The organism is Acidovorax sp. WCS2018Noco2-16, from assembly GCF_031843945.1.
Taxonomy (GTDB): domain Bacteria; phylum Pseudomonadota; class Gammaproteobacteria; order Burkholderiales; family Burkholderiaceae_C; genus Paracidovorax.
Window position 1 is genome coordinate 171,387 of sequence record NZ_JAVTJJ010000004.1, and the last position, 104,178, is coordinate 275,564.

The window sequence follows — 104,178 nt, forward strand, 5'->3', positions numbered from 1 at the left end:
GGCGTGAGCGCCAGCGTCACCACCCACTGCTCGCGCAACATCGAGCCAAATCGGCCTGCAGCGCTTGACCCATAAGCGCTTCTAGCTCCTGAATTGCTAGCAAACAGCACCGCCACCGCCACGAAGCTCAGCCAGAACCCCGCCTGCAGCAGCGCCCAGGGGTCCAGCAGCAACACCGCCGCGCAGGCCAGTAGCCACACTTGCGGCCACGGCCAGCGCCGGCCCGACAGCCGCAAGAGCGCCACCACCGCCAGCATGCACACCGTGCGCTGCGCCGGCACACCCCAGCCGCTGAAAAGCGCATAGCCCGCCGCCAGCAGCACGCCGCACACCAGCGCCGCGACAGGCGCCGGCACGGCCAGGCACAGCCGGCGCGAGCGCCGCCAGCCCGCGTCCACGAGGCGTGAGGCCAACCACGCAAATAAGGTGATGTGCAGGCCCGAAATGCTCATCAGATGCGCCACACCGGTCGCGCGAAAGATGTCCCAGTCGGCGCGGTCGATGGCGCGCTGGTCGCCGGTGACCAGCGCGGCCACCACGCCGGCAGCGCGCTGGCCGGCGGTGTCTGTTGAAGCGCCGGCACCGTGGGTGAGCTGCTGAAGGATGGCGTCGCGCACCTGCTGGCGCGCTTGCTCGACGGGGTGGCGCGCCGTGGCGGCCAGCAACCGGGGCGGTGCGTCGCGCGGGCCGGCGCGCACGTAGCCGGTGGCCTGCACTCCCTGCTCCCACAGGTACAGCTCGTAGTCGAAGCCGTGCGGGTTGCGCGCGCCGTGCGGTGCTTTCAGGCGCACCGTCATGTCCCAGCGCTCACCCGCGCGCACGCTGGGCGGAGGCGGCTTTTGCAGCTCCACGATCGCGCCCAGCGTGGAGCCCGCCCCCGCGTCGCGCATGAAGGGGCCGGAGTACCACGACACGTCGATCAACCCCGGCAGCCGCACCGGTGCGCCATCCAGTTGCGCCGATTCCACCTCCAGCCGCATGCGCAGTGCCCCATCCAGCGGCTGCGGCATGGCCGCCACCACCGCCGTGATGCGCACGTCGCGCCCTTCCAGAGTGGGATTGAGCGCGTGCGACAGGAACACGCCGGCACGCAGGCCGCACACGCTGAAAAGCAGCCCGGCGCTAGCACACAGCGCCACGGCGGATCGTAGCCATGGGCGACGCAGCCACAGCGGCAACACGCCCGCCACCAGTGATGCCGCAGCCCACAGCACGTAGACACCCGCCTGCCAAAGTGCCGGCTGCTGCAGTTGCAATGCCGTGCCGGTGATGGCGCCCAGCAGCACGGTGGGCACCAGCCAGATTCGCCCAGCAGTGAGCGCCACACGGGTCAGGCGGGGCGCGCAGGCAGGGACTTCAGACGGCATGCGGGCATGCTAAGGCACCGCCAGCTTGGCCCAGGTGCAAAGCATGCTGTGTAACACTCGCGGCTGGTCTGCCGGCGGGCGCATCGAACGGTTCGCCCGCCCGGCATCTCCGCTTTTTCTCTCCTCCATTTCCAACGACTTTCAAGGATTGCCATGAGCGTTTACGACAAGCTGAAAGAACTGCAGATCACCCTGCCCCCGGTGTCCGTGCCTGCCGCCGCCTACGTGCCCTACGTGCAAACGGGCAACCTGGTATTCCTCTCGGGCCACATCGCCCGCAAGGACGGCAAGCCGTGGGTTGCGCAGTTCGGCCGTGACATCACCACCGAAGAAGGCAAAGCCGCAGCGCGCGCCGTCGCCATCGACCTGCTGGGCACGCTGCATGCGGCCACCGGCGGCGACCTGAACCGCATCGTGCGCATCGTCAAGGTGATGAGCCTGGTCAATTCGACCGGCGACTTCACCGAGCAGCATCTGGTCACCAACGGCGCGAGCGAGCTGTTCGGCGAAGTGTTCGCCGACAAGGGCAAGCATGCGCGCAGCGCGTTCGGCGTGGCGCAGATCCCGATGGGCGCCTGCGTGGAGATCGAGCTGATCGCCGAGCTGGCCTGACGCGCTGACCTGACGCGCTGACCTGCGAGTCTGCCCGGCAGACCACGCCTGTGAGTCCAGAAAAGTCCGTTCGGGCTGAGCCTGTCGAAGCCAGGGCACATGGTTGCAAGGCGCCAGGCAGGCTCAGCACAAACGGGCTCGACAGACCGGCGCTGTGCCCGTCGGTGGCTTTCGGCCCGCTGACGCAGGCTCGCTTTTTTTCACCCCATTCCGGCACCCAAGCCCATGACCGCGCCCTCCCCCGAAGCTCCCCTGGTCTTGTCCATCCAGTCGCACGTCGCCTACGGGCATGTGGGCAACGACGCGGCCATGCTGCCGCTGCAATTGTTGGGCATTCAGCCGGTGGCGGTGCACACGGTGCAGTTCTCCAACCACACGGGCTACGGTGAATTCAAGGGCCAGGTGTTCACACCCGCGCACATTGCCGACGTGCTGGACGGCCTGCGAGCACGCGGCGTGCTGGCGCGCTGCACGGCGGTGCTGTCGGGCTACCTGGGCGATGCGGGCGTGGGCGAAGCCATCCTCGCGGCCGTGCAAGAGATTCGCGCGGCACGGCCTGCGCTGCACTACCTGTGCGACCCGGTGATGGGCGACGTGGGCCGGGGCGTGTTCGTGCGCCCGGGCATTCCTGAATTCTTGCGGCGCCGCGCGCTGGCGCAGGCCAGCATCATCACGCCCAACCATTACGAATTCGAGCTGCTGCACGGCGCGCCGCTGGCATCGGTCGACGAGACGATCGCCGCCGCGCGCGCGCTGCTAGGCAGCACGCCGGGCACGGGGCCGTCGCTGATCGTGGTGACCAGCCTGCGCACGCCCGACCTGCCCGCCGAACAGCTGGCCACTCTGGCCGTCACGGCCGATGCCGCCTGGCTGGTACAGACGCCGTTCATCGACCTGCAGCCCCTGCCCAATGGCATGGGCGACGTGTTTTCGGCCGTGCTGCTGGGCCACCTGCTGCGCGGCGCGACCACGCCGGAGGCCGTGTCCGGCGCCGTCAGCAGCCTCTACGCGCTGGTGGCGCGAACGGTGCCCGGCCAGCGCGATCTGCCGCTGGTGGCCTGCCGCGATCAGATCACCGCGCCGGCGGAGCGCTTTGCGCCAAAGCTGTGGAATGGCGCGCTCTGACGCCCGATCACGCAGTCAACACGCTTTTGCTCTGCTATTGATAGCTGCTAGCGCTTATCTTCAGGGCATTTGACATTGAAAAGTATTCAAGAGCCTTGAATATCAAGCGCAAGCAGCTATTGAATCAATAGCAAAAGCCTAGCCAGCCAGCTGACTGGCTGGGCACAACGTGTTCAAAAACTTTCCCAGTCGTTTTCTGCCGCGCCATTCGATGAAGAGGCCAGCGCGGGCTTGCGTGCCAACTCGGCGGCAGGCCTGGCTGCCGATGCGGTGGGCGCACGCGACGCGATGCGCGGCGCGCCGGCCGCAGGTGCCTTGCCAGCGGCGGATGGGGTGGCTACGCGCCGCGATGCAGTCGGTGAAGAGGCAGAGGCCGCAGCGGACCGCTTCGCTGCTGCGATCACGCCCGTGGTGGCCGGCGCGGCCGCAGCCGCCACGTTCGTCACGCTGGCCGGTACCTTGAACACCGACACCGTACGCGCCAGCTGCTCGGCTTGCTCGCGCAGGCTCTGCGCGGCGGCCGCGCTTTCTTCTACCAGCGCGGCGTTCTGCTGCGTCATCTGGTCCAGCTGGCCCACCGACTGGTTCACCTGGCCCACGCCCGAGCTTTGTTCCGACGCAGCCGCGGTGATCTCTCCGATCATGTCGTTCACCCGCTGCACCGATCGCACGATGTCGCCCATGGTCGTGCCGGCATCGGCCACCAGCAGGCTGCCGGCTTCCACCTTCTGCACCGACGTGCCGATCAACTGCTTGATCTCCTTGGCCGCCTCGGCGCTGCGCTGGGCCAGGCTGCGCACCTCGCTGGCCACCACCGCAAAGCCCCGGCCCTGCTCGCCGGCACGGGCGGCTTCCACGGCGGCGTTGAGCGCCAGGATGTTGGTCTGAAAGGCAATGCCGTCGATCACGCCGATGATGTCGGCGATCTTGCGGCTGCTTTGCTGGATGTCTTCCATGGTGGACACCACCTGCGTCACCACGTCGCCGCCGCGCTGGGCCACGCCGGCGGCGTTGGCCGCCAGACCGCTGGCCTGCTGCGCGCTGCTGGCGCTTTGCTGCAACGTGGCCGTGAACTGCTCCATGGCGGCTGCGGTCTCCTGCAGGTTGCTGGAGGCCTGCTCGGTGCGCACCGACAAATCGTGGTTGCCGGTAGCGATCTCCGCGCTGGCGATGGCGATGCTGTCCGTGCTCTGGCGCACCTGCTGCACCACGCGCGCCAGCGATCCGCTCATGGCGTACTGCGACCGCAGCAGGTCGCCGAACTCATCGCCGCGCGTGACGTTGTCCTGCAGGCTCAAATCGCCCCCGGCGATGCGCGATGCCAGGTCGTTGGCCTGCGCCAGCGGGCGGCGGATGCTGCCGATCAGAAAATGCGCGCCCAGCACGATGGCCAGCAGCAACACGCCCAGCGCCACGGCGGTCACCTGCAGCGTGGTGGCGCGGTTTGCCGCCATGGCCGCCTGGGCCTGCTGGGCGCTGCGCTCCTGCAGGGCCACGAAGTCGCGCAGCGTCTGCAGGTAGCCGGCCACCGCCGGGTTGTAGCGCTGCGTCACCAGCGTCACCGCCTCGTCCTGGCGGCCCGCGGCCTTGGTCTGGCGCGCCTGCGTGCGCAGGTCGGTCATGGTCTTGCGGGCTTCGGCGATGCGCGCCAGCTGCGCGCGATCGGCATCGGACAGCGCCATGCCTTCCAGCGATTTCTGCACCGCGCTGATCTGCGCGCTGGTGGCAGGAATCAGCTCCTTGAACTCGGCCTCGACGGCCGGGTCGCTGCTGACGATGAGCGCCTGCGTGCGCGCGGCGTTGGTTTCGGTCAGCCCCGACCAGCGCACTGCCGCCACCACGCGCGCCTGCATTTCATCGTCCACCGTGTCCGCCTGCGCCTGAACCTGCACCAGCCGGTAGCCGGCCACGCCGGTCACGCCGGCCAGCAGCACCACAATGAGAAAGACGGCCAGCCAGAGCTTTTGGGCCAGACGGATACGTTGCAGCATGTGGACACCCCGTTGTTTTCACCCATTCTCAGGCTTGTATCGGCATGCAGCCTGCCTTTTTGATGGGGACGAACCCGCGGTGCCATGACGCCTTCGCAGGCGTCGCTGGCGCTATTCCACGCGGCTGACCGACGCAGGCTTGAACCCCAAATCAGCCGCCTTGCCCTTGCGCCCGCGCGGGAAGCGAGCGTTGTTCAGGCTGCGGATCTCCAGCGTTTCCTCGCGCTCTTTGCCGCCACGGCCCACGCCGGCAATGCGCACGCTGCGCGTGTACGCGGCCGCGCCGGCCAGCGTGTCCTTGTCTTCCAGGTCGATCAGCATCAGGCCCCGGCCGCCGTTGGCCATCTGCTTGAGCTCGGTGATCTCGAAGGTCAGGACCCGTCCGCCCGTGGAGGCACAGCACACGTGCGTGGCCGGCGCCAGCGGCTGGCCGCCGTTGGTGATGGCCGCATGCGAAGGTTTGCACAGCTGCTCGCCTTCGGCCAGCGTGATGAAGGCCTTGCCGCCGCGGTTGCGCGCGGTCATGTGTTCGACGGCGGCGATGAAGCCATAGCCGCCCGAGCTGGCCAGCAGCAGCGCCGCGCCCGCCGGCCCGGCGAAGAAATGCAGTGGCTGCGTGCCGCTTTCCAGCTCGATCAACGTGGTGATGGGCTGGCCGTCGCTGCGCGCGCCCGGCAATTGCGCCACGGCCACCGAATACACGCGCCCGTTGCTGCCGAAGGTGATGAGGGTGTCGACCGTGCGGCATTCGAAGGTGCCATAGAGCCCGTCGCCCGCCTTGAACGCGAAGCTGGCCGCGTCGTGCCCGTGGCCCTGGCGCGCGCGCACCCAGCCTTTTTGCGACACCACCACGGTGACGGGCTCGTCCACCACCTTCACTTCGGCCACGGCCTTTTTCTCGGCCTGGATGAGGGTGCGGCGCGGGTCGGCGAACTGCTTGGCGTCCTGCTCAATCTCCTTGGCCATCAAGCGCCGCAGCGATGCGGGATTGCCCAAAATGTCTTCGAGCTTGCCCTGCTCTTCGCGCAGCTCTTTCAGTTCCTGCTCGATCTTGATAGCTTCGAGCCGCGCGAGCTGCCGCAGGCGAATTTCAAGGATGTCTTCGGCCTGCCTGTCCGATAGGCCAAAGCGTGCGATCAGCGCCGCCTTGGGCTCGTCCGCCGCGCGGATGATGGCGATCACCTCGTCGATGTTGAGCAGCACGACCTGCCGCCCTTCGAGGATGTGTACGCGGTCCAGCACCTTGGCCAGCCGGTGCTGGCTGCGCCGCGTGATGGTCTGCTGGCGGAAGTCGACCCACTCCTGCAGCATGCGGCGCAGCGACTTCTGCGTGGGTCTGCCGTCCAGGCCCACCATCGTCAGGTTGATGGGCGACGACGTTTCCAGGCTGGTGTGCGCCAGCAGCGAGGTGATGAGCTCCTGCTGCGGCACGCGGCCGGTCTTGGGCTCGAACACCAGGCGCACGGGCGCGTCCTTGCTCGACTCGTCGCGCACCACGTCCAGCACGCCCAGCACCGTGGCCTTGAGCTGCACCTGCTCAGCACTCAAGGCCTTCTTGCCAGCTTTGACCTTGGGGTTGGTCAGCTCCTCGATCTCTTCCAGCACCTTCTGCGTGGACACGCCCGGCGGCAGCTCGGTGACCACCAGCTGCCACTGGCCGCGCGCCAGGTCTTCGATCTTCCAGCGCGCGCGCACCTTCAGGCTGCCCCGCCCCGTTCGGTAGGCGTCCTGAATGTCGCCGGTGCTGCTGATGATCTGGCCGCCGCCCGGATAGTCCGGGCCGGGGATGAACGCGAACAGCTCGTCGTCGCTGAGCTTGGGGTTCTTGACCAACGCCACGCAGGCGTCCGCCACTTCGCGCAGGTTGTGGCTGGGGATTTCCGTCGCCAGGCCCACGGCGATGCCGCTGGCGCCGTTGAGCACAGCAAACGGCAGGCGCGCGGGCAACTGGCGCGGCTCTTCGGTCGAGCCGTCGTAGTTGGGCACGAAGTCCACGGTGCCCTGGTCGATCTCGTCGAGCAGCAGGCCGGCGATGCGCGTCAGCCGCGCCTCGGTGTAGCGCATGGCCGCCGCGCCGTCGCCGTCGCGGCTGCCGAAGTTGCCCTGGCCGTCGATCAGCGGGTACCGCTGGTTGAAGTCCTGCGCCAGGCGCACCAGCGCGTCGTAGGCCGACTGGTCGCCGTGCGGGTGAAAGCGGCCCAGCACGTCGCCCACCACGCGGGCGCTCTTGACAGGCTTGGCGGCTACGTTGCGCGTGGGGCCGCTGTAGGCCAGGCCCATGCGCTCCATCGCAAACAGAATGCGCCGCTGCACCGGCTTCATGCCGTCGCACACATCGGGCAGCGCACGGCCCTTGACCACCGAGAGCGCGTATTCCAGATACGCACGTTGGGCGTAACTGGCCAGGCTCGGGTTGTCGTCGGACTCGGGCTGAGAGAGATCGAGAGTGGGTTGGTCGTTGTCGCTCATGCGTCGGGGAAATGAGGGAAAGGAAAGAAAACGGCCTTCAGTGCGCCGCGATGTCGTTCACGAACAATCAGCGCGGATCGGGCAGGGCTGCGGGGCCGGCCAGTTCCATGCGCACGCGGCCGCCGGCGGCGCGCGCGGCCGGCTGGGCCAGCGGCGGCTTCAGCAGGGCATAGAGCCCCAGCACGCTCTTGACGTAATTCTGCGTTTCGCGATAGGCCGGAATGCGGTCGCCCGCGCGCCGCACGGCGCCTTCGCCGGCGTTGTAGGCGGCCAGGGCCAGGTCGAGCCGGCCTTCGAACAGATCGATCAAATGCCGCAGGTAGCGCGCGCCGGCGGCCACGTTGGTGGCCGGGTCGGCGAGCTGCTGCTCGATGGTGCGGCGCGGCGCGCGCGCAACGCCGAAGCGTTCGGCCGTGGCCGGCATCACCTGCATCAGGCCCACGGCACCGCGCGGCGACACGGCCAGCGCGTCGAAGCCTGATTCGGTCGCGATTACTGCCTGCAGCAACTCGTAATCGAGCCCCTGCTGCGTGGCCGAGGCGCGCAGATGGTGCTTGACGCGCTTGACCTCCGGGGCGATGTCGAAATACGCCAGCCGCCGCACGCCCGCCGCCGTGGCCGAGGGCGCCGAGTCAGGCAGCACGATGCCGGTGCCGGCCGAGCGTCCATCGATGGCGGAATCGAACACGTCGCCACGGAAGTACAGCGTGTAGCGCTCGTCGACGCGCTCGGCCGCGAAGTGCGTCACGCCGCGTTCATCGACGTGAGCCCACAGGTCGGCATGGGCCGATTGCTGCAAAAACCATAGCAACAACCCCAGGCACATCAAGCGCGAGAGGCCAAAAACACCCCAAACACGCTCCGCCCACGCCGCACCGCCGCGCAGCGCACACCGCACCAAGCTGGGCTGGCCGCGCTGCGCAGCCATGTCAGATGTCCACATCCACGGCGTCGCCGTGCAGTTCCATCAGCTCGCGCCGGGCGGCGGCCTCGCCCTTGCCCATCAGCTTGGTGATGAGGCCTGCCGTGGCGGCAAAGTCCATCGCGCCCAGTTGCACGGGCAGCAGGCGGCGGGTGTCGGGGTTGAGCGTGGTTTCCCACAGCTGCTCGGCATTCATCTCGCCCAGGCCCTTGAAGCGGCTGATCTGGCACTTCTCGCGCGCCACGCCGTCCTTGACGCTCTTGTCGAGAATGGCTTCCAGCTCACCCTCGTCCAGCGCATACACCTTCGACGCCGGCTTCTTGCCGCGCGCGGGCACGTCCACCCGAAAGAGCGGTGGGCGCGCCACGTAGATGTGGCCCGTCTCGATGAGCTTGGGAAAGTGGCGAAAGAACAAGGTGAGCAGCAGCACCTGGATGTGCGAGCCGTCCACGTCGGCATCGCTCAGGATGCAGACCTTGCCGTAGCGCAGGCCCGACAGGTCGGGCGTGTCTTCGGGCCCGTGCGGGTCCACCCCCAGCGCCACCGAGATGTCGTGGATTTCATTGTTGGCAAAGAGCCGGTCGCGGTCGACCTCCCAGGTGTTGAGCACCTTGCCGCGCAGCGGCAGCACGGCCTGGCATTCCTTGTCGCGGCCCATCTTGGCGCTGCCGCCGGCAGAGTCGCCCTCCACCAGAAACACTTCGTTGTGCGACAGGTCGCGGCTTTCGCAGTCGGTCAGCTTGCCGGGCAGCACGGCCACGCCGGAGCCCTTGCGCTTTTCGACCTTCTGGCCGGCCTTCTGGCGCGTCTGCGCGGCCTTGATGGCGAGTTCTGCCAGCTTCTTGCCGTACTCGACGTGCTGGTGCAGCCAGAGTTCGAGCGACGGACGCACGAAGCTCGACACCAGCCGCACGGCGTCGCGCGAATTGAGCTTTTCCTTCACCTGGCCCTGAAACTGCGGGTCCAGCACCTTGGCCGACAGCACGTACGAAGCGCGTGCAAACACGTCCTCGGGCAGCAGTTTCACGCCCTTGGGCAACAGCGAATGCAGTTCGATGAAGCTCTTGACCGCGTTGAAGAGGCCGTCGCGCAGGCCTGCGTCGTGCGTGCCGCCTGCGCTGGTTGGAATCAGGTTGACGTAGCTCTCGCGCACCGGCGCGCCTTCGTCGGTGAAGCCCACGCACCAGGAGGCGCCCTCGCCTTCGGCAAAGCTTTCGTGGTTCCGGTCGGCAAAGCCTTCGCCCTCGAAGAGCGGAATCACCGGGTCGGCATGCAGCGTTTGCGCCAGGTAGTCGCGAAGACCGCCCTTGTACTGCCAGGTCTGCACGTCCTTGGTTTTCTCGTTGACCAGCGTCACCGTCACGCCGGGCATCAGTACCGCCTTGCTGCGCAGCAGATGAGTCAACTCCGCCATCGGCAGAACCGGGGTCTCGAAGTACTTCGGATCGGGCCACACGCGCACGGTAGTGCCCTGCTTGCGCTCGCCCGCAGCCAGCGGGCGTGACGTCAGCGGCTCGGTGACGTCGCCGCCCTGGAAGACGAGTTGCGCCATCTGGCCTTCGCGGTGCGTGCTGGCTTCCAGCCGCAGCGACAGCGCATTGGTGACCGACACGCCCACGCCATGCAGGCCGCCCGAAAAGCTGTAGGCACCGCCCTTGCCCTTGTCGAACTTGCCGCCGGCATGCAGCCGCGTGAACACCAGTTCGATGACGGGCGCCTTTTCTTCCGGATGCAGGCCGAAGGGAATGCCCCGGCCGTCGTCTTCGATGCCCACCGAGCCGTCGGCATGCAGCGTGACCTTGATCTTTTTGCCGTGGCCGGCCAGCGCCTCGTCAGCGGCGTTGTCCAGCACTTCCTGAATGATGTGCAGCGGGTTGTCGGTGCGGGTGTACATGCCCGGACGCTGCTTGACGGGCTCCAGGCCCTTGAGAACGCGGATCGAGCCTTCTGAATATTCGCTGGTGGAAGCGGATGCGGATGCGGGTTTGACTGCCATGGCGGCGGATTGTAGTAGCTGGATATAACCACAGCCCCGCCACACCTTTCTTTCAATGCCAGCAGACGAGCGAGCGCAGCCACACCGTTTTGGCTAAAGTCGCCGGATGCATAAAGAAACACAAAAACTGCCCGTGGTGCAGGTGCTGCTGTGCGGTGCCGCCATCGTCACGCTGTCGATGGGCATCCGCCACGGCTTTGGCCTGTGGCTGCAGCCGATCACGCAGGAGATGGGCTGGACGCGCCAGACCTTCGCGCTGGCGATCGCGGTGCAGAACATCGCCTGGGGCGTGTTCGGCATCTTTGCGGGCATGGCGGCCGACCGGTTCGGCGCGTTTCGTGTGCTGATGGGCGGCGCGCTGCTCTACGCGCTGGGCCTGGCCGGCATGGCGCTGTCGCCCACACCAGTGACCTTTGCGTTGACAGCGGGCGTGCTCATCGGCGCGGCGCAGGCCGGCACGACCTACGCCGTCATTTACGGCGTGCTGGGCAGGCAGATCGCGCCGGAGCGGCGCTCTTGGGCCATGGGCGTGACGGCGGCGGCGGGCTCGTTTGGGCAGTTTCTGATGGTGCCGGTCGAAGGCCAGCTCATCGCGCAGTTCGGCTGGCAAGAAGCGCTGCTGGCGCTGTCCATGCTGGTGCTGCTGATCGTGCCGCTGGCCTTCGGCCTGCGCGAACCCGGCTTTGGCAACGCGCCCGGCGGCGCGGCCAGCCCGCGCAAACAGTCCATCGGCCAGGCGGTGGGCGAGGCGCTGCGCTATCCCAGCTTCCTGCTGCTGACGGCGGGTTACTTCGTCTGCGGCTTTCAGGTGGTGTTCATCGGCGTGCACATGCCCAGTTACTTGAAGGACCACGGCCTGTCGCCGCAGGTGGCCAGCTATGCGCTGGCGCTGATAGGGCTGTTCAACATCTTCGGCACCTACTTGGCCGGCACGCTGGGCCAGCGAATTCAGAAGCGCTACATCCTGTCGTTCATCTACTTTGGCCGTGTGGTGGCGATCAGCGTCTTCCTGATGGTGCCGCTGACGCCCATGTCGGTCTATGTGTTCTCGGCCGTGATGGGTGCGCTGTGGCTGTCCACCGTGCCGCCAACCAACGCCACCGTGGCGCAGATCTTCGGCGTGCAGCATCTGTCGATGCTGAGCGGCTTCGTGTTCTTCAGCCACCAGATCGGCAGCTTTCTGGGCGTGTGGCTGGGCGGCTATCTATATGACCGTACTGGCAGCTACGATGTGGTCTGGTATCTGTCGATTGCACTGGGCGTCTTCGCCGGGCTCGTGAACCTGCCGGTGCGTGAAGCGCCCATCGCGCGCCAGCCGCAACCCGCCTGAACTGAAAAAACATGTCATCCGCTCTGCACCACTCCACCGCCGCGCCCTCGCGCCGCCAGCGCTTCGGCCGCTGGGCGGGATGGACCCTGGGTGCCGCGGTGCTGGTGGTGGTGTTCATGCTGTACGCGGAGCCGGATTTCGTCGTCATGATGGCCGATCAGGTTTGGGCGTGCTTCTGACACGCCATCTGTATCAAAACGGCCTCCAGCGCTTGATCCATAAGCGCAAGCAGCTATAAAAACAATAGCATGAAGAGTCACGGCGACGGAGCCCCTTCCGAATGGATCACGCGCTGGGCGCACCTGATGCCCGAGCGCGGCAGCGTGCTCGACGTGGCCTGCGGCGCCGGCCGGCATGTGCGCTGGCTGCACGCGCTGGGGCATGCGGTCACCGGCGTCGACCGGTCGCAAGAAGCATTGGCACCACTCGCCACGCTGCAGCCGCCCGTCGAAACTGTGTGCGTCGACATCGAATCAGGCCCGTGGCCGCTGGCCGGGCGCCAGTTCGGCGCGGTCATCGTCACCAACTACCTATGGAGGCCGCTGCTGCCCACGCTGATCGCCAGCGTGGCGCCTGGCGGCGTGCTGCTGTACGAGACCTTCGCGGCAGGCAATGAAACCGTCGGCCGGCCGGCGCGGCCCGAATTTCTTCTAGCGCCCGGGGAACTGCTGGGCGCCTGCGAGGGTCTGCGTACCGTGGCATTTGAAGATGGCTGGCTTGCATCGCCCGAGCGATTCGTGCAACGCATCGCCGCCGTCCGCGAGCAGCACGGCGCCGCCGCAAGCCGTCACCCGCTGGTCCCGCAAGGGGCTGCTGCACGGCAGGCTCCCTAGTTAGAATGCTCTTTTACCGTTTCACCACGCGGACATGACCCTTCCCAGCGCTCCTCTCACCGGCAGCATCGTCGCCCTCGTCACTCCCATGCACGAGGACGGCAGCGTGGACTACCCCACACTGCGCCAACTGATCGACTGGCATGTCGCCGAAGGCACCGACTGCATCGGCGTCGTGGGCACGACGGGCGAATCGCCCACCGTCAATGTCGAAGAGCATTGCGAGATCATTCGCGTCTCTGTCGAACAGGCTGCGGGGCGCGTGCCCATCATGGCCGGCTGCGGTGCCAACTCCACGGCAGAGGCCATCGAGCTGGCTCGCTTCGCCAAAAAGGTGGGCGCCGACACGCAACTGCAGGTGGTGCCCTACTACAACAAGCCCACGCAAGAGGGCCAGTACCAGCACTTCAAGGCGATTGCCGAAGCCGTGGGCGACCTGCCCATCGTGCTCTACAACGTGCCCGGCCGCACCGTGGCCGATATGCTGCACGACACGGTGCTGCGCCTGGCCAAGGTACCCGGCATCATCGGAATCAAGGAAGCCACCGGCAACATCGAGCGTGCGCAGTGGCTGATCCGCGAAGTGCCCAAGGGCTTCGCGGTGTATTCCGGCGACGACCCGACCGCCGTGGCACTGATGCTGTGTGGCGGCCAGGGCAACATCAGCGTGACGGCCAACGTGGCGCCGCGCCTGATGCACCAGCTCTGCGTTGCGGCCTTGGCGGGCGACGTGCGCCGCGCTATGGAAATCCAGTTCAGCCTGCTGCCTGTGCACAAGCACCTGTTCGTCGAGGCCAACCCCATCCCCGTGAAGTGGGCGCTGCAACGCATGGGCCGCTGCGGCGGAACGCTGCGTTTGCCCATGACGCCGCTCGCTGAATCCAACGAGTCCATCGTCGAGGGCGCCCTGCGCGCCGCCGGTCTGCTTTAATCCGCCACCTTTGCAGCACGTACCTGCCCGCTTCGGCACTCTCAGATCACAAGAGGATTTTCGCGTGAACGCTACTACTCGCCTGGGCCTGCTTGGCCTTGCCATGGCCCTGTCTGCCTGCTCCGTTCTGGAAAACGACAAGATCGACTACAAGAGCGCCACCAAGGGCTCCACGCTGGAGGTGCCGCCCGACCTGCGTCAGATCTCCACCGATTCCCGCTACGTCGTGCCTGGCGGCCCCGTGTCTGCCGCGGCCTTCGAAGCCGGCCAGGCGCAACGCCCTGTCGGCAAGGCCAACGCAGCGCCGCAGACCATCGGCGACGTGCGCATCGAGCGCGACGGCAACCAGCGCTGGCTGGTCGTCAACCGCCCGGCCGATCAGCTGTGGGAGCCCGTGCGCGACTTCTGGCTGGAAAACGGCTTCGTCTACACCACCGAACAGGCCAATCTGGGCCTGCTGGAAACCGACTGGGCCGAGAACCGCGCCAAGCTGCCACAGGACATCATCCGATCCACCATCGGCAAGATCTTCGACTCCGTCTATTCCACGGGCGAGCGCGACAAGTTCCGCACCCGCCTGGAGCGCAGCGGCAACGGCGGCACCGAAATCTTCGTGAGCCACCGCGGCATGGTCGAGGTTTATTCCAACACCCAGAAGGACAGCACCGTGTGGCAACCCCGCCCGGCCGACCCCGAGCTGGAAACCGAGTTCCTGCGCCGCCTGATGGTCAAGCTCGGCGTGAGCGAAGAGCAGTCCCGTGCGATTGCTGCAGCACCCGCCCAGGCCGTGCCTACCGCCCGCATCGCAGCAGTGGCCGGCGCTCCGGTGGTGCAGATCGACGAACCGTTCGACCGCGCATGGCGCCGCGTCGGCCTGTCGCTCGACCGTACCGGCTTCACCGTGGAAGACCGTGACCGCAGCCAAGGCGTTTACTTCGTGCGATACGTGGCGCCTACCGACAAGAAGGAACAAGGCTTCTTCGGCAAGATCTTCAACCGTTCGCCGGACGCCGTGCCACCGCTGAAGTACCGCATCGTGGTGCGCAGCGAAGGCAACCAAAGCACGGTGTCTGTACTCAACGCTGCGGGCGCGCCCGAATCGTCCGACAACGCACAGCGCATCGTGCGCGTGCTGGCGGACGACCTGAAGTAACTCGACCACGGTGCTGCGGTTTCGGAACCTGGCGAGCGGCAGCACCGGCAATGCCACGCTGATCGAAGGCAGCACTGGCGGACAGTCCCGCCGTCTGTTGGTCGATTGCGGTCTGGGCATTCGCACACTGGAAGGGCGGTTGGGCGCGGCGGGCATCGCGCTCGCCCAGCTCAACGCCGTGTTCATCACCCATGAACACTCTGACCACATCGGCTGCGTTCAGAAACTCGCCCTGCGCCACCGCGTGCCGGTGTGGATGAGCCACGGCACCTATGAAGCCATCGGCGCGCCTGATTTCGATGGACTGCTGCGCATTGCCCGCGATGGCGAGCCCATCGACCTGGGTGCGTTTGAAGCGCGTCCTTTCACCGTGCCGCACGATGCGCGCGAACCCCTGCACTTGCGTTGCAGCGACGGTGCGACGCATGTGGGCTTGCTGACCGACCTGGGCCACGCGTCAGACCATGTGCTGGAGCAACTGCGTGGCTGCCATGCGCTGCTCCTGGAATCGAACCACGACACGGACATGCTGCAAGCGTCCGCATATCCGGCCTTTTTGAAGCGCCGCATCAGCGGCCGTTTTGGCCATCTGCCCAATCACGTATCGGCCGACATCCTGCGCGCGGTGCGCCATGCGGGCCTGCGCCGCGTGGTCGCAGCCCACTTGAGCGCGCAGAACAACCATCCCGATCTGGCACGCGCAGCACTGGCCGAAGCCCTGGGTTGGCCCGCGGAGGCGGTGGATGTGGCACACCCGCGCGAAGGTACGGGCTGGATCGAAGCCGGCTAGCTCCGCCTCCTTGCGTTAATCGCCCGAGAGAGATGAAAGACAGAAACCTATAGGCAAAAAAAAGCCCCGACGTAAAGTACGGGGCTTGGAGTCCAACCCCGGGCTTGCACCCGCGGCGGAGTCTGTCCAATTTACTTGGCGGCGGAAGCGCCGGTAGCGGCAGCAGCAGCAGCGTCTGCAGCGGCCTTGGCAGCGTCGGAAGAAGGAGCGGCAGGCGCCATGGCAGCCGATGCGGGAGCAACGGGCGCGGAAGCAGCGGGCGTCACAACGGGTGCGGGCACTTCCACAGCGGCAGGAGCCGGTGCAGGAGCGGGTTCTTCCTTCTTGCCACAGGCGGCCAGGGCAGCAGCAGCGATCAAAGCGGCCAGAACGACGGAATTCTTCATTTCAGGTTTCCTCTTGGACAAACGGGATTCTTTGATTGGCCACACGTCCACCTCTTGCAGCGGTCCGGTTGGCCGGGCACGCCCAGTGGCGTGTGTGGTTGTAAATGCCAACAGGAAATTATAGGGAGTTTCGTCAATACTGACTAACACTGACGGGGCATTGCTGCAACCTCCGCGTCAGAGACCGAGCGTAGTGGCGGGAAAACCCGGCCCGCTCTTGCGCAAAAGCCACTCATCGAGCGACTCGCGCAACAGCACGCGTCTGTCGGGCTCTGTGCCAGACACGCCCACGCAACGCTCTGCATCCAGCCGGTGCAGGCCCCATCCCGGAGCCCACAGCGCGCTGGGCACCTCTATCGGTCGGGTACATGACGCCTTGCGGCAGTGAATAAGGTGGCCCCACCTGGTGCGCCACTGCACGAAGCGGGCATGCTGGCGCAGCACCGCGCCAAAGTCTGCAGCCAGCAACGTGCACGTGCGTCCGGCGCGAGCCCAAGCCTGCAGCGATTCGGCGACTGCCCGTTCGCCCAGCGGCCAGTCGTGAAAGTCCGGATCGCTGAGCACGATCTCTGTCCAGCCTTCGCGTGCGGCGCAAGCCAGCGCATCGCGCACCAGCTGGCGAAAATCCTCCCGTCCCACGAATCGGCCTTCGGGGAGCACGGGGGCTGCCGGAGGTTCGGGAATCATGGAATCGCTCATGGCGGCTGTGTTTCGGTCAGGCCTGAGACGCCTGAGCATGTGCCCAGCCGCTGTCGCACCATGAAGACAGCAACTCGAGCGCATCGTCGCTCGCCTTGGCCAGATCGCGCGCGCTCAGGGTGCGCTCGTCGGCCAGACGGCGCATCAACGTGGCGTCGCGACCCGCAGCGCGGTAGCTTTCGCCGTTGATGAACACATGGCGCTGGTCGTACATCATGCGGGTGCGCCGGTCCAGGGTGACACCTTCCAGCAAACCGCTGGGCGGCGCCGGTTCGAACCAGACGTTGGACTTGGGCTCGGTCAGCGACTCGCCCAACGCACGCTCCACCGAATGCAGGTCGGCCAACGCACGACGCACCGCATCGCGAGCGAAGGTCTGCAAAGCTTCGGGAATGGCCCCGGGTTGGCCCACAGCCTCCTGGCGCGGGTCGCGATAGATGGGCGTACCTTCGTCGTCGGTGGCTTCGTCGGCCAGGCGCAGCAGAATGTTCTGCGCCACGTCAGCCCGATTGGGCGATCGAAACCCAATGGAATAGGTCATGCACTCGCCTTCGGCAACACCGTCGTGTGCCCAACGGGGCGGCAAGTACAGCATGTCACCGGGCTCCAGCACGAACTCCTGTTCCGGCTCGAAATGTTCGAGCACCTTGAGAGGAATGCCTTCGCGCAGGGTGAAGTCCTTCTGCCGTCCGATGCGCCAGCGGCGCCGCCCATGGGCCTGCAGCAGGAACACGTCGTAGCTGTCGAAATGCGGTCCGACACCTCCGCCGTCGCTGGCATAGCTGATCATCAGATCATCGAGCCGCGCCTCGGGCACGAACCGGAACTGCTGCATCAACGCGTGCGTAGCATCGTCGTGCAGGTCAACGCCCTGCACCAGCAGCGTCCAGTCGGGCGTCTGCAACGCGGGCAGAGATCGACGCGCAAAAGGCCCGTGGCGCAGCAGCCATTGGCCCTTGCGCAACTGCACCAGACGCGATTCAACGCCTTCCGTGCCGGCCAGCGCGAACAAGTCGGCACGGCGTACCGGCGGCTGGAAACCGGCAATCGCCTGCCTCACCAGCAGTGGCTTCTTGTGCCAGTAGGTGCGCATGAATTGCGCTGGCGTGAGGCCTCCAAGCAGAGGCAAAGGCGATTGGACATCCATGGGATCGGTGCGGCCGCATTCGCGGCGGTGGTCAAACTGCGACAATTCTCCTATGGAAATCAAACAACAATGTGTGGTCGCTTTGACCTGGGTCTTGAAAGACACGCTGGGCGAAGAACTGGATGTGCTCGACGATCCGGTCGAATTTTTTGTCGGAGGCGACGATCTGCTGGAGCGGGTGCAAGAGGCCTTGCAGGGCCATGTGGCCGGCGCCCAGCTCGATCTGCACCTGGAGCCTGAAGAAGCGTTCGGCGAGTACCAGGAACAGTTGCTGTTTCTGGAGCCACGCTCGCTGTTCCCCAAGGAAATCGAAGAAGGTATGACCTTTGAAGGCGCCGCGTTGCCAGAGGGCAGCAACCCGCAAGCTCCACGCGATGCGCTCTACACAGTGTCACAGCTGTACCCGGACCACGTGGTGCTGGACGGCAATCACCCGCTTGCGGGCATTGCGCTTCGGCTGCACCTGGTGGTGCAATCTGTGCGGGAAGCGACGGACGAAGAGATAGCACGCGGAACGGCCGGCACAGGCTTTTTTCGCATACAGCCTGCAGAGTCCGACGGTAGTCATCTGCACTGAAATGACAACGGGCCCCACAAGGCCCGTTGTTTATCCCCAGGCAACCCGGGGACGATGGAAGGATCCGGTCGTTTACTGGCGCGAGATCTGACCGCCATTCAGACGAACTCGGTCGCCGGTACGCAGGTCACCAGGCGACGCGACCTCGTAGACGCGTTGTCCGCCCTGGTCCAGGTTGATGACAAGGCGATAGCCCTCAACACCACCGCTGCCGCCACGTCCTTCAATGGCATTGCCAGCCACACCACCGCCGACGGCGCCAATCACAGTGGCTGCCGCACGACCGCTGCCGCCGCCGATTTGATTACCCAGCACGCCGCCTACCACGGCGCCAAGTACTGCACCAGCGCCGCTGGTGCGGGGCTTGCTCTGCAGCGTCTCGATGTTGGACACGGTGCCGAACTCGGTGCCATATTGATTGTTGGCCACGGGCGCGTTGTTATAGACCTGAGTCGGCTGTTGCGACTGATATTCAGGATAACGAGGCTGCTGAGCGCAAGCAGCCAACGAGCCTGCTACGACCACGGAAGCAGCCAGAGTGGCGAGGCGGGATGAGGTACGCATGTGTGAACTCCTTTATCAGTGCAATGGCCGACGAGGCCTAAGCGTTGACCGATTGAACCATTGCACACACTTGCGTAGGTGCCGGCCGGCACGCGTCCATCTCGTAGTCCATGGCCTTACAGCGAGTACTGCCAACCGCGTCAGCATCGCGACTGTGCGTCGCGCGCCTGGGCTATGACTTAATGCTTGCCCGTAGAGCCGTAGCCCCCCTGGCCCCGCTCCGATGGAGCAGCGAACTCCGCTACCACGTTGAACTGCGCCTGAACCACCGGAACGATGACCAGCTGGGCCAGCCGCTCCATCGGCTGCAACGTGAATGCGGTATCGCTGCGATTCCAGGCGCTCACCATCAACTGACCTTGGTAGTCGCTGTCGATCAAACCCACGAGGTTGCCCAGCACGATGCCGTGCTTGTGGCCCAGTCCGGAGCGCGGCAGGATCAGCGCTGCGTAGCCTGGGTCTTGCAGGTGGATGGCGATGCCGGTGGGCACCAGCTGCCAGGCATTGGCCTCCAGCGTGAGCGGCGCATCGAGGCAGGCGCGCAAGTCCAGCCCGGCACTACCGGGAGTGGCGTAGGCCGGCAATTGCTCTGCCATGCGGGGGTCGAGAATCTTGACGTCGATCTTCACAAAAACCACTTTACTTTCTGGACTGGGATGCTTGGGACGCCTGCTCCAACGCATGCCACACGCGTTGCCAGAGGGATCTTGGCGCGGCCGATGCCGCAACGCGTCGGGCAGATTGCTTCGCGCTGCCACGCTGCGGCGTGGCGCCTGGTGTGGGGCCGTGGGCCTGGCTGGTCAGACGTTCGACATAGCTCGCGAAGTCGCCATCTGCAGGCGTGTCCGCATCGGGACGCATGGGAGAAAGTGACATGCAAGCTTTCGAGTGGAAAACAACGAGTGGAGAGGCACACGATCAGTCAGCGTGCAGCCGTTAGGCGACGAGCGATGTCAGCCACCAGTTTGCCCGCCAGTTCGCGCTTGGAGGCGCGTGGCAGCGCGCGATGGCCGTGCTCGTCGATCAATATCAGTGCATTGTCGTCTTGACCGAACGTGGCCGGCCCGATGTTGCCAACCAGCAGCGGCACGCCTTTGCGGATGCGCTTGGCACTGGCGTGTTCCAGCAGGTTCTGGCTCTCCGCAGCAAAACCGACACAGAACAGCGCGCCGGAACGCGCGCGCTCAGACCTCGCCACCGTGGCCAGGATGTCGGTGTTCTCCACAAACGTCATCGGGGGCACAGCACCCGTGCCGTCTTTCTTGATCTTCTGGTCGGCAGCGTGGGCCGGACGCCAGTCCGCCACGGCGGCAGTGGCGATGAAAACAGTCGCATCTGATGTGTGCGCCACAACGGCATCGAGCATTTCCTGTGCGGATTGCACCGATATGCGGCGCACGCCGCGCGGCACAGGCAAATGCACCGGCCCGGCCACCAGTGTCACCTGCGCCCCAGCCTCCCGCGCGGCGCGTGCAATCGCAAAACCCATCTTGCCGCTTGACCGATTGGTGATGCCTCGAACCGGGTCCATGGCCTCGAAGGTCGGACCCGCCGTGACCAGCACGTGCTGACCTGCCAGCAGTTTGGGGGCGAAAGCAGCTGACAGCTCTTCCATGATCTCGGCCGGCTCCAGCATGCGCCCGTCGCCTGTTTCGCCACAAGCCTGCTCGCCCGAGCCCACCCCCAGTACCGTGGCGCCATCGGCTGCCACCTGCGCCAGGTTGCGCTGAGTGGCAGGGTGCGCCCACATCTCACGGTTCATGGCTGGCGCCAGCAGCAGTGGAACACGATCGGTAGGCCGCGCCAGGCACAGCAGGCTCAGCAATTCGTCGGCCCGGCCCTGCACCAGGCGCGCGATGAAATCGGCGCTGCACGGCGCGATGAGGATCGCGTCGGCCTCGCGGCTCAGGTTGATGTGCGGCATGTTGTTGGGCTCGCGCGCATCCCACTGCGAGCAGTAGACCGGCCGACCGGTCAGCGCCTGCATCGTCACGGGCGTGATGAACTGGCCGGCGGCTTCGGTCATCACTACCTGGACAGTCGCACCGGCCTTGATCAGCAGCCGGCTCAGTTCAGCCGCCTTGTAACAGGCCACGCCCCCACTCAGGCCGAGGACGATGTGTTTGCCAGCAAGCTCATTCATAAGAGAGGAATTTAGCAGACGGGTGCAGTGCACGCAGGCTGCGGGGCCGGCAGGCCCGGCCGGGGTGCCCTCTATAATCCCGATTTCCCACCACCAAAAAAGACATGACCAAATTTGTCTTCGTCACCGGCGGTGTGGTGTCTTCCCTGGGCAAGGGAATCGCCTCAGCCTCCCTTGCCGCGATCCTCGAATCGCGGGGCCTCAAAGTCACTCTCATCAAGCTCGACCCGTACATCAACGTGGATCCGGGCACCATGTCCCCGTTCCAGCACGGTGAGGTGTTCGTCACCGACGACGGCGCCGAAACCGACCTTGATCTTGGCCACTATGAGCGTTTCATCGAAACGCGCATGAAAAAGACCAACAACTTCACCACGGGCCGCATCTACCAATCCGTGCTGGAGAAGGAACGCCGTGGCGACTACCTCGGCAAGACCGTGCAGGTGATCCCGCACGTCACCAACGAGATCCAGGAATACGTCAAGCGCGGCGCCGGCATCGGTACCACCGACGCGGTGGACGTCGCCATCGTCGAAATCGGCGGCACCGTAGGCGACATCGAATCGCTGCCCTTTCTGGAAGCCGTGCGCCAGCTGAGCCTCAAATTGGGGCCCAACAACGCCGCCTTCGTGCATCTGACCTACCTGCCCTTCATTGCGGCAGCGGGCGAGCTCAAGACCAAGCCCACCCAGCACACCGTGCAGGAACTGCGCAAGATCGGCATTCAGCCCGACGCACTGCTGTGCCGCGCCGACCGCCGCATTCCCGACGAAGAGCGCGAGAAAATCTCGCTCTTCACCAACGTGCCCGAATGGGGCGTGATCAGCATGTGGGACGTGGACACTATCTACAAGGTGCCCCGCATGCTGCATGAACAGGGCCTGGACGGCCTGATCTGCGACAAGCTGCGCCTGAACACGCCGCCCACCAGCTTGAAGCGCTGGGACCAGTTGGTGTACGAGACCGAACACCCGCAGGGTGAGGTCACCATCGCCATGGTCGGCAAGTACGTCGATCTGTCCGACAGCTACAAGTCCGTGAACGAGGCGCTGCGCCATGCCGGCATGAAGAACCATGTGCGCGTGAAGATCGAGCACGTCGATTCCGAGACCATCGGCACGGCAGAAGCGGATGCCAAGCTGGCCAAGTACGACGCCATCCTGGTGCCCGGCGGCTTTGGCGCGCGCGGCGTGGAAGGCAAGATCTGCACCGCCAAGTTCGCCCGCGAACACAAGGTGCCTTACCTCGGCATCTGCCTGGGCATGCAGGTCGCCACCATCGAATACGCACGCCACGTGGCCGGTCTGAAAGACGCCAACAGCACCGAATTCGAAGCTGCCACGCCCCACCCCGTGATCGCCTTGATCACCGAGTGGAAGGACGAGGACGGCACGATCAAGAAGCGCGATGCCAACTCGGACCTGGGCGGCACCATGCGCCTGGGCGCACAAAGCTCCGACGTGGCCCCGGGCACGCTGGCCCACCAGATCTACGGCAACGTGGTGACGGAACGCCATCGCCACCGCTACGAAGCCAACGTGAACTACCTGGACCAGCTGCGCCAGGCCGGCTTGGTGATCTCCGCGCTGACGCAGCGCGAACAGCTCACCGAGATCGTCGAGCTGCCGCAAAGCGTGCACCCCTGGTACATCGGCGTGCAGTTCCATCCGGAATTCAAGTCCACGCCCTGGAACGGCCACCCACTCTTCAACGCTTTCATCAAGGCGGCCGTCGAACACCAGGCCGCGCGCGCACCGGCGCTCGCATCGGCCACTGCCGCAGCGGCAGCCTGAACCCGCCGGAGACACAAGCCATGCAACTGTGCGGTTTCAACGTTGGACTCGACCAACGCTTCTTCCTGATCGCAGGCACCTGCTCCATTGAAGGCCAGCAGATGTCGCTGGACGTCGCCGGGCAACTCAAGGAAATTTGCGAGCAGCTCGGCATTCCGCTGATCTACAAGGGTTCGTTCGACAAGGCCAACCGCTCGTCCGGCTCCAGCAAGCGCGGTGTGGGGCTGGAGGCTGGACTGAAGATCCTGGACGAAGTACGCCGCCAGTTGCAGCTGCCCATCCTGACCGACGTGCACGACGCGTCCCACGTCGCAGAAGTGGCCAGCGTGGTCGACGTGCTGCAAACGCCCGCCTTCCTGTGCCGCCAAACCGACTTCATCCGTGCCGTGGCGCAATCGGGCAAGCCGGTCAACATCAAGAAGGGCCAGTTCCTGGCACCTTGGGACATGAAGAACGTGATCGACAAGGCCCGCGATGCCGCCCTGGAGGCGGGGCTGTCGCAAGACCGCTTCCTGGCCTGCGAGCGCGGTGTGAGCTTTGGCTACAACAACCTGGTGGCCGACATGACCAGCCTGGCCGAGATGCGCAAGTCGGGCGCGCCAGTGGTGTTCGACGTGACCCATTCGGTGCAAAAGCCAGGCGGCCAGGGCACGGTGAGCGGCGGCGCTCGTGAGATGGTGCCTGTGCTGGCACGCGCCGGCGTGGCCGTGGGCGTGGCAGGACTTTTCATGGAAACCCACCCCCGGCCGGCAGAGGCCTGGTCGGACGGCCCGAACGCCGTGCCGCTCAAACACATGAAGGCGCTGCTGGAAAACCTGGTGGCATTGGACACCGTCACCAAGAAGAACGGTTTTCTCGAAGACGACTTCAACGCCTGATTTTTGTCACCTTGAACGAACGACACAGAACGAGCCCAGCACCATGCCCAGTGGATATGTCATCGCCAGCGTTACCGTCACCGATCCCGTGCAGTACGAGGAGTACAAGAAGTGGAGCACGCACGCCATGCAGGTGCACGGGGCCGAGGTGTGCATCCGCGGAGGCAAGGTCGAAGTGCTGGAGGGCGACTGGAACCCCGGCCGTGTGGTGCTGCTGAAGTTTCCGAGCTTCGAGGCCGCGCAGGCGTTCTACGACACGCCCGAGTACCAAAAAGCCAAGGACGCGCGTGAAGGCGCTGCAGTGATGCGTATGGCGTGCATCGAGGGCGTTTAAACTCGCGCTTCGTAATTGATAGCTGCTCGCGCATACACATCAAGCGCTGGAGGCCGATTTCGTTTGCGAGCCGCCCAGCCACCCCCGATTTGAAACTTCCCTGAAGGAAACCCATGAGTGCGATTGTTGACATCGTCGGCCGCGAAGTGCTGGACAGCCGTGGCAACCCCACTGTCGAATGCGACGTGCTGCTCGAATCGGGCGTGATGGGCCGCGCCGCCGTGCCCTCGGGCGCCTCCACCGGCAGCCGCGAGGCCATCGAACTGCGTGACGGCGACAAGAGCCGCTACCTGGGCAAGGGCGTGCTCAAGGCCGTCGAGCACATCAATACCGAGATCAGTGAAGCCGTGCTGGGCCTGGATGCCTCTGAGCAGGCCTTCCTGGACAAGACCCTGATCGACCTGGACGGTACCGACAACAAGGGCCGCCTGGGCGCCAACGCCATGCTGGCCGTGTCCATGGCCGTGGCCCGCGCTGCCGCCGAGGAATCCGGCTTGCCCCTGTACCGCTACCTGGGCGGCATGGGCAGCGTGCAATTGCCCGTGCCGATGATGAACGTCATCAACGGTGGCGCACACGCCAACAACAGCCTCGACCTGCAAGAGTTCATGATCATCCCCGTGGGCGCCCCGAGCTTTCGCGAAGCCCTGCGCTGGGGTGCCGAGGTGTTCCATGCGCTCAAAAAGATCCTGCACGACAAGGGCATCAGCACGGCCGTGGGCGACGAAGGCGGCTTTGCGCCCAGCGTCGAGAACCACGAAGCAGCCATCCAGCTGATCCTGCAGGCCATCGACGCCGCCGGCTACACGGCGGGCGAGCAGATCGCCCTGGGGCTGGACTGCGCCGCCAGCGAGTTCTACAAGGACGGCCACTATGTGCTGGAAGGCGAAGGCGGCATCAAGCTCACGGCCCAGCAATGGACCGACATGCTGGCGGCCTGGGTCGACAAGTACCCCATCATCTCAATCGAAGACGGCATGCACGAAGGCGACTGGGAAGGCTGGAAGATCCTGACCGAGCGCCTGGGCAAGAACGTGCAGCTGGTGGGCGACGACCTGTTCGTCACCAACACGAAGATCCTGAAGGAAGGCATCGACAAGGGCATCGCCAATTCGATCCTCATCAAGATCAACCAGATCGGCACGCTGACGGAAACGTTCGCAGCCATCGAGATGGCCAAGCGCGCTGGCTACACCGCCGTGATCTCGCACCGCTCGGGCGAGACCGAAGACTCCACCATTTCCGACATCGCGGTGGGCACCAACGCCGGCCAGATCAAGACCGGCAGCTTGAGCCGCTCCGACCGCATCGCCAAGTACAACCAGTTGCTGCGCATCGAAGAAGACCTGGGCGACATCGCGCACTACCCTGGCCGCGACGCGTTCTACAACCTGCGTTGAGCCATTGAGCCGTTGCGCCGTGTGGGCTGAGCCAGCGACCGCTTTCGACGCTACCGGGCACTCTGCCCGGCGCCGCGCTCCTGCATGGGGCGCGGTGGCGTGCGTGCGTGCTGGCGTTGCTCTTGCGGCGGCAGTATGACCCAGCGCATCGTTCCGCTCATTCTGCTGCTGCTACTCGGCGGTGTGCATGCGCAGCTGTGGACGGGCCGCGGCAGCATCGCCCATGTGCAGGAGATGCAGGACAAAATCGCCGCGCAAAAGGCCGCCAACACCCAGGCGCGCCAGGCCAACGAGCGGCTCGCGTCCGAAGTGCACGATCTGCGCGAAGGCCTCGACATGGTCGAAGAAAAAGCGCGCAGCGAACTGGGCATGGTCAAGCCCAACGAGATCTACGTACAGATCACCGGCGTGCGCAAGTAGCCGTCGCGCGCTCGCCCAAACCCATGCTCCGCATCGCACTCCTGGCTGCCCATGCGGATGAAGCGCTGGCACTGGCCCAGGCCATCCACGCGTCAGAGCTCGGCCGCTCAATATCGGGCGAGACGTGGTTCGCAGACAGCCACCCACCCTTGATGGACGAGATGCGCCAGGCGGCAGCACCGGCGGACCAGATCTCAGACGTGCCGCGCCAGCATGCTGCGACCTACCAACTGACGCTGCTGTGCGGACTCGAAACGGCGTCGCATCTCTACCCCGGCGACGCCGAAGCTGAGGCTCTGCATGCGCGCCTGCGCAGCGCCTTGCACACGGCCCCCGTGGCCTACCAGGTGCTGTACGGCGACTTGCCAGCACGCCGGCGCCAGGCCTGCGAAGCAATCCAGGCCTTGGCTGGCCGTGGCATGACAGGCGGCACGCAATCGCAACGGCCATCCGCCGTGCGGGACGCCGACGACCGGCCCGCACATCTGCGCGCTTACGGCTGCGAAAAGTGCAGTGATCCGGAATGCGAGCGCCTGCTCTTCCAGCGTCTGCTGGCGTCCCACTGAGCCCAGCCGCACGCAGCAGTCAGTCGCTGCCAGCCGTGTTCGATCGCCGCCCGAATTGCTATTATTTCAATAGCCATCAGCGCTTATCCAATAAGCGCTAGAGGCCGATTTCATTCAGATTTACACTTGGCAGCCTCTGGTGGTCATCAGCGGCCGCCCGTCGACGACTACTGCACGGCGTCGGTGCCCGGCTGCAGTTGCACCACGCCGGTAAAGATCTGCGCTGCATCCACCGCATCAAAGCGGTATTGCTGGCCGCAATATTCGCAGCCCACTTCGATATCGTCGCGCTCGGCCAGGATGCTTTCGATCTCTTGCTGGCCCAGGCTGCGCAGCATGCTGCTCACGCGCTCGCGGCTGCAGGTGCAGGCAAAACGGGGGCCTTCCTCGCCCTGTTGCGGAGTAAAGCGCAGCAGCTTCTCGTCCCAGAAAAGGCGGCGCAGGATGGTGTCCGCGTCCAGCGACAGCAGCTCTTCGCGCGTCAGGCTGGAGGCCAGCGTGGCGATGCGGTTGTAGTCCTCGTTGTGGCCGATCTGGTCTTCGTTCTCGCGGTGGCTCAGCTCGCCGGCCAGGTTGCCCTCGCCTTTGATCGGCATGCGCTGGATCAGCAGGCCCGCCGCTACCTTGTCGTCGGCGGCCAGAACCAGCGTGGTGTCCAGCTGCTCGGACTGCAGCATGTAGTGCTGAAGTACGTCGCTGAGCTTGTCGAGCTTTTCCTGCTGGTCGCCGTGCAGCGGCACCACGCCCTGGTAGGGCTGGCGGCCGGGCAGGCGGTCCTTGGGGTCGAGCGTGATGGCGCAGCGGCCACCGCCGCCCACGTTGACCATGTCAGACAGGCGTGCCGACTCGGCGATCTCCCCCGGCACCGACGCCGTGGCGCGCAGGCTCAGGTCAGACTGCACCTCTGCCACCGCCAGCTTCACCGGGCCGTCGCCGAACACCTGCAGCACCAGCGCGCCATTGAACTTGATGTTGGACTGCATCAGCACCGCCGCCGCCGCCATCTCGCCCAGCAGTTCGCGCACCGGCACGGGGTAAGGTCCGGTCGCGGTGTTGCCCGCGCGGCGCGCGAGGATGTCGGTCCACGCATCGGTCAGCCGCACCAGCATGCCGCGCACGGGCAGACCATCGAAGAGAAACTTGTGGAGTTCAGACACCCTGTGACTTCCTGCAGAAAAAAAGAAAAATGGCCTGGCGAGCCGGGCACCTTTCGGTACACAAGCCCCCTGCCCGGCGCACCGGCGTTTAGCCAATGCGATGCAGCCCCGACCGGAACCGGCGGGCGTTCTCGACATAGCCCTGCGCGCTCTTGCGCAGGCCTTCGATCTGCTCGGGCGTCAGCTGCCGTACCGCTTTGGCGGGGCTGCCGATGATCATCGAGCCATCGGGGAATTCCTTGCCTTCGGTGACCAGCGCCCCCGCGCCCACCAGACAGTTGCGGCCGATCCTGGCGCCATTCAATACCACCGCGCCAATGCCTATCAGCGATTCGTCGCCCACCGTGCAACCGTGCAGCACGACCTTGTGGCCGACCGTCACGCGCGCGCCCAGCGTCAGCGGCTGGCCGAAGTCGGCATGCAGCACGCTGCCGTCCTGCACGTTCGTGCCCGCACCGATGGTGATGGGTTCGTTGTCGCCGCGCAGCACGGCGCCGAACCAGATGCTGGCGTCCTCATGCAGTTGCACATTGCCCATCACCTCGGCGCTGTCGGCCACCCAGGCCGAGTCCGCCACGCGCGGGGTCATGCCGTCGAGTTCGTAAAGCGCCATGGTGTCTCCTGCCTTGGATGGGATGTGGAACCCTAGAATTGTAGGGATGGAGCTTCGACAACGTGCCCTGCAGGTCTTGTGTATCACAGACCCTGAACAAAAAACGGCTGCAGCGCTTGATCTACAAGCGCAAGTAGCTACTATTTTAATAGCAAACGAAACGACACCTTCCGTACCGCAGCAGGTCGATCTGCCAGGCCGCCCGGCGCGGCCCGAACTGCGGCGCCACACCGAAATGGCGCGCCGCTCACCCGCTACGCCAGAGGGCCGCGCCGTGCTGATGCACGCCATTGCCCACATCGAGTTCAACGCCATCAACCTGGCGCTGGATGCGATCTGGCGCTTTGGCGGCATGCCCGACGCCTTCTACCGCGACTGGCTGCGCGTGGCCGGCGAAGAGGCCAGCCACTTCCGCATGCTGCAGGCTCATCTGCAAACGATGGGCCACACCTACGGTGACTTTCCTGCGCATCAGGGCCTGTGGACGATGTGCGAGAAAACGGCGCACGACATCGTCGCCCGCATGGCCCTGGTGCCCCGCACGCTGGAGGCCCGCGGCCTGGACGCCACGCCGCAGATCCAGAACAAGCTCCGGCAGGTGGGCACGCCCGACGCACTGGCAGCGGTGGAGATTCTCGATGTCATCCTGCGCGAAGAGATCGGGCACGTGGCGATTGGTAACCACTGGTATCGATTCGTATGCGAGCGTGACGGCTTTGACCCCGAAACGCACTACGGCGTGCTCGTTCGCCAGTACGAAGCGCCGCGCCTGAAGCCGCCGTTCAATGCCGCTGCACGACGCGCAGCAGGCTTCAGCGAGACGGAAATGCAGTGGCTGCAAAACGGCTGAAACCGGTGCCGCCCAGCAATTGAAGCCGCGGGCGCCCGCCCTGGGCCGTGTCAGCGTTCTTTCCTACAATGCATCGAAGCGTTTGCGCAGCCCCGGCCGTGCGATTGATGCACCATGCTGCGGCCAGCCAGCCCTCCAACTTCTTGCCCATGTCCACACCCCTGTCCCCCGTAGCTGACGCGATCTTGTCCACGGATGCACCCAGTGCCACCAGCGGCGCGATGATCGCGCGGCAGGCCATCGTCAACGGGCAGCAGGCCGTCATCGGCTACGAACTCTTCAATCGCTCGCGCGCACCGGTGGACCACACTGCCGCCAGCGACGTCATCCTCGTGTTCACCGCGCTGTCGCATGCAGGCACCGAAGACCTGGTCGGCAAAAAGCTGATCTTCGTGAACTGCACCCATGAAAGCCTGGCCGGCGGCCATCTGGAACTGGTGGACCCGGAAAAGGTGGTGCTGGAAATTCCACCGCTGGGCCATGCGGCGACCGAAGAAGTGACAACCCGCCTGCCCATCCTGTCGGAGTTGCGCGCCCGGGGTTTTCACCTGGCGTTCAACCACACGGTGCTCGAATCGGCCTACGCCCCGTGGCTGCCGCTGGCCGACTACATCAAGCTCGATCTGTCGGTGCTGGCGCCCGACCAGCTGGCCGTGCTGATCAACTACGCCGGCCGCCAGTCCAAGGCCGAACTGATCGCCGAAAAGGTGGAAACCGCCCAGCAGTACGACATGGCCTCCAGCAAGGGCGTGCAGCTATTCCAGGGCTTCTGGTTCTCGCGCCCTGCGCTGGTCGAGGCCAAGCTGCTCAGCCCCACGCAGCACAGCATCATTCAGCTCATCAATCTGGTGCGCAACCAGGCCAGCACCGACGAGATCGAAGAAGTGCTGAAAAAGGACGCGGGCCTGGCCTTCAACCTGATGCGGCTCATCAACTCGACCGGCTTTGGGCTGGCACGCGAGATCACGTCGTTCCGCCAGGCCGTCATGCTGATGGGCCTGAAAAAGCTGTTTCGCTGGGCGGCGCTTTTGCTGACGGCTTCGCGCAGCGGCGGCATTCCTTCGGCCGTGGGCCACACCGCCGTCGTACGCGGCCGCTTGATGGAACTGCTGGCGCTGGAAATCCTGCCCGCCGAAGAAGCCGACCAGGCTTTCGTCGTGGGCATTTTTTCGATGCTCGACGTGATGCTGAGCATGCCGCTGGCCTCCGCCGTGGGGCTGCTGCACGTGCCGCCGCCGGTGGCAGATGCCTTGCTCGAGCGCAGCGGCACGCTGGGCCAGCTGCTGGTGCTGGCCGAGGCCTGCGAATCGCACGACGACATGGCTTTCGACCAGGCGGCGCACAGCCTTAGCCTGTCGAGCCAGCAGATCAACTGGGCGCACTTGCAGGCGCTGGCCTGGGCCGACCACGTCGCAGACTGACCCGAAAAGAGCGCCCAGCACATACACGACGGCTCTCAATACCTGGGCGGGCTCGCTGGCGCATCGGCGAATGGGCGGATCACACGGCCTAGAATGAACGCACTCTCACCAGCCAGTGCCATTCGCCATGTCGAGCCCCTCCGATTCCCACTCACCGGACTTTCAGCCCACCCAGCCGCAAGGCTTGGAGCCCGCCGGCACACCTGCGGACGACGCTGACCAACACATCATCATTGCCCGCCAGGCCATCCTGGACGAAAGCCGCAAGGTGTTCGGCTATGAGCTGTTCGACCGATCCACCGCAGCCGACGCCCACACCGCTGCCAGCGATGCCGCGCTGCTGTTCAACGCCCTGTCGTATGCAGGAACGGACGCGCTGGTGGGCAAGAAGACGGTGTTCATCAACTGCACCCACGAAAGCCTGGCCGGCGGCCACCTGGAGCTGATCCACCCTGAAAAGGTGGTGCTGGAAGTGCCCACTCTGGACGAGACCGCCACCGCCGAAGAGATCGAAGGCCGCATTCCGGCGCTGGAAGGGCTGCGTGCCCGGGGCTTTAGGCTGGCATTCAGCCAGCATGTGCTGCGCCGCGCCTATGCGCGGTGGCTGCCGCTGGCCGCCTTCATCAAGCTCGACATGCTGGCCTTCCGGCCCGAGCTGGCCGAGCCGCTGGTGAAGTTCGCCCGCGCCAACAGCCAGGCCACACTGGTCGCCGAAAAGGTGGAAACGGCCGAGCAGCACGAACGCATGTCGGCCCTGGGCGTGAAGCTCTTTCAGGGTTACTGGTTCGCCCATCCCTCGCTGGTCAAGGCGCAGACCATTCGCCCGTCGCAGGCCACCATCATCCAGCTGATCAACCTGGTGCGCCGCCAGGCCTCCACGGCGGAGATCGAAGACCTGCTCAAGAAAGACCCGACGCTGTCTTTCAACCTGCTGCGGTTTATCAATTCGTCGGGCTTCGGTCTGTCGTGCGAGGTCACGTCGTTCCGCCACGCGGTGATGATCCTGGGCCTGAAAAAACTGTTCCGCTGGGCTGCCTTGCTGATGACGACCTCGCGCGCGGGCGGCTCGCCGCCGGCCGTGGGCCAAACCGCCGTGGTGCGTGGCCGGTTGATGGAGCTGCTGGCCGCCGAGCTGCTGCCGCCGGAAGAATGCGACAACGCGTTCGTCGTGGGCGTCTTCTCGCTGCTGGACACCATGCTGGGCGTACCGCTGGATAAGGCGCTGGAATCGGTGGCGCTGCCCCAGCCGGTGATCGATGCGCTGCTGCACGGCACGGGCGTCTTCGCCCCGTTCCTGGAACTCACCAAGGCCTGCGAAAGCGGCGACGACGTGGCCTTCGCCCGCGCGGCCGAAGCGCTGCACCTGTCCAACCGGCAGGTCAATTGGGCGCACTTGCAGGCGCTGACCTGGGCGGAAAGCCTGAACGCGGACTGAAGAAGCGGCGCCCACCACCTGCGGCGCCGTTTTACTATCAATAAATGAGCTACCAGCGCTTATGGGTAGGGCGCTGGAGGCCTATTTGGCTCTCATTAGTCCGTGTCACTGCGCCCGGATGTTCGCGGCTCGGATGACCTTCAGGTTGCTCTCCGACTCTGCCGCGATCTGACGGGCGAAATCCGCCGCCTTGCCGCCTGTCGCTACGTTGTCCGATGCATCCAGCCGGGCCTGCATGTCGGGCTGCGCCAGCGCCTTGTTGATCTCGGCATTGAGCCGATCCAGCACTGCGGCAGGCGTCTGCGCCGGCGCGAAGACGCCGAAGAGCGACGTGAGGTTGGCGGCGGGAAGGCCCAGCTCGGCCAGCGTGGGCACATCGGGCAAGGTGCCCAGCCGCTTGGGCGCTCCCACGGCCAGCGGGTGCAGCTTGCCGGCCTTCATCTGCTGCATCACGGCCGGGCCGGCATTGGTCGACAGCACCTCGAACTGCCCGCTGAGCGCGTCGTTGAGCTGCTGGCCGCCGCCCTTGTAGGGCACGTGCGTGATCTGCACCTGGCTGGCCAGCATGATCTGCTCGAGCATGATGTGACCCAGCGATGCCAGCCCGGACGTCGCCCAGCGCACCTCGCCCGGCCGCGCCTTGGCTCCGGCGATCAGTTGCCGGAAGTCCTTGGCGGCCGTGGCCGATGTGCCGACCAGCAGCACCGGTGAATACATGACGCTGGCCACCGGTGCGATGTCGCGCACCGGATCGAACGGCGACTTGCCCAGGTGCGGGTTCAGCACCAGCGGACTGATCGCCGAAAAGCCCAGCGTGTAGCCGTCGGGCGCGGCCTTGGCCACCGCATCCATGCCGATGCTGCCGCCCGCGCCGGCCTTGTTTTCCACCACCACCGGCGTGTCCAGCTGGGCCGAGAGCTTGTCGCCCAGGGAGCGCGCCACCACGTCGCTCACCCCGCCCGCCGGGTACGCCACGATGATGCGGATCGGCTTGGAAGGCCAAGCGGGCTGCGCCAGGGCAGTCAAAGGAACAGCGGCCAGCAGGCCGGAGATGCAGAGCGCCAGGCGCCGGTGGATGCGTGACATGAGAAGCCTAAAAAGGTCAGAAAAAAGAAAAGAACGAAGAAAAAACAGGACTGAGCAGCATCACCCATTCAGTCAGTCGGGGGGTCAATCGTTCAGCTGCAGCTTGCGATCGCGAATCAGGCGCGCCCATTTCTCGTTGTCGCCCTTCACGAAGGCCGCGAAGTCGGCGGAGCCCAGCGAATGCACCTGCGCGCCCGCGGCGACGAACTTGGCTTGGATCTCAGGTTGCGCCAGCACGCGGGCCAGTTCCTGCGCCAGCCGCTCGGTCACTTCGCGCGGCATGCCGGCGGGGCCCACCAGGCCTTGGAAGCCGACCGACTCCATGGCACCCAGGCCCAGCTCGCGCACCGTGGGCACGTCAGGCAGCAGCGGGTCGCGCTGCGGCCCGGTCACCGCCAGGGCGCGCAGCTTGCCGCCCCGGATCTGCGGCAGCAGCACCGGCCCTGCGTCGATCAGCAACTGCGTCTGCCCGCCGATCAGGTCCTGGATGGCAGGCGCGCTGCCTTTGTAGGGCACGTGGGTCACGTTCATGCCGGTGGCCTGGTTCATCAGCTCGCCGTTCAGGTGCGTGGAAGTGCCTGCCCCGCCCGAGGCAAAGTTGGCTTCGCCGGCATTCGCGCGCGCCCATTCCACCCAGGCGCGAAGGTCCTTGGCCGGATGGTCGGGCCGGGTGACGGCGATGTAGCTGCCCTGGCTGATCTGGCCGATGTAGGTGAACTGCCGCACCGGGTCGTACGGCATTTTTTTCTGCAGGTACGGCGCGATGGCGAAGGGGCCGGTGTTGGCCAGCAGCAAGGTGTAGCCGTCGGGCGCTGCGCGGGTCAGCTCGGTCGCGGCGATCATGCCGCCCGCACCGGGCTTGTAGTCCATCACGATCTGCTGGCCCAGCGCCTGCTGCAGCGGCATCTGCACCGTGCGCGCCGCAAAGTCGATGCCGCCGCCGGGCGGGTAGCCCACGATCAGGCGGATGGGCTTGGCCGACGGCCAGGCCTGGGCCATGGCGGCGGTGGACAGAAGCGCCAGCGCGCATGCGCCGGCCCAGTGCTTGAATGTGGACATGGTGTGAAGGTCTCCGAGATGTAGGTATAGGTCTGGCGCGCCTCATGGCGACTGACGGATTATCGACAAGCTGCGCCGCCGCCCACGCGGGTGGCATCAGCCGCGCGGATGGTGCTGTGCGTGCAGTTGCTTGAGGCGCTCGCGCGCCACGTGGGTGTAGATGGTGGTTGTGGAAATGTCGGCATGGCCCAGCAGCAGCTGCACCACACGGAGGTCGGCCCCATGGTTCAGCAAGTGGGTGGCAAAGGCGTGGCGCAGCGTGTGGGGCGACGGCGGCGCGGTGATGCCGGCGAGGTGCGCATTCTTCTTCACGATGACCCAGAACATGGCCCGCGTCATGCCCGCTCCACGCTGGGTGACGAACAGGTCGTCGCTCTGCTGGCCGCCCAGAATGGCGGCGCGCGACTCGGCCAAGTAGCGCTCCAGCCAGCGGCCGGCCTCTTCGCCGAAGGGCACCAGCCGCTCCTTGCCGCCCTTGCCCATCACCCGCAGCACACCCTCCTGCAGACCCAGGTGAAAGGTCTTGAGGGTGACCAGCTCGGTCACGCGCAGGCCGCTGGCGTACATCAGCTCCAGCATGGCGCGGTCGCGCAGGCCCAGCGGGGTGGCGGTGTCCGGTGCATGCAGCAGGGCTTCGACCTGCGCTTGCGTCAGCGTCTTGGGCACGCGCAACGGCTGCCTGGCGGCCTGCAGGCGCGCGGTGGGGTCGACGGTGATGCGCCGCTCGCGCAGCGCCCAGTGAAAGTAGCGCCGCAGCACCGTCAGCCGCCGGTTGGCCGACGTGGCCCGCGTGACCGCATGGCGCGCGGCGAAGTAGCCGTTCAGGTGGTGCTCGGCGGTGGCGTCCAGCGCCAGGGGCGGGGTTTGATCTGCCAGCCAGCCGGCATAGAGCGTCAGGTCCAGCCGATAAGCCGCCAGCGTGTTGCGCGACAGGCCGTCTTCCAGCCACAGCGCGTCGATGAAAGTGTCAATGGCGGTCTGGCTGTCGGGGAGCATGGAAAACCATAGCACGCGCGGGCGCAAAAAAAAGCCGCCCTGTGGAAACGGGCGGCTTGGTGGCGCGGTAAAGCGCGCGGCGCTTTATTCAAGCACCAGCTTCTGCTTTTGCACGACCTGCTTGTAGATCTCGAACTCGGCCTTGATCTGCTCGGCAAATTGCTCGGGCGAGTTGCCGATGACGATGGAGCCGGTGTCCTCGATGCGCTTCTTTACGGCCGGATCTTCCAGCGCCTTGCGCACGCCTGCGTTGATCTTGTCCACGACGTCCTTGGGCAGGCCCTTGGGGCCGAGGATGCCGTAGTAGGCCATGCGGTTGACGGGCTCCAGGCCCACTTCCTTGAACGTGGGCACGTTGGGCAGGGCCGCCACGCGCTGGGGCGCAGCCACCACGATGGGCACCAGGCGGCCGTCCTTGATGAAGGGCAGTGCCGAAGGCAGGTTGTCGAAAATCATGGGCACCTGGCCGGCCACCGTGTCGTTGAGCGCAGGGCCCGCGCCGCGGTAGGGAATGTGCGTGACGAAGGTGTTGCTCAGGCTCTTGTACAACTCCATCTGCAGGTGGCCGATGCCGCCCGTGCCCGACGACGAGAACGAATACTTGCCCGGCGACTTCTTGAGCTCGGTCACGAAGGACTTGTAGTCCTTGGCGGGAAAGCTGGGGTTCACCGCAATGATGTTGGGCGTGGCCGCGATGTTGATGATCGGTGTGAAGTCGGTCAGCGGGTTGTACGGCGTCTTGGGGTTGATGGCCGGGTTGGCCGCCGTGGACGACACCGTGGCGATACCGAGCGCGTAGCCATCGGGCGTGGCACGGGCCGTTTCAGACGCGCCCACGATGCCGCCGCCACCGGGCTTGTTCTCCACGATCACTGACTGGCCCAGTGCCTTGCCCAGCGGCTCGGCGATCACGCGGGCAATGATGTCCGTCGTGCCACCGGGGGCGAAGGGAACCACCAGGCGCACGGGCTTGTTGGGGTAGGTCTGAGCAAACGAGGTGCCGGCGGCCAGTGCAAGGGCCAGTCCGAACCAGTTTCGACGGTGCATAGTCTCTTCTCCTGTGTGCATGTAACAACGGCGACAGCCGTGGCCGTAAATCCTAAACGCAGGATCACGGCAAAGGGCTTGTGAGATGCGCGCCAATCGTGAGGGCTTTCCCTTGAACGCGCGGCGTGTGTCAGCGTCCTGCAAGGCTCTGGCGCACTCTGCTGCCCTTCGGCGGCAGGTATGCTCACCGGGTGACCTACGCCCAGCTGCTGCTCCCCGACTTCTCCCTCATCTTGCTGGGCTACCTGCTGTGCCGCTACACCCCGCTGGGCCGCGCGGTGTGGCAGCCGGTGGAAACGCTGGTGTACTTTCTGCTGTTCCCGGTGCTGCTGTTCCAGTCCATCGTGAAGAGCCCGATTCAGGTGGGCGAGGCTTCGGGGCTGATCGTCGCCGGCGTGCTGGTCGGGCTGGCCGGCATTGGCTTGGCGTACTTGCTGCCGCGCATGCCAGGGCTGCGCGGGCGCATCGACCCGCGCGACCACGCTGCCAGCGCGCAGGTGGCTTTCCGCTTCAACTCGTTCATCGCCCTGGCGCTGGCCGACCGGCTGGCCGGCCCGCAGGGCCTGCTGCTGATCGCCGTGCTGATCGGCGTGTGCGTGCCGCTGTTCAACGTGGCCGCCGTATGGCCCATGGCGCGCGCGGGGCAGACAGGCTTTGTGCGCGAGTTGGTGCGCAACCCGCTCATCGTGGCCACGGCCACCGGGCTGGTTGCCAACCTGCTGGGGTTTCGGATACCGGGCTGGATCGAGCCCACGGTCAGCCGCATCAGCGCGTCGTCGCTGGCGCTGGGGCTGATGGCCGCCGGTGCGGGCATGCAGTTCGGTACGCTGGCGCGCGGCAAGCTGCTGGGGGCGTCGGTGCTGCTGATCCGCCATCTTGTGCAGCCGCTGCTGGCCTGGGGCATGGCGCGTCTGCTGGGGCTGGATGCCGTGCAGACCACCGTGCTGCTGGCCTTCTCTGCCTTGCCCACCGCGTCCACCTGCTACGTGCTGGCCGCGCGCATGGGCTACAACGGGCCGTACGTGGCCGGGCTGGTCACGCTGTCGACCGTGCTGGGTGTGCTGAGCCTGCCGTTCGCGCTGGGCGTGCTGCGGTGACACACAGCCATTTGCTATAAATATGATAGCTATCAGCGCTTGATGGATAAGCGCTAGAGGCCAATTTCATTCAAATTCTTGCGCCAGGGCCCAGGCCACGTGCTCGCGCACCAACGGGCTGGCGTCCTCGGCGCGGGCGGCCAGTGCGGCGCGCACGCCGGCATCGCCCGTCTGGCGCAGCGCGTTGCCCAGTGCCACCGCCACATTGCGCAGCCAGCGCTCATGGCCGATGCGGCGGATGGGGCCGCCCTCGGTCAGCCGCAGGAAGGTGGGCTCGTCCCAGCTGAAGAGATGCGCCAGCTGCTGGCCAACCAGGCCGGTGCGCGCGTCGAAGTCCGGCAGCACGCTGGCCTGCGCGAACTTGTTCCACGGACAGATCAGCTGGCAGTCGTCGCAGCCGTAGATGCGGTTGCCCATCAACGGGCGCAAGGCTTCGGGTATAGCGCCGGCATGCTCGATGGTGAGGTACGAGATACAGCGCCGCGCGTCCACCCGGTGCGGCGCCACGATGGCCTGCGTGGGGCACACGTCTATGCAGGCCTGGCAGGTGCCGCAGTGCGGCGTGACCGGGGCGCTTTCGGGCAGGTCCATGTCCACATAGATCTCGCCCAGAAAGAACATCGAGCCGGCGTCGCGGTGCAGCACCAGCGTGTGCTTGCCGCGCCAGCCCTGGCCGCTGCGGCTGGCCAGCTCGGCCTCCAGCACGGGCGCTGAATCGGTGAACACGCGGTGGCCGATGGGCCCCACCGCCTGGCCGATGCGGTCGGCCAGCTTCTGCAAGCGGCTGCGCAAGACCTTGTGATAGTCGCGTCCACGGGCGTAGACCGATACGATGCCTTCGGTGGGCCGCTGCAGGCGCGCGAATTCGACCGTCTGCCAACCGTCTTGCGCAGCGGCGCCGTCGAAGGTGGAGGCCGGCAGATAGTCCATGCGCGCGGTGATCACGCTGACGGTGCCGGGCACCAGCTCGGCCGGCCGTGCGCGTTTGAGTCCATGCGCTTGCATGTATTGCATCTCGCCGTGGAACCCTTGGGCCAGCCATTGCATCAACCCGGCTTCGGCCGAGGACAAATCCACGCCCGCCACGCCGATTTGGGAGAATCCCAGTTCGCGGGCCCAGCCTTGCATTTGAGGAACGAGTTGACTGCTGAACGACATTACGGCCAGATTGTAGAAAGCCCCTCCCCTGAGGCCACGGGCGCAGCGCCCGCCATCGCCTCCACCGAACTGCATTGGCACGGCGAGGACGACACCGCACGCTTTGCCGAGCGTCTGGCCGCGCTGCCTGAATTGCGCAACGCCTTCATCACCTTGCATGGCGACCTGGGCGCCGGCAAGACCACGCTGGTGCGGCACCTGCTGCGCGCACTGGGCGTGCAGGGCCGCATCAAGAGCCCGACCTACGCGGTGGTGGAACCGCACGAAGCGCCAGGTCTAGCCATCTCGCATTTCGACTTCTACCGCTTCAGCGACCCGCGCGAATGGGAAGACGCGGGCTTTCGCGACGTCTTCGCCAGCCCCGGCCTGAAGCTGGCCGAATGGCCCGACAAGGCCGCCGCGCTGCTGCCGCCGGCCGACCTGGCCATCCATATCGACGCGCTGGATGACGACCACCGCCACGTCACGCTGCGCGCAGGCACCGCGCGCGGGCAACAACTGCTGCAAGGATTGAACGCATGAGCGACGCCCGCCCTGGCGGCACAGACGCCTTTCGCCCCATTGACTGCGCTGGCTCGGCCGACTCCACGCCCTCGCGCCGCAAGCTGCTGATGCAGGCCGGTACCCTGGTGTTGCTGCTGGGCGCGCAGCAGATCGCGCGCGGCGCCGGCATCGTGGCGGTGCGCGTGTGGCCCGCGCAGGACTACTCCCGCGTCACCATCGAGTCAGACCAGCCGCTGGTCGCCAAGCAGTTCTTCGTCGCCACGCCGCCGCGCCTGGCGGTGGACATCGAAGGCCTGGATCTGAACCCTGAGTTGCGCGAGCTGGTCGCCAAGGTCAAGTCCGACGACCCGAACATCGCCGGCATCCGCGTGGGGCAAAACGCACCCGGCGTGGTACGGCTGGTGATCGACCTCAAACAGGCTGCGCTGCCGCAGGTGTTCTCGCTCAAGCCGGTGGCGGCGTACCAGCACCGCCTGGTGTTCGACCTGTACCCGGCCGTGCCCGAAGACCCTCTGGAGGCATTGATCGCCGAGCGTCTGCGCGAGGCCCCCACGCCGGCCCCGATGCCGCACATTGCAGCCAAGCCCGGCACACCGACCGACCCGCTGGGGGACCTGATTGCACAGACCGGCCAGCGGCCCGGCGCGCCGGCACCGGCGCCCGGCATGGCGCCCGCCGCGCCGCCGCCGCTCGTCGCTGCCGCTCCGCCATCGCCGCCCGCACCGCCCACACGGCCGCAGCCTGCCGCGCCTGCAATCGCCCGGGCGACCGATCGGCTCATCATCGTGGCGCTGGACCCGGGCCACGGCGGCGAAGACCCCGGCGCCATCGGCCCGGGTGGCACGCGCGAGAAAGACGTGGTGCTGAAGGTCGCACACCTGCTGCGCGACCGCATCAACGCCACCACCGTGGGCGGCAACCCGATGCGCGCCTTTCTCACGCGCGACGCCGACTTCTTCGTGCCGCTGGGCGTGCGCGTGGAAAAGGCCCGCCGCGTGCAGGCCGACCTGTTCGTGTCGATCCACGCCGACGCATTCACCACGCCAGCAGCGCGCGGCGCCAGCGTGTTCGCTTTAAGCCAGGGCGGCGCATCCAGCACGGCCGCACGCTGGCTGGCCAACAAGGAAAACCAGGCCGACCTGGTCGGCGGCCTGAACGTGAAGACACAGGACCAGCATGTCCAACGCATGATGCTGGACATGAGCACCACCGCGCAGATCAACGACAGCCTCAAGCTCGGTACCGTGCTGCTGGGCGAGATCGGCGGCATGGCCCGGCTGCACAAGCCGCGCGTGGAGCAAGCAGGCTTTGCCGTGCTGAAGGCGCCCGACATTCCCAGTGTGCTGGTGGAAACCGCCTTCATCAGCAATCCCGAAGAAGAGGCCAAGCTGCGTACCGCCACCTACCAGCAGCAATTGGCTGACGCACTGATGCGCGGCATCACGCGATACTTCGCCAAGAACCCGCCGCTGGCGCGCAGCAGGTCCGTCTAGCGAACGGCTTTCCGCAGCAGTGCCCCGGCGCCACATCCACCCCACAAGGAGAAGCACCATGGCACTGCAACATGCACGGTCCGGAGACATCGTCAGCCTCGCACCCCTGGGCGAGAAGATCGCCACCACGGCCACCGCCGCCATCATCAAGGCCGGCCAGTTGGAAGTCATTCGCGTGGTGCTGCCGGCGGGCAAGGAGATGCGCCAGCACGACACACCCGGCGAGATCACGGTGCAGTGCCTGGAGGGCGAGGTGGAATTCCACACCGGCAGCTCGGCGCATCTTCTGAGCGCGGGCGACTTCATCCATCTGCAGGCCAAGGCTCCGCATTCCCTGCGCGCACTGAAAGACGCTTCCTTGTTGGTAACGATCTGTCTGGTGGATGGTTGAAGTACGAGGTCTTATTCCACACGTAGCGCCACCTCGAACACTGACCGCACTGGCAACGTCCTACAACCCACGGCATCTTCTGCTGACACCTGCTGCGAGGTGGCCAGGCGATAGTTGCTTTACGTGCTGGATGAGGTCTGTGCCAAGCAGGCCCGCCACACATGACCCGTCATTCGCACACGTATTAGGAGCACACCATGAACTACCGCCATCTTCTGTCCGCCGCCGCCTGTGTCGCCGCTTTGGGCCTCGCAGGCTGCTCCACCAACCCCACTAGCGCCCAGGTAGGCACCGGTGCCGGCGCAGTGGTCGGCGGTGTCGTGGGTAGCGCACTGGGTGGCACAGCCGCCACGGTGGGCGGTGCCGCAGCGGGCGCCCTCATCGGCCACGAATTGGGTGAAGACCGCGACCAGCGCAACGGCCGCCGTTGATTCGCTGACCCACACATCCAGACCAACCGCCTTCGGGCGGTTTTTCTTTGGGCGCCTCCGGCAGGCGCACCCGTTTTTGATGGCCAGCAATCTGCACTTGCGAACCCCGGAACGACTGCGCTGAAGGGAAAAATGCGCAGAGGTCTTTCACGTCGCGGCTACCTTGTGGCGGCCGGCGCGCCAGGCCCCGAAGATCGCGATGAGGCCGGGAATGAAAATCATCGCCCAGATGATCTTGTCCAGATTTTTCTGCACCCAGGGGAAGTTGCCGAAGAAGTAGCCAGCGGAGCAGATGCCGAGCACCCACAAAAAGGCGCCGCCCACGTTGTACGCGGTGAATTTGGCCCGGCTCATCGCGGCCACGCCGGCCACGAAGGGTGCAAAAGTGCGAATGAAGGGCATGAAGCGCGCGATCACGATGGTGATGCCGCCGTACTTTTCATAGAAATTGTGCGCCTGGTCGAACGCGCGCCTGTTGAACCAGCGCGAGTCTTCCCACTGGAACACCTTGGGGCCGATCTTGCGCCCGATCATGTAGTTGCACTGGTCGCCCAGAATGGCGGCCGCAATCAGCACCACGCAGGCGATGGAAAAGTCCATCAGCCCCGCTCCGCTCAACGCACCGACGATGAACAGCAGCGAATCGCCCGGCAAGAACGGCATCACCACCACGCCCGTTTCCACAAACACAATGATGAACAGCAGCGCATAGACCCATGGGCCGTAGCTGGCGACAAAGGCCGCCAGGTGCTTGTCGACATGCACGATGAAGTCGATCAAAAAGCTCACGAGTTCCAAGCCGGTTCCTTTCAAAAAAGCAGCGCGGTAATGTACCTGAGAGGACTTCGCCGACAGCGCGAGCCCATCGGCGCCCAGCCAGGAAGAAATGCACCCCCATCCATTTGACAAGTAAACCTGACATCCTTAAAGTCATGTAAACCTTACATGGAGTTCTGGATGTCTGTAGTCAACTCACCCTTTTTCGTCGATGCGTCCCCTAACCGGCGCTACGTCACGAGAACCTTCTTTTTCATGGCCATCTACGCACTCATCAATGCAGCCGCGATCTTTGGTGTGTTCGATGCGTGGATCGGCACGCCGGCCGGCTGGGTGCTGGCGCTCGCGGTGGCGTTGCCGATCGCAGGGCAGCTCTGGACTCTGCTTCGGCTCATCGTCGACAGCGACGAATACCTGCGTGTGCTGTGGGCCAAGCGCGTCATCCTGAGCGCAGGCATCGTCATGGTGGCGTGCACGGCCTGGGGCTTTGGCGAAACCTATGCCGGGGCGCCGAGCATGCGCACATGGCTTGTCTTTCCGCTGTTCTGGGCCGTATCGGCCGTGGTCTGGCCATTTGTACGGTCGAGCCGCTGAGCCCAGCGATGAAAAACCGTTTGCGGACACTGCGCGCAGAAGCCGGCTGGACGCAGGCCCAGCTCGCCGAACGCCTGGCCGTCTCGCGACAGGCCGTGAATGCGCTCGAGGTGGAAAAGCATGATCCATCGCTGGATCTGGCCTACCGCATCAGCGTGGTGTTCGGCCGGCCGGTCGAGGAGATCTTCGAGAATCCTCACCGACAAAAGAGCCAGCGCTGACGCTGATTTAGCGTGCGAGCCGCCGGCGCCTACCTGGCGATTACTTGGCGCTCGCGATAGGCGCGCCTGCCTCGAACCACCGTTTGACCAGCGCGCGTTCTTCCTCCGTCATGCCGGTGGCGTTGTTCATGGGCATGAGCTTTTGCACCACCACCTGCTGGTACACCGCCTGCGCGTGCTGCTGCACGGTAGCGGGCGAATCCAGCCGCAGGTTCTTCATCTGCACCTGCTCGCCATGGCACATGTAGCAGCGCTGCGCCAGCACGGGCTGCAGCTGGGCGTAGTCCACGGGCTGCGCCGCAGCACCGGCAGCCGCAGCAGGCGTCGACGGCACGACCGAAGGCTTCAAGCCAATGATGGTGCCCAGGATCACCGCCAGCCCCACCAGTGCGTAAGGGAGCGGGTGCGCGTTGCGGCCCAGCTTCCAGCCGTGGCGCATCACGAAGAACTGGCGGATGGCAGCGCCCGCGAACATCATCAGGATGAGGATCAGCCAGTTCTGCGGATGGCCCCAGGTGAAGCTGTAGTGGTTGGACAGCATGGCGAACAGCACCGGCAGCGTGAAGTAGGTGTTGTGCACGCTGCGCTGCTTGCCGCGTTGGCCGTGGATGGGATCGACCGGCTGGCCGGCCTTCATCTGCGCGATCACCGTGCGCTGGCCGGGAATGATCCAGAAGAACACGTTGGCGCTCATCGCCGTGGCGATCATTGCGCCCACCAGCAAAAAGGCTGCGCGGCCGGCGAACCAGTGGCACGCCAGCCACGACGCCAAGCACACCAGCACGAAGACCAGCGCGCCGACGGTGGCGTCGCCATTCTTTCGCTGGCCGAACACGCGGCAGATGGCGTCGTACAGCAGCCAGAACACCACCAGGAAGGCCAGCGCCACCGCGATGGCCGTGGCCGGCGCCCAGTCCATGCGCGACTTGTCGATCAGGTAGGTGCTGGCGCTCCACAGGTACGACACCGTGAACAGCGCAAAGCCGCTGATCCAGGTGCTGTAGCTTTCCCAGAAGAACCAATGCAAATTCTTGGGCAACTGCGGCGGCGCGCCGGCGAACTTGACCGGGTGATAGAACCCGCCGCCGTGCACCGCCCAGAGCTCGCCGCTCACGCCCTGCTTTTTCAGCTCGTCATCGACCGGAGGCGTGAGGCTGGAATCGAGGAACACGAAGTAGAACGACGAGCCGACCCAGGCGATGGCAGTGATGACGTGGACCCAGCGCAGCAGCAGGTTGGCCCAGTCGAGAAGATAGCTTTCCATGTGTTCTCTCAGCCCCGATGGCGTGTGGGACGCCATGCATAAGAACCTGCTCACCACTGCGGGCGCTCTGAGCAGAAGATTGGGGCCGCGCACCTTGGCGCTCTTGGTGATGAACGCCGGGGCACCGCTGCGACCTGGATAGACCTGCGAAGTGTATGCAGGATTTGTTCCTGCCGGCGGCAAGCGGCCGCTGGTTCAGGCCGGCTGCTGTGTGATCTGCAACAGCTGCGCCGCCACCGCCACGGCAATCACCTCCGGCGCCTTGTCTGTGATGCCGGGCAACCCGATCGGGCAAGTGACGCCCGCCAGTTCCGCGTCGGAAAACCCGCGCTCGGCCAGCCGGCGTCGGAAGGTGGCCCACTTGGTGCGGCTGCCGATCATTCCGATGAAGGGCAGGTCGGCCTGCGTGCGGCGGCGCTGCAGGCAGGCGGCGACGATGTCCAGGTCTTCGGCGTGGCTGAAGCTCATCACCAGCACCAGCGAGCCCGCCGCCAGCGTGGGCACGGCGCCCTGCACGGGCTCGGAGTGTTCGCACAGCGTGCCGTGTGGCCCACGGGCCAGCATGTCGGGCGGGAAGACGCCGTCGCGGCTGTCGATCCAGTGCAGCGCGAAGGGCAGCGGCGCCAGCACCCGGGCCAGCGCATGGCCGACGTGGCCGCCGCCGAACAGCGCCAGCGGCTGCAGGCGTGGCGCCAGCCGCTGGCGCAGCGCCGGAACGTCGGCCACGGTGACACGTTCGAGCCGCACCTGCACCACGCCGCCGCAGCACTGCCCCAGGCTGGGGCCGAGCGCGTGGCGCACCAGGCGGGTTGCCGGGGCGCCGTCACCAACGCCCGCCGCGCCCAGCCAGTCGCGTGCATCGGCAATCGCCTGCCATTCCAGATGGCCGCCACCGATGGTGCCGATGACCGGGCCGGCACCGCCGAATACGGCCATCCACGTGCCGGACTCGCGCGGCACCGAGCCTTGGGTAGACTCCACCACCACCAGGCAGGCGGGCGCCAGGCCCAGGCCTTCCAGCAAGCGATGCAACGCCGTCATTTCCCCACTCATCCGAGTCCTTTCATGTGCCGATCCGTATGCCGATCCTGCGCCTGCACGGCACCGTCGACACAGCATAGCGAGCGACACGCCCCACCATGACCCAGCCGCCCCTGCCCCCCAAGCCTTCGTCGCGCCGCAAGCGCCCCTTCTGGTTGCCCGCCAGCCTGATGGCGGCCGTGGCCGCGCTGATGAGCGCCTGCCGCCCGCCCAGCGCCCCGACGCGGCCGGAAGAAACACGCCCGAGTGCCAGCGAGCCGCCCGCCGTGGTCGGCCCCGTGCCGGCGGAGCACGGATCGGCCCGCGCCTCTGCCGCCGCCACGCCGCGCGCCTACCGGCAGGACGCCGCAACGCACCTGTACGGTTTAAATGCCGATCGCATCCACAAGGGCAAGCTGCCGCCGCTGCTGTACGCCATCGGCGTGCTGGAAGTGGACATCGACAAGGTCGGCCGCGTGACCGCCGTGCGCTGGCTGCGCGCACCGCGCCATGCGCCTGAAGTGATGAAGGAGATCGAGGGCATGGTGCGAGAAGCGGCGCCCTTTCCCGCGCCCACGCGCATGGGCAAAGTCACCTACACCGACACTTGGCTGTGGGACAAGTCGGGGCGCTTTCAGCTGGATACCAAGACAGAGGGACAGCTTTGAATTGAGGTGCCTAACGCTATCGAATCCATAGCTGCACGCGCCTGAATCCATTGCCATTGCGATAAAAAAGCATCTGCACCGCCCTGAAATAAAGCGCTACCAGCTATTATTTGTATAGCAATCAAGACCCGCGGTAGGTCGAATAGCTCCAGGGGCTGACCAGCAGCGGCACGTGGTAATGCTGGTCGGCATGGGCCACGCCGAAGTCCAGGTGCACGACGTTAAGGAAGTTCGGCTCCGGCAGCTCCACCCCGCGCGCTTTGAAGTACGCCGCCACCTCGAAGCTCAGCCGATACGTGCCGGCGCGCAGACTGGCGTTGTCGAACAGCGGCGCGTCGGTGCGGCCGTCGTGGTTGAGCACGAGTTGCTTGAGCAGCGTGGGCTCGCCGCCGGCCATGGAATACAGCGACACCGCCATGCCCGCCGCCGGGCAGCCGTGCATCGTGTCGAGAACGTGGGTGCTAAGGCCCATAGGGAATCTCCTGAAGTAACGGCTGGTAGACGGGGATTGGTGTGGACCAAAAGTGTATACACTTTTAGCCAGTCCACTCATCGAATCCACCTGGCTTCGCCACCCATGGAATCTTCTTCCACCAGCGCCATCGTAGAGTCGCTCACGCGTGCCATCGCGGCGCACCGGCTGCAGCCGGGCACCAAGCTGGTCGAGCAAAAGCTGGCCGACCACTTCGGCGTGTCGCGCACGCTGGTGCGGCAGGCGCTCTTTCAACTGGCGCAGAACCGTTTGGTCACGCTGGAGCCCGCGCGCGGCGCTTTCGTGTCCACCCCGTCGGTGACCGAGGCGCGCCAGGTGTTTGCCGTGCGCGGCATGCTGGAAGCCGAGATGACTCGCGCGTTCGTGCGCAGCAGCACGCCGGCCAAGATCCGCGCGCTGCGCGAACACGTCCGCCGCGAGCAGGCGGCCGTGGAAGGCACTGACGCCAGCAGCCGCACCGAGTTGCTGGGCGACTTCCACGTGCGCATGGCCGAGCTGATGGGCAACGAAGTGCTGGCGCAGATGCTGGGCGACCTCATCTCGCGCTGCGCGCTCATCACGCTCATGTACCAGTCGGCCAGCGCGGCGGCGCATTCGCACGACGAACATTCGGCCATCGTCGATGCGCTGGCCGCGCGCGACGAAGCGCTGGCCGTGCAGCTGATGCAGGCCCATTTGATGCATGTGGAAGCCAGCCTGGCCTTCGACCACAAGCGCCCTCCCAACGACCTGTCGGTGGCCTTGTCGCCCCTGGCACATTGATGACGCCCACCATGACGCTCTACGACTCCACGCTGCCCTACCCGCGCGATCTGATCGGCTACGGCCGCAACCCGCCGCATGCCCGCTGGCCCGGGCAAGCACGCATCGCCGTGCAGTTCGTGCTGAACTACGAAGAAGGCGCCGAAAACAGCGTGCTGCACGGCGACGCGGGCAGCGAGCAGTTCCTCTCGGAAATGTTCAACCCCGCGGCCTACCCCGACCGGCACATCAGCATGGAGGGCATTTATGAATACGGCTCGCGTGCCGGGGTGTGGCGCCTGCTGCGCGAATTTGAAAAGCGCGGCCTGCCGCTCACGGTGTTCGGCGTGTCGAACGCGCTGCAGCGCCACCCCGAGCTGACCGCCGCCTTTGCCGAGCTGGGCCACGACATCGCCTGCCACGGCCTGAAGTGGATCCACTACCAGAACGTGCCCGAAGACGTGGAACGCGCCCACATGGCCGAGGCCATGGACATCATCAAAAAGCTCACCGGCGACCGCCCCCTGGGCTGGTACACCGGCCGCGACAGCCCGCGCACGCGCCGCCTGGTGGCCGACTACGGCGGCTTTGCCTACGACAGCGACTACTACGGCGACGACCTGCCGTTCTGGATGAAGGTGAAGAAGACCGACGGCACCGATGTCTCGCAACTCATCGTGCCCTACACGCTGGACTGCAACGACATGCGCTTCGCGCTGCCGCAAGGCTATTCGCACGCCGACCCGTTCTTTCAATACATGAAGGACACGTTCGACGCGCTGTATGCCGAGGGCGACCCTGCCGGCGACGACCGCCCCAAGATGATGAGCATCGGCATGCACTGCCGCCTTCTGGGCAAGCCGGGGCGCATCACCGCGCTGCAGCGGTTTCTGGACCACATCCAGCAGCACGAGAACGTGTGGGTGTGCCGCCGCATCGACATTGCACGCCACTGGGCGCAGCGGTTCCCGGCGCCCATTATTTAAGCCAAATCGGCCTCTAGCGCTTGATAAATAAGCGTTGGTAGCTCACTTTTCAGGAGCAAAACACCATGCCTCTGTCGCTGGAACAACTCAACGCCGCGCCGGCTGCAGACGCGCTGGCGCTGCTCGACGGCCTCTACGAGCACTCCCCGTGGATCGCCCAGGCCGCGCTGGCCGAGCGGCCTTTCCATTCACTGGCGCAGCTGAAATACGCCCTGGTGCGCGCGCTGGCGAAGGCGCCGGCCGACGCCAAGCTCGCGTTGATTCGCGCCCACCCCGAACTGGCGGGCAAGGCGATGGTGGCCAACACGCTCACCGCCGAATCCTCCAACGAGCAGAACAAGGCGGGCCTGACGCAGTGCACGCCCGAAGATTTCGCGCGCATCCAGCAGCTCAATGCCGACTACAACGCGCGCTTCGGCTTTCCGTTCATCCTGGCGGTGCGCGGGCCGCGCGGCACGGGTTTGGCCAAGCAGGAAATCATCGACACCTTCGCGCGCCGGCTGGACAACCCGGTCGACTTCGAAATGGGCGAAGCGCTGCGCAACATCCACCGCATCGCCGAGATTCGCCTGAACGACAAGTTCGGCGTCGAGCCTACGCTGGGCAACGACGTGTGGGACTGGCAGGAAAAGCTCAGCACGCACAGCGACCCCGGCTTTGCCGAACAGGGCCAGCTCACCGTCACCTACCTGACCGACGCGCACCGCGCCTGCGCCCAACGCATCAGCCACTGGATGCGCGACTGCGGCTTCGACGAGGTCGAGGTGGACGCGGTCGGCAACGTGGTGGGCCGCTACCACGGCAGTAGCCCGGACGCCAAAATCCTGATGACCGGCAGCCACTACGACACGGTGCGCAACGGCGGCAAGTACGACGGGCGACTGGGAATCTTCGTGCCCATGGCCTGCGTGCGCGAGCTGCACCGCGCGGGCAAACGCCTGCCCTTCGGCATCGAAGTGGTGGGCTTTGCGGAAGAAGAAGGCCAGCGCTACAAGGCCACCTTCCTCGGCTCGGGCGCGCTGATTGGCCACTTCAACAACGCCTGGCTCGACCAGCAGGATGCCGACGGCGTCACCATGCGCGAGGCCATGCAGCACGCCGGCCTGTGCATCGACGACATCCCCAAGCTGCGGCGCGACGCGGCCCGGTATCTCGGCTTCATCGAGGTGCACATCGAGCAAGGGCCGGTGCTCAACGAGCTGGATATCCCGCTGGGCGTGGTCACCTCCATCAACGGCGGCGTGCGCTACGTGTGCGAAATGTTCGGCATGGCCAGCCACGCCGGCACCACGCCCATGGACCGCCGCCGCGACGCCGCCGTGGGCGTGGCCGAGCTGGCGCTGTACGTGGAAAAGCGCGCGGCGCAAGACGGCGATTCGGTGGGCACCATCGGCCAGCTGCAGGTGCCCAGCGGCTCCATCAATGTGGTGCCCGGGCGCTGCCTTTTCTCGCTGGACCTGCGCGCGCCCACCGACCCGCAGCGCGACGCGCTGGAGCGCGATGTGCTGGCCGAGCTGGCCGCCATCGCCCAGCGGCGCGGCCTGCGCTTTCATGTAGAACAGGCCATGAAGGCGGCAGCAGCGCCCAGCGCACCGGCCTTGCAGCAGCGCTGGGAACGCGCGGTCGAATCGCTGGGCGTTCCCGTGTTCCGCATGCCCAGCGGCGCCGGCCACGACGCCATGAAGCTGCATGAAATCATGCCTCAAGCCATGCTGTTCACGCGCGGGCTGAACGGTGGCATCAGCCACAACCCGCTTGAATGCACCACGGCCGACGACATGCAACTGGCCGTCGATGCATTCACCCACGTTCTGAACCAACTCGCCACGGAAGCCCCATGAGCCAATACACACAACTCGACGCCTGGATCGACCAGCATTTCGACGAAGAAGTGCGCTTTCTACAAGCCTTGGTGCGCGTGCCCACCGACACGCCGCCGGGCAACAACGCGCCGCATGCCGAGCGCACGGCAGAGCTGCTGAAGGACTTCGGCTTCGAGGCCGAAAAGCACGCCGTGCCCGAGGCCGACGTGCGCGCCTACGGCATGGAATCGATCACCAACCTGATCGTGCGGCGGCCCTACGGCACCACCGCAGACGGCAGCAGCGGTGGCAAGACCATCGCTTTGAACGCCCACGGCGACGTGGTGCCGCCCGGCGAAGGCTGGACGCACGACCCGTATGGCGCCGAAATCGTCGATGGAAAAATCTACGGCCGCGCCACCGCCGTGAGCAAGAGCGACTTTGCCTCGTTCACCTTCGCGGTGCGCGCTCTGGAAGCCGTGGCCAAGCCGACGCAGGGCGCGGTGGAACTGCACTTCACCTACGACGAGGAATTCGGCGGCGAACTCGGCCCCGGCTGGCTGCTGAAGAACGGGCTGACGAAGCCCGACCTGCTGATTGCTGCCGGCTTCAGCTACGAAGTGGTCACCGCGCACAACGGCTGCCTGCAGATGGAAGTGACCGTGCACGGCAAGATGGCGCACGCCGCCGTGCCGCACACCGGCGTGGACGCGCTGCAGGGCGCCGTGCACATCCTGAACGCGCTGTACAAGCAGAACACGGCCTACCAGCAGATCACCTCCAAGGTCGAGGGCATCAAGCACCCGTACCTGAACGTGGGCCGCATCGAAGGCGGCACCAACACCAACGTCGTGCCCGGCAAGGTCATGTTCAAGCTCGACCGCCGCATGATCCCGGAAGAGAACCCTGTTGACGTGGAAGCCGACATCCGCCGCGTGATCGCCGAAGCGGCCGGTGCCCAGGCCGGCATCACGGTGGAGATCAAGCGCCTGCTGCTCGCCAATTCGATGAAGCCGCTGGCCGGCAACGCGCCGTTGGTCAAGGCCATCCAGCGCCATGGAGAGGCCGTTTTCGGCCAACCGGTGCCCGCCATGGGCACACCGCTCTACACCGATGTGCGGCTGTATGGCGAGGCCGGCATTCCGGGCGTGATCTACGGCGCCGGGCCGCGCTCGGTGCTGGAATCGCACGCCAAGCGGGCCGATGAGCGGCTGGACCTGGAAGACCTGCGCCGCGCCACCAAGGTCGTCGCCCGCGCCTTGCACGACCTGCTCGCGTAACGAGGTGCATCAACAGGCCGGCGCATGTAAACCCCGGCCTAAACTCCTCGCGGGCGTCGCAGCCCTGTGCTGCGATACAAGAACCCGATCAACGAGGAGATCCCGACATGCAACTTCGCCACACGCTGCTCGCCAGCAGCCTTGCCCTGGCGCTCGCCAGCCTGACCGCCTGCGGCACGCCGCAGCAGCCTTCCGCGCAGCAGCAAGCAACGCTGTCCCAGCCCGCGCCCGCCCTGGCTGTGCCCGCACCAGCCTCTGCCGCCAACACGGCCGCGGCACCCGCCGTGCAGCAGACCGCTGCGGCCCAGGCGGCCAGCGCGGCCTACGACTTCGACATGGACGTGTTCCACCCCGTAGTCGCCAAGAACGGCATGGTGGCGACGGAGCAGGAGCTGGCCTCCCGGATCGGCCTGGACATCCTCCAACAAGGCGGCAACGCGGTGGATGCGGCCGTGGCCATCGGCTTTGCGCTGGCCGTAGCGTTGCCCAACGCCGGCAACCTGGGCGGCGGCGGCTTCATGGTGGTGCACGACGCCAAGACCGGCAAGAACGTGGCGCTGGACTTCCGCGAGGTCGCACCGCAAGCGGCCACGCGCGACATGTACCTGGACGCGCAGGGCAACGTGGTCAACGGCAAGTCGCTGTACACGCACTACGCCGTGGGCGTGCCGGGCACAGTGGCCGGCATGGAGCACGCGCTGAAGAGCTGGGGCACGCTGCCACTGGCCAAGGTGATCGCGCCGGCCGCCGCGCTGGCCGACAAGGGCTTTCCGGTCAGCGAAACGCTGGCCAAGATCCTGCAACAGGAAAAGAAGAACATGGGCCAGTGGCCCGCCACGCGCGCCATCTTCTGGAAGAACGGTGAGCCTTTGAGAGCGGGCGACAAGCTGGTGCAAAAAGACCTGGCGCAGTCGATGCGCCTGATCGGCCAGCAGGGCGCCAAGGCGTTCTACCAGGGCTCCATCGCGCAGAAGATCGCGGCAGAAACCAAGCCGCACGCCGGCGCGCTCACGCTGGCCGACCTGCGCGATTACAAGGTGGTCGAGCGCATGCCCACCACCGGCACGTACCGCGGCTATGACATCGTGACCATGCCGCCGCCCTCGTCCGGCGGCCCGCACCTGGTGCAGATTTTGAACATGCTCGAGCCTCTGCCGCTGGCGCAGTGGGGAGCGAACAGTGCGCAGACCATCCACTACCTGGCCGAGAGCATGAAGCTGGCCTACGCCGACCGCTCCGAATACCTGGGCGACCCGGACTTCGTGAAGATTCCGCTCAAGGGCCTGACCTCGAAGGCCTATGCCGCACAACTGGGCAAGACCATCGATGCGAACGTGGCGCGTTCGGGCAAGAGCATCAAGCCCGGCCAGCCCCAGCCGTATGAAAGCGACCAGACCACGCACTATTCGGTGGTCGACAAAGCCGGCAACGCCGTGGCGGTGACGTACACGTTGAACACCAACTTCGGCAGCGGCATCGTCGCCAAAGGCACGGGCATCTTGCTCAACAACGAGATGGACGACTTCTCCGCCAAGCCCGGCGTGGCCAATGCCTACGGCCTGGTCGGCGGCGACGCCAACGCCGTGGCCGCCAAGAAGCGCCCCCTGTCGTCGATGACGCCCACCATGGTGCTGAAGGACGGCAAGCCCGTGCTGGTGACCGGCAGCCCCGGCGGCGCGCGCATCATCACGGCCGTGCTGCAGACCGTGGTGAACACCATCGACTTCGGCATGAACCCGGCCGAAGCCGCCAGCGCGCCGCGCGTGCACCACCAGTGGACGCCGGACGAGCTGCGCATCGAAAAAGGCCTCAGCCCCGACACCATCGCGCTGCTCAAGGCCAAGGGGCACAACGTGCAGCTCAAGGCGTCGATGGGCCGCACGCAGACCATCCAGCTGCGCGGCGGCGCGCTGTACGGCTACTCCGATCCGCGCAACCCGGACGGCAAGACGCTGGGCTACTGATCACTGATCGCAGATCACGTCTGCAAAGAAGAACCCGCTGGCTTTCACGGCCAGCGGGTTTTTCATGGTCAAAACGGCCTCTAGCGCTTTATACATAAGCGCTAACAGCTATAAAATTAATAGCGCACGGAAGTCATTGACGTTGGTGTGCGTGGGCCCGGTCACCACCAGGTCGCCCAGCGCGTCGAAGTAGCCATAGGCATCGTTGCGGTCCAGATGCGCGGCGATGCGCAGGCCGGCCGCGTCGGCGCGTGCCAGCGTGTCGGGCGCCACGCTTGCGCCGGCGTTGTCTTCCACGCCGTCGATGCCGTCGGTGTCGGCTGCCAGTGCCCACACGCCAGACTGGCCCTGCAGCGCCTGCGCCAGCCCCAGGCAGAACTCGCCCGCCCGGCCGCCCCGCCCGCGCGGCGTGCCTGGCGCCTGTGGCCGCACCGTGACGGTGGTTTCGCCGCCCGAAAGAATCACGCAGGGCCGCGCAAACGGCTGGCCGTGGCGCGCCACGGCGCGGGCCAGCGCGGCGTGCACCTTGCCCACCTCGCGCGATTCGCCCTCCATGTCGTCGGACAGGATGTAGGCCGCAACGCCCGCCGCACGCGCTGCCTCGGCCGCAGCTTCCAGCGCTTGGCGGGGCGTGGCAATCAGGTGCACCGCGTGGCCGTTGAACGCGGCATCGCCCGGCTTGGGCGTCTCGAGCGCGCCGTCCTGCAGCGCCGTGCGCACGGCGGCGGGAACCTCGATGCGGTAGCGCTGCAAGATGTCCAGCGCGTCGGCGCAGGTGGTGGCGTCGGCCACCGTAGGGCCGCTGGCGATCACCGAAGGGTCGTCGCCCGGCACGTCGCTGATGGTGAGCGTGACGACCCGCGCCGGCGCGCAGGCCGCGGCCAGCCGCCCACCCTTGATGCGCGAGAGGTGCTTGCGCACGCAGTTCATTTCGTCGATGGCGGCGCCGCTTTCCAGCAGCGCCTGGTTGATGCGCTGCTTGTCCTGCAGCGTCAGACCGTCGGCCGGCAGCGTGAGCAACGCGGAGCCGCCGCCCGAAACCAGGCACAGCACCAGGTCGTTTTCCGTGAGGCCCTGCGTGAGCGCCAGCATGCGCTGCGCGGCGTCGAGCCCGGCCGCGTCGGGCACCGGGTGCGCGGCCTCGACCACCTCGATGCGCTGAGCCAGCCCCTGGGGCCGGGGCGGCGTGTGGCCGTATCGCGTGACGACCAGGCCGGACAACGGCGCATCGGCCGGCCAGAGCGCCTCCACCGCCTGCGACATCGCACCACCGGCCTTGCCGGCGCCCAGCACCAGCGTGCGGCCACCGCTCTCGGGACTGGGCGGGGCTGGCAGGAAGGCAGCGGTGTTGTGCAGCGGCAGCGCGCGGTGCACGGCCACGCGGTACAGGTGCTCCAGAAATTCAGCAGGCTGGGTGGTGGGGTCGGGCATTCGGGTGTCGGTCATGAGCGGTCTCCAGCATCGATTTTGAAGCCACCCGCGCGGTGCTGCGGCAAGGCCACAGCACGGGATAACCCCATGCCAGCCCGGCGGCGAGGTGTCTACAGTTCTTGTATGCAAGCCTGACTGGTCTCCCCGATTCAGGCTTTTCGTCCACCACCGAGGTTTTTGATGATTCGCTTTTTCAACTCACTCTTTGGCCGGGTGATCCTGGCCTTGATCGCCGGTGTCGGGATCGGGCTTTTCTGGCCTGACAAAGCGGTTGCGCTCAAGCCGCTGGGCGACGGCTTCATCAAGCTCATCAAGATGCTGATCCCGCTGATCGTTTTCTGCGTGGTGGTGCATGGCATTGCCGGCACGGGCGATTTGAAGCGGGTGGGCCGGGTCGGGGTCAAGTCGCTGATCTATTTCGAAGTGGTGACCACTATCGCGCTGGTGCTGGGCCTGGTGCTGGCCTTCGTCTTCCAGCCCGGCGTGGGCATGAATGTGGACCCGAAGGCGCTGGATGCCTCCGCCATGAGCGCCTACGCCAGCAACGCCGACAAGCTGGCCAGCGGCGGGTTCGCCGACTTTCTGCTCAAGCTGATCCCGACGACCGCGGTCAGCGCATTCGCCACTGGCGACGTGCTGCAGGTGCTGCTGTTCTCCATCGTCTTCGGCATTGCGCTGGCGATGCTGGGCGAGCGCGGTGCACGCGTGGCCAGTCTGGTGGAAGACCTGTCGCTGGTGCTGTTCAAGATCATGGGCATGCTCATCAAGCTGGCGCCGCTGGGCGTGCTGGGCGCCATCGCTTTCACGGTGGGCAAGTACGGCGTGGGCTCGCTCAAGCAACTGGGCCAGCTGGTGGCGCTGTTTTACCTGGCGGTGTTCCTGTTCGTGACGGTGGTGCTGGGGCTGATCATGCGGTTCTCGGGCTTCAGCCTGTTCAAGCTGCTGCGATACCTGCGCGAGGAGCTGGCCGTGGTGTTTGCCACCACCTCGTCCGACAGCGTGCTGCCGCAGATCATGGCCAAGCTCAAGCACCTGGGCATCCGCGACTCCACAGTGGGGCTGGTCATCCCCACCGGGTACTCGTTCAACCTGGACGCGTTCTCCATCTACATCACGCTGGCAGCGGTGTTCATCGCACAGGCCACCAACACGCCGATCACCATGACCGACCTGTTGACCATTCTCGCGATCTCGCTGGTCACCTCGAAAGGCGCGCACGGCGTGCCGGGCTCGGCCATCGTGGTGCTGGCGGCCACGCTGCACGCGGTGCCGGCCATTCCTGCCATCGGCCTGGTGCTGGTGCTGTCGGTGGACTGGTTCATGGGCATTGCCCGCGCGCTGGGCAATCTGATCGGCAACTGCGTGGCCACCGTGGCGATCGCCGCATGGGAAGGCGACATCGACCGCGAACGGGCCAAGGCGGTGCTGGACGGCCGACCCGTTCCACCGGTGGAACCGGTATAACTTTCCATCGGGCAGCCGTGGGCAGTTGGCAAAAATGTAAACAAAAGCAACTTCATTTGGGTTATACCTGTTGACTCGCTCACCGGCCTCGCCCCAACTCTCATGCTGGAGCCGAGGCCTTCACCCATTGCGCAGCCCCATGCTCCAGACACTACGCTCCAAAATTCTCGCCATCAGCACCGCCACCGTGGTCTGTGCCCTGGCCATCACCGGTGCTGCCACCTACAGCATCACCCGCACCAGCACCTTCCAGACCATCGAGCAGGACCTGGACGCCATCACGGCCGGCAACACCATGGCTATCGACCAGTGGGTGGCCTCCAAGACCCTGGCGGTCACGGCCGCTGCCGCCGCCATCGAACAGGGCGACCCGCAGAACTACGCGGCCTACATGGGCAAGGCCAGCGGCTTTCCCATCACCACCGTGGGCTGGGAAGACAAGACTTTCAAGTCCACCACGCAGACCGCTCCGGGCTATGACCCGACCGCGCGCCCCTGGTACAAGGCCGCCGTGCAGGCCGGCAAGCTCACCGTGACCAAGCCGTATGGCGACTCGACCACCGGCGTGTCGTACGTGGCCTTCGTTTCGCCCATGCTGCGCAACGGGGCGCTGCAGGGCGTGATCAACGGGGCTGTGCCGCTCACCGGCGTGCGCGACGTGGTCGCCGCCATCCGGCCCACGCCCAACAGCCTGGGCTTCGTCGTCAGCACCGATGGCCAGGTGCTGGCACATGCAGACACCAAGCTCATCCTCAAGCCGGTGGCCGAGATGTCGCCGCTGCTCTCGCCCGCCGCGCTGGCGTCGCTGGCCACGGCCACGCAGCCGCTGGAAGTGGAGCTGGACGGCCGCGCCAAGCTGCTGAAGGCACGCTCGGTGCAAGGCACCGACTGGCTGCTGATCGTTGCGCTGGACAAGGCCGAGGCAACGGCCGGCCTGCGCAGCGTGCTGCAGACGCTGGCCATCGCCATCGTGCTGCTGGCGCTGATTGCCGCTGCGGTGTCGGCCGCGCTCACCGCCACCTCGTTCCGCCGACTCTCGCAGGTGCGCGATGCCATGGACACGGTGGGCTCCGGCGGCGGCGACCTGACGCAGCGCCTGCCGGTGCACGGCAACGACGAAGTGGCGCAGATCGCCAAGTCGTTCAACCAGTTCGTCGAACAGATCGCCACCGTGCTGAAAGACGTGCAGAGCGGCGTCGAATCGATGAAGACCGCCACCGACGAAATCAAGGCCGGCAACCAGGACTTGTCCAACCGCACCGAAGGCTCGGCCAGCGCCATCCAGGAGACCTCGGCCTCGCTGTCGCAGCTCACCGTCAACGTCAAGCAGTCGGCCGAGGCAGCAGCGCTGGCCACGCGCCTGGCCAACGAGGCCAGCGCGTCGGCCGCCAAGGGCGGCGAGGTGGTGGGCAGCGCGGTCAGCACCATGGACGACATCTCGGGCGCCTCGTCCAAGATCGGCGAGATCATCGGCGTGATCGACTCCATCGCCTTCCAGACCAACATCCTGGCGCTGAATGCTGCGGTAGAAGCGGCCCGCGCGGGTGAACAAGGCCGCGGCTTCGCCGTGGTGGCTGCCGAGGTGCGCAGCCTGGCGCACCGCAGCGCCACTGCCGCCAAGGAGATCAAGACGCTGATCGACGCATCGGGCGCCAGCGTGGTCACCGGCACCCAGCGCGTGCGAGCCGCTGGCGAGACCATGGGCGAGATCGTGGAAGGCATTCGCCGCGTGGCGCAGATCATCGGCGAGATCAACGGGTCGATGAACGAGCAGAGCCTGGGCATTGCCCAGATCAACCAGGCCGTGGCCGAGATGGACCGCGCCACGCAGCAGAACGCGGCGCTGGTAGAAGAGTCCACCGCGGCGTCTTCGGTGCTCAACGAGCAGGCGCACCACCTGTCGCGCACCGTCGCCGGCTTCACGCTCGACGGCAGGGACAGCCTCGGCGCACCCGACACCCTGCGGCTGCGATGATGCGGGCTTGATCCACCACCACGCACTGCGCGCCCCGTTTTAGATGAGCATCAGCCAGACCCAGATCGCGCAGCAAGTGGTGGAATCCATCCTGGCCCAGAAACTCGCCCCCGGCGAGCGGCTGGGCGAACAGGAACTGGCCGACCTTTTCGGCGTGAGCCGCACGATGGTGCGCGAGGCGCTGATGCAGCTGCAGGCGCGTGGCTTCATCGAGGTGCGGCCCCGGCGCGGCTGGTATGTGGTGGAGCCGTCGGTAGAAGACGCGCGCGATGCGTTCTCGGCCCGCCGGATCATCGAATCGGGCATTCTGGCCGACGCCGGGCGGCCGCTGCAGCAGGCCGTCATCCCGCGCCTGCGCGCCCACATCGCCGAAGAACGCTTGGCCATCGAGGGCGCCGATGCCGCCACGCGCGCCTTTCTGCTGGCTGACTTCCACGTCTGCCTGGCCGAAGCCATGGGCCACCGCACGCTCAGCGACATGCTGCGCGACCTGACGGCGCGCACCACGCTGGCCGCGTCGCTCTACCAGTCACGGCATGAAGCCAGCCAGTCGTGCGCCGAACACGCCGCCATCGTCGAGGCGCTGGAGGCGGGCGACATCCCCCTGGCGCGCGAACGCATGCTCGACCACATCGGCCATGTGGAAGACGCGCTCGAACCCAGCCAGCCGCTGGTGCGCGACCGGCTGCGCGATTCGCTCGCGCCGCTAAAGCCGCTGCGGCCGCCTTCGGACAGTTGACTTCCCGGCGTCTGGAGCGTCCGGCCGCGGCCGTGGCGATGCCGCCTTGCTGCGGCCTCCGATTCCGCTTCCGGTAATGCCCGCCCCTTCGCTCGCTTGCGCCTTGCCATCCGGTTTGGCAATCGGGTAAGCACCAGCACTGGCGTGCCTGCAGACTCTTTGAATGCATCCATTTTTTGTATACAAACAGGCCTGTGCACCGGCGCCCCAACAGGCGAATTTCCGGACCGACCATCTGCCCCTGAGGAGAGCCCCGTGAACCCTGCCGTCAGCAACCCCAGCACCGACCTGCCGCCCCCGCAGTCCGGCGCCTCGCCGCACCATGGCAACGCCCTCATCAAGCCCGAATACGACCCGCGCCTGACCAATGAAGACTTGGCACCGCTGAAAAAACAGACCTGGGGCCAATACAACATCTTCGCGTTCTGGATGTCCGACGTGCACAGCGTGGGCGGCTACGTCACCGCCGGCAGCCTGTTTGCACTGGGCCTGTCGAGCTGGCATGTGCTGGTGGCGCTGCTGGTGGGCATCGTGATCGTGCAGTTCTTCTGCAACCTGGTGGCCAAGCCCAGCCAGGTGACCGGCGCGCCCTACCCCGTCATCTGCCGCGCCTCGTTCGGCGTGCTGGGCGCCAACATTCCGGCCATCATCCGCGGGCTCATCGCCGTGGCCTGGTACGGCATTCAGACCTATCTGGCGTCCAGCGCTTTCATGATTTTGGCGCTGCATTTCTACCCATCGCTCGATGTCTATGCCGACGTGACGCAGCACGGCTTTGCGGGCCTGTCCACGCTGGGCTGGGTGGCTTTCATGGTCATGTGGGTGCTGCAGGCGCTGGTGTTCTGGCACGGCATGGAGGCGATTCGCCGCTTCATCGACTGGGCCGGCCCGGGCGTGTACGTGGTCATGGCCATTCTGTGCGGCTGGCTGGTCTGGAAGGCGGGCTGGAACAACATCGACCTGAACCTGGGCGGCGTGCGCTTCGAAGGCTGGGACGCCGTGCCCGTGATGCTGTCGGCCATTGCGCTGGTGGTGAGCTACTTCAGCGGGCCGATGCTCAACTTCGGCGACTTCTCGCGCTACGGCAAGAGCTTCGAGGCGGTCAAGAAAGGCAACTTCTGGGGCCTGCCGGTCAACTTCGTGTTTTTCTCGCTGCTGACGGTGGTGACGACCGCCGCTACGCTGCCCGTGTTCGGCGAGCTCATCACCGACCCGGTGCACACCGTGGGCCGCATCGATTCGACCACCGCCGTGGTGCTGGGCGCGCTCACTTTCATGATCGCCACCATCGGCATCAACATCGTCGCCAACTTCGTCTCGCCGGCGTTCGATTTTTCCAACGTGGCGCCGCAGCACATCAGCTGGCGCACGGGCGGCATGATCGCCGCCGTGGGCTCGATCTTCATCACGCCCTGGAACCTGTACAACAACCCGCAGGTGATTCACTACACGCTGGACGTGCTGGGCTCGTTCATCGGCCCGCTGTTCGGCATCTTGATCGCCGACTATTACTTCGTGCGGCGCCAGACCATCGTGGTCGACGACCTCTACACCATGAAGCCCGAAGGCCGCTACTGGTACAGCAAGGGCTACAACCCCAAGGCCGTCATGACGATGATTCCGTCGGCGCTGATCCCCATCCTGTGCGTGATCGTGCCGGCCTGGCGCGGCGCGGCCAGCTATGCGTGGTTCATCGGCATGGGCCTGGGTTTCGTCATCTACCTGGCACTGAACCGAAAGGGCTGAAGCACCGTGCGCATCCAGATCATCAACCCCAACACCACCTGGAGCATGACCGAGAAGATCGGTGCCTGCGCGCGCGCCGTGGCGCGGCCGGGCACCGAGATCATCGCCGTCAGTCCCGCCATGGGCCCGGCCTCCATCGAGAGCCATTACGACGAGGCGCTGGCCGTGCCCGGCCTGCTGCAGGAGATCGCCAAGGGCGAAGCGGCCAGCGTGGACGGCTACGTCATCGCCTGCTTCGGCGACCCGGGCCTGAAGGCCGCGCGTGAACTGGCGCGCGGCCCGGTGGTCGGCATTGCCGAGGCCGCCATGCACTTCGCCAGCCTGGTGGGCACGCGCTTCTCGGTAGTGACCACCCTGGGCCGCACCATGGGCCAGGCCTGGCACCTGGCCGAGATCTACGGCATGGAGCGCTTTTGCGCCAACGTGCGCGCGTGCGAGTTGCCGGTGCTGGAGCTGGAAGTGCCTGGCTCCAACGCCCGCGAGCGCATCACCGACGAGTGCCGCCGCGCACTGGCCGAAGACGGCTGCGACGCCATCGTGCTGGGCTGCGCGGGCATGGCCGACCTGTGCGACCACATCGGCCAGACGCTGGGCGTGCCGGTGATCGACGGCGTGGCTGCCGCCACTGCGTTGGTCGAGTCGCTGGTAGCGCTGGGGCTGCGCACCAGCAAGCACGGCGAGTGGGCTCGGCCCTTGCCGAAAGCCATGTCCGGGGCACTGTCGGATTTCACGCTAAGGGCGTAAAGCGGCTGACTGCCAAGAGCGCTGCGTTGCGCTGCAACGCAGCGCCGCAAGCATGCCCACTCATCGGGCCAGCCGTTCCTGGCTGGCCTTCGCTTCGTTCATCAGCCACTGAGACAATTTCGCGACGGCGTCATTTTCAGCCAGCGCCGCGCGGCTGCAGAGGTAGTAGCCGCGCCCGGTATTGACGGTCTGCATGAAAGGACTCACCAGTTGCCCCGACGACAGTTCGGCCTCGATCAGCAAGGGCTGAATCACCATCACGCCCATGCCCGCGCAGGCGGCAACGATCAGGTTGTTGCCCAGATCGAAACCGGCACCCAGCGGGGGCGCAGTGTGCACACCTGCGGCCTTGCCCAGCCACAGCGCCCAGTTGCCTGGGAAGTTGATGTGCTGCAGCAAAGGGGCCTGAAGCAGGTCATGAGGATGCTTGAGGCCGGCCGCAATCGCGGGCGTACAGGCGGGCGCGATATCCCGCCCCGTCAGGTAGCGGGCACGAATGCCGCGCGGCCACGCGCGGGATTGCCGCTTCACGCTGATCCATAGGTCCACGTCTTCCCGATTGAACGTCTCGTCGTGGTGAAAAGGTCTCAACTCAATGTGGATGTCTGGATGCAGCGCTTGAAACTGCCCCAGCCTCGGCACCAGCCATCGGGTGTTCAGTGTGGGCACGACGCTGATGCGCACCCGGCGCCCTTGCGCTGGCGCTCTGAACCGGCTGACGGCGGACTCCAGGCCCGCCACGTGCGCTTCCACCAGCAGTTGAAATTCGCGTCCGCGTTCTGTGGGAAGCACCCGCGGCCCGGAGCGGTCCAGCAGCGTGCATTCCAGCCGCTGCTCCAGCCGCTGGACTGCGCGGCTGACTGCGGCCTGGGTCACGCATAGCACTTCTGCAGCCTGCCGAAAGCGGCCTAGCTGGCACACCGCAAGAAAGGCATGCAACTCGGGCAGCGAAGGGGATTGGAACCTCATCGCCCGATTACATCAGGTTATCAGCGGCGATGAAATTGTCGTTTGCGCCAGATCTTGCGTTTTCCTACGCTTGGGCATCAGTTCTTCACCCAACGACCATGCAGCCTCCGGAATTTTTTCGACCAGCAACGCCCGTTCATGTTCTACGACCGGCAGGCCCTCCCGCAATCGCCTTAGTTTGTGATTCGCCCCACAGTGGCACCGACTACCCCCGTGATTTTGGGTATGCGGTGGCGACCGCCGAACTGCGCCGGTCCGAGGACACGCACGTCGAATGGCTGTGGGACGCCGTGCCGACCGTGGGAGGCACCCTGGTGCATGCCACGTTTCCCCGCAGCTACATCGACCCGAACCGCGCCGAGCAAGACATCAATCCGGCCATGCTGTCGGACGCCTGGCCCGGTGACGCTGCGCCCACCGCGCGCACGCTGGAACTGGGCATGGGACTGGTGCCCAGCCACACTACCTCCCGCCAGCCCATCTACGCACGGCCGTTGTCCGCGAAGGAGATTTCGCATCGCATCGAGCACTACTGGCGCCCCTACCAGCAAGCGCTGGCGCAAGCGCTGCACACGGTGCCAACTCGGGGCCGGCGGTGGCATCTGAACCTGCACTCCATGCCCAGCAACGCCTATGAGCGCCTGGGCAGGGTTGCGCCCGGACCGCTGGCCGACATCGTGCTGGGCGACCTGCACGGCCGCAGCTGCCACAGCGACTTTACGCAGTGGGTGGCCGAGGGTTTTCGCCGCCGGGGCTATCGCGTGGCCGTTAACGACCCGTACGCCGGCCAAGAACTGCTGCGCCGGCACGGCGCTCCGCAGTTGGGGCACGAAAGCTTGCAGATCGAGGTCAACCGGGCCGCCTATCTCAACGAAGAGACACGCGAACTGCTCCCGGGCGCTCATCGCCTGCGGGCCGACATCACCGATCTGCTGCGTGAGATGGCGGAGTTCATCCGTCCCCATAGCCTGCCCGTTCCCCTTTCTGAATGACATCCAAGGACCCCACCATGCCGACCTTTGTGAACCGCCGCCATTTCATCCGCTCCAGCAGCGCCGTCGCTTCCGCCATCGCCTTGCCGGCGTGGGCCCAGTCCACGGACCGCTACCCCAGCCGTCCCATCACCCTGGTGGTGCCGTTTCCGCCCGGCGGCTCTGTCGACATCTCGGGCCGAGCCATGGCCGACCGGCTGGGCCGCGTCCTCGGTCAGCCGGTCATCATCGAGAACAAAGGGGGTGCTGGGGGAGCCATTGGGAGCACCCAGGTGGCGAAGGCGCAGCCCGATGGCTACACGCTCATCGTCGCCTCGCAAACCACCCACGTGATCAACCCGACCCTATCGCCCAGCTTGCCCTATGACGCGGTCAATGATTTCGCGCCGATCACGCTCATAGAGCGACTCGCGAACGTTCTGCTCGTCACGCCAGGACTGCCCGTGAAGAACTTCGCCGAGTTCGTGAAATACGCCAAGGAAAACCCCGGCAAGCTGAACTACGCGTCGTCCGGCAATGGCTCGCTCGCGTACCTGAGCATGGAGCTGTTGAAGGCGAAGCTGGGCCTGTCCATCACCCACGTGCCGTACAAGGGCGCGGGCCCGGCGCTCATCGACCTTCAATCAGGGCAGGTGCACGTGACGTGGAACAACCTGTCTTCCAACCTCAAACTGGTGCAGAAGGGCCAGCTGCGCGCCCTCGCGGTCGCGTCTCCGATTCGTGCGCCCCAGTTGCCCGAGGTACCCACCTTCGATGAACTCAAGCTGCCAGAGCTCAACCTCACCTCCTGGACCGGTCTGGCGGCGCCCGCGAAAACGCCAGAGCCGATCGTTACACAGCTGTATGAGGCCATGCGCACCGTTCTGCGCGATCCGGCGACGCAAAAAGCATGGAACGATCGCGGCGCGATGCTGCCGGAAGCCTTGAAGCCTGCGGACTTCCGCAAGGAAGTGCAGCAGCGCATTCAGTTTTACCGGGACATCGTGACGAAACACAAGATCGCCATCGATCAATAGCCACGCACCAGCCTCGCCGACAGCGTTTGTACCGCCATTGCCCATGGCAGGCAGACGTTCGCTGTCAGCGCGGGGCCCTGCGCCCTGGCGCGGGCGGCGCAGCCTTGATGCGCCCATCCATCTAGGCCCATTTCCAACGCGGCCGCGCCCTGCCACCGCAGGCGCCTGCAGGCACCGCAACACAGCACTGCGAGGTCGGCCGTTGCTGCCACAATTCGGCATGCATCGAGCCGCCCCTGCCTCTGTCTTGCAACCCGTGCCCGCCCGCAAGCGCAGCACCTCTGCGTCTCTGGCACAAACCCCGACGCCCGGCACCTCGCCGGCGCCAGCCGACGCAGCCCAAACGTCCATCGACAGCATCGCCCGCGACCTGGCCACCGCCATTGTCGAAAAGCGCCTGCCGCCGGGAACGTGGCTGCGTGAAGAGGCGCTGGGTCGCGTCTACTCCGTCAGTCGCACGAAGATTCGCGCAGCGCTGGTGATGCTCGCCAAAGACCGGCTCATCGAAACCATTCCCGACAAGGGCTCCTTCGTCAGCCGCCCCAGCGTGCAGGAGGCGCGCGAGGTGTTCGCCGTGCGCCGTATCCTCGAAGCCGAAGTGGTGCGCCTGTTCGTCGCGCAAGCCAGCCGGGCCGACTACCAGTTGCTGGAGCAGCACATCCGCTTCGAGCGCAACACGCTGGGCGGGCACACCACCACCGGCCGCGTGCAGGAAAAGCTGCTGGGCGACTTCCATGTCGCGCTGGCCGAGACCACCGGCAACCAGACGCTGGTCCAGCTGATCAGCGACCTGGTGGCGCGCAGCTCGCTCATCGCCATGCTGTACCACTCGTCGAACGATCCGCATTGCGCGTCGGGCGAGCACGCCGAATTTCTGCGAACGTGCCGCACGGGCGATGTCGAGGCCGCCGTGGCCTGCATGGTGGACCACCTCGCGCGCATCGAGGCCAGCCTGGAGCTGGAGACCGAGCGCGCCGACCGGCAACTCGATCTGGTCAAAGCCCTGCTGGCCTGATCGGCTGCGGCTGAGCTAGTGGCACAGCACGGCTGTCGCGCTGCGCTGAAAGCCGGGCTGCGGTGAAGCGGCACTCGGGTGCGCCGCAGGCCGAATCCGGTATCCTGGCTGCCTCGACCACCGCCGTGCTCCTGAACGGTTTCAACAATGGTGCCCACCGCGATACCTCTGCGGCCCGCGGCGCCGCCCGGCCCCAGCCGACGCGCACTGACGCCGGCCGGCGCACGGGGTTCAGCCGTTGTGTGAAGCCAAGGGTTTTCATGCGCACAACGCATGCCGCAAGCCTTTCGCCACGCCAGCACGGCGTTAAGCTCGAATGGCCAAGCTCCTTCGCTCTTTTTCGGAATATCGTATGACCCAGCAACTCTCCGCCGCCGAAGCGGCCCTGCGCGAAGCCGCACTCGAGTACCACCGCAGCCCCGTGCGCGGCAAGATCTCCGTCACCCCCACCAAGCCGCTTTCCAACCAGCGCGACCTGTCGCTGGCCTACTCGCCCGGCGTGGCCTACCCGTGCCTGGACATTCATGCCGACCCATCGCTGGCAGCTGACTACACCTCGCGCGGCAACCTGGTGGGCGTCATCACCAACGGCACCGCCGTGCTGGGCCTGGGCGACATCGGCCCGCTGGCAGCCAAGCCGGTGATGGAAGGCAAGGGGTGTCTGTTCAAGAAGTTCGCCGGCGTCGATGTGTTCGACATCGAACTGGCCGAGCGCGACCCCGACAAGATCATCGAGATCGTCGCCGCGCTGGAGCCCACGCTGGGCGGCATCAACCTCGAAGACATCAAGGCGCCCGAGTGCTTCTACATCGAGCGCGAGCTGTCCAAGCGCATGAACATTCCGGTGTTCCATGACGACCAGCACGGCACAGCCATCATCTCCAGCGCCGCACTGCTCAACGGGCTGGAGCTGGTGGGCAAGGACATCGGCGCGGTGAAGTTGGCTGTCTCGGGCGCCGGCGCCGCTGCCATTGCCTGCCTGGACGTGATGGTGGGCCTGGGCGTGAAGCGCGAGAACATCTACGTGGTCGACTCCAAGGGCGTGATCTACGACGGCCGCGGCCCCCTGGACGAATCCAAGGCCCGCTACGCACAAAAGACCGACGCCCGCACGCTGGCCGACGTGGTCGACGGCGCCGACGTGTTCCTGGGCTGCTCGGCCCCTGGCGTGCTGACGGCCGAGATGGTCAAGACCATGGCACCGAAGCCCATCATTTTGGCGCTGGCCAACCCCGAACCCGAGATCCGCCCCGAACTCGCCAAGGCCGTGCGTCCGGACTGCATCATCGCCACCGGCCGCTCGGACTATCCGAACCAGGTGAACAACGTTCTCTGCTTTCCGTACATCTTCCGGGGCGCGCTCGACTGCGGCGCCACCAAGATCACCGAAGCGATGAAGCTGGCCTGCGTGCGCGAGATCGCCGACCTGGCCAAGGCCGAGATGAGCGACGAAGTGGCAGCCGCCTATGCGGGGCAAGAACTCTCCTTCGGCCCCGACTACCTGATCCCCACGCCGTTCGACGCGCGCCTGATCCTGCGCATCGCCCCAGCCGTGGCAAAGGCTGCGCAAGAGTCCGGTGTGGCCACCCGCCCCATCGAAGACTACGCCGCCTACCGCGAAAGCCTCACCCGCTTCGTCTACCAGACCAGCATGTTCATGCGCCCCGTGTTTGCCGCCGCAAAGGCGTCGCCGCAGCGCGTGGCCTACGCCGAAGGTGAAGACGATCGCGTGCTGCGCGCCGCCCAGGTGGCGGTGGATGACGGCTTGGCCAAGCCCATCCTGATCGGCCGCCCTGCCGTCATCGAGATGCGCATCAAGAAGGCCGGTCTGCGCATCCAGCCGGGCAAGGACGTCGAGGTCTGCGACCCCGAAGACGACCCGCGCTTTCGCCAGTACTGGGAGGAATACCACCGCCTCATGGGCCGCGACGGCATCACGCCCGAAGCCGCCAAGGCGGCCGTGCGCCGCTCCAACACGCTGATCGGCGCGCTGATGGTGCGCCTGGGCGATGCCGACGCCCTGCTGTGCGGGCTGGTGGGCCGCTTCGACCACCACCTGGATCACGTGCGCAACGTCATCGGCCTGAAGGACGGCGTTCCCGGCCTGGCCACGGTGAATGCGCTGATGCTGGACCAGCAGACCCTGTTCATCGCGGACACCTACATCAACGAAGATCCCGACGCCGAGCTGCTGGCAGGCATCGCCCACATGGCGGCCGACGAAGTGCAGCGCTTCGGCCTGCCGCCCAAGGTGGCCTTTCTGTCGCACTCCAACTATGGCTCGTCCACACGTCCGTCAGCGCGCAAGATGCGCGCGGCGCGCGACCTGTTCAAGCAGGCCGCTCCGCATATCGAGTGCGATGGCGAGCTGCATGGCGACGCGGCGCTGTCGGAAAGCGTGCGCCAGAAGTCGCTGATCGAAACCACGCTGGAAGGCGCGGCCAACGTGCTGATCTGCCCCAACCTGGACGCAGCGAACATTCTGTTCAACGTCCTCAAGACCACCGGCAGCCACGGCACCACCATCGGCCCGATCCTGCTGGGCGCAGCAGCCTCGGCCCACGTGCTGACACCATCGTCTACCGTGCGCCGCGTGGTCAACATGACGGCGCTGGCGGCAGCCAACGCGGCAGCGGCCAAGGCGGGCTGACCCACCAAAGGGGCGCTGCGGCGCCTTGACCACACAGAGCCCGGCGATGCCGGGCTTTTTTCATGGCTGGCCCGGGGCACCCGAACTGCGCGACGGCTGGCTTGATGCAACGCGCCGCCGTATCTGCCGTATCGCTCCAAGCCACTGGCGCCAGGACATCCAGGTCTGACGCCTGCCCGTCGACAAGCGGCCATTGCAGGCCGCCCGTCAAGATAAAGGGCACATCAGCGGATCGGCACGTCCACGTAGCCTGCCACGGGTGGCAGGTGCTGCCACCAGCCAGCCGGCATCCAGCTGCAGCGCCTGGATCACATCCACCGGCAAGCTGGCGATGGTGTCCGTCGGTGACATGGGGTCTTCCAGGCCGATCTCAGCCAGCGGCGTGGCCACATGCAGGATGCCGCCGATCCGGCAGAACGGCGCCGCGGCCATTGGGTCATCGGCCGTTTCCAGCGCCCGCACGATGGTGTCCGGAAAGTGCCAGCGGTGCGCCAACTCGGCCGTCACATGGGTTTTCGGCGCGGCAGCCCGAAGCGCGCGCTGTTGGCCAGGCAGGTTCGTCATGGGGCCTTCCCGAGCCATTGGGCTGGTGCTTGTGGCGCATTCTTACTACCACCAGTTGGCGAGATTAGCGTGCGCATTTGCCCCAGTACGACGCTGCGTGCATAGCTCCCGCACCGCGCCGGAATGCCCGCGCACCATTCTGGTGAACCCTGCTGTATTGCCGGGCGGGATCGTATACAAACCGGGCATCGTTTTTGCTGACTGTTCTGGCAAACGCTTGTGCAGCCCGCGCTGCACACCTCACGCAGCGCCGAGCCTGTTCCGCGCCGCCCTTCTTTTCGACTGGAGCCCCATCATGAAGAAACGATCCCTGCTGCAAGCCACCCTGGCCCTGGGCCTGGCCGGCGCGTTCACGCTGTCTGCCGCGCAGACCGCGGCCCCCACGCCCATCAAGTTCCAGCTCGACTGGCGCTTCGAAGGCCCGGCGGCTTTCTTCCTGCTGCCCGTCGCCAAGGGCTACTTCAAAGAGGCCGGCCTGAACGTGACGGTGGACGCCGGCAACGGCTCGGGCGGCGCCGTGCAGCGGGTGGCCTCGGGCGCGTATGACATGGGCTTTGCCGACCTGGCGGCGGTGATGGAATTCCACGCCAACAACCCCGACGCGCAGAACAAGCCCGTCGCCGTGATGATGGTCTACAACAACACGCCCGCATCCGTCATGGCGCTGAAGAAGAGCGGCATCACCAAGCCGGCCGACCTGGCGGGCAAGAAGCTGGGTGCGCCGGTGTTCGACGCCGGCCGCCGCGCCTTCCCTATCTTTGCCAAGGCCAACGGCGTGGGCAACGTGCAGTGGGTGGCCATGGACCCGCCGCTGCGCGAGACCATGCTGGTGCGCGGCGACGTGGACGCCATCACCGGCTTCACCTTCACCTCGCTGCTGAACCTGGAAGCGCGCGGCGCGAAGGCCGCCGACGTGGTGGTACTGCCCTACCCTGACTTCGGCGTGAAGCTGTACGGCAACGTGATCATCGCCAGCCCCAAGCTGGTCAATGAGAACCCCGAGGCGATCAAGTCATTCCTGAAAGCCTTCAGCAAGGGCGCCAAGGACGTCATCGCCAACCCCGGCGCCGCCATTGCCTACGTGAAGGAGCGCGACGGCATCGTCAACACGCAGCTGGAAACGCGCCGCCTGCAGCTGGCCATCGACACCGTGGTCAACAGCGCGGATGCGCGCGCCGAGGGCTTCGGCCAGGCCAAGCCGCAGCGCCTGGCGTTGATGGCATCGCAGGTGTCCGACGCCTTCGCCACCAAGTCGCGCGTGAATGCTGACACGGTCTGGAACGGCAGCTTTCTGCCGCCCGCGGCCGAGCTGAACATCCTGCCGCGCAAGTGACTGCCGGCGCTGCCGCCCGCGCCCACAGCGGCGCTGGGTGGCGCGCCACCGCATTTGCTATTATTTTCATAGCTACCAGCGCTTATTTATCAAGCGCTAGAGGCCAATTTCATCTAAAAACCCATGCAGGCCGAAGACTCCTATTTCGTGGACTTCCGTGACGTCTGGCTCGCCTACAACGACGAGCTGCTCGCGCAGAACCACTTCGCCGTGGAAGCCATCAACCTGCAGGTGCGGCAGGGCGAATTCATCGCCATCGTCGGCCCGTCGGGCTGCGGCAAATCCACCTTCATGAAGCTCGCCACCGGCCTGCGCATGCCGTCCAGCGGCAAGATCCGCATCGACGGCGGACCGGTCACCGGGCCGCTCAAGATCTCGGGCATGGCGTTTCAGGCGCCATCGCTTTTGCCTTGGCGCACCACGGTCGACAACGTGCTGCTGCCGCTGGAAATCGTCGAGCCGCACCGCAGCCAGTTCAAGTCCCGCCGCAAGGAATACGAAGTCCGCGCGCGCGCGCTGCTGCAGAAGGTAGGCCTGGGCGGCTATGAAGACAAGTTCCCGTGGCAGCTGTCAGGCGGCATGCAACAGCGCGCCAGCATCTGCCGCGCGCTGATCCACGAACCCAAGATGCTGCTGCTGGACGAGCCCTTCGGCGCGCTGGACGCCTTCACACGTGAAGAGCTGTGGTGCATCTTGCGCGACCTGCAGGCCGAGCAGAAGTTCAACGTCATCCTCGTCACGCACGACCTGCGCGAGAGCGTCTTTCTGGCCGACACCGTGTACGTGATGAGCAAGAGCCCGGGTCGATTCGTCGTCAAACGAGACATCGAATTCGCCCGCCCGCGCGAGTTGGAACTGACCTATACCAAAGAATTCACCGACATCGTGCTGGAGCTGCGCGGCCACATCGGCGCGCTGCGCAAGCCCAGCGGGGAGATCACGCAATGACCATGACCATTCAACACCGTAAGCAGGTCGAGCGCTGGTCGCCGTGGGTGCTGCTGTTTGCCGTCATCGTGCTGTGGCAGGTCATCTGCTCGGGCTTTGGCGTGTCGGAATTCATCTTCCCCAGCCCGCTCGCCATCTGGAACCAGTTCGTCGAATTCAAATGGATCATCGCCGGCCACGCCTGGCGCACCTTCTGGGTGACCATGGCCGGCTTTGGCATCGCCATCGTGGTGGGCGTGCTGCTGGGCTTTCTGATCGGCTCATCACGCTTGGCCTATGCCGCCGTCTACCCGCTGATGACCGCGTTCAACGCGCTGCCGAAGGCGGCCTTCGTGCCCATCCTCGTGGTGTGGTTCGGCATCGGTGCCGGGCCGGCGATCCTCACCGCGTTCCTCATCAGCTTCTTTCCGATCATGGTGAACATCGCCACGGGCCTCGCCACGCTGGAGCCCGAACTGGAAGACGTGCTGCGCGTGCTGGGCGCCAAGCGCTGGGACGTGCTGGTCAAAGTCGGTATGCCGCGGTCGCTGCCGTACTTCTACGGCTCGCTGAAGGTCGCCATCACGCTGGCCTTCGTGGGCACCACGGTCAGTGAAATGACCGCCGCCAACGAAGGCATCGGCTATCTGCTGATCTCGGCAGGCTCGTCCATGCAGATGGGCCTGGCCTTCGCCGGACTGATGGTGGTGGGCGCCATGGCGATGGTGATGTACGAGCTGTTCAACGTGCTGGAAAAGCACACCACAGGCTGGGCGCACCGGGGCTCGCAAGGGGAATGAGCGGGCCCGCCAAAGCCCCGGACGACGCGGCCGTCGAGGTGTCCGAGCCGTACACGGCGGAGCGCGCCGCCTACCTGCTGCGTCGTGCCCACACCGTCGCCCGCCGTGCCCAAGCCATGGGCCGCCACCCCTTCGGCGCGCTGTTGGTCGCACCCGACGGTGAGACCGTGCTGGCCGAGCAGGGCAACCTCGACACGGTGAATCACGCCGAATCGACCTTGGCGCGCACGGCAGCTGCGAACTACCCCGGCGCCTACCTGGCGCAGTGCACGCTGGTCACCACCTTCGAGCCCTGTGCCATGTGCGCCGGCACGATCTACTGGGCCGGCATTGGGCGCGTGCTGTATGGCGTTGCAGAGACCGACCTGCTGAAGCTGACGGGAGACAACGCACAGAACCCCACGCTGGCACTGCCCTGCCGCACCGTGTTCGCCAGCGGCCAGCGCCAGGTGGAGGTCGTGGGACCGGTGGCCGCGTTGCGTGCAGAACTTCTCGCGCCACACGCCAGCTTCTGGGTGCCTTGATAAAGACGAGCCCATGGAGCAAAGACGAGTCCCTAGAGTGCGGGCTTCGCCACCATGAGCCAGAAAATCGCCAGGAAGGCGAACAGTGCCGGAACGCCCAGCACGACCCAGGTCCAAAACAGCCGCCAGAACTGCGGTGTGAGGCGTGACCCTGTGTCGGCAGCCTGTTGAGCCAGATCACGCAGCCGCATCTGGATCCACACGACCGGCAGCCAGCAAGCCATCGCCAGCGCATAGAGCGCCAGCGACCACGCCACCCAGCCCGTACGCCACGGCAGGCCCATCAGATGGACGAGCCAGAAACCGGTCACTGGTTGAGCGATGGCGGTCGTCGCGGTAAACATCCAGTCGGCCCGCACCACCCACCGGGCCACATGCGCCATGAGCCGCACGTCGCGCGTGGACACCGTCACGAGCAGGTAGAACGCCGACCCGATGCCGGTACCGAACAAGAGGGTGGAAGAGAGGATGTGCAGCCACTTGAGCAACAGGTATTCCATGCAGCACCGTTGGGAGTGAGGTTCTACAGACACCGGAGTGTGCCGGCAGGGGTGGCAATCGGCTGACGAGAGCACCCACAGCGCTTGTCGGTCAGGTTCCACACGAATGCAAGCTACAAGATCGTTGGCCGGCCACGGCGTCGGAAGTTTGCCTACAACCGCGTCAGCCATTGCTCGCCCAGACTGGAGCGCCGATCGTCCCAGTGGAGACAACATGCCGACCAACTCCCCCCTGAAGAATGACGCGCGCCCGCACCGACGGCTCTGGAGCGAAGCCGCCCTGGCGGGCACGCTGGCCAGCGTGCTGTCGGCAGTGGTGCTTGGCTGGACGGGACACCGCGAAAAGCGCAGCATCACGGCGCCGGTGAATGCCGTCAGCCACTGGTGGTGGGGCAAGCCCGCGCTACGCGCCAAAGGACTGAGCGTGCGCCACACCCTATTGGGCTATGCCATCCACCATGGCGCTGCGCTTGGTTGGGCTGCGCTGCATGCGCTGGCGGTGCGCGGCCGAACGAAGTCCGCCACCCCCGCGGCGCTGGTAGCAGGCGCTGCCGCGACCAGCGCCGTCGCCTGTCTGGTGGACTTCAAATGCACGCCGGAACGCTTCACCCCAGGTTTCGAGCATCATCTGTCGCGATCCGCCCTGGTGGGCGTGTATGCCGCATTCGCACTCGGGCTCGCGCTAGCGCATGGGTTCTGCGAATCCCGAGCGAAGAGGGGCAGCACGGAGAGCCGTCCGAAACCTTGAACCGGCCCCAGCGGGGCGGGCGAGAACTGGGAATGCCCCCTGGGCGCACGGGCGCATGCGCACAGGGGCCCGCCGGCCTCTGAAGCCGCGTGGCCGGTAACTCCCGGGTGGAGCGCGCAGCGACCGAACCAAGCGCTCAGGCCTGCGCACGGCGGGGCAATGCAGATCGCGGCCCCCGCAGCCGACATGCTCCTCACGCCACCTACCCGCTCGCGCCACGGCTTGCGGGTTTGCGCGGGCCAGGGGCCAGTCTCGGCGTGTGGACTGCGTCAAATCCGCGCATCCAGAAGGCTGCCACTGATCTGGCGTGGCCGGCTGCGCTGTCAGACGTTGCGCCGTCGTCACGCTCCATTGCTCGACAAGCCCTGAAAGCATGCGGCTGGCCGCGCGCAGGTATTGGCGTACCCAGCCTGTTTGGTGCACGCCGGCTGCGCGCTACAGCTGCCCATCAACTTGCCCCGTCCTACGGCCGCGTAGTCCTGCACTCACAACCCCTGCACAGCCATGGGAAGAAATTGGGCCGTGACGCAGCAGCTTCCGCGCACCGCTTTCAGCGTTAACCCGGCAGGAGATCTCCCATGGCAGACAGCACCCCCCGCGGCGGCACCCCGTCGGCGAACGATCCGGCTTCGGTAAACGCCCAAAAGCCGGCCCCGTAGCGGCCCACCACCCCTACGCATTGCAGCGCTGCGCGAACAGGACCCAGCACCACCGAACCACCCACGAGACCAGGAGCCCCCATGGAACCCACCACCACCGGAATGAACAAGACAGGCATTGCAGCGAATCCTGACCGCGCGCAGGCCATGGCGCAAGCCGTGCAGTCTTTCAGCCCGCCGACCGAGATCGATACGAGCGCCGCCGACCAGGAGCGCCTGTTCTACGTTGCCGAGTCGCAGGCTCTGGGCTCCATCCCGCGACCAGCGTCCCTCATAGGCACCGTCAAGACCGGCATGGCTCAGCTGATGGGCGAGCGCCCGGAGCTGCTGATGGACAAGGTCGGTGAGCGCATGGCTTTCGAGCGCAGCGGCGTTAGGTTGTACGACGCGCTGATCGTCAAGTACATGGCGCTTGCGGAGGCAGGCATCGTGTTGCCCAAGGCGGCGCAGTCGCTGCAAGCCGCAGGCGACGGCCAGGGCGGCGCAGTCGCCGCGCTAGAGCTCGACAGCGAAGAGCCTGGCGAAACGCTGGAGCGCATCCGCTCCGAAGAGCTGGAGCACTTCCACATGCTGAGCGAGGTGATGCAGCAGCTGGGCGGCGACCCGACCGCGCAAACGCCGGCAGCCGACGTCATTGGCACCGCCTCGGCAGGCATCGTGCAGGTGGTGACCGATCCGCGCACCACCTTTGGACAGTCGCTCAACGCGATCCTGACGATCGAACTCGTTGACAACGCCGGCTGGGAACTGCTGATCCAGCTCGCCACCCGGGCAGGAAAGGAAGCGCTGTCCGAGCGTTTCGCCCACGCCCTGGCGCAAGAGGCACAACACCTGCTGATCATCCGCGGGTGGCACAGCGCCCTGCTCCTGGCGGAAGACACCTCGCCCGCACTCTGACCTGCCCTCTGACCCGCACTCAAGGAGAACCGCATGACTCTCAACCTCTTCCAAGACCGGGGCATGGCTCTGGACCGCCAACGCCTGAGCTGGAAAGACATGGTCGGCAGACCCATCAGCAAACTCGATGACGACGCCTTCACGCGCGTGCGCATCATCCTGATGAACGGTGTCGAGCTGGACTCGCTGCGCACCAAGCAGGTCGCCCTGCGCATGAACGCATCGGCCCGCGTCGCCCTGGCGCAGCTGATGCGGGTCGAGCAGCACCAGGCCACCACCATCAACTGGCTGCTCGGCGCAGACCACTCGCCGCTGGAAACCACCATCGGCTACGAACAGACGGCCATTGAGGTCACGGCCTCGGTCGCGCAGCTGGAGCCAGACCCTTACCTGTCGCAGGGCTACCGGTATGCGCTGCTGGAAGACTTCGACCATCTCTACCGCTATAGCGCGCTGCTGGACCGCCTGGAGGGCAAGGACCCCAACAACATCACGCAGGGCTATACCGACATCGTGCCTGCGCGCGAAACCTGGTTCCACCACCGCGCCCCCGAGCACGACCTGCTCGAGCCGTACGGCCCCGATGCGGTGCTGGCGACCAAACTGCATGCGCTGACGCTCACCGGGGGCGAATACCAGACGCACGACTACTACATGAACATCGGCCCCGTGTTTGCCGACCCGCTGGCGCGGCAACTGTATGCCGAGATCGCTTCGGTGGAATCGCAGCACATCACACACTACGGCTCCATGCTGAACCCGAACGAATCGATTCTGGAGAAACTGCTGATTTCCGAGGCATGCGAGGTGTGGAACTACGCCGGCTGCGCGATGCAGGAGAGCAACCCGCGCGTGCGCGCCATCTGGGAGCGCTTCCTGGACTACGAACTGGGCCACTTCCAGGTCGCCCTGCAGCTGTTCAAGGACATTGAGCGCCGCGACCCTGCGGAGGTGCTGGGCGACGGCTCCCTGCCGCGCTTCATCGAGTTCCGCAGCCAGCGCGACTACCTCACCCGGGTGGTCGAGCAGGAAACGGGCATGCGCAAGGATGGCACCCGTTTCGTAAACACCGCAAATGAAGGAGCGTCTTCGCAGTGGTACCGCGACGCCGTGAACGCTGCGGGCTCGCCGTCGCAGGCTGTGTCGGCCACCTATGCGTGGACACCGGGGACCGAACTGACGCGCCAGGACGCTCACCTGCGGCGTGCAGCCTGATCCGCGTAGCGCCGCGGCAAGCGAGAGGCCATGGTCAAGGTTCACCATCTCAACTGCGTCAGCGCCTGCCCCCTCGGAGGGCGGCTCATGGACGGAAGGGTTCCCTCGATATGGCAGCGGGGCTGCTTGTGCTGCCACTGCCTGCTGCTGGAAACCGATGCCGGCCTGACCCTGGTGGACACGGGCTATGGCTTGCAGGACGTGCGCCACCCAGAGCGCCGCCTGAGCAGCCTGTTCCTGTGGCTGATGTCGCCCGACCTGCGCGAAGAAATGACCGCCGCAGGCCAGATAGAGCGCCTGGGTTTCAGCTGCAACGAGGTGCGCCACATCGTGCTGACGCACCTGGACTTCGACCACGCGGGCGGTTTGGACGACTTTCCAAAGGCGTCCATCCACCTCCTGCGGCGCGAGCGCGACACCGCTTCGGCGCAGCGAACCTGGCTGGACCGGCAGCGCTACCGGCCTCAGCAATGGAGCAGCCGCGGGCGGTGGCGGGTCTACGACGGCACGCAAGGCGACGACTGGCATGGCTTCAACTGCGTCAGAGGGCTGCACGGCCTGCCGGACGATGTGCTGCTGGTGCCACTGGCGGGCCACACCCTGGGCCATGCGGGCGTTGCGGTGCGCGCTGAATCGGGATGGGTGCTGATGGCCGGCGATGCGTATTTCCATCACCGCGAAATGGATGCCGAGTCGCCGTGGTGCACCCCTGGGCTGCGCATGTACCAGACGCTGATGGAGAAAGACCGCGCCTCGCGCCTGTCCAACCAGGCGCGGCTGCGCGCCCTGGCGGCCCGCCATGCCGCGGAGATCCAGGTACTGAGCGCGCACGACCCGGTCGAGTTCGAGCGCGCGGCCGGCCGTCCGGTAGATGCGCCCGTGCCCATGAGCGGCGCCAGCTGGCTGGCCCGCTGACCTGCCAGTTGAACTGCCACCTGAACCAAATGCAAGCTTCACCAAAGGAGTCCACCATGACGGGACGCTCTCCCCACACCACGTCTTCCCCCCAATCGCCCGAACCGAACCACCAAGCCGCCTCTGCCGGCAGCAGCGCAGGGGCACCTGAACGCAGTCGCCACCACTATCGCAACCACCGGTTCGTGATCGTCGTCACGCTGGTGATGGCTTTGCTGTTCTTGCTGATCTGGGTGCAATGGTGATGAGCCGGTAACCTGCTGCAAGTGCCGTAGCGGGCCAACGCCCTGGGCCGCCTGACCGCCGGAAGGTAAAGCACGGGCTGTCCGCTGGCGGCGGCGCTGAAGCAGGCCATCGCCGCAGGACCTTTCGAGGCCGGCGCACGCAAAGGTGCACCACAGATTACCGGCCGCGTCCTACAAAGGAGCAAAGGGTCGGGCGCACGATAAGGGTCCGTCCACATCCAGCCATCCCGGCGTTGCGGCTGCCGGGGGTGGCCTTCTCTCATTTCATCTTCTTCATGCCCCATCCCGCTTCTGCCTCCTGGGCCGCCGGCGTCCAAAAGGCTCACGCATTTCAACCAGACTGGGAAAACTACGTGACCACCAAGGTGCGCCTCGTCCGCGCCGCTTTGCTGCCGGGCATCGACACCTTTGCCGAAGGCGATTGGCAGGTGCCCATGGCCACCGGCTACATCGAGCTGTCGGGCATGCGCGCTGGGGCCTACCGCACGCAGCTGAAGATCGGCTTCACGGATTCAGGGCGCCTCGTCATGCCCACGTTCCAGATCATCGAGAACCTGGCCGTCGGCACGCTGGTGATGAGTTCGCTGTGCATGTCTTCGGCATTGCAGTTCGCCCACAGTTCCATGGCGCACATCAGGATCGGCGGCGACGGGCGCCGCAATGCGCTGGCCACGGACCTGGCGCTGCTCGAAACGGCTTGGGACGCGCCCTGACAGCGGCGACCGGGCAGCGCACACGGGAGTGACAGAGAACCCATCCTCGGCAGGCACGCTCGGCTGCATGCCTTAGATTGCGGGCTGCCCTCAGCCACTCGAGTCACCCGCCATGCCCCGCTTCGCCGCCAACCTCTCGCTGCTCTACAACGAAGTACCTTTCCTCGACCGCTTCGAAGCGGCCGCGCGAGACGGTTTTGAGGCAGTGGAGTACCTGTTTCCGTACGACCATGCGCCCGAGCAGCTGGCCGCGCTATTGCGCCAGCACGGGCTGCAGCAGGTGCTTTTCAACGCACCCCCGGGCGACTGGAACGCGGACGAGCGCGGCATCGCCTGCCTGCCGGGGCGGGAGGCGGAGTTCGTTCAAGGCATTCGCAAGGCACTCACCTATGCCCAGGCGCTGGCCTGCCCCCGCATCCACGTCATGGCCGGCCTGGTGCCGCCAGGGGCACACGCCGCGGAACTGCGTGCCACCTACGTCGCTAACCTGCGCAACGCGGCAGCGCTGGCCGCCGCGCAAGGCGTGCAACTGTTGCTGGAACCGATCAACCCGCGCGACATGCCGGGGTTCTTTCTGAACCACCAGAGCGATGCGCACGCGCTGTTGGCAGAGATCGGCGCGCCGAACGTCGCAGTGCAGATGGACCTGTACCACTGCCAGATTGTCGAAGGCGATCTGGCCTCGCGCATTCGTCAGTACGTGCCCACGGGCCGCGTCGGCCACATCCAGATCGCTGGCGTGCCCGAGCGGCATGAGCCGGACGTGGGCGAGGTGCACTACCCCTATCTGTTCGAGTTGTTGGACCAGCTGGGCTACGACGGCTGGATCGGGTGCGAGTACCGGCCTGCGCGCGGCAGCGCACCCCACGCCACGCGCGATGGCCTGGGCTGGCTGGCGCCGTGGCTGGGCACACCCACCCAAAAACTATCAAATTGATAGCTACCAGCGCTTATCTATCAAGCGCTGGAGGCCTATTTGACTCAAAATCAATATCGGTTAGAGAAATTGGCGCTGATGCGCTGGCGCAAATATTCGGCACCGGTGATGGGCGGGTGCTTGCGGCCCGGCCCTTCGATCACTGCGTCTTCATCGGCCTGCGCGAAGAAGGCCAGGCTGTAGCGCGCGCCCTGGTATTCGTGCGGCAGGGGGTTGCGCACGCGGTGGAAGTTGCTGGGCAGCTGGTCGTCGCTCCAGCGTGTGAGCATGTCGCCGATGTTGCAGGTGATGACGCCTTCGGCCGGCTGCACCGGCGTCCACGCGCGGCCTTCCATTTCCTTGCCGGGCAGCACCTGCAAGCCGCCCTGCCCTGCGCGCTGAAACAGCAATGTGAGGCAGTCGAAGTCGGTGTGCGCGCCGGCGCGCCACAGGCCCAGGTCGTCTTTCAGCGCCGGGTCCACGGCGAAGTAATGCAGCATGCGCAGCGTGCTCTGGTAGCCGGTGCTGGCGGGGTTATGCGCGCGGGTGAAGAAGTCGGGCGCAAAGCCCAGCTTGTACGCAAAGCACGACAACAGGCGCATGGCCACGCTCCAGCACTGCGCCTCAAAGCGCAGCGTGGCCTCTTGAAAGCCGGGCAGTTCGGCCTCGCTGGGCCACAGGCCCGCCATGCGCGGGCGGGTCATCTGGTACGACTCTTTCTGGTCGGGCGTGCGGGTCGAAGGGCGAATCTGCGCCTTGTGTTCCCAGCCGGCATTGCGTGCCAGCGGCCACTGCGCCTTGGTCTCCGCAGGCAGCGCAAAGAAGCGTTCGGCGCGTTCGAATGCGGCGCCAATGTCGTCCAGCGCAATGCCGTGGCCGGTGACCTGGAAGAAGCCGATATCGACCGATGCGCTCCACAGCGCTTCGGCAATCTCTTCCTTGCGCTGCTCGAAGTCGGAGATGTCGATGCAGCGCACTTCGCGCTCGGTGGTCTCGCGGCCCAGGCCGCCCATGCGGCCCTCTTTTTCCAGCTCGGCGATCACGTCCTGGGCGTTGGAGGGCTCGTAGATCGGTGCTTGCAAGGCAGATGGGTCTTGGGGGCGGTTGGCGTCAGAAAGAATGGGCATGGTGGTCCTCGTCATGGGTCAATCCACAAGGCCCGTGGCACCAGCGCGGCATGCCTTTGCTGAAGGGCGCAGCGCCATGGGCTCTTGAAGGAACATGGCGCGGCTGGCAGCGTTGCGCACGCCGATGAAGGCGCCACGCACACCGCCCGGCACGCGCCGGCTTCAAGAGCAATGACCCGCCGGCTGGCTCCGCTGCAGGGGCGGAGCCAAACGAACTGAACGCTTCTACTCTTGCCGTGGTGGCAAGCAATTCACAGGCCAGCGAAACCGCGGCCACGCAGCCTCCAAACGCTCCATGACGGCGCCAGAGCGCACCAGCGCAATGCACGGCGATGCACACACAGTGCACAGCGCACCGGCAAAGCGCTTTTTCTTCGCGCGCCGGGCAAGGCGGGCCAAGTCATTCGCAGGCACGCTTCATGCAATGACGTCTGCCGAGTAGAAGCGTTCAGCGCAACCGGTTTCTTCAACCCGATGGCGCCCGGAAATTGCTCAGTTCGACCGACCGCGCACGGAGCATTTCCGCGCGCGCCGGCCCCCGACCGAACCGAGAGCCCTGCCATGCAACGACGCCAATTTCTCTCCACCACCCTTGCCACCGCCGCTTCCGTGGCTGCGCCGCTGGCGATGCTCCACGCGCCCGCCGTGCATGCGCAGGGCAACCTGACACCGCTGAAGTTCACGCTCGACTTCCGCGTGACCAGCCAGACGTCGCCCTTCTTCCTGGCGCATGCCAAGGGCTACTACCGCGACGAGGGTCTCAACGTGAGCATCGACGTGGGCGCCGGCTCGGTCGCGTCCATCACCCGCGTGGCCAGTGGCGCATATGACCTGGGCCTGGGTGACATCAGCTCGCTGGTGGAATTCCATGCACAGAACCCCGACACGGCCGTGCAGGCCATCTACCAGTACTACAACCGCGCGCCCTTCGTCATCATCGGCCGGCGTGATCGGGGCATCACCGACGACTTCCAGTCGCTCAAGGGAAAGAAGGTGGCCGCCGCTGCCGTGGAGGCCACGCGCCGCTGCTGGCCGATGGTGGCACGCTCGCTCAAGACCCCGCCCGAGCTGTTCGATTGGGTGACCACCGACTTCAGCGCGCGCGACAACGTCATGGTGCGTGGCGATGTGGATGCGGCAACGTACTTCCACGATTCGGCCGTGTCGCTGTTTGCGCGCATTCCGCCCAAGGACCTAGCAGTGCTGGAATACGGCAAGGCCGGCCTGCAGCTGTACGGCAACGCGCTGCTGGCCGGCAAGCTGCTGCAAGACAAGCCCGAAGCCGCCCGTGCCTTTTTGCGCGCCAGCAACCGCGCACTGCGCGAGACCCTGGCCGCCCCCGAAGCCGCGTTTGCCGCCATCAAGGCGCGCGAGCCCATTCTGAACATGGACGTGGAGCGCGATCGCTGGGCCATCACCCGGCAGTACCTGCTGACGGCCGAAACCCAGGCCATCGGCCTGGGCGCCGTACAGCCCGGCGTCCTCAGCAGCCAGGTGGACGAAGTGGCCGCCGTGTTCAACCTGGCCCGCAAGCCGGCGCCTGAACGCGTGTTCAACCCCGGCTTTCTACCTGCCGCTGCCGACCGCAAGGTGTCGGCATGAGCGCCCAGCCCATCGCATCAGAGGCCTTGCCCGCAGAGGTGCCGCTGGACGAGCGCGACGGCCTGTACCTGCGCCAGGCCATCGCGCTGGCGGACAAGGCCCGCGCGCGCGGCAACCGGCCGTTCGGGGCAGTGATCGTCGGCGCCGACGGCCTGCTGCTGGCCGAGGCGTGGAACGCCAATGGCGAAACCGGCGACTGCACTGCGCACGCCGAAACCTCGGCCGTGCGCATCGCCAGCCCGCAGCATGGCCGCGAAGCATTTGCGCAAGCCACGCTGTATTCATCCGGCGAGCCTTGCGTAATGTGCGCGGGCGCCATCTTCTGGGCCAACATCGGGCGGGTGGTGTACGGCATCGACGCGCAGCGGTTGCGGCACTTTCGGGGCGAGCGGCTCGACCAGCGCGACGCGGAACTGTCGTGCCGCGACGTGTTTGCCGCGTCGGCGCACCGCATTGACTGCATCGGCCCGGCGCTGATCGAAGAAGCCTCGGCATCGCACGTAGGCGCGTGGAAAGCCTGACCCCACACGGGCTGGCGCTGAGGTCGGCGCGGTTTTTAAGTCAAATGGGCCTCCAGCGCCCGTATATCATGCGCTAGTCGCTCACTATTCGATAGCAATACGCATGACCTGGCTTGCCCGCCTGCAACTGGACTACCGCCGCGAACAGGACCGCACCGTCGCCCGCTTCGAGCACAGCGGACCGCTGCGCATCCTGCAAAGCCTGTACCCCGAAGGCGACACGGTCTGCCACAACGTGCTGGTGCACCCGCCCGGCGGGTTGGTGGGCGGCGACGTGCTAGACATTGCCCTGCGCGTGGGCGGCGGCGCGCACGGGCTGGTCACCACGCCCGGCGCCACGCGCTTTTACCGCTCATTGGGCGAGCTGGCACTGCAGCGCACGCATGCCGTGCTGGAACCTGGCGCGCGGCTGGAATGGCTGCCGCTGGAGGCGCTGTGCTACGACGGCTGCCAGGCCGAAAACCGGCTGACCATGGAGGTGGCGCCCGGCGCAGAGATGTTCGGGCTGGACGTGACGGCCTTCGGCTTGCCGCATGCCGACAAGCCGTTCACGCAAGGGCGGTTTCAGCAGCACATCGAAGTGCCCGGGCTGTGGCTGGAACGCGGCCGGGTCGATGCCAGCGACGCGCTGCTGATGGACGGCCGCCTGGGCCTGGCGGGCCACCGCTGCATGGCCTCGCTATTCTTCGTGACGGGCACTCCGCTCACGCGCGAGCGGCGCGAGACGGCGCTGGACAGCGCCCGTGCGGTGATCGACGCCGACCCACTGGTGGCCACCGCCGGCGCCACCTGCCCCAACGACCGCGTGGTGGTGGTGCGCGTGCTGGCACCGGTGGTGGAGCCGGCCATGGCGCTGCTGCAGCGCGTGTGGGCGGCCTGGCGCGTGGCGCTGTGGCAGCTGCCAGCGCAACGTCCGCGTATCTGGTCGATGTGAGTTAAAGGCTGCTTGCGACCGGCGAAGGCGCAACTGAATGGCGGGCCAGCTCAGCGACAGGGGTGGTTGCCAGAATCGAGGGGCTCGTCAGGTCATGGCGCCCCACGGGCAGAAACTCTCCCGCGTCGCGCACGTAGTCCCAGCGGGTCAGCCAGCGCTGGTCGCCGGTACCGGAGGGCGATGGCAAGCGCTCCAGCGTGATGAGGCTGTTGGGTGCGTTGGACCGCAGCCGCACCGACACCGCGGTGCCCGCCTGCGCCGACCAAAGGCCGGTGATCGGCTCGATCAGCCCGGGCTCGTGCGCATGCCCCGACAGCAGCAACTGCGCCCCGGCGGCGCTCCAGCGTGTCAAGGCCCGCTCGCAGCGGTGTGGGCGATGGCTGCGGTCTTGCGGGTGCGTAGCGACCAGCGGGTGGTGGCTGGCCACGACATGCCAGGCGTCTGGCCGGGAGGCCGACAGGCGCTCGGCCACCGCGTCGATCTGCTTGACGGACAGGCTGCCGCGCTGATGGCGCCACCACCGCGTGGTGTTCACCCCGATGACCACGAAGCCGTCGGCATCGCAGACAGGCTCCAGGTCATCGCCCCACCACCGGGCGTACCGGTAGTAGGCACGGCCGCCCAGGCGTTCCCACCACGCGAACAGCGGCACATCGTGATTGCCGGGCAGCACCAGGCAATGCTCGGTGGGCAGTGCCGACAAAAAGCGGTGTGCCTGCTCGAACTCTTCCGGCGTGGCCCGCTGTGTCAGGTCACCCGACACGACGAGCACGCGCACGCCCAGCCGTGCGGTCAGGCGCGCGACGGCGTCGCACACCATGGGGTCATGGGCTCCAAAATGCAGATCGGACAGATGCAGCAGCACACTCATGCGGTGGTTCGGCCTTTGCGGGTCATGGCGGTTGTTGGTTCGTTAAACGGGCGCAAGGCCCACGGCAGGCACGGCCGGCGCTTCTTCCGCCTGGGCGGCGGGTGCGGGGTCGTCGCTTTTGACGGTGGCGGTGGGCGCCACCAGCCACAGCGGCCGATCGCCCACGCGGAAATTGATGGGCGGAGCCATCCATTCGCGTTCGCCGTCGAACGCAACCTTCACGCGGTGCGGCTTCCAGCTGGCGGGCTCCACGATCATCTCGGTACAGGCAATGCTGCTGACCGATTCGTCCTCGCCCAGCTTGCCCCGCACGGCGTTCCACAGCATGCTGGCCGGGGATGCATCGCCCTCTTGCGGCTTGAGCACCACCACAGCCAGGTGGTCGCCCTCGGCGACTTCGCGGGCCTCCGGAATGCCCACCCGTTCGAGTTGCAGATGGTTGTTGCCCACGAACAGCGTGGAAACCAGATGCTCCTGCTGCTGCAACGGCGCGTTGGCATCGGGCCGCACCGATACGCGCCAGCGGCGCGAGGCACCGCCGCGCAGCACGCTCCACATCGAAGACAAAATGGCCACCCAGCGCGTGCGGCCAAAGCGGCGAGACGCGCGCTCGCGGTTGTCCAGCAAACGCGGGTACAGGCCGACGCTGGCGTTGACGAGGAACATGCGGTCGTTGACGAAACCCACGCTCACCGGGCGCATGTCGCCGCCGTCCAGCGCGGTCAATACGTCCTGCACGGCCTCTTGCGGGTCCAGAGACAGTGACTGGTCGCGTGCGAAATAGTTGAAGGTACCCATGGGCAGCACGCCCATCGGCACGCCCTGCGCCCACGCCGCGGTGGCCACTGCATTGATGGTGCCGTCGCCGCCGGCTGCCACCACCAGGCCACCGTCGGCCTTGGCACTGCGTGCGGCCTCTTGGGACAGTTGGACGATGTCCGCCCTTGCCTTGGGCACGTGCCAGCGCACGGCGCGTTGCTTGAGCGCAGGCACGGCGTCGAGCCTGGCACGCAACTGGTCGAGGTCGGCGCCCGGGCGCAAGGGCACCACGATATGGATGGTGCCGTTGGCGTCAGGCCGGGGCGGCAGATAGGGCGGAGATTGCGTCATGGTGGAACACCCGCGCGGCACGTTGCCGGAAAGCATCGTTGAAAGCCGGCGTGGAAGCGGTGCAGTGGGCGCATTGTTGGATGCAAGGCGGCCCCAGCAGGCCGGAACCCAGCCTCGACCGCTGTCAGCCAATGCCGATAAATGCCCCTGCCATGGTGGATTGCCGCGCTGGGCTGGTGAGAATGCGGCTCCGCGCCTCTTCGCAATGCTCTGTCTACCGTTCATGCCCTTTCCGCCCTTCTCGACGTACTGCCTGCCGCACTTTGCATCGCGCTTGGCCAACGCCAGCCATTCGCTGCCACATCAAGGACGGCAGCCATGAGCGGCGTATCGACCTGGGGCGCATGGGCCGGCACTCACCCCGTGGCGGTTTGGCTCTGCGGCCTGGCGCTGGGCGTTGGCATCAGCTGGGCCGTGCGCGCAGCAGCGCAAAGTGCTGCGCCGCTGTACACACCCTGGTCGCAACGGCTGCCGCGCCCCTCGGGGCCCGCCGGGCTGGCTGCGACCATGGCGGCGGCCGCGTTGCTGCTGTGGGCCTGTGCCCACACGCTGGCCCTGATCGCCGAAGCCTGGGGCAACCCGACCGCCTGGGCCACGCTGGACCAGAGCCTGGCCGACACCCTGCGCGCCACCGCATCGGTGGCCACCCTGACGATGTTCGCCTGGCTGACCCATATGGGCGACACCGCCGTGCTGTACGTGCTGGCGGCCGTGGTGGGCGCGTTGCTCTGGTGGCGCGGCTACCGCATGCTGGCCACGGGCTGGCTGGTGGCCCTGGCAGGCAACGGCGTGCTGACCCGCGCTTTCAAGCACAGCTTCGAGCGGATCAGGCCCGTGCACACGCACGAGATCGCTGTGGCCGACGGGTTCAGCTTTCCCAGCGGCCACAGCAGTTCGTCGCTGGTGGCGTACACCATGCTGGCGTACCTGGCGTTGCGCCTGCTGCCGCGGCGCTGGCATCTGCCATCGGTGATGGCGGCAGCGGCCATCATCGTCACCGTGGGCTGGAGCCGGGTGGTGCTGCAGGTGCATTTCGCCAGCGACGTGCTGGCTGGCTGGATCACCGGCGGCGCCTGGGTGACCTGCTGCCTGCTGGTGATGCACGGCGCCACGCGCTGGCGCCGGCTGCGCGGGCCGGCACCGACGCCCTAGCGCGGGGCGGTAGCGGCAGGCTGGTTGCGCCCTGCCCGGTCACTGGCCAGCGACCAGGCGAAGATACCCAGGCCGGCCACGCCCAATATGGCGCCCACCCAGCCGGTGGATGTCCACCCCAGGCCGGCGGCGATGGCCATGCCGCCCAGCCACGCGCCCAGCGCGTTGGCGGCGTTGAAGGCGGAATGGTTCAGCGCGGCGGCAAGCGTTTGCGCATCGCCCGCCACGTCCATCAGCCGGATCTGCAGCGCCGGGCCAATGGCCACGACCGTGCCGAGCAGGAAGGTGGCCAGCGCCGCCGTCACCACGTGGTGCGCGGCGAATACGAAGAAAATCAGCACCGCCACGGACCACGCCAGCAACTGCCCGATGGTGCGCATCAGGGCTTTGTCTGCCATGCGCGAGCCCACCAGATTGCCGGCGACCATCCCCAGGCCGAACAGCGCCAGCACGAAGGGCACGCCGCCCAGCGGCAGGCCAGCGACCTCGGTCAGCGTGGGCTTGATGTAGCTGAACACCGCGAACATGCCGCCGAAGCCGATGGCACCGATGCCCAAGGTGAGCCAGACCTGCTTGCGCTTGAGCGCACCCAGTTCTCGCAACGGGCTGGCGTCACGCGGGGCGGGCACGTGGGGCACGCCCACGCGCACGAGGGCCACTGCAGCCAAGGCCACCACGCCCACGAAGACGAAAGCCGCGCGCCAGCCGAAGTACTGCCCCAGCGTAGCGGCGATGGGCACGCCCACCAGCGTCGCGCTGGTCAGCCCCAGCATCACCAACCCCACCGCACGCGCCCGCTGGCCTGGCGGTGCCAGCGAAGCGGCGACCAGCGCCGCCACGCCGAAATACGTGCCGTGCGGCAGCCCCGTCAGCAGCCGCATGGCCGCCAGTGACTGGTAGCCGGGCGCCAGGGCGGTGGCGAAATTGCCCAGCGCATACACCGCCATCAGCGCCATCAGCAGCGCCCGGCGGCCCCAGCCCGCTGCCAGCACGGCCAGCACCGGCGCACCCACCACCACGCCCAGCGCATAGGCGCTGATGACGTGGCCGGCCTGCGGAATCGTCACGCCGATGTCCTGCGCCACTTCGGGCAGCAGGCCCATGATCACGAACTCGCCGGTGCCGATGGAAAAGCCGCCCACGCCCAGCGCCAGCACGGCGCGCATCAGCGTGCGGCTGTCATGGGCCGTGTCGTTGACAGCAGTGGCAGACGAGCAATCGGACGAGATCGAAGACGTGGACATGGAACGAGCGAGAGGGGTTCGAAGGCGGGGCGCGAGCGGCACATCAGGGTAAACCCGATGAACCAGCGACCTTAGCACGCTGCCGGTTTCCTTGCAGATGCAGGCAGTTGGCCTTAGGACTTGGCGCCTGGCATGGCCCCTACGTAACGGCCACGGGGTCGTATGACCTGCGCGACCGAGAGCTGCTCCAGGCTGTGCGCCAGCAGCCCCACGCTGCGCGCGGTGGCGATCAGGCCAAAGGCCGCATCGGCAGGCAACCGGCAGTGGGCTACCAGGGCGGCCATGGCCACGTCGATGTTGGGCTGCAGGCCGGTGAGGTCGGTCACCTTGGCAATGAAGCGTGCGATGGCTTCGGGCGGCTCGAACAGCGCCAGCAGGGCCGCAGCGCGCGGGTCGCCATCGGGGTACACGTGGTGGCCGAAGCCAGGCAACGGCATGCCGGTGGAGAGGTAATGCGTCACTACCTCGTCATCGCCTTGCCGTTCCACATCGCCGAACAGCGCCTGCACACGGCCCGACGCATCGCCGTGCATCGGGCCGGACAGCGTGGCCAGCCCCGCGAGCAGGCAGGCCGGCAGCGACGCCCCGGTGGACGCCGCGATGCGCGCCGCGAACGCCGAGCTGGTCAGTTCGTGGTCCACCAGCAGCACCAGGGCCGTGCGCAGCAGTTCGGCCACCGGCGCAGGCTGCTTCCATGCCTGCGCAAAGCGCTGGTGCAGCGGCTGGCGCCCCGGCTGCGCGCCGAAGGCGCTGGCCAGTTGACCGACCAGGCCCTGCGCCTCACCGTGCAGCACGCGCGTGAGCCGCCCGCGCGTGGAATGACCACCGGCCGCCAGCGCGCCCAGCACGGTGAAGGCCGCCTCTCGGCCCGCAGGGGGCGTGCGGTTCTTCGCGGGCGTGGCGAAGTCCACCGGCTGCTCGGCCGCCCACAGCAGTTGGGCCGCCTCTTCCAACGACGCCGACCGTGCCAGGTCGACGGCATCCTGCCCGCGGTAATAAAGCCGCCCGCGAATGAAGGCCGACAGCGCGGTGGGAATGCTGGGCTCGGCACCGAACAGCGTGTTCGCGGCCAGGGTTTCATGTTTGCGGCCCGCCTGCTTGCGCCTAGCCAGCACGGCCACGTCTTCCGCGCGGTAGAGGCTGCGGCGGGGGTCGGCCGGGTCGGGGGTGACCTCCAGCTTGCGGCGGCTGACGTACGCATACACGGTCTGTGGCTGCACGCCCAGTTGGCTGCACACCGCGTCAATCGAAATCCAGGAAGCCATCTTTGCCCTTCTTCACCACCCAAGCGGATGCACCAAGGTATCTTTTATATATTGATTTTATACGTCAAGATTGCATTATTAATCAACCTATTCTTACCATGCGTCAACCTACTTTTCAACGTGACGTATTCGCCCATGAGACCCCGAATCCTCCAGCTCAACCCGATCCTCATTCCGTCGGTGAACGACACCCTCGCAGCGCTCTATGACGTGCACAAGCTGTTCGAGATCACGGAACCCGAGGCGTGGCTCGATACGCACGGCAACAGCATCGAGGCGGTGATCACCGGCGGCCACACCGGCATCACGCGCGCCATGCTGGAGCGTCTGCCGCGCCTGAAGGTGGTGGCGGTAAACGGCGTGGGCACCGACGCAGTGGATCTGGCGTACTGCCGCGAGCGCGGGCTGCCTGTTACCGCCACGCTGGGCGCGCTGACCGAAGACGTGGCCGACCTGGCCATCGGTCTGCTGATTGCAGCCTGCCGCAACATCTGCGCGGGCGACCGCTTCGTGCGCGACGGGCAGTGGGAGCTGCACCCGCAGCCCAGCGCGATTCCGCTGGCGCGCCGGTTCAGCGGCATGCGCGTGGGCATCGTCGGCATGGGCCGCGTGGGCCGCGCGGTGGCGGTGCGTGCGTCGGCCTTCGGCTGCGCGATCAGCTACACCGATTTGCGCGCCATGGACGATGTGCCCCACCGGTTCGTGCCGCAACTGGTCGATCTGGCACAGGGTGCCGACGCACTGGTGCTGTGCGCTGCTGCGGACTCTGCCGAGGGCATCGTCAACGCCGCCGTGCTCGACGCGCTGGGGCCGCGCGGGTTTCTGGTCAACGTCGCGCGGGGTCGCCTGGTCAACGAGGCTGATCTGGCCGCCGCGCTGACGGCCGGCCGCATCGCCGGCGCCGGGCTGGACGTCTTCGTGGACGAGCCCCGCGTTCCGCTGGCGCTGCGCCAGTCCCAGCACACCACGCTGCAGGCGCACCGCGCCAGCGCGACCTGGGAAACGCGCACGGCCATGGCCGAAATGGTGGCGGACAGCGTGGCACAAGCGCTGGCTGGCCAGCGTCCAGCAATGAGCCTCACCACCTGATTCGCAGCCGAGCTCGCCTAGCGTCCCAACCCCGGCACAAGACCGGGGCGCCATCACCCCCGATTCACGGAGACAAAACCATGTTCCATCGACGCACGGCGCTCATCAGCGCCATCGCACTGGTCGCCACCTTCGGCCCGCTGGCCCACGGCCAGGCCGCTGCACAGGCCTACCCGGCACGCCCGGTCACGCTGGTCGTGCCCTTTCCGCCGGGTGGCGGAACCGACACGGGTGCGCGACTGATCGCCGAGCAATTGGGTCGGCGCTGGGGCCAGCCGGTGGTGGTAGAAAACAAGGGCGGCGCTGCGGGGCAGATCGGCGCGGACTACGTCGCCAAGGCCAAGCCCGACGGCTACACCCTGCTGCTGGGCAACATCGGCACGCAGGCGATCAATCCGTCGCTCTACGCCAAGCTGCCGTACGACGCTGACACCGCGTTTGCGCCGGTGTCTCTGGTGGCCGAACTGCCACTGGCGATGATGATCAACCCCTCGCTGCCCGCCAAGACCGCCGCCGAATTCGTCGCCCTGGCCAAGTCCAAACCGGGGTCACTGAGCTACAGCAGCTCGGGGGCCGGTGGCGCGCCGCACCTGGTTGCGGAAATGTTCAAGGACCAGACGGGCACGTTCATCCTGCATGTGCCTTACCGGGGTGGTGGGCCGGCAGTGGCCGATTTGCTGGCGGGCCACGTGCAGCTGTCGTTCATGACGGTGCTGGAAGCGTCCGGGCACATCAAGGCCGGCAAGCTGCGCGCGCTGGCCGTCACCGGAGACAAGCGCGTGGCCGCCCTGCCCGACGTGCCGACGCTGGCCGAAAGCGTGGCCCCGGGTTTCAATGCCATCTCCTGGATCGGGCTGCTGGCGCCTGCCCATGCACCGCCTGAGGTGGTGGAAAAGATCGCCGCCGACCTGCGCGCGATGATGGCCGACGAATCGGTGAAGGCGCGCTTCGCCGCGCTGGGAGGCGTGCCGCGCACCACGTCGCCCAAGGAATTCGCACAGCTGATCCAGGCGGACCGCAGCCGGTCCGCGCAGATCATTCGCGGCAAGAAGATCACCGTCGAGTGATGCGCGCCACCCAGCCGCAACCAATTACGCCATGACGAACCCTGTCTTCCCCCCACCCGCCGCGACTACGCTGGCAATCGCCGGCAGCACGGCGGTCTTCCCGGTCGGCCGGGTGTTCTGCATCGGCCGCAACTACCGCTGGAGCCCGGACGAAGCTGCGCCCAGCGCGCTTCCCGCATGGTTCATGAAACCTGCCAGCGCCGTGGTGCCCGCCGAAGGCATGCTGCCCTATCCGCCCGACACCGTGGACTTCTGCCATGAGATCGAGCTGGTGGTGGCCATTGGCCAAGGCGGGCGCAACTTGGATCCGGCGCTGGTACCTGCCCGGCACATCTGGGGCTACGCCGCAGGCCTGGACCTGACGCGGCGCGACCTGCAGCAGCAAGCCAAGCAGGCCGGCGGCCCGTGGGAGCCCGCCAAGGCCTTCGACCACTCGGCGCCCTGCTCGCCCCTGGTGCCGGCGTCGGTCTGCGGCCACCCGCAGCAGGGCGCACTGTGGCTGGCGGTGAACGGCATCGAACGTCAACGTGCCGACGTGGCCGACCTGCTGTGGCCAGTGGCCGAGCTGGTGGCCATGCTGTCACGCTCGGTCACGCTCGCGCCGGGCGATCTGGTCTTTACCGGCACGCCTGCGGGCGTAGGGCCGCTGCAGCCCGGCGACACCGTGCACGGCGGAGTGACCGGCATTGCCGAAATCCGCATGACGGTAGGCCCCGCGCCAGGAAACCGGCCTGTGCAAGACATTTCCTCTTCCTCACAGACATGGAGCAACGCATGAATACATCCGACTCGTCCCGGATGGCCCTGGTGACCGGCGCCGGCAGCGGCATTGGCCGCGCCGTGGCCCAGGGCCTGCTGGACGACGGCTTCACCGTGGTGCTGGCGGGCCGCAGGCCTGAGCCGCTGCAGTCGCTGGAGGCGGAAGCCGCATCGCTTGGGCAGACCGCTCTGGCCGTGCCCACCGACGTAACCGACCCAGCCAGCGTGCAGGCGCTGTTCGACACCATCGAAGCGCGCTTCGGCCGGCTCGATGTGCTGTTCAACAACGCGGGGGTCAACGCCCCGGCGGTGCCGATGGACGAGCTGCCGCTGGAGAAGTGGTTCAGCGTGCTCAACACCAACGTGACCGGCGTGTTCCTCTGCGCCCGCGCGGCCTTCGGGCTGATGCGTCGCCAGTTGCCGCAGGGCGGGCGGATCATCAACAACGGATCGATCTCGGCCCACACCCCACGCCCCTTCACTGCGCCCTACACCGCCAGCAAGCACGCCGTGTCGGGGCTGACCAAGTCGCTGGCGCTCGATGGCCGGGCCTTCAACATCGTGGCCAGCCAGATCGACATAGGCAACGCGCTGACCGAGCTGTCCGAACGCATGACGCGCGGGGTGCTGCAGGCCAACGGCAGCGTCGCGCCCGAACCCATGATGGACGCGCGACATGTGGCCAACGCCGTGCGCCACATCGCCGCGCTGCCGCTGGAAGCCAACGTACTGAACATGACCGTGATGGCCAGCGCCATGCCCTTCGCCGGGCGCGGCTAACGCCACTCTTCCTTTATTTCTGCCGCTGCGTACGGAGGGCACAAGACCCACCGGCGCTGTGTGGACTGAATACCGATTCCAACGACCCATACCTCAGAGGAGACAACCATGACCAAAGCAACCGCCACTACCACCTTGCTGAAGCTGCTCGCCGTTTCAGCAGTGATCGCTGCCGCTCCGACTCCGGCCTTCGCGCAGGCCTACCCGAGCCGCCCCATCAAGATCATCGTGCCGGCCCCACCCGGTGGGGCCATCGATACCATCGCCCGCGTGATCGGCGACAAGATGGCCCAATCAATGGGGCAGGCTGTGGTGGTGGAGAACAAGCCCGGCGCCTCCAACAACCTGGGAACCGACGTGCTCGCCAAGTCGGTGCCCGACGGCTACACCATCGGCATCGTGGGCGGCAGCCACAACATCAACAAGTTCCTGTTCAAGAACCTGGGCTGGGACCCGGAGAAGAGCTTCGAGCCGATCGTCTACAGCCATGAGGTGCCGCTGGTGTTCGCCGTAGCACCGCAGGTGCCCGCCAAGACCTTGCCCGAATTCATCGCCTGGATGAAAGCCAACCCCGACGCAGCCAAGGTGGCCACATCGGGCCGGGGCAGCGCACAGGAGATGGCCGCCGAAATGTTCCGCATGTCTGCAGGCGTGCCCATGCTGCTGGTGCCTTACAAGGGATCGTCCGCCGCCCACCCCGACCTGCTGGCTGGCCGCACCGCGCTCTACATCGACACGATCAGCGCCATCCAGGCGCAGGTGAAAGCCGGCAACGTGCGCGCCGTGGCGGTTTCTACCGCCAAGCGCGCGGCTTCGCTACCCGACGTGCCGACAGCGGCAGAACAGGGCCTCAAAGGCTACGACGCCAACACCAACGGCGGCTTTCTGGCCCCGGCCGGCACGCCCAAGGCCATCATCGCGAAGCTGAATGCGGAGATCAACGCGGCGATGAAACTGCCAGACGTTCGCACCAAGCTCGAAGCCGCCGGCATCGAGCCGCAAGGTGGCACGCCGCAGGACTATGCCGCGGTCATTCAGTCCGACCTGGCGAAGTGGGGCAAGGTCGTGAAGGAAGCGGGCATTCAGCCGGAGTGAGCCGAGGAGGTGGCAGTGCGATCATGCGGCTGATCCGTCGACAACGAGAGAACGCAGCATGACCACTCCTCTTTTCCCCGACGTGCGGGTACTGGCCTTCGACATCTTCGGCACCGTGGTGGACTGGCACGGCAGCATCGTGCGCGAGGTACAGGCGCTGTACCCGCAGGTGGATGCCGACGCCTTCGCCCTTGCCTGGCGCGAGGGCTACCAGCCCGCCATGCAGTGCGTGCGCAGCGGCGAGCTGGGCTGGACACGCATCGACGAGTTGCACCGCCTGATCCTCGACAGCCTGCTGCCCCGCTTCGGCCTGGCGCACCTCGGCGATGCCGAGCGCCAGCATCTCAACCGCGTGTGGCACCGGCTGGACCCCTGGCCGGACAGCGTGCAAGGGCTGCACCTGCTCAAGCGCCGCCACACCATCACCACGCTCTCCAACGGCAACATCGGCCTGCTGACCAACATGGCCAAACGTGCCGGCCTGCCCTGGGATTGCATCCTGAGCGCCGAGGTGTTCCGCGCCTACAAGCCCGACCCGGCGACCTACCTGGGCGTGGCGCGCACCTTCGATCTGGCGCCGCAGCAGGTCATGATGGTGGCAGCTCACCATGACGACCTGTCGGCAGCGCGAGCATGCGGGTTGCGGACGGCCTATATCGAAAGACCGCTGGAGTTTGGTGCGGGCCATCCCAAAGATGTGTCGCCGCAGGCGGACAACGATGTGCACGCACAGAGCCTGGTGGCGCTGGCGCATCAACTCGAAGCAGGCCGGTAAGAAGCACTCGACATCTGCCGGACATCGAATGAAAAGGCTGCGCGCAATACGCAGCTGTTCGGTGCTGGTGTGGCGCAATGCCACTCAGATCGTCACGACTCGATTGCAGGCAGCTGCCGGCGCGGTCTGCGAGTTGCGCTGCCACGCTGCCATAAACGCAACACATGCCGGGCAGCACGCGCCAAGGCCCCGTCGAGCGCAGTGCGCCAGTCCTTGGCTACCGATGAAACGACCACCGGGCCTGCGCCATCGGTGCGCAGCTCGATCTGGCATCGCTTGTCTATTCCGCCCCTGGGGCCATTCACATCATCCAGCTGGATGTCGGCACGCGGTACCTGCGCGCTCAACCGGCGCAGCACAAAGCGCGCCCGGCGATCGACCAGCTCACGCAGGGCGATGGCTTCGGGATGGCGTGGCGTGAAAAATACTTGCATCAGCAATCTCCTTGGGTTGGAGATCGCACCTTAGTCTGCACGCTTCGGACTAAACAGCAGCTTTTGCCTGACCCTCACATCTACAAAAACTGCTGAATGGCGCCATTAGGAATTTCGCTCCCCGCGTGCGCCGGCCAGCATCTGCCGCACCAATGGGTGGTGCTGCCCGCGCCGCGACCAGATGGCATGCACTTCCTCGCTGATGTCGGGACAGTCGCCCAGCAGGCGGAGGCCCCGCACCAAACCGACGTCCTGCGCGCCCAACTGGCTGACGGGAAAGACACCGAGCCCGCGTGCGGCGAACACCGCGAGCAGCGCGCTGTCTTCAAATTCACCCACGACCTGGGGACGTACGCCAACGTCCTGAAACCAGCTATCCAGCGTGGCTCTCAGCGGGGAGTGAAGCGTTGGCAGCAGCACGGGAAGATCCTGCAACGACTGAGGAAACCGGTCGCGTGCAGCCTTTCTGACCAGCGACGCCGGCCCATACCACTGCAGCGTGGATCGGGCGATGCGTTCACTGGCCAAACGCTGGTTCGGGTTGCGCGGCGCGGCTTGGCCCGCCAGTACCACGTCCAATTGATGCAAGGCCAGTTCAGACAGCAGTTCATCGAACTCGCCCTCGTGGCACACCAGGCGAAGGTGCGGCGTCGCCAGCACAGGTTCGAGCAGCGCATGCGCCGCCAGTTTGGAGATGCCATCGGACAAGCCCACGGACAGCCGCGCGACCTTGGCGCTGGCCGCCTCGCGCACCTCATCGGCAATGCTCTGCCCCAGCTGGAAGATCTCTTCGGCACGCGCATAGGCCGCCTGACCCGCCTCGGTCAATGCCATGCCGCGGCCAGCAGGCTTGAGCAACTGATGACCCAGGGCTTTCTCCAGATCGCGCACCTGGGCGCTGATGGTCTGTATCGCCATCTGCAAGCGGTCTGCCGCGCGGGCAAAGCCGCCTTCCTTGGCAACCATCCAGAAGTAATAGAGATGACGGTAGTTCAGCATGCAGCCTCCACATCGGAAAAACCGAAGCCTAAGTTCGACTGCACCTGGTGTCTATTGGAGGCGACCTTGACCATACTCGGAGCCTGCCATTCTCAAAGGACACGCATCCATGTTTTACGCAATCAGCTGGTTTCTCTCATTCATGCTTCTGGCCCTCTGGTCGTTGACCTGCTGGGGGCTGCACACAGCAACGGTCTGGGCGGTTTCCAGCGCCGGCGTATTGGCGGGCAGCCCGTCAGCGGTAAACGCCATGCTGGTGCCCGAGTGGCTCAGGGGTTGGATACCGCCAGAGCTGGCCCAGGAGTTCGGCGGCATGATCGCCGCCGCAGGCTCCATGGTTCAGGCCGTACTGGCCACCATCCCCGCGCTTGCTGGAGCTGTCTCGGTTGTGGCCTGGGTTATCTGGGCGCTAGGTGCCGTGATTCTTGCCGTGCTGGCCATCGCAGCGCATGTACTGATCGCCGCCATCAAGCGCCGCCAGGTGGCCCCTGGTGCCCGGGCCGTGCCCCTGGCGCGCTAACGCCCAAGGCGCATTGGCGAGGGCCGCCGGGTTGTTGAATCGACGGGACTGGGGTGAGCACCATCACCCCATCCCACAAAATGCCCCCAGCTGCGCGTGCACGCAGCCCACGGCCTATGCAACGGCAGGCCACCTGCCGTTGCACGCCGTAATCAAACGGCCGGTTGACCCGATGGCACCACGGGCAGTTCGACCGCCGCGGGCGAGACGGCTGGCAGAGGATGGCCGTTGAGGGCCGCTTCCAGGCGGTCGTGGTCCAGGGCGTTTTCCCAGCGCGACACCACCACGGTAGCGACAGCGTTGCCGATGAAGTTGGTGAGCGAACGGCATTCGGACATGAAGCGGTCCACGCCCAGGATCAGCGCCATGCCGGCCACGGGCACTTCAGGTACCACGGCCAGGGTGGCGGCCAGGGTGATGAAGCCAGCTCCGGTCACGCCGGCCGCGCCCTTGGACGACAGCATGGCGACCAGCAGCAGCGCCACCTGGTGGCCCAGCGTCAGGTGCGTGTCGGTGGCCTGGGCAATGAACAGCGCGGCCAGCGTCATATAGATGTTGGTGCCGTCCAGGTTGAAGGAGTAGCCCGTGGGCACCACCAGGCCGACCACCGACTTCTTGCAGCCGGCGCGTTCCATCTTTTCCATCAGCGACGGCAGGGCCGACTCGGACGACGAGGTGCCCAGCACCAGCAGCAGTTCGGCCTTCAGGTACTTGATCAGCTTGAACACCGAGAACCCGCAGGCACGGGCCACTGCGCCCAGGATGATGAACACGAACAGCAGCGAGGTGATGTAGAACGTGGCCACCAATTCGGCCAGGTTGAGCAGCGAGCCCAGCCCGAACTTGCCGATCGTGAAGGCCATGGCGCCAAACGCACCGATGGGCGCGGCCTTCATGACGATGTTGACCACCTTGAACACGGGCACCGTCAACGATTCAAGAAAAGCCTGCACCGGCTTGCCGGCATTGCCCGACAGGGCCAGCGCGACGCCGAACAGCACGGCCACCAGCAGCACCTGCAGGATGTTGTCGCCCACGAAGGGGCTGACCAGCGTCTTGGGAATGATGTCCATGACGAAGCCGGTGAGCGTCATGTCATGCGACCTGGCCACGTAGGAGCTGACTTCCTTCTGGTCCAGGTCGGCCGGGTTGATGTGCATGCCGGCGCCGGGCTGCATCACGTTGGCAACGATCAGGCCGACCACCAGGGCCAGGGTGGAGAAGGTCAGGAAGTACGCCATGGCCTTGCCGAATACGCGGCCCACGCTGCTCAGCTGCGTCATGCCCGCGATGCCGGTGACGATGGTCAGGAAGATCACCGGCGCGATGATCATCTTGATGAGCTTGATGAAAGCGTCGCCCAGCGGCTTGAGCGCTGCGCCATAGGCGGGCTCGAAGTGGCCCAGCAACACGCCGAGGATGATGGCGAGCACCACCTGGAAATACAGTTGGCGGTAGAAAGGCAACGGCACCTGTGGATGGTGGGCGTCTGCGGCGGGGATGGCATGCATGGGCGGTCTCCAGAATTTGGGGCGGCGGCACCATTGGGGGTGCTTCCAAGGGTGCCGGTTGTACTGCCGGGCGCCGTAGCAGCCGATAGCCTATTGGTATTAAGCGAAGCGGCTCTCCTATGGACGCAGCGCACCGACATAGGGAAAGCCCTAACCCCCTGCCACGATGACACGCCCGTCCGCCCTCGTCCATGGCGGTCGGCACGTCCCGGGGGACAATCGCGCCGTGCGCATGCTCTCTTCCTACCGCCGGATCTTCTGGACACTGCTGGCCCTCTTCGGCGGCATGGCCGCGAGCATGTTCGTGGCAGGCCAGTTGGCCTGGCAGCGTTCGCTGAGCGAAGAAAGCGACACCGTGCAGCGCCAGTTGGCGCTCTACGGCCAGACGCTGGGGCAGCGCATCGACCGCTACCGCACCCTGCCCGAAGTGCTGGCGCTGGACGATCAGCTGCAGGGCGCCCTCACCCGCCCGCTCGCCCCGAGCGAAGTCGAACGGCTCAACCGCAAACTGGAGCAGGCCAACGGCGCCAGCCAATCCTCCACGCTGACCTTGATCAACCGCCAGGGCTTGGCTGTCGCAGCGAGCAACTGGCAGACAACCACCAGCAACGTCGGGGTGGACTACAGCTTTCGCCCTTACGTGCAGCAGGCGCTGGCGCAGGGCAGCGGCAGCTTCTACGGCATTGGCGTGACCACGGGCGAGCCGGGCTACTTCCTGTCGCAGGCCATCCGCGACGAGCAGGGCCGAACGCTGGGGCTGGTGGCCATCAAGATCGCGCTGAAAGAGCTGGAGCGCGAGTGGCTGCAGACACCAGACGTGGTGCTGGCCTCTGACGCGCATGGCGTCGTGTTCCTCGCCAGCCAGGACGCCTGGCGCTACCGCCTGTTGCAGCCGCTTTCCGAGGCTGCGCGCCGCGAGTTGAGTGCTACGCGCCAATACGCCAACCAGCCGCTGCGCCCCCTGGAGTACCGCGTGGCGGGCCGGCTGGACGATGGCGGGCGCCTGGTCACCATGCAGGCGCCCGCCCTGCCCGACCGCGTGCTGTGGCATTCGCAGCCGCTGGAGGGCACATCGTGGCGACTGCACCTGGTGCACGAGACGCACAACAGCGTGGCCGCCAGCCGCTGGGCCGCTGCAGCCGGCGCGGGCGGTTGGCTGGCCATGGGCCTGCTGGTGCTGTTCATCCGGCAGCGCCAGCGGCTGGCCAGGCTGCGCCAGCGCAGCCGGCAAGAGCTGGAAACCGTGCTGCAGCAACATGCCCAGGAGCTGCGCACCGCCCAGGACGGCATCGTGCAGGCGGCCCAGCAGGCTGCGCAGCGGACCGACATGGGCCTGTCACGCAGCCTGGAGCATTTGCCGCAGGGCGTGGTGATCATCAACGCACAGCTCAAGCTGGCGGCCTGGAACTCACGCTACGTCGAGCTGTTCCGCTACCCCGCCGACCTGATGCGCGTGGGCCAGCCCATAGAGGCGCTGCTGCGCCACAACGCGCGCCGTGGCCTGCTGGGGCCTGGGCCGGTGGACGAGGCCATCGAGCGCCGGCTGGAGCACCTGCGCAGCGGCACGCCGCACCTGCACGAAAGCGCCAAGGACGACGGCACGGTGCTGGAGATTCGCGGCAACCCGCTGCCCGAGGGCGGCTTCGTCACCAGCTACGCCGACATCACCAGCTACAAGAACGCGGCGCGAGAGCTGCGCTCCCTGGCCGATGCGCTGGAGCAGCGCGTGGCCGACCGCACGCGGGACCTGGACGCCGCCCGGCAAGAAGCCGAGCGCGCCAACCGATCCAAGAGCCGCTTCGTCGCCGCCGCAGTGCACGACCTGCTGCAGCCGCTGAACGCCGCGCGCATGTTCACTTCGCTGTTGCGCAGCCATCTGCAGGGCGACGCCAGCCGGCATACGGCAACGAGCATCGACAGCATCGACGGAGCGCTAGCCGCGCAGGACGCCATCCTCAACAGCCTGCTGGATATCGCCCGCATGGAATCGGGCCAGCTGGAAGTGCGCATCCGCGACGTCGCGCTGGGCCCGCTCTTGCAGGTGCTGGGCCACAACTTCGGCGTGCTGGCCGACAGCCGGGGGCTGAAGTTGGCATGCGTTGCCACGCGCGCGGTGGTGCGCACCGACGAGAACCTGCTGCGCCGCATCTTGCAGAACTTCGTCTCCAACGCCATCCGCTACAGCCGGCGCGGCCGCATCGTCGTGGGCTGCCGCCGTGATGGCGGCCACGTGCGCATCGAGGTGCACGACCAGGGCCCGGGCATACCCGAGGCCCTTCAGCGTGAGATCTTCGAAGAATTCCGCCGGCTGGACGAAGGCCACGCCGACGACCGCGGCGCCGGGCTGGGCCTGGCCATCGTCGAGCGCCTGGGCCGGCTGCTGGGCCACGAAATTGGCCTGCACTCCACCCTGGGGCGCGGCAGCGTGTTCTGGGTGCGCGTGCCGCTGGGCGACCCAGCCGCCGTGCTGCAGACAGCCCCTGCACCCACGTCGCCCCAGCAGGTGGAGGACGCCCCGCTGCAGGGCCACAGCGCCTGGGTGATCGAAGACGACGGGCCGACCTGCGCCGCCACGCAAGCGCTGCTGCAGCGCTGGGGCTGCCAGGTGCCTCTGGCCGGTGGTGCGCAGGATGCACTCTCCAAGGCACAACCAGGCCAGGCGCCGCAACTGGTGCTGCTGGACGTGCACCTGGGCGGCAGCCACCATGGGCCAGACGTTTACACCGAGCTGTGCCGGCGCTGGGGCCAGACCCCCGCCGTGATCCTGGTGACCGCCGAGCGCGACGCGACCCTGCGCCGGCAGGCCGCCGAACGCGGCTGGGGCTTTCTGGCCAAGCCGGTGAGGGCGCCGGCATTGCGCGCGCTGATGAGTCAGACGCTGCTGCGGCTGCAAGAAACCCAGCAGCGTTAGCTATAAAATACATAGCATTAAGCGCTTATAAATAAAGCGCTAGAGGCCATTTTTTCTATGAAATCTCATGGAATGGCGTGGAATTCCCCAAGGGCTGGCGAACGCCCGGTAACGCCTGGAGAACAAGCACGATGTGCACCGAAGACGGCGATCTGCCGGGTACGCAGACGGTTTTTCTGGGTGCGAAGCATTCGCCCTGCCTGCTGTCACCACGGTGCGCACTCACTCTTTAATCGGCACCACTACCGCTGCCCAACCTCGGCATCACACGGATGTAGATCAAAGAGCTGACGAGTTCGACCATGGTCTGCGCAACGATGATGGCGGGCAGCAGCGGTATGGCGCCCGGGACCGTCATGGCAAGCGGCAGCACCACCAAAGAGTTGCGGGTGGCAGCGCTGAATGCCACGGCTCGCCCTGCCGGAGCCTCCAGGCGAAATGCTTGCGCGATCATCCACCCCACCAGTGGCGCAATCAGAGCGAAAGCGAGATAGATGGGAATGACCAGAAGCATAGTGCTTCTGGCCGCGCCCAACTGCGGCAGCATGGCCGCTGCCACCACGAAAAGCACGACCGCCGTTGCTGGCACGGGAAGAATCCCCAACAGTGCAGAAGTGCGAGTGCCAGCGGTGCTGCGGCCAGCCCAGGCTTGTACCAGCGCCGCAAGGCCCAGCGGCACAACGATGAGCCAAAAAAATGCCTCGGCAAACGGCCCCCACTGCACAAAACTGGCGGCGGCGTCACCAATAAACAGCCGAAGGTACGCTGGCAGCAACAACATCTGCAGCACAAGCAGGGCAGGCGTTGCGGCCAATAGCAGCTTTGCGTCGGAGCGGCCCAGATGCGAGAACGTCACCACGTAGTCTATGCAGGGCGTTAACAGAACGAACAGCACCCCCAGCCGTATCAACGGTTCTTCCGGCAGGAACTGAATCAACCCCGCAACCGCCAGCGGAATCGCCACGAAATTCGTGCACAGCAGCGCTGCTAAAAAACGCATCCGCGTGAATGCGCGGCCCAACTCGACCATGGGCACCTGCAGAAAGGTGACGAACAGCATGAACGCCAGCGCAGGGTTGATGGCAGCTTCCAGTCTGCCTGCCGCCGGGAGGGCTGCGGCGCACACTGCAGCGGTGCAGATCGCGGCAAAGTAGATGAAGACCTGGCGGGCCTCCAGACGCTCTCGAAGTTCAGTCATGATAGGTACAGAGTAGTGCGCAATGCCGTGACGGCGACGAAGTCAGGTTAGCCATACCGGCTCTCACCGCAATGGCTGGCAGCAGTCTACCAATCATCTCAACAGTCGTTGAGATATTAGGCAAAAATTGCCGTGGTCTTCCAACCCGGCACCGGGATTGCGTGACACTTGCGCCAAAGGTGGCATTGATGATGAATGAACAGGACGCCGTAGCAGGGTTTGCGGCTATTTCACAGGAAACACGGCTTCGCATAGTGCGCATGCTGGTGGTTGCCGGGATCGACGGACTGGCGGCAGGCGCCATAGGAGAGCAACTGGGCGGCGCTTCGTCTTCACGCGTGTCATTCCATCTGGCTCACTTGGAGAAGGCAGGACTCTTGCAGAGCCGCAGAGAAGGCCGATCCATCATTTACAGCGCAAGGTTCTCGGCGCTATCAGACCTTGTCGCGTTCCTCATGCATGACTGCTGCCAGGGCCACTGCAAGTACTGCGACCGGGCCATATCGCTGTTTGCCAAGTGCGAGGGAAGGCCCAGCGAATAGCGGCTCACGGATATGGCGCCCCACGGCCGACTGATGTGACCCAGCCAGCATGTGACCCGCCGCTGTTGCACCCATCTCGACTGTTAAACAGTTCTGCGCGATCCAACCCGCCGTCGCGCTCGAACGCTGGATCACAAGCTCGGCGACCTAGCGGGCAGGTCTGACGGACTTTGCCTTTTGCTGACAGCACGCAATGGCTGCCAACCAGAGTCGCTCCCACTCAAGACGTGGTGTCGGTGTCCAGGCTCTTCACCAGCACCGCCGCCTGGGTGCGGCTGTAGCACTCCAGCTTCTTGAGGATCGCGGTCACGTGCACCTTCACGGTGTTTTCGGCCAGGCCCAGTTCATGGGCGATCTGCTTGTTGAGCAGGCCGTCGGCCAGGCACAGCAGCACGCGGAACTGCTGCGGCGTGAGTTGGGCCAGCCGCGCGGCCAGTTGCGCATCCGCCTCGGAGCGTTCTTCCGCCATGGGCGGGAACCAGCTGCCGCCGTCCAGCACGGCAACGATGGCGTCGCCCATCGCCTCGGCCGGGGCCGACTTCGGGATGAACCCCGCAGCGCCAAACTGCTGCGCGCGGCGGATCACGCGCGGATGGTCGTTGGACGAGATCACCACCACCGGCAGCTGCGGGTATTCACCGCGCACATGCAGCAGGGCCGAAAACCCGCGCGTGCCCGGCATGCTCAGGTCCAGCAGCACCAATTCGACCTCCGGGTGTTCCTGCAGCGCCGTGCCCAGCGTGGCCGCGCTGGCCGCTTCCAGCGTGCGCAGGTGCGGCAGGCGCTGGTGCAGCACGTGCAGCACGGCGGCACGGAACAGGGGATGGTCATCTGCGACCAGCAGCGTGGGCTCGGACATAGCGCGCAGTCTGCCACGGCCGCCGCGCCGCGACTGGCGAGGCTCCTGCCGAAGGGCTGCCTCAGATCGCCACGAGTCGCTGGATGCCCTTGTCTTTCATCTCGCTGCCCGGCCCGCGCGCGATGACCTCGCCGCGCTCCATCACCAGGTATTCGTCGGCCAGCTCTTCGGCAAAGTCGTAGTACTGCTCGCACAGCAGCACCGCCACCGGGTGGCCGTCCAGCCCCTCGTCGGCCAGTTGGCGGATGACGCGGCCGATGTCTTTAATGATGCTGGGCTGAATGCCTTCGGTGGGCTCGTCCAGGATTAGTAGGCTGGGGCTGGGCGCGAGGGCGCGGGCGATGGCGAGCTGCTGCTGCTGGCCGCCAGAGAGGTCGCCGCCGCGGCGGCCGAGCATCTGCTTGAGCACGGGGAACAGGGTGTAGAGATGCTCTGGCACCGGTGTGGATGCGCTTTTGTAGGCCAGGCCCATGCGCAGGTTCTCTTCCACCGTCAGGCGGCCGAAGATTTCGCGGCCCTGCGGGACGAAGCCGATGCCGGCGCGGGCGCGCTCGTACGGGGTCTTGCTCTGGATGGGCTGGCCTTGCCAGGTGATGGTGCCGCTCTTGATAGGCACCAGGCCCATCAGGCTCTTGAGCAGCGTGGTCTTGCCTACGCCGTTGCGGCCGAGCAGCACGGTGACTTGGCCGGGGGCGGCGGTGAGGCTCACGTCGCGGAGGATGTGGGAGCCGCCGTAGTACTGGTTGATGTTTTGGACGGTGAGCATGGGTTTATGGTGTTTTTGGCTTCTAGCGCTTGTGTAGCAAGCGCTGTTAGCTATCTTTTTGATAATTTTTGTGAGATTGCTTCCCGGGGCCGGGTGATGCGCCCGGCGGCGCACTCACTTTCTTTCGCTTCGCCGAAAGAAAGTAAGCAAAGAAAGGGCGACCCTGCTGTCTGCGTCCCCTTCGCTGCGCTGCGGGGCAACCTGCGGTGCTCGCGGGCGGGGTGTGCCGCAGAACTCACTGCGCGCTGCGCGCTCCGTTCAAACAGCTGCGGCAAGCCAGACAACGAAGCCTGTGTGTCCTTCGGCACACAGGCCACCCCGCCCGCTGCGCTCCTCGGCGCATACAGAAGGGAGTTGAACAGCCAACAGCCCACAC

General features: G+C 66.3%; 102 protein-coding genes (1 of these 102 cut by a window edge). 65 read left to right on the forward strand and 37 right to left on the reverse strand.

Features of this window, described 5'->3' with window-relative positions; genetic code table 11:
* Nucleotides 1-1,367, reverse strand: the 5' portion of a protein-coding gene (locus RQI28_RS11790; protein ID WP_311222786.1) for a DNA internalization-related competence protein ComEC/Rec2. 1,183 nt of this gene lie to the left of the window's left edge; the window shows 1,367 of its 2,550 coding nt (coding positions 1-1,367); its start codon is at nt 1,365-1,367; its stop codon lies beyond the left edge, outside the window.
* A gap of 153 nt (nt 1,368-1,520) precedes the next feature.
* On the opposite strand from RQI28_RS11790, the gene RQI28_RS11795 reads away from it, so the two are divergent.
* Nucleotides 1,521-1,979 (forward strand): RidA family protein, encoded by a 459-nt coding sequence (locus tag RQI28_RS11795; protein ID WP_311222787.1) that lies wholly within the window; start codon nt 1,521-1,523, stop codon nt 1,977-1,979.
* Between the two features lie 225 nt (nt 1,980-2,204).
* Entirely contained in the window at nt 2,205-3,104 is a 900-nt protein-coding gene (gene pdxY, locus RQI28_RS11800) for a pyridoxal kinase PdxY (RefSeq protein ID WP_311222788.1), read from the forward strand.
* Nucleotides 3,105-3,277: 173 nt separating this feature from the next.
* On the opposite strand, the gene RQI28_RS11805 is transcribed toward pdxY, so the two are convergent.
* The 4 genes from RQI28_RS11805 to RQI28_RS11820 form a co-directional block, all read right to left on the reverse strand.
* On the reverse strand, nt 3,278-5,095 hold the full coding sequence (locus RQI28_RS11805; RefSeq protein WP_311222789.1) for a methyl-accepting chemotaxis protein: 1,818 nt from the start codon (nt 5,093-5,095) through the stop codon (nt 3,278-3,280).
* 111 nt (nt 5,096-5,206) lie between these two features.
* On the reverse strand, nt 5,207-7,564 hold the full coding sequence (gene parC, locus RQI28_RS11810) for a DNA topoisomerase IV subunit A (protein ID WP_311222790.1): 2,358 nt from the start codon (nt 7,562-7,564) through the stop codon (nt 5,207-5,209).
* 67 nt (nt 7,565-7,631) lie between these two features.
* Nucleotides 7,632-8,507 (reverse strand): lytic transglycosylase domain-containing protein, encoded by an 876-nt coding sequence (locus tag RQI28_RS11815; protein ID WP_404976902.1) that lies wholly within the window; start codon nt 8,505-8,507, stop codon nt 7,632-7,634.
* Complete coding sequence (locus tag RQI28_RS11820; RefSeq protein WP_311222791.1) at nt 8,494-10,482, reverse strand: DNA topoisomerase IV subunit B; 1,989 nt, start codon at nt 10,480-10,482, stop codon at nt 8,494-8,496. The genes RQI28_RS11815 and RQI28_RS11820 overlap by 14 nt, the downstream gene beginning before the upstream one ends.
* Before the next feature lie 106 nt (nt 10,483-10,588).
* Here RQI28_RS11820 and RQI28_RS11825 point away from each other — a divergent pair, with 106 nt between their 5' ends.
* The 6 genes from RQI28_RS11825 (at nt 10,589) to RQI28_RS11850 (ending at nt 15,519) form a co-directional block, all read left to right on the forward strand.
* Nucleotides 10,589-11,812, forward strand: a complete 1,224-nt coding sequence (locus tag RQI28_RS11825; RefSeq protein ID WP_311222792.1) for an MFS transporter — start codon at nt 10,589-10,591, stop codon at nt 11,810-11,812.
* An 11-nt stretch (nt 11,813-11,823) separates the two neighbouring features.
* Nucleotides 11,824-11,991: a hypothetical protein gene (locus RQI28_RS11830; protein WP_311222793.1), complete on the forward strand. Its 168-nt coding sequence runs from the start codon at nt 11,824-11,826 to the stop codon at nt 11,989-11,991.
* 69 nt (nt 11,992-12,060) lie between these two features.
* The gene (locus RQI28_RS11835) at nt 12,061-12,645 is read left to right on the forward strand and encodes a class I SAM-dependent methyltransferase (RefSeq protein WP_311222794.1); all 585 of its coding nucleotides are present in this window, start codon (nt 12,061-12,063) and stop codon (nt 12,643-12,645) included.
* A gap of 34 nt (nt 12,646-12,679) precedes the next feature.
* Complete coding sequence (dapA, locus tag RQI28_RS11840; RefSeq protein WP_311222795.1) at nt 12,680-13,576, forward strand: 4-hydroxy-tetrahydrodipicolinate synthase; 897 nt, start codon at nt 12,680-12,682, stop codon at nt 13,574-13,576.
* A gap of 64 nt (nt 13,577-13,640) precedes the next feature.
* A complete protein-coding gene (gene bamC, locus RQI28_RS11845; RefSeq protein WP_311222796.1) occupies nt 13,641-14,729 on the forward strand; it encodes an outer membrane protein assembly factor BamC in 1,089 nt (362 codons plus the stop codon).
* Between the two features lie 10 nt (nt 14,730-14,739).
* Complete coding sequence (locus RQI28_RS11850) at nt 14,740-15,519, forward strand: MBL fold metallo-hydrolase (RefSeq protein WP_311222797.1); 780 nt, start codon at nt 14,740-14,742, stop codon at nt 15,517-15,519.
* A gap of 131 nt (nt 15,520-15,650) precedes the next feature.
* Here the strand turns inward: RQI28_RS11850 and RQI28_RS11855 are convergent, their stop codons facing one another.
* The 3 genes from RQI28_RS11855 to RQI28_RS11865 form a co-directional block, all read right to left on the reverse strand.
* On the reverse strand, nt 15,651-15,905 hold the full coding sequence (locus RQI28_RS11855) for a hypothetical protein (protein ID WP_311222798.1): 255 nt from the start codon (nt 15,903-15,905) through the stop codon (nt 15,651-15,653).
* Nucleotides 15,906-16,082: 177 nt separating this feature from the next.
* Nucleotides 16,083-16,604 (reverse strand): hypothetical protein, encoded by a 522-nt coding sequence (locus RQI28_RS11860; RefSeq protein ID WP_311222799.1) that lies wholly within the window; start codon nt 16,602-16,604, stop codon nt 16,083-16,085.
* Between the two features lie 16 nt (nt 16,605-16,620).
* A complete protein-coding gene (locus tag RQI28_RS11865) occupies nt 16,621-17,751 on the reverse strand; it encodes a cupin domain-containing protein (protein ID WP_311222800.1) in 1,131 nt (376 codons plus the stop codon).
* Between the two features lie 52 nt (nt 17,752-17,803).
* Between RQI28_RS11865 and RQI28_RS11870 the strand changes: the two genes are divergently transcribed.
* Nucleotides 17,804-18,328 (forward strand): peptidylprolyl isomerase, encoded by a 525-nt coding sequence (locus tag RQI28_RS11870; RefSeq protein WP_311222801.1) that lies wholly within the window; start codon nt 17,804-17,806, stop codon nt 18,326-18,328.
* A gap of 72 nt (nt 18,329-18,400) precedes the next feature.
* Here the strand turns inward: RQI28_RS11870 and RQI28_RS11875 are convergent, their stop codons facing one another.
* From RQI28_RS11875 to coaBC, 3 genes are all read right to left on the reverse strand, one after another.
* Nucleotides 18,401-18,892 (reverse strand): glycine zipper 2TM domain-containing protein, encoded by a 492-nt coding sequence (locus RQI28_RS11875; RefSeq protein WP_311222802.1) that lies wholly within the window; start codon nt 18,890-18,892, stop codon nt 18,401-18,403.
* A gap of 179 nt (nt 18,893-19,071) precedes the next feature.
* Nucleotides 19,072-19,521 carry a dUTP diphosphatase gene (gene dut, locus RQI28_RS11880; RefSeq protein ID WP_311222803.1) on the reverse strand — a complete coding sequence of 150 codons (450 nt, stop codon included), beginning with the start codon at nt 19,519-19,521 and terminating at the stop codon, nt 19,072-19,074.
* Between the two features lie 293 nt (nt 19,522-19,814).
* Nucleotides 19,815-21,035 carry a bifunctional phosphopantothenoylcysteine decarboxylase/phosphopantothenate--cysteine ligase CoaBC gene (gene coaBC, locus RQI28_RS11885; RefSeq protein ID WP_311222804.1) on the reverse strand — a complete coding sequence of 407 codons (1,221 nt, stop codon included), beginning with the start codon at nt 21,033-21,035 and terminating at the stop codon, nt 19,815-19,817.
* Nucleotides 21,036-21,139: 104 nt separating this feature from the next.
* Between coaBC and RQI28_RS11890 the strand changes: the two genes are divergently transcribed.
* The 6 genes from RQI28_RS11890 (at nt 21,140) to RQI28_RS11915 (ending at nt 26,426) form a co-directional block, all read left to right on the forward strand.
* Complete coding sequence (locus tag RQI28_RS11890) at nt 21,140-22,828, forward strand: CTP synthase (RefSeq protein WP_311222805.1); 1,689 nt, start codon at nt 21,140-21,142, stop codon at nt 22,826-22,828.
* Between the two features lie 20 nt (nt 22,829-22,848).
* Nucleotides 22,849-23,706, forward strand: coding sequence for a 3-deoxy-8-phosphooctulonate synthase (gene kdsA, locus RQI28_RS11895; RefSeq protein ID WP_311222806.1), 858 nt, complete (start codon nt 22,849-22,851; stop codon nt 23,704-23,706).
* Nucleotides 23,707-23,749: 43 nt separating this feature from the next.
* Complete coding sequence (locus RQI28_RS11900; RefSeq protein ID WP_311222807.1) at nt 23,750-24,040, forward strand: DUF1330 domain-containing protein; 291 nt, start codon at nt 23,750-23,752, stop codon at nt 24,038-24,040.
* 113 nt (nt 24,041-24,153) lie between these two features.
* Nucleotides 24,154-25,440, forward strand: coding sequence for a phosphopyruvate hydratase (gene eno / locus RQI28_RS11905; protein WP_311222808.1), 1,287 nt, complete (start codon nt 24,154-24,156; stop codon nt 25,438-25,440).
* Between the two features lie 135 nt (nt 25,441-25,575).
* Nucleotides 25,576-25,860 (forward strand): septum formation initiator family protein, encoded by a 285-nt coding sequence (locus RQI28_RS11910; RefSeq protein ID WP_311222809.1) that lies wholly within the window; start codon nt 25,576-25,578, stop codon nt 25,858-25,860.
* Between the two features lie 23 nt (nt 25,861-25,883).
* Complete coding sequence (locus tag RQI28_RS11915) at nt 25,884-26,426, forward strand: hypothetical protein (protein WP_311222810.1); 543 nt, start codon at nt 25,884-25,886, stop codon at nt 26,424-26,426.
* Between the two features lie 167 nt (nt 26,427-26,593).
* On the opposite strand, the gene RQI28_RS11920 is transcribed toward RQI28_RS11915, so the two are convergent.
* Both RQI28_RS11920 and RQI28_RS11925 read right to left on the reverse strand, forming a co-directional pair.
* Complete coding sequence (locus tag RQI28_RS11920; protein ID WP_311222811.1) at nt 26,594-27,583, reverse strand: Hsp33 family molecular chaperone HslO; 990 nt, start codon at nt 27,581-27,583, stop codon at nt 26,594-26,596.
* Nucleotides 27,584-27,671: 88 nt separating this feature from the next.
* On the reverse strand, nt 27,672-28,196 hold the full coding sequence (locus tag RQI28_RS11925) for a gamma carbonic anhydrase family protein (protein WP_311222812.1): 525 nt from the start codon (nt 28,194-28,196) through the stop codon (nt 27,672-27,674).
* 46 nt (nt 28,197-28,242) lie between these two features.
* Between RQI28_RS11925 and RQI28_RS11930 the strand changes: the two genes are divergently transcribed.
* The 3 genes from RQI28_RS11930 (at nt 28,243) to RQI28_RS11940 (ending at nt 31,902) form a co-directional block, all read left to right on the forward strand.
* Nucleotides 28,243-29,046, forward strand: coding sequence for a ferritin-like domain-containing protein (locus tag RQI28_RS11930; protein WP_311222813.1), 804 nt, complete (start codon nt 28,243-28,245; stop codon nt 29,044-29,046).
* Between the two features lie 149 nt (nt 29,047-29,195).
* Nucleotides 29,196-30,467, forward strand: a complete 1,272-nt coding sequence (locus RQI28_RS11935; protein WP_311222814.1) for an HDOD domain-containing protein — start codon at nt 29,196-29,198, stop codon at nt 30,465-30,467.
* A 127-nt stretch (nt 30,468-30,594) separates the two neighbouring features.
* The gene (locus tag RQI28_RS11940; protein ID WP_311222815.1) at nt 30,595-31,902 is read left to right on the forward strand and encodes an HDOD domain-containing protein; all 1,308 of its coding nucleotides are present in this window, start codon (nt 30,595-30,597) and stop codon (nt 31,900-31,902) included.
* 105 nt (nt 31,903-32,007) lie between these two features.
* Here the strand turns inward: RQI28_RS11940 and RQI28_RS11945 are convergent, their stop codons facing one another.
* The 4 genes from RQI28_RS11945 to RQI28_RS11960 form a co-directional block, all read right to left on the reverse strand.
* Nucleotides 32,008-32,988 (reverse strand): tripartite tricarboxylate transporter substrate binding protein, encoded by a 981-nt coding sequence (locus RQI28_RS11945; protein ID WP_311222816.1) that lies wholly within the window; start codon nt 32,986-32,988, stop codon nt 32,008-32,010.
* A gap of 84 nt (nt 32,989-33,072) precedes the next feature.
* A complete protein-coding gene (locus RQI28_RS11950) occupies nt 33,073-34,047 on the reverse strand; it encodes a tripartite tricarboxylate transporter substrate binding protein (RefSeq protein WP_311222817.1) in 975 nt (324 codons plus the stop codon).
* A 96-nt stretch (nt 34,048-34,143) separates the two neighbouring features.
* A complete protein-coding gene (xerD, locus tag RQI28_RS11955) occupies nt 34,144-35,043 on the reverse strand; it encodes a site-specific tyrosine recombinase XerD (RefSeq protein WP_311222818.1) in 900 nt (299 codons plus the stop codon).
* An 84-nt stretch (nt 35,044-35,127) separates the two neighbouring features.
* A complete protein-coding gene (locus RQI28_RS11960; RefSeq protein WP_311222819.1) occupies nt 35,128-36,090 on the reverse strand; it encodes a tripartite tricarboxylate transporter substrate binding protein BugE in 963 nt (320 codons plus the stop codon).
* 191 nt (nt 36,091-36,281) lie between these two features.
* Here RQI28_RS11960 and RQI28_RS11965 point away from each other — a divergent pair, with 191 nt between their 5' ends.
* Nucleotides 36,282-37,187 carry an AEC family transporter gene (locus RQI28_RS11965; protein WP_311222820.1) on the forward strand — a complete coding sequence of 302 codons (906 nt, stop codon included), beginning with the start codon at nt 36,282-36,284 and terminating at the stop codon, nt 37,185-37,187.
* A 66-nt stretch (nt 37,188-37,253) separates the two neighbouring features.
* Here the strand turns inward: RQI28_RS11965 and queG are convergent, their stop codons facing one another.
* Entirely contained in the window at nt 37,254-38,315 is a 1,062-nt protein-coding gene (gene queG / locus RQI28_RS11970; protein WP_311222884.1) for a tRNA epoxyqueuosine(34) reductase QueG, read from the reverse strand.
* Between the two features lie 12 nt (nt 38,316-38,327).
* Here queG and tsaE point away from each other — a divergent pair, with 12 nt between their 5' ends.
* The 4 genes from tsaE (at nt 38,328) to RQI28_RS11990 (ending at nt 41,164) form a co-directional block, all read left to right on the forward strand.
* Nucleotides 38,328-38,867, forward strand: coding sequence for a tRNA (adenosine(37)-N6)-threonylcarbamoyltransferase complex ATPase subunit type 1 TsaE (gene tsaE / locus RQI28_RS11975; protein WP_311222821.1), 540 nt, complete (start codon nt 38,328-38,330; stop codon nt 38,865-38,867).
* An 89-nt stretch (nt 38,868-38,956) separates the two neighbouring features.
* On the forward strand, nt 38,957-40,342 hold the full coding sequence (locus RQI28_RS11980) for an N-acetylmuramoyl-L-alanine amidase (protein WP_311222885.1): 1,386 nt from the start codon (nt 38,957-38,959) through the stop codon (nt 40,340-40,342).
* A 58-nt stretch (nt 40,343-40,400) separates the two neighbouring features.
* Nucleotides 40,401-40,733, forward strand: coding sequence for a cupin domain-containing protein (locus tag RQI28_RS11985; protein WP_311222822.1), 333 nt, complete (start codon nt 40,401-40,403; stop codon nt 40,731-40,733).
* Between the two features lie 197 nt (nt 40,734-40,930).
* Nucleotides 40,931-41,164: a glycine zipper 2TM domain-containing protein gene (locus tag RQI28_RS11990; RefSeq protein WP_311222823.1), complete on the forward strand. Its 234-nt coding sequence runs from the start codon at nt 40,931-40,933 to the stop codon at nt 41,162-41,164.
* A 147-nt stretch (nt 41,165-41,311) separates the two neighbouring features.
* Here RQI28_RS11990 and RQI28_RS11995 read toward each other — a convergent pair whose 3' ends face one another.
* Nucleotides 41,312-41,962: a DedA family protein gene (locus RQI28_RS11995; RefSeq protein WP_311222824.1), complete on the reverse strand. Its 651-nt coding sequence runs from the start codon at nt 41,960-41,962 to the stop codon at nt 41,312-41,314.
* Between the two features lie 147 nt (nt 41,963-42,109).
* On the opposite strand from RQI28_RS11995, the gene RQI28_RS12000 reads away from it, so the two are divergent.
* Together RQI28_RS12000 and RQI28_RS12005 are read left to right on the forward strand one after the other, a co-directional pair.
* Entirely contained in the window at nt 42,110-42,535 is a 426-nt protein-coding gene (locus tag RQI28_RS12000; protein WP_311222825.1) for a hypothetical protein, read from the forward strand.
* An 8-nt stretch (nt 42,536-42,543) separates the two neighbouring features.
* Complete coding sequence (locus RQI28_RS12005; protein WP_311222826.1) at nt 42,544-42,756, forward strand: helix-turn-helix transcriptional regulator; 213 nt, start codon at nt 42,544-42,546, stop codon at nt 42,754-42,756.
* Between the two features lie 40 nt (nt 42,757-42,796).
* On the opposite strand, the gene RQI28_RS12010 is transcribed toward RQI28_RS12005, so the two are convergent.
* Together RQI28_RS12010 and xdhC are read right to left on the reverse strand one after the other, a co-directional pair.
* The gene (locus tag RQI28_RS12010) at nt 42,797-44,020 is read right to left on the reverse strand and encodes a urate hydroxylase PuuD (protein ID WP_311222827.1); all 1,224 of its coding nucleotides are present in this window, start codon (nt 44,018-44,020) and stop codon (nt 42,797-42,799) included.
* Between the two features lie 195 nt (nt 44,021-44,215).
* On the reverse strand, nt 44,216-45,061 hold the full coding sequence (gene xdhC, locus RQI28_RS12015) for a xanthine dehydrogenase accessory protein XdhC (protein WP_311222828.1): 846 nt from the start codon (nt 45,059-45,061) through the stop codon (nt 44,216-44,218).
* Between the two features lie 98 nt (nt 45,062-45,159).
* Between xdhC and RQI28_RS12020 the strand changes: the two genes are divergently transcribed.
* Nucleotides 45,160-45,708, forward strand: coding sequence for a hypothetical protein (locus RQI28_RS12020; protein ID WP_404976903.1), 549 nt, complete (start codon nt 45,160-45,162; stop codon nt 45,706-45,708).
* 121 nt (nt 45,709-45,829) lie between these two features.
* On the opposite strand, the gene uraH is transcribed toward RQI28_RS12020, so the two are convergent.
* The gene (gene uraH, locus RQI28_RS12025; protein WP_311222829.1) at nt 45,830-46,180 is read right to left on the reverse strand and encodes a hydroxyisourate hydrolase; all 351 of its coding nucleotides are present in this window, start codon (nt 46,178-46,180) and stop codon (nt 45,830-45,832) included.
* A 105-nt stretch (nt 46,181-46,285) separates the two neighbouring features.
* Between uraH and RQI28_RS12030 the strand changes: the two genes are divergently transcribed.
* The 5 genes from RQI28_RS12030 (at nt 46,286) to ggt (ending at nt 52,974) form a co-directional block, all read left to right on the forward strand.
* Nucleotides 46,286-46,963, forward strand: a complete 678-nt coding sequence (locus tag RQI28_RS12030) for a GntR family transcriptional regulator (protein ID WP_311222830.1) — start codon at nt 46,286-46,288, stop codon at nt 46,961-46,963.
* A gap of 11 nt (nt 46,964-46,974) precedes the next feature.
* Complete coding sequence (puuE, locus tag RQI28_RS12035) at nt 46,975-47,928, forward strand: allantoinase PuuE (protein ID WP_311222831.1); 954 nt, start codon at nt 46,975-46,977, stop codon at nt 47,926-47,928.
* A 65-nt stretch (nt 47,929-47,993) separates the two neighbouring features.
* The gene (gene uraD / locus RQI28_RS12040) at nt 47,994-49,769 is read left to right on the forward strand and encodes a 2-oxo-4-hydroxy-4-carboxy-5-ureidoimidazoline decarboxylase (protein ID WP_311222832.1); all 1,776 of its coding nucleotides are present in this window, start codon (nt 47,994-47,996) and stop codon (nt 49,767-49,769) included.
* Nucleotides 49,766-51,010 (forward strand): ArgE/DapE family deacylase, encoded by a 1,245-nt coding sequence (locus RQI28_RS12045; protein WP_311222833.1) that lies wholly within the window; start codon nt 49,766-49,768, stop codon nt 51,008-51,010. The genes uraD and RQI28_RS12045 overlap by 4 nt, the downstream gene beginning before the upstream one ends.
* A 107-nt stretch (nt 51,011-51,117) precedes the next feature.
* Nucleotides 51,118-52,974, forward strand: a complete 1,857-nt coding sequence (gene ggt, locus RQI28_RS12050) for a gamma-glutamyltransferase (RefSeq protein ID WP_311222834.1) — start codon at nt 51,118-51,120, stop codon at nt 52,972-52,974.
* Between the two features lie 108 nt (nt 52,975-53,082).
* On the opposite strand, the gene RQI28_RS12055 is transcribed toward ggt, so the two are convergent.
* Nucleotides 53,083-54,420 (reverse strand): glycerate kinase, encoded by a 1,338-nt coding sequence (locus tag RQI28_RS12055; RefSeq protein ID WP_311222835.1) that lies wholly within the window; start codon nt 54,418-54,420, stop codon nt 53,083-53,085.
* Nucleotides 54,421-54,585: 165 nt separating this feature from the next.
* Between RQI28_RS12055 and RQI28_RS12060 the strand changes: the two genes are divergently transcribed.
* The 5 genes from RQI28_RS12060 (at nt 54,586) to RQI28_RS12080 (ending at nt 61,073) form a co-directional block, all read left to right on the forward strand.
* Nucleotides 54,586-55,869, forward strand: coding sequence for a C4-dicarboxylate transporter DctA (locus RQI28_RS12060; protein ID WP_311222836.1), 1,284 nt, complete (start codon nt 54,586-54,588; stop codon nt 55,867-55,869).
* Between the two features lie 139 nt (nt 55,870-56,008).
* Complete coding sequence (locus RQI28_RS12065) at nt 56,009-57,844, forward strand: methyl-accepting chemotaxis protein (RefSeq protein WP_311222837.1); 1,836 nt, start codon at nt 56,009-56,011, stop codon at nt 57,842-57,844.
* A 43-nt stretch (nt 57,845-57,887) separates the two neighbouring features.
* Nucleotides 57,888-58,583, forward strand: a complete 696-nt coding sequence (locus tag RQI28_RS12070) for a GntR family transcriptional regulator (protein ID WP_311222838.1) — start codon at nt 57,888-57,890, stop codon at nt 58,581-58,583.
* 255 nt (nt 58,584-58,838) lie between these two features.
* Entirely contained in the window at nt 58,839-60,329 is a 1,491-nt protein-coding gene (locus RQI28_RS12075) for an NCS1 family nucleobase:cation symporter-1 (RefSeq protein WP_404976904.1), read from the forward strand.
* Nucleotides 60,330-60,335: 6 nt separating this feature from the next.
* Nucleotides 60,336-61,073: an aspartate/glutamate racemase family protein gene (locus tag RQI28_RS12080; protein WP_311222839.1), complete on the forward strand. Its 738-nt coding sequence runs from the start codon at nt 60,336-60,338 to the stop codon at nt 61,071-61,073.
* Nucleotides 61,074-61,133: 60 nt separating this feature from the next.
* Here RQI28_RS12080 and RQI28_RS12085 read toward each other — a convergent pair whose 3' ends face one another.
* On the reverse strand, nt 61,134-62,042 hold the full coding sequence (locus RQI28_RS12085) for a LysR substrate-binding domain-containing protein (protein WP_311222840.1): 909 nt from the start codon (nt 62,040-62,042) through the stop codon (nt 61,134-61,136).
* A gap of 98 nt (nt 62,043-62,140) precedes the next feature.
* On the opposite strand from RQI28_RS12085, the gene RQI28_RS12090 reads away from it, so the two are divergent.
* The 5 genes from RQI28_RS12090 (at nt 62,141) to RQI28_RS12110 (ending at nt 67,884) form a co-directional block, all read left to right on the forward strand.
* Entirely contained in the window at nt 62,141-63,034 is an 894-nt protein-coding gene (locus RQI28_RS12090; protein ID WP_311222841.1) for an N-formylglutamate amidohydrolase, read from the forward strand.
* Nucleotides 63,035-63,051: 17 nt separating this feature from the next.
* Nucleotides 63,052-64,050, forward strand: a complete 999-nt coding sequence (locus tag RQI28_RS12095; protein ID WP_311222842.1) for a tripartite tricarboxylate transporter substrate binding protein — start codon at nt 63,052-63,054, stop codon at nt 64,048-64,050.
* A 220-nt stretch (nt 64,051-64,270) separates the two neighbouring features.
* The gene (locus RQI28_RS12100) at nt 64,271-65,065 is read left to right on the forward strand and encodes a GntR family transcriptional regulator (RefSeq protein WP_311231100.1); all 795 of its coding nucleotides are present in this window, start codon (nt 64,271-64,273) and stop codon (nt 65,063-65,065) included.
* Between the two features lie 352 nt (nt 65,066-65,417).
* Nucleotides 65,418-67,715: an NADP-dependent malic enzyme gene (locus RQI28_RS12105; RefSeq protein WP_311222843.1), complete on the forward strand. Its 2,298-nt coding sequence runs from the start codon at nt 65,418-65,420 to the stop codon at nt 67,713-67,715.
* 46 nt (nt 67,716-67,761) lie between these two features.
* Entirely contained in the window at nt 67,762-67,884 is a 123-nt protein-coding gene (locus RQI28_RS12110; RefSeq protein WP_311230732.1) for a hypothetical protein, read from the forward strand.
* Between the two features lie 38 nt (nt 67,885-67,922).
* On the opposite strand, the gene RQI28_RS12115 is transcribed toward RQI28_RS12110, so the two are convergent.
* Entirely contained in the window at nt 67,923-68,279 is a 357-nt protein-coding gene (locus RQI28_RS12115) for a hypothetical protein (RefSeq protein ID WP_311222844.1), read from the reverse strand.
* A 295-nt stretch (nt 68,280-68,574) separates the two neighbouring features.
* On the opposite strand from RQI28_RS12115, the gene RQI28_RS12120 reads away from it, so the two are divergent.
* The 4 genes from RQI28_RS12120 (at nt 68,575) to RQI28_RS12135 (ending at nt 71,863) form a co-directional block, all read left to right on the forward strand.
* Nucleotides 68,575-69,612 (forward strand): ABC transporter substrate-binding protein, encoded by a 1,038-nt coding sequence (locus RQI28_RS12120; RefSeq protein ID WP_311222845.1) that lies wholly within the window; start codon nt 68,575-68,577, stop codon nt 69,610-69,612.
* Between the two features lie 123 nt (nt 69,613-69,735).
* Nucleotides 69,736-70,560, forward strand: a complete 825-nt coding sequence (locus tag RQI28_RS12125) for an ABC transporter ATP-binding protein (RefSeq protein ID WP_311222846.1) — start codon at nt 69,736-69,738, stop codon at nt 70,558-70,560.
* Nucleotides 70,561-70,562: 2 nt separating this feature from the next.
* A complete protein-coding gene (locus RQI28_RS12130) occupies nt 70,563-71,339 on the forward strand; it encodes an ABC transporter permease (protein WP_311222847.1) in 777 nt (258 codons plus the stop codon).
* Nucleotides 71,336-71,863, forward strand: a complete 528-nt coding sequence (locus RQI28_RS12135; protein ID WP_311222848.1) for a nucleoside deaminase — start codon at nt 71,336-71,338, stop codon at nt 71,861-71,863. Before RQI28_RS12130 ends, RQI28_RS12135 begins: the two co-directional genes overlap by 4 nt.
* A 32-nt stretch (nt 71,864-71,895) precedes the next feature.
* Here the strand turns inward: RQI28_RS12135 and RQI28_RS12140 are convergent, their stop codons facing one another.
* Nucleotides 71,896-72,363 carry a DUF2269 domain-containing protein gene (locus RQI28_RS12140; RefSeq protein ID WP_311222849.1) on the reverse strand — a complete coding sequence of 156 codons (468 nt, stop codon included), beginning with the start codon at nt 72,361-72,363 and terminating at the stop codon, nt 71,896-71,898.
* 214 nt (nt 72,364-72,577) lie between these two features.
* On the opposite strand from RQI28_RS12140, the gene RQI28_RS12145 reads away from it, so the two are divergent.
* The 7 genes from RQI28_RS12145 (at nt 72,578) to otnI (ending at nt 78,692) form a co-directional block, all read left to right on the forward strand.
* Nucleotides 72,578-73,111, forward strand: coding sequence for a hypothetical protein (locus tag RQI28_RS12145; protein ID WP_311222850.1), 534 nt, complete (start codon nt 72,578-72,580; stop codon nt 73,109-73,111).
* Nucleotides 73,112-73,851: 740 nt separating this feature from the next.
* On the forward strand, nt 73,852-74,667 hold the full coding sequence (locus tag RQI28_RS12150; RefSeq protein WP_311222851.1) for a ferritin-like domain-containing protein: 816 nt from the start codon (nt 73,852-73,854) through the stop codon (nt 74,665-74,667).
* 33 nt (nt 74,668-74,700) lie between these two features.
* A complete protein-coding gene (locus RQI28_RS12155; RefSeq protein WP_311222852.1) occupies nt 74,701-75,882 on the forward strand; it encodes a hypothetical protein in 1,182 nt (393 codons plus the stop codon).
* Nucleotides 75,883-75,912: 30 nt separating this feature from the next.
* Nucleotides 75,913-76,797, forward strand: coding sequence for an MBL fold metallo-hydrolase (locus RQI28_RS12160; RefSeq protein WP_311222853.1), 885 nt, complete (start codon nt 75,913-75,915; stop codon nt 76,795-76,797).
* A 56-nt stretch (nt 76,798-76,853) separates the two neighbouring features.
* Nucleotides 76,854-77,042: a hypothetical protein gene (locus RQI28_RS12165; protein ID WP_311222854.1), complete on the forward strand. Its 189-nt coding sequence runs from the start codon at nt 76,854-76,856 to the stop codon at nt 77,040-77,042.
* Between the two features lie 353 nt (nt 77,043-77,395).
* Nucleotides 77,396-77,755 carry a hypothetical protein gene (locus RQI28_RS12170; protein WP_311222855.1) on the forward strand — a complete coding sequence of 120 codons (360 nt, stop codon included), beginning with the start codon at nt 77,396-77,398 and terminating at the stop codon, nt 77,753-77,755.
* Nucleotides 77,756-77,867: 112 nt separating this feature from the next.
* A complete protein-coding gene (otnI, locus tag RQI28_RS12175) occupies nt 77,868-78,692 on the forward strand; it encodes a 2-oxo-tetronate isomerase (protein WP_311222856.1) in 825 nt (274 codons plus the stop codon).
* Between the two features lie 50 nt (nt 78,693-78,742).
* Here the strand turns inward: otnI and RQI28_RS12180 are convergent, their stop codons facing one another.
* A complete protein-coding gene (locus RQI28_RS12180; protein WP_311222889.1) occupies nt 78,743-79,684 on the reverse strand; it encodes a 2OG-Fe(II) oxygenase family protein in 942 nt (313 codons plus the stop codon).
* A 675-nt stretch (nt 79,685-80,359) separates the two neighbouring features.
* On the opposite strand from RQI28_RS12180, the gene RQI28_RS12185 reads away from it, so the two are divergent.
* The 3 genes from RQI28_RS12185 (at nt 80,360) to RQI28_RS12195 (ending at nt 82,855) form a co-directional block, all read left to right on the forward strand.
* Nucleotides 80,360-81,400 (forward strand): ABC transporter substrate-binding protein, encoded by a 1,041-nt coding sequence (locus tag RQI28_RS12185; RefSeq protein ID WP_311222857.1) that lies wholly within the window; start codon nt 80,360-80,362, stop codon nt 81,398-81,400.
* Nucleotides 81,397-81,921 carry a nucleoside deaminase gene (locus tag RQI28_RS12190; RefSeq protein WP_311222858.1) on the forward strand — a complete coding sequence of 175 codons (525 nt, stop codon included), beginning with the start codon at nt 81,397-81,399 and terminating at the stop codon, nt 81,919-81,921. Before RQI28_RS12185 ends, RQI28_RS12190 begins: the two co-directional genes overlap by 4 nt.
* A 103-nt stretch (nt 81,922-82,024) precedes the next feature.
* A complete protein-coding gene (locus tag RQI28_RS12195; protein ID WP_311222859.1) occupies nt 82,025-82,855 on the forward strand; it encodes an urease accessory protein UreD in 831 nt (276 codons plus the stop codon).
* 1 nt (nt 82,856) lies between these two features.
* Here the strand turns inward: RQI28_RS12195 and RQI28_RS12200 are convergent, their stop codons facing one another.
* Together RQI28_RS12200 and RQI28_RS12205 are read right to left on the reverse strand one after the other, a co-directional pair.
* Nucleotides 82,857-83,726, reverse strand: a complete 870-nt coding sequence (locus tag RQI28_RS12200; protein ID WP_311222860.1) for a metallophosphoesterase — start codon at nt 83,724-83,726, stop codon at nt 82,857-82,859.
* A gap of 42 nt (nt 83,727-83,768) precedes the next feature.
* Nucleotides 83,769-84,836 (reverse strand): diacylglycerol kinase family protein, encoded by a 1,068-nt coding sequence (locus RQI28_RS12205; protein WP_311222861.1) that lies wholly within the window; start codon nt 84,834-84,836, stop codon nt 83,769-83,771.
* Nucleotides 84,837-85,154: 318 nt separating this feature from the next.
* Here RQI28_RS12205 and RQI28_RS12210 point away from each other — a divergent pair, with 318 nt between their 5' ends.
* Nucleotides 85,155-85,988 carry a phosphatase PAP2 family protein gene (locus tag RQI28_RS12210; protein WP_311222862.1) on the forward strand — a complete coding sequence of 278 codons (834 nt, stop codon included), beginning with the start codon at nt 85,155-85,157 and terminating at the stop codon, nt 85,986-85,988.
* Here RQI28_RS12210 and RQI28_RS12215 read toward each other — a convergent pair.
* Nucleotides 85,985-87,232 carry an MFS transporter gene (locus RQI28_RS12215; protein ID WP_404976905.1) on the reverse strand — a complete coding sequence of 416 codons (1,248 nt, stop codon included), beginning with the start codon at nt 87,230-87,232 and terminating at the stop codon, nt 85,985-85,987. The two genes, RQI28_RS12210 and RQI28_RS12215, sit on opposite strands and share 4 nt — an antisense overlap.
* 113 nt (nt 87,233-87,345) lie before the next feature.
* Nucleotides 87,346-88,497: a citrate synthase gene (locus RQI28_RS12220; protein ID WP_311222863.1), complete on the reverse strand. Its 1,152-nt coding sequence runs from the start codon at nt 88,495-88,497 to the stop codon at nt 87,346-87,348.
* Nucleotides 88,498-88,632: 135 nt separating this feature from the next.
* Between RQI28_RS12220 and RQI28_RS12225 the strand changes: the two genes are divergently transcribed.
* From RQI28_RS12225 to RQI28_RS12250, 6 genes are all read left to right on the forward strand, one after another.
* Nucleotides 88,633-89,586: a 2-hydroxyacid dehydrogenase gene (locus RQI28_RS12225; RefSeq protein ID WP_311222864.1), complete on the forward strand. Its 954-nt coding sequence runs from the start codon at nt 88,633-88,635 to the stop codon at nt 89,584-89,586.
* A gap of 80 nt (nt 89,587-89,666) precedes the next feature.
* Nucleotides 89,667-90,653 carry a tripartite tricarboxylate transporter substrate binding protein gene (locus RQI28_RS12230; RefSeq protein WP_311222865.1) on the forward strand — a complete coding sequence of 329 codons (987 nt, stop codon included), beginning with the start codon at nt 89,667-89,669 and terminating at the stop codon, nt 90,651-90,653.
* Nucleotides 90,654-90,684: 31 nt separating this feature from the next.
* Nucleotides 90,685-91,431, forward strand: a complete 747-nt coding sequence (locus tag RQI28_RS12235; protein ID WP_311222866.1) for a fumarylacetoacetate hydrolase family protein — start codon at nt 90,685-90,687, stop codon at nt 91,429-91,431.
* Nucleotides 91,428-92,192 (forward strand): SDR family oxidoreductase, encoded by a 765-nt coding sequence (locus RQI28_RS12240; protein WP_311222867.1) that lies wholly within the window; start codon nt 91,428-91,430, stop codon nt 92,190-92,192. Before RQI28_RS12235 ends, RQI28_RS12240 begins: the two co-directional genes overlap by 4 nt.
* A 108-nt stretch (nt 92,193-92,300) precedes the next feature.
* Nucleotides 92,301-93,287: a tripartite tricarboxylate transporter substrate binding protein gene (locus RQI28_RS12245; RefSeq protein WP_311222868.1), complete on the forward strand. Its 987-nt coding sequence runs from the start codon at nt 92,301-92,303 to the stop codon at nt 93,285-93,287.
* Between the two features lie 58 nt (nt 93,288-93,345).
* Nucleotides 93,346-94,062 carry a haloacid dehalogenase type II gene (locus RQI28_RS12250; RefSeq protein WP_311222869.1) on the forward strand — a complete coding sequence of 239 codons (717 nt, stop codon included), beginning with the start codon at nt 93,346-93,348 and terminating at the stop codon, nt 94,060-94,062.
* A gap of 92 nt (nt 94,063-94,154) precedes the next feature.
* Here RQI28_RS12250 and RQI28_RS12255 read toward each other — a convergent pair whose 3' ends face one another.
* Both RQI28_RS12255 and RQI28_RS12260 read right to left on the reverse strand, forming a co-directional pair.
* Complete coding sequence (locus RQI28_RS12255; RefSeq protein ID WP_311222870.1) at nt 94,155-94,496, reverse strand: HPF/RaiA family ribosome-associated protein; 342 nt, start codon at nt 94,494-94,496, stop codon at nt 94,155-94,157.
* Between the two features lie 105 nt (nt 94,497-94,601).
* Nucleotides 94,602-95,495, reverse strand: a complete 894-nt coding sequence (locus RQI28_RS12260; protein ID WP_311222871.1) for a LysR substrate-binding domain-containing protein — start codon at nt 95,493-95,495, stop codon at nt 94,602-94,604.
* A gap of 109 nt (nt 95,496-95,604) precedes the next feature.
* On the opposite strand from RQI28_RS12260, the gene RQI28_RS12265 reads away from it, so the two are divergent.
* On the forward strand, nt 95,605-96,015 hold the full coding sequence (locus RQI28_RS12265) for a hypothetical protein (protein ID WP_311222872.1): 411 nt from the start codon (nt 95,605-95,607) through the stop codon (nt 96,013-96,015).
* A gap of 152 nt (nt 96,016-96,167) precedes the next feature.
* Here RQI28_RS12265 and RQI28_RS12270 read toward each other — a convergent pair whose 3' ends face one another.
* Nucleotides 96,168-97,526 carry a dicarboxylate/amino acid:cation symporter gene (locus RQI28_RS12270; protein WP_311222873.1) on the reverse strand — a complete coding sequence of 453 codons (1,359 nt, stop codon included), beginning with the start codon at nt 97,524-97,526 and terminating at the stop codon, nt 96,168-96,170.
* A gap of 232 nt (nt 97,527-97,758) precedes the next feature.
* Here RQI28_RS12270 and RQI28_RS12275 point away from each other — a divergent pair, with 232 nt between their 5' ends.
* Nucleotides 97,759-100,437 (forward strand): PAS-domain containing protein, encoded by a 2,679-nt coding sequence (locus tag RQI28_RS12275; RefSeq protein WP_311222891.1) that lies wholly within the window; start codon nt 97,759-97,761, stop codon nt 100,435-100,437.
* A 229-nt stretch (nt 100,438-100,666) separates the two neighbouring features.
* Here the strand turns inward: RQI28_RS12275 and RQI28_RS12280 are convergent, their stop codons facing one another.
* Nucleotides 100,667-101,635 carry a bile acid:sodium symporter gene (locus RQI28_RS12280; RefSeq protein WP_311222874.1) on the reverse strand — a complete coding sequence of 323 codons (969 nt, stop codon included), beginning with the start codon at nt 101,633-101,635 and terminating at the stop codon, nt 100,667-100,669.
* A 191-nt stretch (nt 101,636-101,826) separates the two neighbouring features.
* On the opposite strand from RQI28_RS12280, the gene RQI28_RS12285 reads away from it, so the two are divergent.
* Nucleotides 101,827-102,177: a metalloregulator ArsR/SmtB family transcription factor gene (locus RQI28_RS12285; protein WP_311222875.1), complete on the forward strand. Its 351-nt coding sequence runs from the start codon at nt 101,827-101,829 to the stop codon at nt 102,175-102,177.
* A gap of 220 nt (nt 102,178-102,397) precedes the next feature.
* Here RQI28_RS12285 and RQI28_RS12290 read toward each other — a convergent pair whose 3' ends face one another.
* Nucleotides 102,398-103,036 carry a response regulator transcription factor gene (locus tag RQI28_RS12290; protein ID WP_311222876.1) on the reverse strand — a complete coding sequence of 213 codons (639 nt, stop codon included), beginning with the start codon at nt 103,034-103,036 and terminating at the stop codon, nt 102,398-102,400.
* Between the two features lie 61 nt (nt 103,037-103,097).
* Nucleotides 103,098-103,802 (reverse strand): urea ABC transporter ATP-binding subunit UrtE, encoded by a 705-nt coding sequence (gene urtE / locus RQI28_RS12295; RefSeq protein WP_311222877.1) that lies wholly within the window; start codon nt 103,800-103,802, stop codon nt 103,098-103,100.
* Nucleotides 103,803-104,178 lie beyond the last annotated feature (376 nt).

Excerpts from the sequence above, each read along its gene's own strand:
- RQI28_RS11795 (WP_311222787.1), top strand. The coding sequence starts at position 1,521 with ATGAGCGTTTACGACAAGCTGAAAGAACTGCAGATCACCCTGCCCCCG.
- pdxY (WP_311222788.1), top strand. The coding sequence starts at position 2,205 with ATGACCGCGCCCTCCCCCGAAGCTCCCCTGGTCTTGTCCATCCAGTCG.
- RQI28_RS11805 (WP_311222789.1), bottom strand. The coding sequence starts at position 5,095 with ATGCTGCAACGTATCCGTCTGGCCCAAAAGCTCTGGCTGGCCGTCTTT.
- parC (WP_311222790.1), bottom strand. The coding sequence starts at position 7,564 with ATGAGCGACAACGACCAACCCACTCTCGATCTCTCTCAGCCCGAGTCC.
- RQI28_RS11815 (WP_404976902.1), bottom strand. The coding sequence starts at position 8,507 with ATGTGGACATCTGACATGGCTGCGCAGCGCGGCCAGCCCAGCTTGGTG.
- RQI28_RS11820 (WP_311222791.1), bottom strand. The coding sequence starts at position 10,482 with ATGGCAGTCAAACCCGCATCCGCATCCGCTTCCACCAGCGAATATTCA.
- RQI28_RS11825 (WP_311222792.1), top strand. The coding sequence starts at position 10,589 with ATGCATAAAGAAACACAAAAACTGCCCGTGGTGCAGGTGCTGCTGTGC.
- RQI28_RS11830 (WP_311222793.1), top strand. The coding sequence starts at position 11,824 with ATGTCATCCGCTCTGCACCACTCCACCGCCGCGCCCTCGCGCCGCCAG.
- RQI28_RS11835 (WP_311222794.1), top strand. The coding sequence starts at position 12,061 with ATGAAGAGTCACGGCGACGGAGCCCCTTCCGAATGGATCACGCGCTGG.
- dapA (WP_311222795.1), top strand. The coding sequence starts at position 12,680 with ATGACCCTTCCCAGCGCTCCTCTCACCGGCAGCATCGTCGCCCTCGTC.
- RQI28_RS11855 (WP_311222798.1), bottom strand. The coding sequence starts at position 15,905 with ATGAAGAATTCCGTCGTTCTGGCCGCTTTGATCGCTGCTGCTGCCCTG.
- RQI28_RS11860 (WP_311222799.1), bottom strand. The coding sequence starts at position 16,604 with ATGAGCGATTCCATGATTCCCGAACCTCCGGCAGCCCCCGTGCTCCCC.
- RQI28_RS11865 (WP_311222800.1), bottom strand. The coding sequence starts at position 17,751 with ATGGATGTCCAATCGCCTTTGCCTCTGCTTGGAGGCCTCACGCCAGCG.
- RQI28_RS11870 (WP_311222801.1), top strand. The coding sequence starts at position 17,804 with ATGGAAATCAAACAACAATGTGTGGTCGCTTTGACCTGGGTCTTGAAA.
- RQI28_RS11875 (WP_311222802.1), bottom strand. The coding sequence starts at position 18,892 with ATGCGTACCTCATCCCGCCTCGCCACTCTGGCTGCTTCCGTGGTCGTA.
- coaBC (WP_311222804.1), bottom strand. The coding sequence starts at position 21,035 with ATGAATGAGCTTGCTGGCAAACACATCGTCCTCGGCCTGAGTGGGGGC.
- RQI28_RS11890 (WP_311222805.1), top strand. The coding sequence starts at position 21,140 with ATGACCAAATTTGTCTTCGTCACCGGCGGTGTGGTGTCTTCCCTGGGC.
- kdsA (WP_311222806.1), top strand. The coding sequence starts at position 22,849 with ATGCAACTGTGCGGTTTCAACGTTGGACTCGACCAACGCTTCTTCCTG.
- RQI28_RS11900 (WP_311222807.1), top strand. The coding sequence starts at position 23,750 with ATGCCCAGTGGATATGTCATCGCCAGCGTTACCGTCACCGATCCCGTG.
- eno (WP_311222808.1), top strand. The coding sequence starts at position 24,154 with ATGAGTGCGATTGTTGACATCGTCGGCCGCGAAGTGCTGGACAGCCGT.
- RQI28_RS11910 (WP_311222809.1), top strand. The coding sequence starts at position 25,576 with ATGACCCAGCGCATCGTTCCGCTCATTCTGCTGCTGCTACTCGGCGGT.
- RQI28_RS11915 (WP_311222810.1), top strand. The coding sequence starts at position 25,884 with ATGCTCCGCATCGCACTCCTGGCTGCCCATGCGGATGAAGCGCTGGCA.
- RQI28_RS11925 (WP_311222812.1), bottom strand. The coding sequence starts at position 28,196 with ATGGCGCTTTACGAACTCGACGGCATGACCCCGCGCGTGGCGGACTCG.
- RQI28_RS11930 (WP_311222813.1), top strand. The coding sequence starts at position 28,243 with ATGGAGCTTCGACAACGTGCCCTGCAGGTCTTGTGTATCACAGACCCT.
- RQI28_RS11935 (WP_311222814.1), top strand. The coding sequence starts at position 29,196 with ATGTCCACACCCCTGTCCCCCGTAGCTGACGCGATCTTGTCCACGGAT.
- RQI28_RS11940 (WP_311222815.1), top strand. The coding sequence starts at position 30,595 with ATGTCGAGCCCCTCCGATTCCCACTCACCGGACTTTCAGCCCACCCAG.
- RQI28_RS11945 (WP_311222816.1), bottom strand. The coding sequence starts at position 32,988 with ATGTCACGCATCCACCGGCGCCTGGCGCTCTGCATCTCCGGCCTGCTG.
- RQI28_RS11950 (WP_311222817.1), bottom strand. The coding sequence starts at position 34,047 with ATGTCCACATTCAAGCACTGGGCCGGCGCATGCGCGCTGGCGCTTCTG.
- xerD (WP_311222818.1), bottom strand. The coding sequence starts at position 35,043 with ATGCTCCCCGACAGCCAGACCGCCATTGACACTTTCATCGACGCGCTG.
- RQI28_RS11960 (WP_311222819.1), bottom strand. The coding sequence starts at position 36,090 with ATGCACCGTCGAAACTGGTTCGGACTGGCCCTTGCACTGGCCGCCGGC.
- queG (WP_311222884.1), bottom strand. The coding sequence starts at position 38,315 with ATGCAAGGCTGGGCCCGCGAACTGGGATTCTCCCAAATCGGCGTGGCG.
- RQI28_RS11980 (WP_311222885.1), top strand. The coding sequence starts at position 38,957 with ATGCAGGCCGGTACCCTGGTGTTGCTGCTGGGCGCGCAGCAGATCGCG.
- RQI28_RS11985 (WP_311222822.1), top strand. The coding sequence starts at position 40,401 with ATGGCACTGCAACATGCACGGTCCGGAGACATCGTCAGCCTCGCACCC.
- RQI28_RS11990 (WP_311222823.1), top strand. The coding sequence starts at position 40,931 with ATGAACTACCGCCATCTTCTGTCCGCCGCCGCCTGTGTCGCCGCTTTG.
- RQI28_RS12000 (WP_311222825.1), top strand. The coding sequence starts at position 42,110 with ATGGAGTTCTGGATGTCTGTAGTCAACTCACCCTTTTTCGTCGATGCG.
- RQI28_RS12005 (WP_311222826.1), top strand. The coding sequence starts at position 42,544 with ATGAAAAACCGTTTGCGGACACTGCGCGCAGAAGCCGGCTGGACGCAG.
- RQI28_RS12010 (WP_311222827.1), bottom strand. The coding sequence starts at position 44,020 with ATGGAAAGCTATCTTCTCGACTGGGCCAACCTGCTGCTGCGCTGGGTC.
- xdhC (WP_311222828.1), bottom strand. The coding sequence starts at position 45,061 with ATGACGGCGTTGCATCGCTTGCTGGAAGGCCTGGGCCTGGCGCCCGCC.
- RQI28_RS12020 (WP_404976903.1), top strand. The coding sequence starts at position 45,160 with ATGACCCAGCCGCCCCTGCCCCCCAAGCCTTCGTCGCGCCGCAAGCGC.
- uraH (WP_311222829.1), bottom strand. The coding sequence starts at position 46,180 with ATGGGCCTTAGCACCCACGTTCTCGACACGATGCACGGCTGCCCGGCG.
- RQI28_RS12030 (WP_311222830.1), top strand. The coding sequence starts at position 46,286 with ATGGAATCTTCTTCCACCAGCGCCATCGTAGAGTCGCTCACGCGTGCC.
- puuE (WP_311222831.1), top strand. The coding sequence starts at position 46,975 with ATGACGCTCTACGACTCCACGCTGCCCTACCCGCGCGATCTGATCGGC.
- uraD (WP_311222832.1), top strand. The coding sequence starts at position 47,994 with ATGCCTCTGTCGCTGGAACAACTCAACGCCGCGCCGGCTGCAGACGCG.
- RQI28_RS12045 (WP_311222833.1), top strand. The coding sequence starts at position 49,766 with ATGAGCCAATACACACAACTCGACGCCTGGATCGACCAGCATTTCGAC.
- ggt (WP_311222834.1), top strand. The coding sequence starts at position 51,118 with ATGCAACTTCGCCACACGCTGCTCGCCAGCAGCCTTGCCCTGGCGCTC.
- RQI28_RS12055 (WP_311222835.1), bottom strand. The coding sequence starts at position 54,420 with ATGACCGACACCCGAATGCCCGACCCCACCACCCAGCCTGCTGAATTT.
- RQI28_RS12060 (WP_311222836.1), top strand. The coding sequence starts at position 54,586 with ATGATTCGCTTTTTCAACTCACTCTTTGGCCGGGTGATCCTGGCCTTG.
- RQI28_RS12065 (WP_311222837.1), top strand. The coding sequence starts at position 56,009 with ATGCTCCAGACACTACGCTCCAAAATTCTCGCCATCAGCACCGCCACC.
- RQI28_RS12070 (WP_311222838.1), top strand. The coding sequence starts at position 57,888 with ATGAGCATCAGCCAGACCCAGATCGCGCAGCAAGTGGTGGAATCCATC.
- RQI28_RS12085 (WP_311222840.1), bottom strand. The coding sequence starts at position 62,042 with ATGAGGTTCCAATCCCCTTCGCTGCCCGAGTTGCATGCCTTTCTTGCG.
- RQI28_RS12090 (WP_311222841.1), top strand. The coding sequence starts at position 62,141 with ATGCAGCCTCCGGAATTTTTTCGACCAGCAACGCCCGTTCATGTTCTA.
- RQI28_RS12095 (WP_311222842.1), top strand. The coding sequence starts at position 63,052 with ATGCCGACCTTTGTGAACCGCCGCCATTTCATCCGCTCCAGCAGCGCC.
- RQI28_RS12100 (WP_311231100.1), top strand. The coding sequence starts at position 64,271 with ATGCATCGAGCCGCCCCTGCCTCTGTCTTGCAACCCGTGCCCGCCCGC.
- RQI28_RS12105 (WP_311222843.1), top strand. The coding sequence starts at position 65,418 with ATGACCCAGCAACTCTCCGCCGCCGAAGCGGCCCTGCGCGAAGCCGCA.
- RQI28_RS12110 (WP_311230732.1), top strand. The coding sequence starts at position 67,762 with ATGCCGGGCTTTTTTCATGGCTGGCCCGGGGCACCCGAACTGCGCGAC.
- RQI28_RS12115 (WP_311222844.1), bottom strand. The coding sequence starts at position 68,279 with ATGACGAACCTGCCTGGCCAACAGCGCGCGCTTCGGGCTGCCGCGCCG.
- RQI28_RS12120 (WP_311222845.1), top strand. The coding sequence starts at position 68,575 with ATGAAGAAACGATCCCTGCTGCAAGCCACCCTGGCCCTGGGCCTGGCC.
- RQI28_RS12125 (WP_311222846.1), top strand. The coding sequence starts at position 69,736 with ATGCAGGCCGAAGACTCCTATTTCGTGGACTTCCGTGACGTCTGGCTC.
- RQI28_RS12130 (WP_311222847.1), top strand. The coding sequence starts at position 70,563 with ATGACCATTCAACACCGTAAGCAGGTCGAGCGCTGGTCGCCGTGGGTG.
- RQI28_RS12135 (WP_311222848.1), top strand. The coding sequence starts at position 71,336 with ATGAGCGGGCCCGCCAAAGCCCCGGACGACGCGGCCGTCGAGGTGTCC.
- RQI28_RS12140 (WP_311222849.1), bottom strand. The coding sequence starts at position 72,363 with ATGGAATACCTGTTGCTCAAGTGGCTGCACATCCTCTCTTCCACCCTC.
- RQI28_RS12145 (WP_311222850.1), top strand. The coding sequence starts at position 72,578 with ATGCCGACCAACTCCCCCCTGAAGAATGACGCGCGCCCGCACCGACGG.
- RQI28_RS12150 (WP_311222851.1), top strand. The coding sequence starts at position 73,852 with ATGGAACCCACCACCACCGGAATGAACAAGACAGGCATTGCAGCGAAT.
- RQI28_RS12155 (WP_311222852.1), top strand. The coding sequence starts at position 74,701 with ATGACTCTCAACCTCTTCCAAGACCGGGGCATGGCTCTGGACCGCCAA.
- RQI28_RS12160 (WP_311222853.1), top strand. The coding sequence starts at position 75,913 with ATGGTCAAGGTTCACCATCTCAACTGCGTCAGCGCCTGCCCCCTCGGA.
- RQI28_RS12165 (WP_311222854.1), top strand. The coding sequence starts at position 76,854 with ATGACGGGACGCTCTCCCCACACCACGTCTTCCCCCCAATCGCCCGAA.
- otnI (WP_311222856.1), top strand. The coding sequence starts at position 77,868 with ATGCCCCGCTTCGCCGCCAACCTCTCGCTGCTCTACAACGAAGTACCT.
- RQI28_RS12180 (WP_311222889.1), bottom strand. The coding sequence starts at position 79,684 with ATGGGCGGCCTGGGCCGCGAGACCACCGAGCGCGAAGTGCGCTGCATC.
- RQI28_RS12185 (WP_311222857.1), top strand. The coding sequence starts at position 80,360 with ATGCAACGACGCCAATTTCTCTCCACCACCCTTGCCACCGCCGCTTCC.
- RQI28_RS12190 (WP_311222858.1), top strand. The coding sequence starts at position 81,397 with ATGAGCGCCCAGCCCATCGCATCAGAGGCCTTGCCCGCAGAGGTGCCG.
- RQI28_RS12195 (WP_311222859.1), top strand. The coding sequence starts at position 82,025 with ATGACCTGGCTTGCCCGCCTGCAACTGGACTACCGCCGCGAACAGGAC.
- RQI28_RS12200 (WP_311222860.1), bottom strand. The coding sequence starts at position 83,726 with ATGAGTGTGCTGCTGCATCTGTCCGATCTGCATTTTGGAGCCCATGAC.
- RQI28_RS12205 (WP_311222861.1), bottom strand. The coding sequence starts at position 84,836 with ATGACGCAATCTCCGCCCTATCTGCCGCCCCGGCCTGACGCCAACGGC.
- RQI28_RS12210 (WP_311222862.1), top strand. The coding sequence starts at position 85,155 with ATGAGCGGCGTATCGACCTGGGGCGCATGGGCCGGCACTCACCCCGTG.
- RQI28_RS12215 (WP_404976905.1), bottom strand. The coding sequence starts at position 87,232 with ATGTCCACGTCTTCGATCTCGTCCGATTGCTCGTCTGCCACTGCTGTC.
- RQI28_RS12220 (WP_311222863.1), bottom strand. The coding sequence starts at position 88,497 with ATGGCTTCCTGGATTTCGATTGACGCGGTGTGCAGCCAACTGGGCGTG.
- RQI28_RS12225 (WP_311222864.1), top strand. The coding sequence starts at position 88,633 with ATGAGACCCCGAATCCTCCAGCTCAACCCGATCCTCATTCCGTCGGTG.
- RQI28_RS12230 (WP_311222865.1), top strand. The coding sequence starts at position 89,667 with ATGTTCCATCGACGCACGGCGCTCATCAGCGCCATCGCACTGGTCGCC.
- RQI28_RS12235 (WP_311222866.1), top strand. The coding sequence starts at position 90,685 with ATGACGAACCCTGTCTTCCCCCCACCCGCCGCGACTACGCTGGCAATC.
- RQI28_RS12240 (WP_311222867.1), top strand. The coding sequence starts at position 91,428 with ATGAATACATCCGACTCGTCCCGGATGGCCCTGGTGACCGGCGCCGGC.
- RQI28_RS12245 (WP_311222868.1), top strand. The coding sequence starts at position 92,301 with ATGACCAAAGCAACCGCCACTACCACCTTGCTGAAGCTGCTCGCCGTT.
- RQI28_RS12250 (WP_311222869.1), top strand. The coding sequence starts at position 93,346 with ATGACCACTCCTCTTTTCCCCGACGTGCGGGTACTGGCCTTCGACATC.
- RQI28_RS12255 (WP_311222870.1), bottom strand. The coding sequence starts at position 94,496 with ATGCAAGTATTTTTCACGCCACGCCATCCCGAAGCCATCGCCCTGCGT.
- RQI28_RS12260 (WP_311222871.1), bottom strand. The coding sequence starts at position 95,495 with ATGCTGAACTACCGTCATCTCTATTACTTCTGGATGGTTGCCAAGGAA.
- RQI28_RS12265 (WP_311222872.1), top strand. The coding sequence starts at position 95,605 with ATGTTTTACGCAATCAGCTGGTTTCTCTCATTCATGCTTCTGGCCCTC.
- RQI28_RS12270 (WP_311222873.1), bottom strand. The coding sequence starts at position 97,526 with ATGCATGCCATCCCCGCCGCAGACGCCCACCATCCACAGGTGCCGTTG.
- RQI28_RS12275 (WP_311222891.1), top strand. The coding sequence starts at position 97,759 with ATGCTCTCTTCCTACCGCCGGATCTTCTGGACACTGCTGGCCCTCTTC.
- RQI28_RS12280 (WP_311222874.1), bottom strand. The coding sequence starts at position 101,635 with ATGACTGAACTTCGAGAGCGTCTGGAGGCCCGCCAGGTCTTCATCTAC.
- RQI28_RS12285 (WP_311222875.1), top strand. The coding sequence starts at position 101,827 with ATGAATGAACAGGACGCCGTAGCAGGGTTTGCGGCTATTTCACAGGAA.
- RQI28_RS12290 (WP_311222876.1), bottom strand. The coding sequence starts at position 103,036 with ATGTCCGAGCCCACGCTGCTGGTCGCAGATGACCATCCCCTGTTCCGT.
- urtE (WP_311222877.1), bottom strand. The coding sequence starts at position 103,802 with ATGCTCACCGTCCAAAACATCAACCAGTACTACGGCGGCTCCCACATC.